Genomic DNA, 112,371 nt, shown 5'->3' on the forward strand with positions numbered 1-112,371 from the left:
GATACTTCCGGGGTGCAGGCATCAGACCTGTGCTTCCCATCTGCCGGATCAATCATGCCCGGCTTCAGGGCCGCTACGAAACCCGGTTCAGCTCAATCGGCCTTTGCGCCGGACTCAGCGTGGACATCGGTACCGACAGCCCTTGGGGCAGCGGCAGCCTTCTGCCGCCAGCGATCGAAGCTCCGTACCCCGTGGTTCTCAACCGGCTCAACCTCGGGATGACCACCTGCCGTGTGGTACTCCGTCCGAGTGGTCAGGCGCCATCTGTGGACCCTCGCTGATGGCCAGCCTTGATGATGATCTTTGGCTTCAAGTTTATGGGCAGCGCGGGTGCCCTGGTTGCAGGAGGTTTCATCATGGCTGTCGGACTTGCTGGCACGGGCTATGCCCTGGGTTCGCAGGTGGTCAACAACACCGAGTTGGCTGTCTCGCATGGCCTGGAGCCGAACTGGTTCGTCCGGCGTACCGGGACCCGGCAGCAGCGCGTGTATGCAGACGGTGAGACGTTGTTCTCGCTGGCAGCGGAGGCTGTCGGCAAGGCATGTGCGGACGCGGGTACGAGCCCGCAGGAGATCGGCAGTGAGACGATGCTGATCTTCGTCCAGTGCGGCATCCCCGGGCACCTGCTCCCCTCGCAGGCCGTTCTTCTGGCCGAACGCTGCGAGATCTCCTGCGCGAAGCTCATGAGCGTGGACGGCTCGTGCACGGAGGTCATCCCCGCTTTGGAAACGGCGGTCACGATGCTGGAGGCCGGCCGCTGCGAGCGTGCGATCGTCGTGGCCGGTCAGGATGTCGTCAACCTCACCGACCCCCAGGACCTGAGCCTGGCTGGCATCTTCGGAGCGGGAGCCGCCGCCGTCGTGCTCGCCCGCGACGCGACGTGCGGCACGCCGCTGGAGCTTCGCGGCAGCCACTGGCAGTCCCACCCCCAGGACTGGGCCATGGGAACCATGCCCGTCCACGACAGCCGCCCGTCAGAAACCGGCTTCGACGTGCGCACCGGCTTCTACACCATGGACGGCTTCGCACTGCTCCGCACCGGTCAGCACGTCATCCCCCAGGTCGTGACCACAGTCCTCGACCAGGCCGGCTGGACCGTCGACGACGTGGACGTGGTGTTCGCGCATCAGCCGAACACCCGCACGCTGCAGCTCGTCATGAAGGTCTGTGGATTCGGCATGGACATCGCCCCCAACCCGTGCGCCGACATCGGCAACCTCGGTCCGGCCAACATCCTGGCCACCTGGGCGAAGGCCCGGGAGGAGAGCACGCTGCCGCCATCGACCCGCGCCCTCCTGCTGTCCTATGGCATCGGCTTCTCCTGCGGGGCGATGGCAGTAACCCTCTGACCAGATGCAGTCGCGCAGCTCCTGCTGAGGTGCCACCAAGGTGGCCGTGGTGGCACCTACTGTGCTTCGGCTCAACCGCCCAACTAGTCCAACTTCGATGGCAAACGATCCAACTCCGGTGGCACAGGACAGCCTGCTTCTCCCAGGCCGCGCGCCAGAGCGTCAGTTCGTCCTCGGCGTACCGGACGGTCTGCCCGTCCAGCTCGCCCTCGGGCACCGGGATGCCGCGCTCCGGGGCGTGCGGGGCGTGGGCGAAGAACCGAATCCCCGCCCGGGAGGTCTTCGCGTACATCGGGTGCCAGCACTCGGCGCAGGTGATCGGCGCGGGCGGCTTCACCTTCCACACCGCCTCCCACGATCACGGCTCTCCTTCGGTCGAGCACAGGCCACAGCCACACACTGCGTAATTCTCACGAATGACCATCTGTGCGAGTTCCGAGAACGGCCCCCGGGTGATCAGGTTTCCGCAGGTCGCCGTTCGCAAAAGTCCTCTCGAAACTGGCGTGTTGTGCGAGGCATTTCTGAGAGACTGCCTCCATGGATTTGACGCCCGATCAGGCAGCACTTGCGGTAGAACGTCACGACTGCCCGAACTGTGACGCGCCCGCCGGCAGCGCCTGCCGCACCCGGGGCGGAAAGACCGCCGCGAAGTACCACACCCCGCGCTTCGTCCTCGTTCCTGCCCTCCGCGAGGAACTGGAGATCCCCGTCCCCGCCGACCGCACTCCCGGCCGCGCGTGGAAGCAGGGCCCCGCGCTCGCGATCGTGCCCGCGCCCCGCACCGAGCGGCCGGTGCGAATCGGGTACGCGAGGACGTCGACCGCCCGGCAGGAGCTCGCGAGTCAACTCGAAGCCCTTCACCGGGCCGAGTGCCACAAGGTGTTCAAGGAGCAGATCAGCACCAGGGTCAAGGTCCGGCCCGAGCTGGAGAAGGCGCTCGCGCTGGCCCGCCAGTTCAAGGAAGCCGCACCCGAGACGCCGGTCATCTTCACGGTGCACGAGCTGAAGCGTCTGGCCAGGAACGCGGCCGAGTTGATGACGCTGTCCGCCGAGCTCCAGGCCGGCGGCATCCAGCTCGAACTCCTCACCGGGCCGCTCACCGGGATTTACGACCCCAACGGCATGGGCGCGATGTTCTTCGCCGTGCTCGCCGTCGCCGGGCAGATCGAGCGCAACTACATCCGGGAGAAGACCCTGGAGGGCCAGGTCAACGCCGCATCCAAGGGCAACCACGGCGGGCGGCCGAAGGTCATCGACGACGACATGCTCACCTTCGCCGTCGCCCTGAAGGACAAGGGCGTCCCTGTCCCGGAAATCGCGAAGAAGCTCACCATCAAGGTCGGGAAGAACGCGGGCAAGTCCCCCTCGGTCGCCTCGCTGTACCGGGCGCTCGCCGAGGCCGAGGCCGCCGCGGACGATGGCCTGCCGCTGCAGCCCAAGCCCGTCCGTATCCGCCGGTCGGGGGACCCGCTCACCCCCGAAGAGATCGATCTGCGCGAACGGCTCCAGGCCCAGCCCCACCCGAACGCCGCAGGCACCCGACGTGGATGACCTCGCCACCGTTCGCGCGCAGGAATACGCGAAGGTGTACGACGAACTCCTCGCCGCCGCCACCCGGCTCGACATGCTGCGGCGCCTGGAAGGCGGGAGCATCGACGCTCACGCGACCGCCGCCATGCACGGGCTCCGGTTCGCCGCCACCATCATTTGGCCGGCCGTCCCGAACACCCCGCCGCCCGGCTACCGCCACGACAGCGAACGGCTGCTCCAGCTCGCCGCGAACTGGCGCGAGGCAGCACTAGAACTCGGCGAGTTCGCCCCGCCGCGCCCCGCCCTCCGGCTCGTCAGCGAGACGACAGCGGGGGATGAGGACTGAGAGCGGTGACGCGCGAGCGACGGCCCAGGGACCAAGATCACCGGCTTAGCGCTAATGGCTGTTCCAATGGTCCCCAAGGCCGGCAAAGGTCACTGCTTCGGTCGGTGGCGTGTTGTGCTGCCCAAGCTTTGAGCCGGACAGCGGCACCCGTCCACCCCGGATCAGCTGGCTCTCCTCGATCGGGTGGTCTTCTCCCGAAAAGGCGGTTTGGTAAAAATCTGGCCTGCCAAGATCGCCCGTATGACTATCCGTCGCTGGGCCGCTGCCGCGGCCGCCATTTTTTCCGTCGCAGCCCTGACAGGGTCCGCCCAAGCTGCACCCACCGCCGCCCCTGTCCCCTCCGGGCCTGTTGTCATCACCAACGACGCCCACACCAACTATCTGGTCCCTGACGACACGGTCGGCAACGCTGGCACCTTCCTTCAGGTCTACTACCGGCAAGACCATCCCTTCCCGCGGACATTCCAGTTCGAGCAGGTGAACGGTCGTTCCGGAATCTTCCACTGGAAGAGCGCCCGTACCGGGAACTGCGCCGACGCCAGGGCCGGCGAGTCAGGGGGCTCGGTGTACCTGGCTGCGTGCACGACGAACAAGTCCCAATGGTGGATCCTCAGGTCCACCGACGAAAGCCCCGCACGGTGGGTTCTGTCGCCCTTCCTGAACGAGGACGTTGCTGTCACCGGCCTGTACGGGGACGACAACTATGCACCGCTGCGCGAGCTCCCCCACCCCAACTCAGCGACCACGTCTCAAATGTGGCACTTCACCGAGCAATAACCACACCGTCCTCCAAGAGAGAAACGCTCTCTGTACGCCGGCCGGGTGTCCGCCGCACCCGGCCGGTCACTTCACGGTGCGAGGCCGGTTCTGTACGCAGTCGCAAGAAGCAGACTGCGGCAGATCTCCGCCCGCCAGTGCACCACGGGTACGTCCGAAGTCGGATGGGTCAGCAAGGCTCGCGACCGGCCGCGCGACGGTGTGGTGTCCGTCGGCGCCGGTGCGGGACTGGGGCATTCCCCCGCGCCTATTTCGTAGGCATCTTCGGATTCTGCGCGCCTTGTGCCGATGAGACGACGACGATGAGACAGCAAGCGTCGCCCGGTCGACAGCGACCGTCAGCAAGCGCGAGCAACCACACGCGGAGGAGTGCCGATGAGTCAGAAAAAGGGCGGAAAGACGGACCCGGCTGCGCATAAGGAGCAGCCTGAGGCAATCCTTTCTGAACAGCTGTTCGTCGCTCACACGAAGAAGCAGCTCCATCCCAAGGCGTCCCGGGCGGTGGCTGCGGGGCTCATCTGCGTTATGGGGGAGATCTTGGATGGCGCCTACCTCCTTCGGTTGAACGCGGACGCCGACGAGGCGGGTGGTAAGGAGATCCAGCCTCGCCAGGTGGATGACGTGATCCGATCGGACAACGACTTGCGCCGCTTGTTGGCCGCTTGGCTGCTCGAGAGGGCACCAGCTACCCGGACCGAGCCGCAGCCTGTGCAGCAGCCCGTGGCAAGCACTCCGGACGGTGCCCTTGAGGGCGCCATCGACCGAATCATGAGCGCACTCAGCCCGGACGAATCCGTAACTCTCAGCGCGTCGGCCAGGAGTGTCCTCGCCGGCCTGCTCGCCCTTCTCATCGAACAACTGATGGACGCCGCCGATGTGCTCTCCACAAGGATTAGCAGCAACGTCATCCACGCGGAAGATGTCCGTGCGGCTGTCCAGGTGATGCTGACGGGCGAACTGCGTCAGCTCGCCGACCGGGAGATCAGCAGGGCGACCGCTTGACCGCGTCCGGGCCCACGCACGTGCCCAGCCCCGACCCCGGGTCGGCCTGAGCGTTTCTACCCTGCAGAGCGAATGTGGCCGACCGCGCTTCGCCCGTCGGCGTGGCCGGTGTTGATGGCGCAGGCGAGGCAAGCCCAGCTTTCCATTGCGTCAGCGTTTCTGGGGGCGCGGCTCTCCAAACGGTAGGCACAACTCCCGAAGCGGGCATTCCTCGATCAGCGTCTCGACCGCCGCGCCCCCCGCGCCGCGTGCTTGTACCGCCCGCCCTGGAGCGAACGTCATGGGCGGCTTCGTCTATTTCTTCACGGCCGCCACGGCGAGCACGGCCCGGTAGTCCCGTGAGTGGCCGACCGGGTTCACGCTGTGTGGCAGCTCGGAGCGCTCACCGGCCGTATTGAGCGTCGAAGGCGCGATCTCTGACGCAAAGCTGATTAATGATCTACTTCTCGTGACGGGGTGGAAGGGGGCCCTCGCTGAGTGCCCCCAGTAGGGGATGTGGTGGTGTCGGTGGGGCGGGGCGGGCGAGTCGCGGTGCTGGGTGGTGGTGTGGCTGGGCTGACGGCGGCGATGGAGCTGGCGGAGCGCGGCTTCGAGGTGACGGTGGTGGAGCCCGCCGGCTGGGGTGGCAAGGCCCGCAGTGCGTGGGTGGCGGGGACCGGCCGAGGCGGGCGGTTGGACCTGCCCAGTGAGCACGGGTTCCGGTTCTTCCCCGGCTTCTACCGAAGTCTGCCGGACACTCTGCGCCGTATCCCTGTCGACGGCAGCACGGAAGGCGTGGCGGGGAATCTGCGGGAGGCGACCCAGATGCTCTCCGCGCGCTCGGGCCGGGTGGGTGAGCGGGTCACGGACGTGTCCGCGGCTGCGAGTACTCGCACTCCGATGGAGTTCCTGCGTTCTGTCGGGTTGGAGACGGGTGGCAGGGGGCTGACGAGCGAGGAGCTGCTGTACTTCGCGAACCGGATGCTCGTCTACATGACGAGCAGTGACGAGCGTCGGCTGGGCCAGTGGGAGTCGACCTCGTGGTGGGACTTCGCCGCGGCCGAGGGCGCCTCCGAGGAGTACATCAAGGCGTGTGTGGTGGGCGCGACCCGCACGGTGGTCGCGGCCCGGGCCGAGGTCTGCAGTGCGCATACGGTCGGTGGGTTCCTGGAGGCTTTCAGTTTCGGGTTCCTCGGCCGGGGCGAGGAACTGCAGCCGGCGGACCGGGTGCTCAACGGACCCACCAGCACAGCCTGGATCGACCCGTGGATCCGTCATCTGGCTTCCCTGGGGGTGCGGCTGGAACTCGGCTGGGCGGTCGAGCGGCTGGCCCTGAGCGATCGCCGTGTCACCGGGGCCCAACTGCGCGGTCCGGCCGGCCGACGGCGGGAGCTGGAAGCTGACTGGTATGTCTGCGCACTGCCGGTCCATCGCGTCGGCGCGCTGCTGGACCGCGGACTGGCGGAGGCCGATGCCGAGCTCAAGAACGTGACGGGCTTGCACACGGACTGGATGGTCGGCATGCAGTTCTACCTGACTCAGCCAGTGCCGGTCACCCACGGCCACGTCCTGTTCCTGGACTCGCCCTGGGCGCTCACCTCGATCAGCCAGGCCCAGTTCTGGGACTGCGACTTCCTGGCCACCTACGGCGACGGGACGGTGGCCGACTGCCTGTCGGTGGACATCTCCTCCTGGGACACCCCGGGCATCCTGTACGGCAGACCGGCCCGCGAGTGCAGCCGGGCGCAGATCGCAGCCGAGGTCTGGGCGCAGCTGTGCGAGGGGCTCAACGGAGCTGGTCGAACCCGCCTGCACGAGGGGTTGCTGCACTCCTGGGAGCTGGATCCGGCGGTGCGGAACCTGGACGAGCCGGGGCCGGCCGTCAACGACGAGCCACTGCTGATCAACACCACCGGTTCGTGGGAGGCGCGCCCGCAGGCGGTGACGGCCGCGGTGAATCTGTTCATGGCCGGGGACTACGTGCGCTCCCCGGTGAACCTGGCGACGATGGAAGGCGCGAACCAGGCCGCCCGCATCGCCGTGAACGCCCTGCTGGAGGCTGCCGGTGGCACCGGGGTTCCCGCGGCCGTGCACGCCCTGCACCAGCCCGGGGAACTGCGCAGGCTCAAGGAGGTGGACGCCGAGCTGTTCGAGCAGGGCCGCGCTCACATCATGGACGGGCCGCCTCCGTGGAAGGTCAGTGCACGCGTCTGACCACGACCGTGCACAGCGCTTCGAGGTCTTCGAGAGCTGAGGGTAGGGCTGTGAGGCGGTGCAGCCGGTCGCGTGCGGCCGTCGCGTGCTGGGCGGCGCGGTCGCTGGTCCAGGCCCGGCCGCCCGCCTCCTCGACCAGCCGGGCGAGGTGAGCCGTATCGCCCCCGGGCTGCGAGTAGAGGCGGACGAGTTCGTCGCCGGCCGGGGTCGCGGACGTCAGCGCGGCAACCACGGGCACCGACATCTTGCGGTTCTTCAAATCGTTGAAGACGGGCTTTCCGGTCACCGCCGGGTCGCCCCAGATACCGAGCAGGTCGTCCACGAGCTGGAAGGCCATACCGAGATCGTGTCCGGCCTGCGCCCACTGGGCGGAGGCGGCCGGGTCGGCGCCTCCGTAGAGGGCACCCAGCCGGCAAGCGCAGGCGAACAGCGAGGCGGTCTTGCCCGAGACCATCTCCAGACACTCCGCCAAGCTCACCTGCGTCCGGTCTTCGAAGACCAGGTCCAGGGCCTCGCCGACCGCCAGTTGGATCAGCACGTCCACCAGGGCGGCCGACGCCTCACGAGCCACCGGCCCGTCCAGCCCGTCGTCGGTCTCCGACAGGACGTCGAACGCGGTCAGCATCATCGCGTCCGCAGACCGGGCGGCGGACGACTGGCCGAACACCTGCCACGCGGCCGCACGGTGGCGCCGCACCGTGTCACCGTCCAGAACATCGTCGTAGAGAAGCGACAGATTGTGCACCATCTCCACCGCCGCTGCCGCCGGCACCGCCCGCCCCTCCACACCTCCAACCGCACGCGCACACGCCAGAGTCAGAGCAGCACGCACATACTTACCGCCCTGACGTACGCCCTCTCCCGACCAGCCGAACTGATAGGCAGCCACCTCAGCAGCGGGCCCCTGCAGCGATCCCACCCACCGCCGCAACTGCCCCTCGCAAGCATCGCCCGCGCTCCGCAGCACCTCATCAACCATGCCCACAGTCAAGCCCCCCCATCGTCAGCTCCACACGAAACCATCCTGCCCCGGCGGCCGGCGGGCAGGACTCCTCCAAGGCTCCATGATGGTGGGCCCGGCCGGTACATAACCTCGCCGCTGACAATCTGCCGTCGCCCGACAGTTCAGGTGGTGACGGGTCACTGCTCGTTCCCGAGCGCATCGTCCTGGAGGAGCTGCCGGGCGAGAACCGCGTACCTCACGGCGGTCGTCTCGGAGATGTCGAAGATCGCGGCCAGATGCAGAGGGTCAGCTCCGGTGGCCAGCGCTTCGCCCAGGACGCGGTCGGCGCGGACGCGGTCCAGGCTGACACCGTGCTTCGTGAGCTGGTGTCTGAGGAAGTGCGCGCTGACCGGGCCGGTGCCGAGTGCGGTCTGCCGGGATACCAGAACATGACGGTTGAGGGTCCGGGGCCAGCGGGTGTGCCGTTCGTCGAGCCAGGCCCGGAGGGCCGCGCGGGTGAGGGAAGCCATCGGCTGCACGTTTCCGTCAAGGGTGACGCGGTTCTCCTGGAAGTCCAGGTCGTCCATCTGCAAGGTCCGAATCGCTTCGCCCCGGACGGCGTGTACGGCGGCCAGGGCGACGGCGAGCCGGGCGGCCGGCGTCTGGGCGGTGGCCTGGACGTGGGCGATCTCGTCCTCGGTCATCGGCATGACGGGGCCCGGTGGGCGGCGGCCGACGCGGATGCCTCGCATGGGATTGGTGAAGACGCGCTTGTACTTCTTGCCGTAGAGGAAAAGGGACCGCAGGGCCGTGAGGACGGACGTGTACTGGCTGCCACGGAGGCCCGCGATCACATTGGTGACGTCCTCGCGCGTGATCTCCCGCAGCTGCGACCGGTGCTCAGCCCATCGCTCCACGATCGGTCGAACGTTGCCGAAGTAGGAGTGCAAGGTGCCCGGGGACCGGGGGCGGCTGCGGGCGTCGCCGTCAAGCAGCCACAAGAGCCAGCCGCGAACATCCGAGGCGGACCCGTCGGGGAGCTCGGCGGTGCGCCGCTCAATCCAGTTTCTGGCGGCCGGTGCCCGGTCGTCGTGCAGAAGGTCCAGGGCTGCGAGGACCTCGGCGGTGTGGCGCATCGGCAATCCGGTCCCGGACAGCCGTCGACGCAACTCGACGTGGCTGACGCGATCGCCATCCGACCGCCCGGTCAGCAGCCGGCCAAGGGCTTGGTGGACATCGCGATGCACGTAGACGCTCCAGCCGCGTTCCTGGCCCAGTCCGACGGCGTACTTCCGGGCCACGCCCAACGCGCCCTCCCCCGTCGGCTCGGGCCGCTTCAGCACAGCCGGGGCTCGGCCTGCGTGGCCTCGCCGATAGGCCCGACTTTTGCACGCGTTCGAGCAGTAGACGCGCCGACGCCCCAGCCCGGTGCGGACCGGCAACGGCGTCGAGCAGATCGGACAGGTCATCGCGGCGGCAGCGATCGGCCGCCACGCGAACGCGGCACTACCGCCGCTGGAGGCCCGGCCTGCCCGACCGCCTTGGTCGCGGGTGAACGTTCGCTCGTGGTGCGGGTGACATTCTCCGGCTCGGGCGTCATGATCTCGGCGATCTCGCAGCCCAGAGCCACACAGATCACTTCGAGGTCGGAGAGCTTGATGCTGGCTGGGGTGCTCGACCACAGACCGGACATCTTCCCGGCGCTGATCACAAGCCCGTGCTCCGCGAGGAGCCGCTGCAACTCGCTCGCCTTCCAGATTTCCCGGTGGGCCGCGGCCAGCCTCAGGTTCCACTTCATCGGGTCAGTCCCTTCCACCGGTTCTCGGCACGCTCGTGGGCGGCCGTCCAGGCGTCTTCGATGTGCGTGCGGTGCAGATGGATGTAGCGCATCGTCGTGGCGATCCAGCTATGGCCCAACAGCTCTTGGACGGCGACCAAATCCATCCCGGTCAGGTAGAGCTGGGAGGCACAGAAGTGCCTCAGAACATGCGGAGTAAGCTTCCCGGCCCAGGCCGGAAGGTGGCGGGCGGTGGCTTGGGCCAGCGAGGTGCGGAATACCTCGGTACCGGCCCGGCCGGAGACCGCCGTGCGCCGTTCGGAGGGGAACAGCGCCGCTCCGGGAAGGGTGTGGTCTGCGCCGAAGTGGCCCCACACGTCTTCGACGTACCAGTGCAGGCTGCGGTCCGCGCCGTTGATCAGCGGCACCATCCGCTGGCGGGGACCGGAGCGCCGCGAGCCCTTGCCGAAGCGCACGTTCAGCTTTCCGAACCTGCCCAGGTCCCAGCGGACGTCGTCAAGATCGAGCATCCGAGCCTCGTTGATCCGAAGACCGACGTCGGCAGACAGGCGTGCGACGGCGTAGTTCCGCGCGGCCGGAGCGAACTTGCGGCAGCTCGCCAGGTCTTCACGCCACCCTGCAAAGAGCTGCTCGATCTCGTCACCGTTCGGTGGGATCCGCAGCTGCGGCGCAACTGTCGCGCGCGGGCGATTCATCTCGTCAAGCGGGCATTCCACCAATCGACCGGTCAGCTGATGAAGCTCGGCCCGGTACCGCAGGTCCAGAAAGTCGAAGAACACGCTCACGGCTCCTGCTCGGCCAGCCCGGAGAGAGGGAGTCGCGTCACGAATCACCTTGCCGAAGTACGCGTCGGCGTCCGGCGGCTCCATCTCCCACAGCGGCCGGCCAAACCAGTCCCGCACCCTTTCCAGGTGACCGACGTCGCCCCGGATCGACCCGTCGGTCAGCCCCGCCGACGCACGAGCCAGAACGAATCCGGCCAAGACATCAGTCTCGAAATCCTCGAGCTCCTCCGGACCCGGCACACCCCGGGCTTGCCGCAAATCCTGCACAACGGCCAGGGTCAACCTGCACCTTCCCAACTTCAATGCAGCCGAACAACTGCGCTTGAAGATGAAACAGGTTCAGGAATCCCGAAGAGACCTCATCCGGGCCACAGTCACACGATCGAGTGAGAAAAGCCCTGGCCAGCAACCGGAACAGCACACAGAGGACGGACACCTCCTGGACGAACATCAGGGTTGTTGCACAGGTGGCCGACCAGGAGGCGGACGGCGTCCGAGCGGGGAACTTCTCTCTCAGCGCCGACTGTGCTTCCCTGATCCGCCCTCGTTCTGCGGTCTTCAGTACTGGCGGGCTGTGCTCGACGGTGGTCACGCCTTGGGCCTTCCGAACAGGACGTCCATCGAAGCGGGGTCGTAGCCGGGGGCGGGCAGCGGTGGTCGCGGCTGCTCGGTGGCTTTCCTCTCCTGACGGGCGTGGTGGGCCAGCATGTGCCCGACGATCTCGTCGGAGTCGGGGGTGAGGTAGATCTGAAGGGTGGTCAGCTGCTTGTGGGCGAGGACCCACTGCACGTCGGTGAGGCGGACAAGGGGATCGCTGGTCATGCGGTAGGTCGCCGTGTGGCGGAGGTCGTGCAGGGACCAGTTCGACCCGAGGAGCTCCTGGACACGGATGAACATCGCCCTGGCTGCCGGGTACTCCAGCGGTCTCCAGGGGCGCCGGAGCGTCCACCAGAGCGGGGCGTTGCGTCCCTGGGGCACCCCTACGCGCCAGGCTTCCTCCTGGGCGAGCCTCAGCCAGACGAACGCGTCCGGCGAGGCCGGCACCCGCTGGTAGTCGCGAGTTCCCTTGCGGATCACGCCGATGACCTGCTCGCCGGGCAGGGCGTCGCGGTTCGTGCTGGTCAGTAGCTCTTCCGCGCGTACGCCCGTGGAGACCCAGAAGGCGAGCCTCGCGCGGTCCCGGTTGTACTTCAGCGCGGCGAAGATCGCGTTGAACAGTTCGTCCGGGACCCGTCGCGGGATCCGCTTCGGGACCTTGGGCCGGTAGCGGCCGGTCCGCTCGTGCTTGAACTGCTCCATCGGATTGTGGTGGGCGTTCGCCCGGACGGCTTGGCGGGAGCGGTCCGGCGGGAACGGGTTGATGATCGGTCCGGTGCCGTCGCGGAGGTGGAAGTCGTAGAAGGTCCGTATGACCGTTTCGCAGTGAGCCCTCGTCGTCGCCGCGTACTTGACGCCCGGCGACGACTTGCCCGTCACAGGATTCGGTGTGCCCGGTGACGGCCTCCTCACCACGGCGCCAGGCCCCTTCGGTGTTGTCGTCTGCGGTCGGAGCTGGAGGCGCCAGTGCACGCGTACGGGCTTGTCGGCCAGCAGCATCCAGCGCATGAAGTCCCTCGCCTCGACGCTGGTCGCCCGATCCCAGCTGATGTCGAGTACCCAGAGGAATCGCAGCCAGCGCAGCAGGTCCAGCGCGTAGGAGCGCAGGGTCGTGTTTTCGCGGCCCGCGGCCTGGAGGTCCTTGAAGAACGCCTGGGCCTCCGCGCAGACCCGCCCGTCCTTGCCGATCAGCTGGTACGGATCCCAGGGATCATCGGTCTCTCGTAAGCGGCCCCACTGCGGCAGCTCCAGAGCAGACAGATCACGCTCGGCCCCCTCGTTCTCAGGCATGCCCGGAAGCTAGCAGCAGCATCCTCCATACCGGCCCTGAACTGGGAAAACTCCGAAGTTAGTTCAGTCAACAGGAAGCCCACGTCAACTGGTCACTCGTCACCCGCCCCCACGGCCAGGCGACTCACCCGCAAGGGCCCCCGCCCCGACAACTGGGCAAGGAAGCGAGACATGGTCTCCGTCGGAACCGGAGCTCAGTCGGTGGCCGGGACGGGCGCCAGCTGACGTTCGGCTTCCTCGAGCCACGTCAGATACCAGCGCGCGAAGGTCATCGGCGCACCCTTGTCATCGAGCAGCTGCGCCAAGTCCTCGTCATCCACCCGGTTGTCGGACCAGATTCGCCCCCGTTCCGGCCCGCTGACGATCAACCACTCGCGGGCCGCGCAACCCAGTGTCGAGATGACGATCGCGCCGACAGTGCGGTCCGAGGACCACATCAGCTTTTCCCAGCGCTCGTCCCATGCCTCGATAGCGTCATCGAACTCTTCGATCTCCTCGAAGCTGTCCTCTTCGGGGCGCTCAGCCAGAAGCGTCTGGACAGCTTCGGGGTCGGCACCCTCACGCGGAAATGGTTCCGCCAGTCGGGAGAGGTCGGCGAGCTCGGCCCCGTCGCCCTCCCACCTCCAGCGCCCCTCAAGCAGGCGTGCCGGATACACACCGTGAGACGGCCCGGCGCCTCCGGCGCCGACCTGGAGGAGGAAGTCGCGATACTTCTCGGGCAGCGACACACCCAGCTGGCATTCAAGATCAGCCAGTTCCACCGGGGTCAGAGAGTCCTCGAGGAAGAACTTGTGCCCCACCGCGCCGAAAACGCGGTCACTGCCCGGAGCCGCCACGAGTGAGTGCACTCGCTGCCGCACCCCCGCCCATATCGAATCGTTCATGGACCGAGCCTACGGGCTGGCCGATCACCGACCGGTGTCGTCCTGATCTTGTGATCGGGCTCGTTGCCGTGGGCGACAACTCTGGCCTGAAGCGGCGCGCGTTCGGTGGGTGGGGTGGGAGGGATACGCTCTGGCCTTCGAGCAGTCGTCTTCATCTTCAGCAGGTACGGTGCACCCACATGACGGTGCGACTGCTGTCGCGGCGCGCCACAAGGGCTCCGCGGCTGAAGTGGGTCCGCACTCGTACACGGCGTCGCCGCAGACGGAGCAGCGGTGACTGAAAGCTACGTCCGACGGAGCGCCTGAACGCCAACGCCCTCTATTTCTGAGCCGCAGCCCGGGCACTGTGCCGGGTACCTGACGGACGCGATCAGCACGACTTCGCCCTTCCACTGCCACGACCTTGACGACCCAGGCTCCCGGCCCCTGAGGCCGCAGGGCAAGTCGGGCGAGGCATGCCCGACAGAACGGGTGCTTATGAGGACGGCTGCTGTTGCCTGACACATACTCAGAAGCCCGGTGCGCAGAACCGATGAGGTCCTTCCGCCGCAATCGGGGGGCCTGTGAATCCTCGCCCATCCGCCGCACCTCCCAGTCCTTGCGGACCAGCAAGGTCACCGACTGCGGCCATCTGTCTGGCCGGACTTCACGTCGCTGGCATCTTTTTTTGGTCCGCAAGCTGAAGGCGACCCCTACGACAAGGGCGTCTGTTCCAGACATGACCGCAGCTGGTCCTTCAGGGACAGGGCGGATGCGGCGTCGCACGACATGACCACCACGAGCCTGCCCAGTTCGATGCCCTCAGGCTTCTGCGTGCAGGACCATCGCTGTCCGGCCCGCAGCAGGGCCCTGAAGAGCAGCCTCTGTCCGGAGGCATCGCCTGGCAGTGCCTCGTCCGCAGCCGCGATGATCAGTACATGGTGGTCCGCAGACAGCCACTTCAGATCGCCCAGACAGTCGGATAGGGCGTTCCAGTTCCAGCCGAAGTAGTCGGGCAGCCGCAGTCCATCGTAGAACTGCTGGAAGACGGCGTCCGTGTCACGCATCTCCCGGCCGTCGAGGCGCGCTACGTACGTCCTGCCGGTCACGGGAAGTAGTAGATCGACAGGCAGGGCGCGTTGCGCCGGAACTACGTGCAACCAGGGCAAGGGGCGCACCGCCGGCCTCCCTCCCGTGATCCAGGCCGTCGACCGCCGTCGGCAGCAGCACTGCAAAGTCTGGATCGAAACGAAAAGCCCTGGTGTCATCCAGCAGTTGCCCTTTTTCGCGACACGGACAACTGACTGTGTCCCGTTCCGACGCCGTCGGTATGGCGTTGATCACTCTTGAACCGCTTCGAGTCGCGCATGCGCAACCATGTTGGAGATGGACACTCGTTTCCTTGGCATCGCCGAGTTGGCCCAAGTCCCGTCCGTGGCGGTCGTCGTCGACGTCATGCGTGCCTTCACCGTCGCTGCCTGGGCCCTTTCCCGGGGGGCGGAGATGATCGTTCTTGCTGAGTCGCTGAACGAGGCTCTGGCGCTCAAGGCTCGTCATCCGGATTGGGTGACACTCAAAGACGGTCCGCCCGCGCCTGAGTTCGACCTGGTCAACTCACCCGGCCTGCTGCGGTCTGTCGACCTTCACGGACGCACCGTTGTGCAGAAGACCACGGCTGGCACGGTCGGTGCCCTCGCAGTCAAGGAAGCACCGCTGGTGCTGTGTGCCAGCTTCGTGGTGGCGGAGGCAACGGCCCGGCTCCTGCGGTCGCGCAAGAGTGACAGTGTCACCTTCGTGGTCACTGGCGAGGACGGGCAAGCAGATGAAGACCTGGCGTGTGCTCAGTACATCGCGCTGCGAGCCACCAAGCCTGCAACGGACGCTGCTGAGTTCCTCCGCCGCGCGGCGGAGTCACGCGCTGCCGCCGATTTGGCGGGGGGAGTGCGTCAAGGAGCCCATTCCGATGACGTCGCCCTCTGTCTTGAGCTCGACCGGTTCCCCTTCGCCATGGTGGCGACCCTGGAGGGTTCGCTCATGGTTCTTCGTCCGTGCACCGTGCCTTCGCCGACCGACGATGCCCTGACCTGACCGCCCGTGGGGTCGCCATCGCCCCGCGCGTGTGCCGGTGTCCCGTCGGGCATTCGGCATCATCCGCGCGCCCGCTGACGGTGGTTCGGTGGCGGTGCTTCGGTGGCGGTGAGTGGCTGACCTGGGATGTGCCGGCGCAAGATCGTGTGAACGATCAGCTGCGGGAGGAGAACGGCATGGCGTCGGCCCACTCCCAGAACGCGCCTGCCTCAGCAGCCTCGCGTTCCATGACCTTGAAAAGTTCAGTGGGTGCGGCGCGAGGCGGAACATCCACGGCGACGTGCCGGTCGCCGCTCCACTCGCTCAGCAGGCCGGCTGCGTCTATCTCGCGCCTGATCCGGGCCGATGCCTCGACCAGTCGTGTCGGCTCCGGGCCGGGCATGAGAAGCATCCGCAGAACTCGGTGGCGCGAGGTCTCGACCACCTCGCTGATCTCGTCATCGACAGAGAGCAGTACGCGGTCGCCGAGAGCCAGACCGTAGGTGCGGAACGGGATGCAGGATATGGAGAATGTGCCGTCGCCGAGCGGCCTGAGCCACAACTGCTCCACCTCTCCGTCCAGCCCGAACGGGGCCAGGTCGGCGTGAGCGATGTGGTTGCTGGCTGCGCGGCCGACGGGATCGTCGTGCACGATGAACTTCGTCATGTCTCCCCTTGCCCGGTATCGCTTTGCTGTCATGATGCCGTGGCGGCTCGACGAAGACCTCATCGGTCGGAGAGAGGCACGGTCCAGGATCGTCCTTCCTCTGGGCCTGGCGAACCGTGCCGAGAGACGGGAACGGGCCACCTGGGCGGAACCGGTCCATGCCCGCGACGTGCCGCACCCTGGCCGGCCGGGCAAGCACCGTGAGGTGCGACAGAAGCCCCGTGGCTTGCTCGTACCGGCCCCGCTCAGCCGGCGCCCCCCTCTGCGTGCTCCATCCGGACCGGACTTCGCCATCGGAGGAACACCTATGGTGTGGTGTGGCCCTCCCCCGGCTGTTCCGTGTCCTCGAGTCTGGCGGCGCCGTCCTCCCAGCGTCGGCGCCTCTCTGCGACGGACTGCTCCCACCAAGGGGTGCCCCGCTCGCCGAGCGCCACCTTTGCCGTGTGCACCCTGCGCCGCGCCCGTCCCTCGGCTGCCGTGTCCTCGTTCCTCCGCGAGGCCGCTACGGCGCGCCGGGCTGCCATGAGGTGACGGCGCAGGTCGGCGGCGACGTCCTCGGGAATCTTCGGGTCGGTCGCCCGCCATCGCCGCCCTTTGACCACGATGTATCGGCCATCCGGCGTCCGCTCTGGCTGCGCAGGAGAATTCACCCGGCTCATGCTGCCCTGCACGGGCTCGGATGCCCCCGGCAACACGGGACCCCTCACCATCAGGCACGGACACTCCCGACAGGGGCCGGTGCCTGACCGCGTCCGCGGCAGGAGGCCCTGCTGTTGCCGGGCGAGGTCCGCTGCCCGGATGAGCAGGCAGATCAGATGTCGCTGTCGATCCCGGTGACGGCAGGCGTTCCCAGGAGCGCGTCCTTCTCCGCGAAACCAGTCTCCTGCAGGGCGGTGGACACGAATCCCAAGGCGTCCAGTTCTGCCTCGTACCGGTCTGCGGCATCCACTTCGAGTCGTACCGAGAATGTGCCGTTGTTGTTGAGGGTGAGGAGGTCGAGGCCTTCGCTCTCGCTCAAGCCCGTGCGCTGCGCACCCAGCTTGTGCTTCAGGGATGCGCAGGAGTTCTCCGTGACGTCGACGACGAAAGTACCGGGGACGGTGATGACGAACGTGGTCATGACGGCTCCTCATGTCTGATGCGTGAGCGCTACGTGCTGTTCCGACTGCCCTCATTTCCGGAAGTCACCGGCGAGGACTTCCGGCCGGCCCCCGGGGCCCGCACCGCGTCACGTCCGTACCCCGGCTGTCCCCCTCCCCCCATGCGACGGCTACTCGATGTCTCGTACATGGAGCGTTGGGATCAGAGGTGAGGCAGGTACGTGGCTAGCGGCCCAGGACTGAGCCCCGCAACCGGTGCGTTGAAGGCTGCGGGAGGGGGAATGCACCGCGCATGACGTCCGGCCGCACGGTGGAGCGGAAGGTGGGGCCGGGCCCCAGCGAAACCGGGCACGCACTGAGCTGCACCAAGTCCGTACGGAGGGCTCGCCCCGCTCCCGCCGGGCTCGCCCCGCGGGACGGCCCTGCGGGCGGAAACCGCGAGTCGGTCGAACACGGTCTCCGAAGAGCCGCCGCCCCTCGCGGCTGCGGGCCCGGACGGCAGCAGCGCTTCGGCTGCTCCGCGGGCCCGCAACGTGCGGCTTTCCCCCGAGGTCGGGGGAAAGCCGTCAGCCCCAGACGGGAGCCGAGAAGACGCTGGCCGAGTTGTATCCCGAGTGCGGGAGGGCGGGCCAGCCCACGGGCTCGGGCTGGGTGCGGTGGAAGTCCGCGGCCACGAGCGTCGCCAGGTTGAAGTACGCCGCGCGGGTCTTTGTTCTCATCTTGGCCAGGTCGACCTCCGCTCCCGCGGAGAGGTGCTCGTCGAAGGGGATCACCACCACACCCCGGCAACGTGCACGGAAGTGGGCGACCACGTCGTTCAGCTTGATGATCTTGCTGGTCTTGCGTGCTTCGGACACCACGGTGATGCTCCGCTGGACCAGGTCCGAGTACCCGTGTGCGTTGAGCCAGTCCAGAGTGGTGCTCGCGCTGGCCGCGCCGTCCACGCTGGAGGTGGCGACGACGATCAGCTGGTCGGCGAGGTCCAGGACGCCCCCCATGGCGCTGTGCAGCAGACCGGTGCCGGAGTCCGTGAGGATGATCGGATAGTGCTGTCCGAGACAGCCGACGACCTGGCGGTAGTCCTCGTCGTTGAACGCTGTGGACAGAGCGGGGTCCACGTCGTTGGCGAGCACCTCCAAGCCGCTCGGGGACTGGGAGGTGTAGCGGCGTACCGCCATGTAGTTGGGCAGGTTCGGGATGTCTGCCACCAGGTCGCGGATGGTCGCGTTGGTCTCCCGGCGCACCCGGCGGCTGAGCGTGCCGGCGTCCGGGTTGGCGTCGATGGCCACGACACGGTCCTGGCGTTCGGTCGCGAGCATCGCGCCGAGGGCCGTGGTGGTCGTGGTCTTGCCGACACCACCCTTCAGGCTGATGACTGCGATCTTGTAGCAGTCCATCACCGGGGTGCGCAGCACGGCCAGCTTCTGCTGCCGTACGCGTTCGGCGCTCCTTCCGCCGATGCGCAGTTTCCTGAGCCCTCCTCGAACGCCCGCCCTGTTACGCAGGAGGCGGTCGGAGGAGAGCTCGACCGATGAGCTGTGTCCCAACGCGGCTCCATGCCCGGATCGGTCAAGCGCCGGAGGCATGTAGGCGCCTACGGGCCGGTGGTTGACCGGTGGGCCATCGGCGAACCTCGCCGGCTGCGCCGGTCCGGCGTACGGGCGTGACAGAGGTGCCCCGCCGGGGTGGTGGGCTGCGGGGGCGCCGCCGGAAGCCCGGGGTCCGAATTCACCGGGCAGGACTTCTTCCGCTGGCCGCACCGACGGCATGGATTCCCTCGGGGCGGACATCTGGGGCTCGGTCGGGGCATACCGATCCGGCCTGTGGCCTCCGAAGACATCCGGCCTGTCGTCCCCTCCGTCAGACGCAGGCATGCCGACGCTGATGTCACGGTCGTTAGTCATACTGTTCAGTCCTTTCGATGACCTTGAAGAGCTCTTGGGGACGGCTTCGGCGCGTCGGCGGCTGGATGCTTCCGCCATCGACCTACCGTGTTCATCGGGTCGGTGACGTGCATCTTCGCGGGGGCCGTCCTCGACTTCGGACTCGGAAAGTTGCGACAAGCCGGCAGGAGGGTAGTTCTGGACCTCAGGAACAGAAGTCGTGTGCCTGTCGGTCGCTGGCGCGAGCCGATCAGGGGGTCGGCCCCCGATCCTGTTGAGGCGCCCGGGCGGCCCGTGCCCGGACGGGAGCAGCTCCGGGGCGTCGGCACCTTTCGGCCCGCGTTCCTTCGCGCTGCGGATATGAGACGGCCTGGCGACCGGGCGAAGGCCTCTTCTGACGAGCATGCCGTTGCTGTCCACGAACAGTTCGTGCTCCATGAACTGTTCTACGGTCAGCACCTGCTTTTCCCCGATCGGAGGACGCGGCGGCTGCCTCCAGGCCGTTCCCTGCCCGTGGCCTCCCCACTCACGTGCTGTCAGTGCGCGGCGTTCGGCGGTCTCCATGGCCTGCTTCACGTCCGGTGGGATTTCGATCCGGCTTCTCACCCGGTACCGTCCGGTCTCCAGGTCGTCCGCACACTGCAACTGGACCTTTACGGGACCCACAAAGGAATAGAGCTGCGATTCCGCGTACTCGCGTACCTTCTCGACCAGCTCCTCACCGAGCATCACCAGGCACGTACTGTGTAGCGCGTGGTCATCGGTATTGAGTTCGACGACGAAACTGTTGGGTACGACGGTGCGGTCGTGGCTCCAGATTCTGGAATTGACGTCACACTCGCGCCGGAGCGCGCCGACGAACTCCAGGGGCTGGACCGCAGACTTGAAGGCTTTGGCGAAGGCGCCGTTCACCCAGGCCTCGAAGCGCCGCTCCAGCTTGTTCAGCGTTCCCACTGTCAGCCTTCCAGTACGGGTCGCCCGCCATTTGAGCGAATGTGCGTTCACTGACTGGATCCTTTTAGCCAGATTTCGCCAGCCACTGCGGTGTGTCTCATCGATTCACTCGATCGTCTCCGCAGTAGCCCGCTTCGGCCCATGCCGGCCGGGGAGGGGGCCGGTGCGAAGGCAGGATCCGGCCGAAGTCGCGCGTCGGGCGGGCATGCGGAAGCGGCCGTCTCCTGCCAAGTTGCATGGCAACCAGCTTTGGGGCCGCCAGCGGCGCAGCGTTCGGGACCCGAGGAGCGGCAGGTCACGGCTGGTCCCCCGGCACCGGACCGGGCCGGGAGCCCGGGGCTCCGTGCTCGCCGGGCCCTCGTCACTCAAGCCACCAGGTGGAGTGCCGGCGAGTGGGAGTCACGAGCAGGCTGCAGCCCCAGGGCGAGTTCCGTATCCGGTGGCATGAGCGGAAACGGCCGACAGTTGCCGGACGTGGTCGAGTGCGGGCTGCTTCTACGCAGCCCCGGTAGATCTGCCCTGGACGTGGGGCCGTCGCCCAGGCGCTCGAGTGCCGTTGGCAGGCCGATGTGCGGGGAGGGCGGGCCGTGCGACCATCGTGGTCAGCGGCCGGGGAACCGCCGGAGTTCCGAGAACGGAGCCAGATGAAGGACGACGAGATCCGTTCGCGTTTCGACGGCCGTGGCAGTGTCGTGCTGTTGCCCGGCCACGCATCAGCGCCGAGGCAACGCCAGATCGAGGAGATCGCCCGCGCCCTCGGCTATCGGCTTCTCACCACCGAGAGTCTGGGTCCCGCCGGCGTCCGGCTCGTCTACGAGCGTGACGACGGCCCGCTCGCGCGACGCCGGACCGAACTGACCATTGCCCGACTGCGCGCGGGAGGACCACTGCTGCCGGCGGTGGAGCCGCCTCCGCCCCCACCGCCGGGCCCGCCGCCGATGGCCCGCCGCCGATGGCCCCGGCACAGGGCCGGGCCCGCCGGCCCGTACGGCCTCCGTCAGGGCCCCCACCGACCCCCTCGGCAGCGCCGGCCGGACCACGCATTCCTCCCCCGCCGCCGTATCCGCCGCTCCCACCCTCCGCCACCCCCGGCGCCCTTCGGCGTCGTTCCCTGCCAGGAGATGCCGCGTCGTAACCGGGCTGGCGGGCGTGGGCGCTCAAAGCCTCGGCCGCTACGGCATGGGCACACGTTCCGCCTGTGCCTGGTGGTGAGTCCGCAGTTCCCGGACAGTTCGGACGGGACGAGGGATCGTCGCGGGGTCACCGACGACGCGCGTCCAGGCCGCGGGCACGCCGGCTCGGCGCGGGAACCATACGTACGAGGCCGCGCACCACGGTGTCGATCAGGTCGTCGGACGGTGCGTCGGTTCCGTGCGTCAGCAGACGGGCGAGGGTGTGCACCAGAGCGGGCGAGGCCATGACGCGGCGGTTGAGGAGCGGTCGGTAACCGTAGCGGGCGAACACCAGGTCGGCGACGGTGTTGCCGAGCCGGTAGTAGCGCCCCCAGCGGCGGTTCACCTCGCTCACGTACTGATGCAGCGCCTGCTCACGCCCAAGGCCGGCGGGGCGGTGCAGCGCGAGAGCCACGGTCTCGGCGGCGACCTCGCCCGCTTCCATGGCCTGGACGATGCCCTCGCCGCTCCATGGGCTGACCATGCCGCCGCTGTCACCGACCAGGAGCAGCCCTCGGCGGTACTGCGGCCGACGGTTGAAACCCATGGGAAGCGCGGCGCTGCGCAGCGGTGAGTCGGCGTTCTCCTCCCGCAGTTCCCAGTCCGCCGGCATCCGGGCCAGCCACTGCTCCATGGTGGCCCTCAGGTCGACCGCCCCGTGACCGCGGTGCGGCAGAGCACCCAGGCCCACATTCACTCGGCCGTCACCGAGCGGGAAGATCCATCCGTACCCCGGCAGGTCACGTCCGGTCCGAGAACAGAGGAGATCGGCCCAGAGTTCGAGGTAGGGGTCGTTGGTGCGGGCCTCGCTGCGGTAGTAGCGGCGAGCGGCGGTGGCCATCGGCTTGCCCGGGTCCCGCTCCAGGCCCATGGCCAGGGCGGTTCGTGCGGAGGCACCGTCGGCGGCGATCACCACGGGGGCGCGGAAGTTCACCGGCCGCCTGTCGGCTCCCGACAGGGCGCTCACGCCGACGATGCGTCCGGCCCGGTCGGTCAGAGGCCCTGTCGCCTTGGTCTCCAGGCACAGCCGCGCCCCGGCGGCCACGGCCTGACGGGCCAGGATGTCGTCGAAGTCGTGCCGCGAGCGGGTAAGACCGAAATCCGGGTGGTTGCCCGAGCGGGGCCAGTCGATGTGTGCCTGCCGCCCTCCGCACACCCACCGCATCCCCTTGGTGCGGGTCCAGCCGGGAGCATCGATGTCGACACCCATGCGTACGAGTTGCTGGACGCCTCGCGGGGTCAGGCCGTCCCCGCACACCTTGTCCCGGGGGAAGGTGCCCTTCTCGAGCAGCAGTACGTCCACACCGGCCCTCGCAAGGTACAGCGCCGCGGCCGACCCTGCGGGCCCCGCGCCCACCACGATCACCTGCGCCCGATGGTCGCCGGTACCCGCCTCTTCGTCTGACTCCACTTGCTGACTCCTCGATGAGAGGGGCTGATCAGGGAATCCGACGTGTCGCCGGCCCTGCGGATCGTCCCGCAGACCTGTCTGCCGGCCTGCTCATCGAACACCTACCCGGCTCGGGCCAGGAGCACCCCCGGGGCAAGGGTGGCGAAAACGTACTCGGGGTAACCGACCGCAGCTCAGCGCGGCTTCCGCAGGCCGGGCGGTGCCCATCAGGATGAAGCCGCGGCCACCGGGTGCCCTTCGGCGGAGCGGTGTTCGCGCGGCGGGGTGCCGGTGGCCGCGTCGGCGGAATGTCGCCTCGCGCCTTCGCATCGGGCCGTGACGCTCACGATGAGGGCGCGGAGTGTGCGCGCGGCAGACCGCTCGGGTGTCCCGTGACCGTGCCCGGCACGGGTTGTCCGAACCTCGCATGTGGTTGCAGCGGCTGATTGCCGGTGACCAGGCCCTCGGATCGTGCTTCCCGGGGGCCTGGGCGACCTCGGCTGCGGGATCAGGCGGTGGTGATGTTCTCCGCCTGCGGGCCCTTCTGCCCCTGGGTCACGTCGAAGGTGACGGCCTGGCCTTCCTGGAGCTCACGGAAGCCAGTGGCGTTGATGGCGGAGTAATGTGCGAAGACGTCCGGCCCGCCGCCGTCCTGCTGGATGAAGCCGAAACCCTTTTCCGCATTGAACCACTTGACGGTTCCGCTGGCCATGCTCGTGCCTTCCCGTTGAGATCCGGACCCGCACCTCGCGGCCCCGGAGACGCCATGGCCCGTACCGACACAGCAGAATGCCCGCACCGAAGCGCGGGCTGGTACGGCGAACCACGACATCTGGCAGTGACGCTACATGGCGAAACCGCCCCCCACCAGAGAGCAACGACGGTATGTGTGCGTCCGATGGACTCGGCTCACTCCGACGGCACGGTTTGTGGGCGTACCACGGACGACGGGCTTCGGATGCTCGCGGCGGAAACGCCGAGGCGTGGCGCGCAGGCCGGAGCGCCGAGTCACCCCTTCGCAGGGAGCGGCGCATCCGGGTGAACTCATCCGCGGTGGGTGTCCGCAGCGCGGTTCGGAGGTCACCCAGACCGTGCCACCGAGCAGCGAGAACTCACCCGGAGGGGACGTCGGCCCGGTCAGCGGACCGCACCGGGGCCGGCAGGCCCGGTGTGCCACGTCCATCGGTACCGCACGCCCGGTCCGCCCGTCGGCTGCCCCGTGCGGTGTGAGGCGAAGTCGACGGCCCCGTACAAGGGTTCCTGCCCCGCCGACAGAGATGTACGAACGGTGAAGCCGTGGGCGGAACGGGCACGCACCACTTCCGACGGGCTCCGTGCACCGGCGAGGAGCCCTCCGCAACACGTACCGGGCCGCCCGCTCTTGTATGCACACTTTCGCGCCAACTTCCCCGACAAGCTGTGGCGTTGCACCCGGCGCTCCCGAAGTGACAGGCGCAGTCACCTTGCGATCGCGTTCCGAACGCATGCCCGCGTGTGGGGTGAATCGGTGTCCACTGGGCGCTACTTTCGTTGATGTCGGTAGCATCATCCGCCATACGCATTCAAGACACGACGAAAGACGAGGACTGCATGTCCGAAAACACTCCTACATCCGGCATCAGCGCAGACTACGCACAACGGATCACGGATGATCTCGCGGCGAACCGAAGTGAGCAGGACCGGGCGCGCACCGAGCTGACCCGCCTGCAGGACGAACTCATCCAGCTGGAGGAGGGTGAGCAGATCCTGGTCAAGATGCAAGAGGTAGTGGGACGTACCGGAAAGCCGGCTGCGGGCAAGGGTAAGGGCAAGGGCCGCAAGGCGGCGGTGTCCGTGCCCGCCGCGCGTAGCGCCAAGGGCAGGACGGCCTCCCGGAAGGGAGTGGACGGGGCGAAGCCCCGGACCCGCGCCGGCCAGAAGGCTCAGAATTCGGCTGACGGGACCGCAGCACCGAAGGGCGCCGGCGAGCCGACCTGGCGCACGCTGGTCACCGGATTCCTCGCGGACCAGAGGGAGCCCAAGTCCGCCGCCGAGGTGACCGCAGCCCTGACCGAAGCTCACCCGCAGCGCGCGACGCAGGTGGCCGTGGTGCGCAACACCCTGGAGCAAGGGGTCGCGCACGGGCTGCTGGAGCGCTCCAAGCAGGGGCGCTCCGTCTACTACAGCCCCGTCTCGGCCGCTGTCGCAGCCGGGACACCCGCCGAGTAACTGCAGCGCAGGACCAGCGGAGCCCTCCGGACAGCCCGGCTCGCTCGCGGTCATGGGAAAGTGGCCGGACCGGCAGGACTGCGTTTCCGGCGGCCGAGCGGGCGGTCACCGCAAGCTCCGTCGGTCGCATAGTCATCGCGGGCTCGGAACGCGTCCCGGTTCGTCGGCCGCACCACAGGGCCGCCGTCGACGCGGGTGTCTTGCCTACGACCGGGCAGAGGTCACCGCGCGCGGTGAGGTGGGTCTTCGGGAACGGGTGCCTCCTGGACAGTTGCACAGCGGGTTGTCCGGGCCGTCGGTCAACACCCTTCGCGCACGATGCACAGACCTGTCAGCTCTCCGCAACCGGGCGTCACGGCAGGACGGAGTCACGACGCCTCAGGGGTCAGCCGGCGATCGTGCGGGTGTGGACGGCGTCAGCGAGTGCGTGGCCGATGGCCTTGGACCCGCCCGCGTTGGGATGCAGCGGGGTCGCGACGTGGGTGGGGACGAGGCCCTCGGTGTGCCGGTCGGCGGGAGCCGCACACGAGTCATGACCTACACCGAGCGAGTAGGTGTCCACGAAGGTCGCGTCGTGTTGCCGGGCCGTCGTCCTCAGTGCGGCGCTGAGGTGGTCGACCGCGCCCTGGACGTAGTCGGCGTCGACGTCCCAGATGGGCTGGGCGGGGAAGCATCCGCCCGGGCGAATGTAGTTCCCGTAGCCGACGACGAACACTTCGGCGTACGGTGCCCGCTGCCGGATCCGGTTGAGGACGACGGCGAACTCAGGCACCCACGCGTCGATGCCGGCCTTGACGACGTCGACGCCGCCTTTCGTGTTCCTGGCCGCGCAACTGATCCCGACGGGCTTGGGCAACAGGTTGACGCATCCCAGTGCGGCGGCGACAAGTCCTGTGTCGTTGCCGCCGATCGTGATACTGACGACATCGGTATCCCCCGTCACGGCATCGAACTGGGGTTTGGTGCCCGGGTGCTGGGAGGTGCTGAGGTGGTCGACCGTCGCAGCAGAGCAGCTGACGTCGGTGAGCCTGGCACCCATCGCCTCGGCCGCCATGTGCGGGTAGTCCGCCAGGGACCGCAGACACAACGGGTTCGAGGGGTCTGCAGGCAGCACGAGCGGGGCGGCGGCGAACGAGTCCCCCAGAGCCACGTAGTCGAGGGGCTCGGTGGTCACGGCGGAAGCTGGTGCTGTGACGGCCGTCGCCAGGGCTGTCGCAGCCACTGCGGACGTAAGCGCGTGGTGCAGGCCGAGGTTCATGTGCGGCTCCTTGGACGTGCGTACGGGGGCGTTGCGGACGCACCGATGGCGATCGGCTCAGGGCCGGTGGCGCAATGCGGCTGGGAGGCACGTGTGGACGGGCCTGTCTGCCGGTCGGTGAGTCTGTGGTGCGGTACATCATGTCGTTCACCGGCGACCTGCTCCCGGTCCGGAGAACGTTCCGAACAGGTGGTCAAGGGTCCGGGTACGAGGCCGGCGGGATCTCCGTCGACGGAGCAGCCCGCATCAGCCCCCGCGCCGAGATCAGTCCACCGACCGCGGAGAGCGAGCCACCGGAACGGCTCACTGCCCACTCCCCGTCCGACGGATGCGGGCAGTCGATGCGGCACGCATGATCCATGGCGGTCGCCTCCGCGCAGGGCCGGCGAGGGCTCGATCCGACGATCCGGACAGTGTCCCGGTGCGGGGTCTCGTACCGGCGGCGGACCTCGGCGGCGATCGGGTGAATCCCGCCCCGCGGGGAATAGCGGGCACGCATCGCTGTTGACGTCACCATGGCTTCTGAGACGCATGGGACTTTCGGACGGATCGGCATCTGGAGCGGCGCCCTGCACGGGTCGCGAACGGATGACGCGGGCAGACACGCGATCGCGGAAGCGGTCGCCGAGCTCGAGGAGCTGAAGTACGGCACGCTCTGGATCGGCGGCAGCCCCTCGGCCGCGGATGCCGCAGCCCTCGTGGCCGCCACCCGCACGATCACGGTGGCCACGGGAATCCTGAGCATCTGGGACCATCCGGCCGAGGAGGTGGCGGCGGGGATCGCCGCGATCGACGCGAGCGCACGCGAGCGGTTCGTGCTCGGCCTGGGCGTCAGCCACGGCCCGATGGTGCCGCAGTACACGAAGCCGTACAGCGCCATGGTGGCCTATCTCGACGCACTCGACGCCGCGGCACCGCCGGTGGGGCCCGGACACCGGGTCCTCGCCGCGCTCGGGCCGAAGATGCTGCGACTCGCCACCGACCGCACGCTGGGTGCGCACCCCTATCTCGTCACCGCCGAACACACCGCGGAGGCACGTACGGCACTCGGTCCCGACGCGCTCCTCGCCCCTGAGCTGTCGGTCGTCCTCGACACCGACGCCGACCGGGCCCGCACCACCGCACGGGCCATGCTGGCCCTGTACCTGCAACTGCCGAACTACACGGCGAACTTGTTGCGTCCCGGATTCACCGAGGACGACTTCGCCGGCGGTGGCAGTATCCGTCTCCTGGACGCCCTCTTCGCCCTGGGCGACGCCGAACGCGTTAGGGCCCGGACCCGGGAGTTCTTCGACGCCGGCGCCGACCACGTGGCGCTGCAGGTCCTCACCGCCGACGAGGGTGGCAGCGGCCTGCCGCTGGCCGAATGGCGTGAGCTGGCCGGGGCGTTCGCCGACGAACTGTAGCGGGCGGTCCACGGCGGGGGGACCGCGGTGCACCGCCGGGACGGTGCACCGCGCCGGCCTCTCGGCTTCGGGGGCGCAGGGGGCAGACGGTGTGGATCTCCTCCGGTCGCTGAGTGACGTCGCCCGCCGCCCGTTCGGCACGGGGCCCGCGCGGGAGCAGCCCCGCCGGTCGCGCGGAGGCCGGCTCGGCGCTATCCCAGTTCGATGGTGGTCGCGGCGAAGAGGCCGGCCATGTCGACGTCTGGTGCGTCCCTGGTGTACATCCGGGCGCACTCGAAGGTCGGTTCGAGTCCCAGCCGCTCCATCAGCCTGACCGCCGGTACGTTCACGTCGGGTACGTACATGGCCACCGGCGCCCCCTGCTCGGCTGCCGACAGGCTGTTCAGCAGGGCGAGGGCGATGTCGTCCGTATCCGCGTACAGCGGACCCACACGAGCACCGGACTGGGCCGGGCGCACCACCCCGAAGCCCTTCAGCTCACCGTCCTGGAGTGCGACAAGGGCCGTGTGACCGGGCGTGCCCACCCAGAGGGAGAGGAAGGCATCGCGCCTGGCGGGAAAGAAGCGCCGGTCGTAGGAGGCGAGCGTGCCGAAGGGAACGGATCCGGCGTCGGCCACTGTGACGTCTCCGGAGGGCGCCTCGCCGGCCGGTACTCCCGCGTACCGCACGTGGGTCCAGGCTGTGCGGAAACCGGACTTGCGGTAGTTGTCCTGCTGATCCACCACACCGTCGAGGCCCACGTTCCTGCCGTTCAGGTGCTGCATGGCCGCCCGCCACGCCTGGATCCCGTAGCCCTGGCCACGGAACGCGGGCCGTGCGATGTAGAACCCGATGAATCCGAAATCTGCCCCGTAACGCACGGCGGAGACGGAGGTGACGGGGTCTTCGTCCAGTTTCCCCAGAAGGAAGCCGCGCGGGTCGGCCGCGTGGAAGGGGAGATGGTCCATCTTTCCCGGGTTCCACTGTTCTTCGGCCGCCCACTCCAGGAATCGAGCCACTTCACGGATGCCGGCGGTCGTAATCTCGTACTCTGCCATGTCCCTATTTCATTCGTTTCGGTGAATCAGCGATGGGGTCCGGCCGCCGTCCAGGCTGCGCGGCCCGGTCCTGCCGCCCGTCGGCGTGCAGGGACATCAGGCTGTTCCAGGGCCCCCGCACCGCGGGCGCGTGGACCACGGCAGGACGGACCCCGGCACGGTGGAGCACGCAGTATTCCCCCTGCTTGTGGCTGAGCACTCCTCGCGGATTCTCACGAAGGCAGACGTCCGTGCTGCTGTCGACGTGCGCTACGTCGAACTCGCGCCCGGCTGTCGGAGCCGGGTTCGTCGAGACCGGGTGCCTGTTCGGTGGGCCACGCGTGGTCGGACGTCTTCGACGAGGTCATCTGCTCGTGTCGCCCGGTGGCTGACGCAGTGGGCCACGGCTGAACACGTCAGTCCTTTCCCGTTCCGCAACGCCGGCGGAGAACCTCGACTCCGTCACCTTCGAGATCGTCCAGGTACGACGTGCGACCGGTCATCGCCATCACGAGCGCCAGGGTGGTGCCGGACACAAGCGGGCCGGCACCGGCCGTGAAGGGGCCGTCGCACGCCACAAGTCGTAGGCCCCGGATGCGTCCCCTGGCGAGAACCACCATGTCCGAACTGCGGTAGTGGTCGGCGACCTGTGTGACCGTGGCCATCGGGTAGTCCCGGTGGATGCCCAGCGGGCGCCGGATGTCCTCGCCGTGCACGATCGTCTCCCCGAGCATGGCGACGACAGGCAGCGGCGGCTTCGTCGTGCTCAGGACGACGTGCCGGAATCGCCCGAGCGTCTCACCCGGGGAGGCGCCCAACTGCTCGGCCAGGCGCATGGCTACCTGTTTGTCGAAGTCGAACCGGCAGCGGAGCACACCTGCCAGCCATCGCACGGAGTCGAGACTTGCTCCGGCGGTGAGATGGGCCAACACCTCACGCACCGTCAGTTCAGCGCACAGCGAGGGCGCAGACCACTGATCCTCGGACAGGGATGCGAGGTCGCCCGCCAGGGCCGCCCGTTCGGAGTGGATCAGCGGCCAGATCGCTCGACCGCGTCCACGGCTTGGGGCCGTTCTCGAATCAGTCATCCGGGAATGTCTCCTGTCTCGAACCTGCCCTGCATCGGGCCCGGAGCGGGTGGCATCCGGTCGGACGCTGAAGGAGAGACTTTCGCCGCGGTGCGGAATCATCGGCGTCGGTGGATTTCCCGCGGAGACACCGAGCCCGGGATCGTGCGTGGCCGTTCTCCGCCACGACCATTCCGCGTCCGCACTCCGGTTTGGGGGAGCAGGGCTCGCCGCCCGCGGAGTCGACACGGTGACGCCTGTCCCGGGCGCGAGCAAGTCTCTGCGTGCGCCGTGCGGATCCTGGGCACAGGGCCGCACGGCGCACGCAGCTGGATTCGCTCCCATCGGTCGGCCCGGCGCCGGCCCGCAGAGGCGTGGCGAGGGCATGTGGCGGACCGGCGGTCCGGTCGCGGGCGACCGGGCGGATCGGGACGGTCAGCGTCGGCCGACTCGCCGCCCGTTACCGATGCCCGCTACGTGCAGGGCGAGCAGGATCAGGCCGATCAGCATGACGTTCGTCGACGCGAAGATGTCGTTCGTCGCAATATCAGCGGCGTTGATCAGGAAAGCGATGAAGAAAAGTACTGCCGCGGCTATCCCCAGCATGACGTAGCTCCTTTTGTAGTTGGACCACGTGTGCCCCCGCCTGTACGGATCAGACCTGAGCGCCGGAATCCGAATCGCCGCCCAGTGGGCCGGTGGCAGGGAAGCCGGCGGCAGCAGTTCCCGGCGCGAACTCAGGTCGGGCAAGCGCGCTTCGGCGGAAGGCCTGGGTGGGCCGCCATCCGGGCGATCACATAGGGGTCCGCTTCCATCGTGCCGGGGACGTCAGTGGCGGGCTGCACGCGATGGCACACCTGGGCCCGGGCGCTCATCGCGACGGGATCGGAGAAGGCGCGCACACAAGACAGAGGCCCCCGAGCCGAAGCTGACGCGCTCTCGGCCGGGCGCCGACCGACAGCGTGGTCGGGCACATCAACGGCCCCGCACACCTCCGAGGACGTTACTCGGCGAGCTCAGCTCCGCCCGCCCGCGGTCAACGGCTCTCGCGCTGCAGCTTGCGGCGCTCACCACGCTTGGGATGACGCATCGTCACACCGCCCATCCCGCAGTCGCCGGTCAAGCGGATCAGGGGCGAGCCCGGCAGCCTCTCGGCGGTCGTCCTGTTCCTCAGACCGGCCAGGCCGGGATCCACCTGCCCCGCTTCCACCACCCAACCGTCGGGGACGACGATCTCGACACCCCCGGCCCCGCCGCTCACCTCGATCTCCACCATTCGCAGTCGGCACTCGGCCCGCGTGAAGTCGATCTTGACGCCGCCGAGCCCGCCGACCGCTCTGATCTGGGCCGGCACGCGCCAGACACCGTCCCGTACCGCTCCGGCCATGCCTCCTTTGACCAACAGCGGCGGGGCCGGGGGCAGCACCGGCACCAGATCGGCGGTGAGAGGCGCCAGTTCGGCGTGCGTCCTGGCGGCCAGGGCCACTTCGAGCCGCGTGCCCAGTTCGTCGAGGTCGATGCGGCCGTCGGCCGCCGCCTCCTGCAGCTCGGTCACCACTGCTTCGCGGTCCGCGTCGGAAGCACGCAGCGGGACGGGTTGCGAGGGCTCAACGGTCATGACCCCGATGATAACGAGGGCGACGACCGAGATGGGCCCTGATGTCGACTCCGCGAAGGTGCCCGGGTCCGCAGGGCCACGGTGGAACTGCCTGCGCTCCACGAACACATTTCCGCATCTGCGCTTGAGGCAGACGCACCCTCCGCACCGACGGACTTGCACCGACCTCGCGGATGCCGAGCGGCTGAACCTCGCGCTCCCCGGCACCGGGGCTTCCGGACGGGTGAGGGCGCGCGCAGCTCACGGGCTGTCCGCCTCCCAGGCCCAGAGCTTGGGGTCGGTCGCCACGGGCCCGTACACGGTGTGTCCGCCCGCACCGAATCTACCGAGCTCCGTGCCGAGCGCGGCCCCTACGGCAAGGCGCTCCTCGGACCAGCCGGTCACATCCAGGAGCAGCCCGTCCAGCGGGCCTCCCACCAGTTCGACGTAGACGTGACCGGGCCGGGGGCCCGGATCGGGATCGTCGTGGTCGGCGCCGTAGACGCGGCGTCTCATCAGTTCGTCCATGTCCCCAGCATCACAGCCACCACCGACAATCCCTCCAGCGAGCCGGCGCGTCACAACCGCGGACGCGCGGCGCCGGGGCGGTCCCGGACGCCGCACCCCTTGTGTGGCAGCGTGGAGGGGCGCCCTCCGATCCATCCGGTGTGGTTCACCGCCACGGGGAGGGCGCAGCTCGAGACAGAGGAGAGAACATGTCGAAGCCGCCGCTTCCCGACGCCGCGGTCGCTATGCTGCGCAAGCCCAACCCGGCGGTGATCGCCACACTTCGCTCGGACGGGCAGCCGGTGTCCACGGCCACCTGGTACCTCTGGGACGACGGCCGGGTGCTGGTCAACATGGACGAGGGCCGCAAGCGCCTCGACCACGTCCGCAGGGACCCACGCGTCACACTGACCGTGCTCGACGACTCCGACTGGTACACCCATGTCACCCTGATCGGGCACGTCGTCGAGATGAGCGACGACGAGGGCCTGGCCGGCATCGACCGGCTGTCCCAGCAGTACCTCGGCCAGCCGTACGCGGACCGCGAGCGCGGCCGGGTCAACGCCTGGATCGAGATCGACCGTTGGCACGGTTGGGGCGGCTTCCGGGACAGCACCCAGGCAGCGACCTAGACCGCGCGACCGCATCACCCCCAATAACATCGAAGCGTCCTGGTGACGGACGCGCGGACGGAGCCCGGCGAGGGTGCTGACGGCGCGACGTCTGCTTCTCGGGGCCTGGTCACAGGCCGAACAGCAGGACAGTTGATCGAAGTGCGGGTATTGCTGGCGTTGCGGAGTACGCCGTGGGCCCGTCATACGCAACGGTTGGACCCTCATCGGCGAAGCCTCGGCGCCCCTGCCGTCGCTGCTTCGCCGATGACGATCCGACCGGCCAGCGCACTGGCTCTGCTGAGGAGGTCCCATGAACTGGGCACTTGAGGTCGTCCCGGTCCCCGTCACCGACATGGACCGTGCAAAAGCGTTCTATACCGAGAAGGTGAACTTCAAGCTGGACCTGGACGACGAGGTCGCACCCGGTATGCGCATCATCCAGATGACTCCTCCGGGCTCACGGTGTTCCATCGCCATGCTCCAGGGGATGCCTCCCTTTCCCGGGGAGAAGGTGATGGCGCCCGGCACACTGCACGGGCTGCACATCTGTGTGACGGACATCGAGACGGCACGCGAGGAACTGGTGAGCCGGGGCGTGGAGGTCTCTCCGGTTCGCCATGTGGGCGCGACGGGCTGGGAGGAGGGCAAGGGCGACACCTGGAACTCGTTCATGTCCTTCAGCGATCCGGACGGCAACGGATGGGTCGTCCAGGAGGCACCTTCTGAGCTGTCGGCCCGCTGACATATCGCCGGAGCGGGCGGTCGACGCGCGTCGCTCCACGTACGGGGGCGGGTCGGCGGCGCCGCCCGCCCCCGAACTCAGGCGTGGGGGTCGAACGGGACCCCGGCAGGCAGGGCCTTCTCCAGGTGGCTCGCGAAGTTGCCGTCCTTGAGGCCGAATACCGCGCTGCCGAAGTCCGCCTGCACCAGCTTGTCCCGCAGCCCGGCCGGATAGCCGTTCCAGCCGACGAGAGCGGGGAACCGCCACTGGCTGTAGTGGTTCTCCGGCGGCTCGTCGCCGGAATTGGCGGGGCGGAAGCAGTGCGTGCCCGGCCCGTCCTTGTGATAGACGATCTTCGGATGCGATCCGTCCCACCGGATCTGCTCGCTGGAGTAGACGTCGAAGTCACCGTGGGCCGAGGTCGACACGAAGCGGGCTTGGTTGTTCTGGACCCACACCACTACGTGCTCCCAGTCGTGCCGGTGCCCACCGAGCCCGCTGCCGGCCACCGCCTGGTCCTTCTCGAAGTAGAGCCCGTACATGACCGCGCACCAGCCGTTGTTGCATGTGGAACGGGAATAGCCGTTGGTGTTGTCCAGATCGACGGCGTCACGGCAGCTGCCGTTGACGGCCCCGGTGGTATTGAGGCCGGCGGCAATGGTTCCGTCGGGGCCGATCGCGGGTGTGGGGTAACAACCGTCCGTGTCGTAGTCGAACGCCGGCTGGTATGTCTGCTCCATCGCGTCCGCGTTCGCGGGAAGCGCGGCCGGTGGGGCGGCGAGCGCGCTGCTCGCGGTAGCGATGACCAGCGCGATGGCACTGGTCACGACAAGCGCCGCCTTGCGGATCGGTGCACTGCTTTTCACTGCGTCCTCCAGGTGGGCGCGTGGCTGTGTGGGGGTGAAGGCACGCGCGACTACGCCTGGCATGCCCACAGCAATGGCCTTGAACCCTACGGACGCACCCCGTTCGGCACCGTGGCGGCACACAGGGGAGGCGGGACGTCCTCCGGCAGGGAACGCATCCGCGTCCCGGACCGGCGGACGTGACGTCAGGTGCCGGGCATGCAGGGCATCACGCACACCCGCCTACTGGGCGGGCCGTCCGGCTGCGGGGGCGGTCGTACCGGTCCTGACAGCCTTGCCCGGGCGCAGGGTCCACGGCACGGGACCGGTGTTCATCAGCCACCCGCCGGCGATCAGGCGGCGGATCACGAGGATCCGCAGTTCCCGCGACATCTTTCCCCAGCCCATCCCCTTGCAGAGCTGCTTCACGGACGGGCCGTGGCCGTGCGCCGCGCGGAATGCGGCGGCGAACTCCGCGGCAGCGGGCCCTTGGCCCGGGCACCTGGCCTCCCAGGCGCCGTACGCCGCGAGCACCTTCTCGTCGAACTGCGCGGGGACCGCCGTACGCATGAAGGCCTCCGACACCCTGGCCGTGGAAAAGGCACACTCGGGGCACCCCTCAACTGCTTCGACGTGCCGCCGCAGGGCCACACTCGCCCGGTCCTTCCACTCGCCCCAGGTCGGATGTTCCTCATCCGGCTCGTCGCTCGCGCCGGGCGCGGCGTCGGGCAGTGGACGCATTCCCGCCAGGTGCCGCACGGCTTCGGCCAGCAGATACCGGTCGCCGTCCAACTCCCGCAGGAATCCCTTGGCGAGCAGTTCGGGCAGGGCGGCCCGGCAGTCCTCGGGAAGGCCGGCGGGCAGCGTACCGTGCTCGTCGGCCGGCCCATGCGCCGCCAGAAAGAGTGCGGACAGCCGCGCTGAGGCCGATGCCTTCTTCACCGGCTTCGCGGCCAGAGTCCGGGTCGTCCAGCCCGACACCTTGGACCGCATCACCTTGCCGAAGGGGAGCCGGGAGTCGGCCTGAGCGCCGAGGTCCGGCACGGTGACGCCCACCGGGGTGACGAGGTCCTCCCCGAGCAGGGCGTCCTGGCCCTGCCAGCCCAGAGCGGCGAAGGCCGTGACTGCCCCCTCGGCGTCTGCCAGGCGGAGGGAACGCACGTCCTGGCCGGTGAGGTTACCGATCCCGCTCCGGGCCGCCCTGATCGAGACGACGACAGCGAGGAGCCGCGCGTCGGCACCATCCAGCGGCAGTGAGCCGACGTAGGCCAGGAGGGCACGAGCAGCCTCTCCCTGACAGGGCGTCAGCAGAAAGGGCTTCGGCTGCACTGTCGTCGCGGTGGTGGCGGAGGGCGAGTTGGGAGAGGAAGAAGGCACGACCTGCACAACGCGGAAAAGGAGCCGAAGTTACTGTTCAGGCCGGACAAGACAGCCCGTAACCGCTCCGGGCGCCCCGGCCACCCCCGCGAACCGCCGGACAGGGCGTCTCTCGGCCCGCTGCAAGAGGGACGGGTGAACCTCGTCGGCGTCGCCGGACGGCTCGGCGGAGCTCGGTCACCGGATCGCCGGGGGTGCGGCCGGGCGAGGACCGGTGACGTCGGGGCTCCGCGAAGTGTGCACACCGGCCTTCGCGGAGTACGGGCCGACCGCTCTTCGGGCCGGGACCACCCATGGCGACACGGGCTTCGGCCCGTACGGGTTTCGTGGCGCGGGCAGCATCACAGCGGCGGGAAGACCAGGGCCGCGTCTCCTCCGTGGCGCGGCGGATACAGGCCGCTGAGCCGTGCCGCCACCGGACCCGTGCACCCCTGGAACGCACATCGGTGACGCACCGCGATGCGGTACGCCACCGATGGGTCCGTTCGATACCTTCGTCAGTTGTCGTCGACCTGCTCGTCCGTGATCGTGCCCTTGGCCGCGTCCACGTCGAAGGTCGTCTTGTTCCAGTCCTTGGAGACCACGTCGACCTGCCAGACGAGAACCTGGCTGTCGTTCTCATCGAGGGCGATCGAGGTGACCCAGCCGTCCTGCTTGTCCGTGGCGACCTTGGCGGCCTGCTCGGGGGTCTGCGTCGCCTGGGAGATCCGGTCCGCCCATTGCTGCTTGTCCGCGGCGCTCTGGTCGGCGACCGGAGCGGAATCGATTACTTCGCCGGACACGGCGTCGATGGTCACGTCGTGTGCGGTGCCGTCCTCCTCGACGACCTCCGCCATCCACTTCGGGCTGCCGCCGCTGCCGCTCGGGCTCGGACTCCCGCTCGCCTCGGAACTCGGGCTGGAGCTGCCGGTCGGGCTGGAGCTGCCGCTCGGGCTGGGGCTGCCGCTCGTGTCGTCGAGGCCCTCGAGGTCCAGGTCGGTCAGCTTGCCACCGGACACCTCGCCTACGGCCGTCGTGGCTGCCTTGTCGAAAGTGACCTTGACGGTCGACAGCAGTTCCTTGCGCTCGGCCTGGGCCTTGGTCAGCTGCGCGGAGGGGCTGCCCGAAACACTCTCGGAGGGGCTGGACGTCTGGTTCGGAAGGACCTTCGCAGCCTCAGAGGTCTCTGCGGCTGTGTCGTCACCGCTGCCCTGACCGCAGCCGGTCACGAGTGTGGCGGCAAGTGCGGCGGCACACAGTGCGCCGCCGGTGACACGGAGCCTGCGGGCACGCGGGGAAGCGGTCTTGTTTCGACGGGGCTCAAATCTCATACCTGCATGCCTAGCCGCGTCCGCGATCAGTCATGTTGTCCGACCGGCGGGTGTCACCCGTTCGATGGCGGCGTCCGCCCATTCGGCGTGTCGCGCAGCCCGCCCGCGGCGGCCGCCCACACGGGTGAAGGGGCGCCGGTCCCGCGGAACCGGCGCCCCTTCACTGGAGAGTGCTGCGTCAGGCGGTCAGCTGCACCTCGGCCGGACCCGGCGCGGCGCCTAGCGATCCCGCCGACGGGACGCTGCGCAACTGCGCCGCTGCGGCGGCCAGGGCGTCGGGCACGGTCCTGGTTCCGGTCGTGACGCAGAGGGTGTAGGAGATGTCCTCGAGTTGACGGCTGCTCTCGCACGTGCGCAGCCGTGCATGGGTGCTCCGCAGATTCTCGTAGCGCTTGACGAGATTCCGCAGCGTTGCGGGATTGGCCATCAGCACGGCAGTTCCTCTCCACGGGGCGGCCGGGAGCCCGTGGGCCCCGCGCCGACGAAGTCCGATCGCGCCGGCGCTGGCGCCCGGCATCACGGGCGGCCGTGCGAAGCCGACAGCACGCGTCCGATCCCTTGCAGATGATGGTCGCCCCGCCCCACCCATTCCGCATCCGCAATCACTGACGGTCATCCGGCTCCGCCCACGAAGCGCCGGGGGGTCCGGTGGGAAACAATGGACGTGACGGGCGAGCGGCTCCTGCCGCCCGGTCGGGAGGTCGATGATGGATTACCCGGAAGCGTACGAACTCATATTCCAGGCCGGCGGCGCCGAGGACGACGTGGTCGTCGTACACCTCACAGCACGCTCCGGCGCCGGTGGTTATCCGGTCTACGAGGACGAGACCGGCATCGTGCGGGCCGAGATCAGCGAGCGGGGTGAAGTCCGGATGCAGGCGAGCGGTGGTCATCAGGTCCTGGGGGCACCGCTTCTCGTGCGGCCGCTCGCGCCGGGGAAGCCGTCCAGCGGCACCGGCTGAGGCCTTCCGGCGCGCAACGCGCCTGCACCGAAGTCCGTTCATGCCCATCGCACGCCCGAATGTGTTTACTTTCCGGACGCGCAACCGTAGTCTGCCGGTGAATCAACAGACTCGGGCACGAAACGGATACGTAACCACATGTACGCACCGGAGCGGCAGCAGGAAATCCTGCGCATCGCCGGCGAGAGCGGGCGCGTCGACGTACTGTCCCTGGCCGAGCATTTCCAGGTGACCGCCGAGACGGTACGTCGCGACCTCAAGACCCTTGACCGCGCGGGGCTCCTCCGCAGGGTGCACGGCGGGGCGATTCCTGCCGGGCCGCTCGGTTTCGAGCCGGATCTCGCCGAGCGCGACACCGTGGCGGCCGACGAGAAGGAGCGCATCGCCGCCGCCGCCCTGAGTGAACTCCCGGCGGAGGGCAACGTCATCATCGACGCGGGGACGACGACCGTCAGGCTGTCGGCAGCCGTTCCCATCGACTCGAACCTCACCGTGGTCACCCACGCCCTGCCGGTGGCCGCACGCCTCTGCGATCATCCGGCGATCGCGCTGCATCTGGTCGGCGGCAGGGTGCGCCACCGTACCCGCGCAGCGGTCGACGCGTGGGCTCTGAGCGCCTACGCGGAGATCAACGCCGATGTCGTCTTCCTCGCCACGAACGGTTTCTCTCCCACGGGCGGCCTGACCACCCCTGATCTGGCCGAGGCAGCGGTGAAACGGGCGGTGATCGCGGCCGCCCGCAGGGTGGTGCTCCTCGCCGACTCGGGCAAGTTCGGCCAGGAGCACTTCGCGCGCTTCGGCGATCTCTCCCACGTCGACCTGCTGATCACCGATACGGGGCTGAGCCCCGAGGACGCCCGGGCCATCGAGGGCCTGGGCACGGAAGTGGTACGCGCATGATCCTGACCGTCACTCCCAATCCGAGCCTGGACCGCACGTACGAACTGCCGGGACTCAGCCGGGGCGCCGTTCTGCGGGCCGCTGCCGACCGCGTCGATCCCGGCGGCAAGGGAGTCAACGTCTCCCGCGCGGTCGCCGCGGCCGGGCACCGCACCGTGGCCGTCGCGCCTCTGGGCGGCCCGGAGGGCGCGTTGCTTGCGCAGTTGCTCGGAGAACACGGCATCGAGGCCGCCGGGGTACCCATCGCCGGCAGCACCCGTGTCAACGTCACCCTCGTCGAACCCGACGGCACACTCACCAAGGTCAATGCCGCCGGGCCCGAGATCACCGCTGCCGAGGCCGAGCGTCTGCTGGACACCGTCCGGGCACGGTCGGCGGGAGCGGACTGGATCGCCTGCTGCGGAAGCCTGCCGCGTGGGCTGCCGCCGCAGTGGTACGCCGAACTCGTCGCCGGCAGCCACCGAGCGGGCGTACGGATCGCTCTCGACACCTCCGGCGCCGCGCTCGTCGCCGCGTTGCGCGAGCGGCCCGACGTGATCAAGCCGAACACGCAGGAGCTCGCCGAGGCCGTGGGCCGTCCGCTCGCGACGGTCGGTGACGCGCTCAAGGCCGCACAGGAGCTGTGCGGGCTCGGGGCACGCTCGGTGCTCGCCAGCCTGGGTGCCGTCGGACAACTGCTGGTGGAGGAGTCCGGAGCCTGTTTCGCAGGTGCGCGCGTCGACGCCGTCCGCAGCGATGTCGGCGCGGGCGACGCCTCGCTCGCGGGGTTTCTCTCCGCAGGAGGCACGGGCCGGGCGGCGTTGTCCGCCGCCGTGGCTCACGGCGCCGCCGCCGTGCAGCTGCCGGGAAGCGCCATGCCGACGCCCGCCGACCTCGATCCGGCATCAGTGATCACCACCGGCACCATCCCCGTGGACCTGCCCCTCACGGAGCAGGCCCCATGACCGTCGTAACCCTGTTCAGCCGTACGACGCCCCCGTCCCCCGCGCCGTCCCCAGGGCGGTCCACGAGCAAGGAGCACCGCGATGAGTGAGCTGATCACCGCGGAACTGGTCGATCTCGACCTGTCCGCCGAGACGAAGAGCGCGGCCGCCCGTTCACTGGCCGGACTGATGGTCGAGGCCGGCCGCGTCACCGACCTCGACGGCTTTCTCGCCGATGTGGCGGCCCGTGAGGCGCAGATGCCGACCGGGCTGGACGGCGGCATCGGTATTCCGCACTGCCGGAGCGAGCATGTCGCCGCGCCGACGCTGGCCTTCGGCCGCAGCGCGAGGGGCATCGACTTCGGCGCTGCCGACGGCCCCGCGGACCTCGTCTTCCTGATAGCCGCGCCCGCGGGCGCGGACGACGACCACCTGACCATTCTCTCGAGCCTGGCGCGGCGGCTCATGGAGCCCGGTTTCACCGGTGCGCTGCGGGCCGAGGGCGATCCCGCGGTCGCCGCGGCGCTGATCCGCGGGGAGGAGGCTCCCGAATCGGTTCCGGAGCCGGAGGAGCGCACCGCGGAGGTGGGGGCGGCAGAGCCGTTCCGTGTCGTCGCCGTCACCTCCTGTCCGACCGGCATCGCGCACACCTACATGGCCGCGGAGTCGCTGGAGGCTGCGGCACGCGCGCAGGGTGTCGAGCTGCACGTCGAGACGCAGGGCTCGGCCGGCTTCGAACGGCTGGATCCGGCGGTGATCGCGGCGGCGGACGCGGTCATCTGGGCGCACGACGTCGACGTACGCGAGAAGGCACGGTTCGGCGGCAAGCCGGTGGTCGACACCGGTGTGAAGGCCGGCATCAACCGGCCGGCCGAGCTCATCGCCGAGGCCCGGCGCAAGGCCGAGCGGGGAGAGACCAGCAGCTTCTCCGACGAGCGCGACGGACCGGGTGCCGGCGCGGGCGGTTCAGCGGTGGCGTCCGGACACTTCGGTGTCCGGCTGCGGACGTATCTGATGTCCGGCGTCAGCTACATGGTGCCGTTCGTCGCGGCCGGAGGCCTGCTCATCGCCCTCTCGTTCGCCATCGGGGGCTACGAGATCGCGAGCGCGAAGTCGGTGGCCGACCACTTCGTCTGGGGGGAGGCGGCCAGTTGGGCCGCTCTGCTCAACCAGATCGGGACCGCCGCCTTCGGCTTCCTGGTCCCGGTGCTGGCGGGGTACATCGCCTACGGGATGGCGGACCGTCCGGCGCTCGTCCCCGGTTTCGTCGGCGGCGCCATAGCGCTCACCGTCGACGCGGGCTTCCTCGGTGGCCTGGTCGCGGGTCTGCTCGCCGGCGCGGCGGTGATGGCGATCCAGCGGGTGAAGGTGCATCCCACACTGCGCGGCATCATGCCGGTGCTGGTGATCCCCCTGCTCGCGTCGATCGCGGTGGGCTTCCTGATGTTCATCGTGGTCGGCAAGCCGATCGCGTCCCTCCAGAACGCCCTCACCGACTGGCTGAACGGGCTCTCGGGCTCCAACGCGGTCATCCTCGGCATCGTCCTCGGGCTGATGATGTGCTTCGACATGGGCGGCCCGCTGAACAAGGTGGCGTACGCCTTCGCCGTCGGCGGTCTGGCCGATCCGACGCCCGGCAGCCTCAAGGTCATGGCCGCCGTGATGGCTGCCGGTATGGTCCCGCCGCTGGCGATGGCCCTCGCCACGACTCTGCGCCGCAGCCTGTTCACCCGGACCGAGCGGGAGAACGGACGGGCGGCGTGGGTCCTGGGCGCCTCGTTCATCACCGAGGGCGCGATTCCCTTCGCGGCGGCGGATCCCCTTCGGGTGATCCCCTCCGTGATGGCCGGAGGGGCGGTCACCGGCGCGCTGTCCATGGCGTTCGGCTGTACGCTCCGCGCCCCGCACGGCGGCGTGTTCGTCGTCCCGCTCATCGGTGAGCCGTTCCTCTACCTGCTCGCGATCGCCGTCGGCACCGCGGTGTCCACCGCCCTGGTCGTCGCGCTCAAGGGCATGCGACGCACCCCGGACTCCGATGCCCCCGCCGACGACGGGTCCCGCGTCGCCGTGGCCGCCTGAGCCCGGTCCCTCCCCGAACCGCAGATCCCCCAATGACCCAGGAGTGACCCGTGTACCAGCGCACCGTTTCCGTCGGCTCCCGCAGCGGGCTGCACGCCCGTCCCGCCTCGCTCTTCGTCCAGGCCGCCATGCGTCAGCCGGTCACCGTCACTGTCGGACGTGAGGGCAGCGCCCCGGTCGACGCGCGGAGCATGCTGTCGGTACTCGCCCTGGCGGCTCAGCACGGCGACCTGCTGGTGCTGTCGGCCGTGGGCGAAGGCGCGCCGGTTGCGGTCGAGGAGCTGGCCGGCCTCCTGTCCCAGGACCTCGACGGGAAGGAATGAGGTGACGGAGACCTGGAAGCCGGCGGCTGAGGGCGTACTGCGACTGCCGTCGGGGCGACTGATCCGTGGCCGCGGTCTGCGGCGCCCGCTCCCCGCGGGGCCCGAGCCCACCTTCACGCTCCACCTTCTGGGCAGCCCGCCACCGCCGGTGGCCTGGGAGTCGCGGTGGCTGCGCTGGCCCGACTTCCGTCTGCCCACCGACAGGGATGCGGCGCGTTCCGCGCTGAAGCAGGCGTGGAGCCTGGCACCGGACGGGCGGGTCGAGGTGGCGTGCGGAGGCGGCCGGGGCCGGACCGGTACGGCACTGGCCTGCCTGGCCGTGCTGGACGGCGTTCCGGCGGAGCAAGCGGTCTCCTACGTCCGCCGGAACTATCACCCCAAGGCCGTGGAGACACCTTGGCAGCGGCGGTATGTCAAACGCTTCGCGGCAGACTGAACGACTGCCGCACCGCCCGGGCGGTCACGCCATGGTGTGCGGAGCCGGAACCGTGGCTCCGCCGCCGGCGCGTACCGCCTCGACGACGCTCTGATGCAGGGATCTGCTTTCTTCCTCCGAGGGGCACGGCACCGGACTGCCGGCCAATGTGAACCAGTCCGAGGCACCGCTGTACTGAACGGCGACCTCGGCCTGCTTCTCGGTCCAAGTCGTGTGCACGGTCAGATCACCGCTCACGACACCTACTTCTTCGGTGCGCACTCCGCCGGTTCCCGCGAAGACACCGAGGGTGGTCCACGATGCCCAGTTCATGACGCGTCGCCTTTCGGGACGGTGACAAGCCTGTCAAGCGGTCTTGTTCCTGAGTATGGCACCGAGAACCATCACCCGCACGGGTGTGCCCGTGAGTATCTGTGCGATGACGCCGGGAAGCGGGTCAGGGGTGCATCGCCGCACCCTTGAGGATCTTGTCCACCGCGTTCCGCGGCCCGTACACCGCCAGGCCCACCAGGTCCATCCCATCCCCGCGCGCCGCCCGGACCGCTGCCCGGTTGGCCTTGTCATGTCCGGTCGCGAAGAGGTCGGAGGTGAAGACTGCCAGGGTCGCGCCCCTGCCGACCGCCCTGCCGTGCGCGGTCGTCAGAAGCTCCTTGGAGCCGTTGAACACGAGGACCGGCTGCCGGAACATGGGCAGGTACGGGGTGTCGTCGGCGTCGGCGTACGGCTCGCCGATCACCTCGGGCACCCGCGTTCCCAGACCGCTCACGAGGAAGGCGGTGACGTTGAGGCGCTGCCAGGTCTCGAGGTCGTCACGGAGCAGCACGGCGATCTTGGTGTCGAAGCGTACGGGTGCGTTGTCGTCGGTCATGTCCAGGAGTCTGCCGAGCCCGCCCGCCTGCGGTCTTGTACGAAGTTTGCACGCCCCCGGGGGCCGGTGACGCTCTTGTACGCTTCGTCCATGGGTGCACGTCCGGACATCACCGCGTGGCGTCCGCGCGTCGAGGGGATCGACGAGGTCTTCCACGCGCGCTTCGCCGACCACGCGTACCCCATGCACACGCATGACGCCTGGACGCTGCTCATCGTCGACGAGGGAATGGTCCGCTACGACCTGGACCGCCACGAGCACGGCGCGCCCAGCTCTGTGGTGACGCTGCTGCCTCCGCACATCCCGCACAACGGTGACGCGGCGACTCCGGGAGGTTTCCGCAAGCGTGTCCTCTATCTGAACACCGCACAGATCGACGCGGATCTCGTCGGGCGCGCGGTCGACCGGCCCGTTCTGCGGGATCCCCGGCTGCGCCACCGTGTCGACCAACTCCACCGGACGCTCGAGCTGCCCGGGGACGAGCTGGAGGCGCAGAGCCGTCTCGCTCTCGTCTCCGAGCGTCTCGCCGGGCATCTGAGCGGCGAGCCCGTCGCCCCGCAGGTGCCCGACCGCAGGGTGGCGTACGCCCTCCGGGATCTGCTCGACGAGCGCTTCGTGGAAGGGCTGCCGCTCCGCGATGCGGCGGAGCGGCTGCACACCCATCACACCCACCTGGTACGGGCCTTCAGCCGGGAGTTCGGCATGGCCCCGCACCAGTACCTGACAGCGCGACGCGTCGATCTGGCCCGGCGCCTGCTGCTCGGCGGGATGCGCTCGCCGGAGGTCGCCGCCTCGGTCGGGTTCTACGACCAGTCCCACTTCTCCCGGCATTTCAAGCGGGTGGTCGGCACGAGTCCGGGCCACTACGCGCGTACCGGAGTCGCGTCCCGGACCCTCTAGCGGCGCTCCAGCGCGCCGCGGACGAACGCCGCCTGCCCGGCGTGCTGCAGGTCGTCGGCGATGACGCTGACCAGCCGCACACCGAGGGTCACCGGCGGCGACCAGGCGTCGTCCACGACGCGGTCGAGGGCCGGGCCTTCGAGCCCCCGGACGAAGGCGAGGGTGTGCTCGTGCACGGCGTCGAAGTAGCCCAGGAGCAGGTCGGCCGACGCCACCTGCACGGACCCCACCTGCGCGCTGCTGTGGCCGTAGCCTGTCGAGCCCTTCTCGAGGGGGAGCTCGAAGCGGGATGCCCAGTCCTCGGCGAACCAGAGCTGCTCCGTCCCCGCCGCGTCGGCGATGTGGTCGTCCTGGACACGCGTGAGGTGCCACACGAGCCAGGCGACGGAATTCGCGTCGTCGTCCAGCCTGGCGTTGAGGTCCTCGGACGGAAGCCCGTCGACTGCGGCGTGCACCGCTTCGTGGATGCGTTCGAACGCATCGGCGAGAATGCCTGCGCTGTTCATACGACCACCATCGCGGGTCCGTGGACGGGGCTCCGACTGCGACACGCGGCCGTCACGGGTGCACGGTGTGCAGCCATTTCGTCAGCAGTTCGTTGACCTCCTCCGGGCGTTCCTGCTGGATCCAGTGCCCGCAGCCGTCCAGGATGTGCGAGGAGACGAGGCCCGGAAGCGTGGTGGGATAGTCGGCGATGGCGTCGGCCATCCAGACCGTGGAGGAGTCGAGGGCACCGCCGATGAACAGGGCGGGGCAGGTGAGGCGGGCGCCGTCCCAGACGGACAGGTCCTCCCAGTCGCGGTCGACGTTCCTGTAGCGGTTGAGCGGGCCGGTCGCACCGGTCCTCTCGAGCTCGGCGCTGTGGACGTCCAGCTCCGTCTCCGTGAGCCACGACGGCAGGGCACCGCCGGTGAAGCGGTCCCGCATCGCTGCCCCGGCGGGGACGAAGAAGGGGCTGGCCGCGCCCGGCGGCGGCATCGTGTCGCCGGACAGTGAGGTGTAGAAGCCGGCCAGCCACCCGCGTACGTCGGGTTCGATCTCCGCCTCGGCGCGGCCGGGCTGCTGGAAGTAGCTGACGTAGAACTCTTCGCTCCCGCCGATGGCGGCGAACCCTTCCGTGGGACGGATCGCGTTCCACGGGGCGTAGGGAACGCTGAGCATGGCCACGGACGTGAACACGTCGGGCCGCATCAGCACGCTGTTGGCTGCGATGGGCGAGCCCCAGTCGTGGCCGATGACGGTGGCGGTCTCCTCCCCCAGGGCGTGCACGACTCCGACGTTGTCCGAAACCAGGGCAGTCATCCGGTAGGCGTCCACGGGGCCGGGTGCGAACGAGCGCCCGTAGCCGCGCACATCGACGGCGACTGCACGGAAACCCGCCGCGGCGAGGGCGGAGAGCTGGTGCCGCCAGGAGTACGAGGTCTCGGGGAAGCCGTGGATCATGAGGACGAGAGGACCGGTCCCCTGTTCCAGAAGGTGGATCCGGCCGCCGGGGACGTCCACCAGCCGGTGGACCGCCCCGGGAACGGTTACGGAAGGGGTTGCTGAGGGCGCGGGGGCGGGCTGCGGCATGTGTCTCCTCGGGCTCTTGTGACCGGTCCGGGTGACCATCATTCGGCGCCGCGGTCACACCGGCCAAGAGAAATTGCCGTTTCGGCAAAGACGCAAGCCGTCCGGGTCGGGCCGGCTGTCGCAGGGGTACGCGCACGCCGCGTCCGGGTGCCGGGCCGTCTGCCGTTGAGCCGCTGCCCGGCGCCCCGGGGGCGGGGAAGAACGCGTCGAACTCGCCCCGCCGGGCTGCTCGGACCCGCCCCGTGCCGTCCGGTGCCCGGCCGGGAGAACCCTGGCCGGGCACCGTCGCCTCAGTGAGCCGAGCCGTCCGGCACGAGGCCGTCGGCGGCCAGCCCCTGCAGGACGGCCTCTCCCAGGGCCTGGACGGCGGACATCGGGCGCACCATCACGGTGAACTCCTTGATCCGGCCGTCCGGACCGAACTGGAGCAGGTCGATCCCGTGGATGTCCTTGCCGTTGACCTTGGCCCTGAACAGCAAAATTTCCGAAAGTTCCTGGGCGTCCTCCGCGCTGGTGGACGCCTCACCCTCGAAGTGTCCGACGTAGCGGAAGTCCTCGAACGTGCGCATGAGCACCCCGAAGAGAGCGAGCACCGCCGTCCTGCCCTCGAAGGGCGTGAACTTCACCGGGCTGAAGAGCCGGACGTCCTCGGTGAACAGTTCCTCCAGCGCCGCCGGGTCCCCCTTTTCGACGGCGGACCTGAAGCGCTCGGTGGTTGCGGTGGTCATGGTCATCACTCCCGGGTTCCTGACGGTCGTTGGGTGACCGTTCGCTCCGGTGAGTGTGGCTCAGGGGCCGCCGGGCCGGTGAAGGCGGGTCAGCCGGGCTGGTCGGCGTAGCGGACGGTGACCTTCTCGAATCCGAGTGAGCCGAGCAGGCCCTGGAGCATGGAGGCGGTGTTCTTCTCCGCCCGCTTCGTGAGGCCGCTCTCCTTCGCGGCGTCCCCGATGTGCTTCGCGGCCACCTTGTTGACCGCCTGTTCGCTGCCGGGGTTGTCGGAGAAGAAGTCACCGAGCCGGTCGAGGATCCCCCGCTGCTTGGAGACGGCGTAGGAGCGGTCCGGGTCCAAAGCGGGCTTGCCCAGCACCGCGTGGGGCAGCACGAGTTCGGCCGTGGTGCGTTCGTCGTTGACGGTCACTCCCCCGGCGCCGACCTTGCCGAGGTCGACGGAGGCGCCGACGGTACCGGCACCGACGTACAGGGTCCGGGTTCCCCGGATGGCGTCGGGCAGGTACTTGGCGTCCTTCTCCAGGTCGACGACCACCTGGAAGTTCCCGGCGGCGGCCTCGTACGCGCTCATGTCCTGGATGGACTTGAGCACCGCGGGGCCCGAGCGGTCCGTGGTCTTCTCACCGAAGAGGTCGCCGAAACCCGGCAGCAGGCTGAGCTTGCTGCCCAGGAGCAGCAGCACCAGCGCCGCGGCGCACACCCCGGCGAAGGGCAGGCACCCTCGCGTGCGGGAGCGGCGGGGCTGCGTGCTGCCGCGGCCGGGATCCCCGGCGCTGTCTGTCCTTACGTCAGTGGACGTCATACCTTCCATGTGACCCGGCCCGCGGCTTTCAGTCCGTCCAGGGCCCGGTTGCGTCAAATCCGTTACCGAAGAGGCCCTTTGGAGCGGTCAGGCGCCGGTGGTGCCGTCCAGCCGCTCCCTCAGCAGGTCGGCGTGACCGACGTGCCGGGCGTACTCGGCGATCATGTGTACGTGCACCGTGCGCAGCGAGTAGAGCGAGCCGCGGTGGGTGAAGGTGTCGTCGAGCGAGGCGCCCGCGACCGCCTCGTCGGCAAGGCGTATCTCCTCGATGAGACGGGCGTAGTCGTCGGACGCGCGGTCGGGTGAGTAGTCCTCGAAGTCCGCGTCCTTGCCCTTCTCCGGGTTGTACATCGGGGGCATGGACAGGCCTTGGAGCCCCTCTCGGAACCAGATGCGTTCCACTTTGGCCATGTGCCGTACGAGGCCCAGCAGAGAGAGGTTGGACGGGGCGACGGTCTGCTCGGCCAACTGCCGGCCTGTCAGACCCACGCACTTCCGCAGAAGCGTGCTGCGGTAGAACGCCAGGAAACCGGTGAGCGTCTCGCGCTCGTCCCCGGTGAGCGATCCGGTGGGGCGGGTGACTTCAGGAGCTGTCCATGTCATCGCATGATCATGCCTCCGTTCGGCCGGTGCGCGCGAGGCCCTGGCGGGTAGACGGCTCCCGGCCGCCGGCTGAGGGCCGGCGGCCGGGTCTCCGGGTGCTGCGGTCACTCACTCCAGCAGATCGGCATACGCCCCCAGAGCCAGTGCGACATCGGTCTGCGCCCAGAACCGGTGGTAGGTGAAGACCGGGGCGGCGCCGCCGTCCAGATACGCCTGCACCTTGGGCCAGTTCGGGTCGTCCTTGTAGAACGAGCGGATGGAGAGGAACGTCGAGTCGTTGTCGACCGTGTCACCGTTGGGCATCGCGCCCGTCCAGCCGTTCGGGACGTACACCGGGTCGTCGAACCTGTTGTAGTCGGCGCGGGTTTCGGGAACCGCGACCCCCGCGTCGTCCTGGTAGTGGCTCCACATGCCGTCGAGCAGTCCCTCGGCCGTGTCCTTCGCCTCGGCGTCACCGGACTTGGCGGCGTAGTAGGTCAGCGTCCTGGCATAGGCACCGGCCACACCGACGTCGTTGGTGTAGTCGGCGACCGTGACGTGGAGTCCGGAGTTCGCCCCGGGGTTCGACTCGTTCCAGGTGTCGGGCGCCCCCGACCACTTGAGGGTGGACGGCATGAGATAGGTGCCGTCCGGGTTGATGGTCGTCTCGGACAGGGCCCAGTCGACCCACTTGTCGAGTACGGCCTTGGCCTGGGCGTCGCCCGACTCGTGGTAGTACTCGGCGACCCGTTCCATGGACCATGCCTGGAAGCCGAACCACTGGTTGGAGGGCGGGTCGTGGTAGACGGGCTTCTCGTCGTAGTACATGCCGTGGAACGTCGGCGTTCCGGCCGGAGGCTGGGCGTAGCTGCCCTTCCAACTGTTGGTCGCACCGCCCGCGATGGCGCCCTCGTCGGACTGGAGCCACTGGTAGAACTCCATCTGCCGGTCCAGGCTCTTGGCCCAGTCCTGCTGACCCGTCGCCGACTTGGGCTTCAGGTCGGCGACGGAGCTCAGCGCGTAGGCCGCCATCGGGTTCTGGTAGCCGCCGTGTGCGTGACTCGATCCGATGCGCCAGGACCAGCCGGCCGAGGTGTCGGTGGCACCGCCCCAGGCGTAGTACCAGGACATCAGGTAGTGCGCACTGTCCTTGCCGCTGCCGGCCGGGCAGGTGGTCGGCCCCACGCAGTTGCCGACCTTCTTGAAGTACTTGTCGAACATGGAGTAGCGGAGATAGTCGCCCATCTTCGCGGCCTTGCCGACGGTCGCCGAGACCTCGCCCGCCTTGCCCTGTTCCTTGGCCCACGCATCGGCCCAGTAGGCGGCCTGTACGGCACGGGCGTCGGCGTCAGGAGCGTTGGTGAACTTCCACTGTTTGGCGTAGGAGGCGTCCCCGGTGAACAGGTCCAGGTAGCCGTTCTTCCCACCGTAGGTGAAGTTGTCGCAGGTCGGGTGGGTGACGGTCTCCCAGACCGACTCCTGTGAACCGCGCTGGAAGGTGTTGATGTAGGAGGGCCCGGTCTCCGTGGGACCGGCGGCGCACTTCCCTGGCGTGTTGCCGTATCCGTAGACGTTGTCGACGTCCTGGATCCAGTGCATCCCGTAGATGTCGTCCGTGCCGTACGCACTCTTCAGCTCGGAGGCGATCGGGTCCGAGCCGGAGGACGCGGATCCGTCGAGGACGGCCGGGTACTCGTTCGGCGTGTCGTGCTCGGGCGCGTAGGTGGCCGGCTTCGACGCGTTGTAGAAGGAGTTCGTGGGCTGGTCGGCGTGCGTGGGGATCATGTACTTCTCCATGGTGTCCCACGCGCCGTTGAACTTCGTCCAGTCCCCCGTGATCTTCCCGTACATCGCCTGCAGCCAGATCAGGTAGCTGTATGCCTCCGACGTCGTCTCGTGCCCCTGGTCGGGAGCTTCGACGATCAGGGTCTCGACGGAGTGGTAGGGGATGCCCTCCGAGGAGAAGTAGCCGTTCGCGGGGTCGGTGATCTTCCCGTAGAGGTCGAGGAAGCGGGCGTCGTAGTCCTTCGCCCCGGCGAGCTGGGTGACGGTGACCTCGGACTTGCTGTGGCCGGGGGCGGTGACGGTGAAGGTGGCGGCTCCCGTCCCGGTTGCGTCGGCCGAGACGGTGACCTTCTGGGGCGTGGACCAGTTCGCCGGGGTGAAGGTGAGGCTCACACCACCCGTGACACTCAGACCGGAGTTACCCGCGCTGCGCGCGACCTTGGCGGTGACCGAAGACGCCGGTGCGGTGGACAGCGAGACGTCGAATGTCCCCGACTTTCCCTGCTGAACGCCCAGTTGGGCCGGAGCGGCGACGACGGCCGGTCCGGCCGCGACAGTGATGCCCGCAGGTGGTGACTCGGCGGAGGCGCCGAGACTGTCGTATGCCCTGGCGTACACCGAGTGGGCGCCGGCGGACAGCCCTGTGGCGTTGTAGGCGTACGGGGAGGTCGTGTCCGTGCCGAGCAGCTTCGTGTCGTCGTAGAACTCGACCTTGCTGATCCCCGCCCCGTCCGCGGCGGCCGCGGTGGCGGCCAGGGACACAGGGTCTCCCGCGGAGAAGACGGCACCCGCCGCCGGACTGGTGAGGACGACGATGGGGGGCTGATGGGCGCCCACGCATGCCGTGCCGTTGACCGCGAAGGTGGTCGGCGCGGTGTTGGTGCCGCTGTAGGCGAACTGCGCACCCGTCGTGACGGCCGCACCGGCGGCGATGGAGCCGTTCCAGGCTGCGTTCTTGACGGTGACGTTCCTGCCCGACTGGGACCAGGTCCCGTTCCAGCCGTTGGTGAGCTGCTGGCTGCCGGTGTAGGCGTAGGTCAGGGTCCAGCCGTCGATCGCGGCGGAGCTCCTGTTGGTGACGGTGAGTTCGGTACTGAAGCCCGAGCCCCAGTCGTTGGCCCTGTAGTCGACGCTGCATTGGACGGCGGCGGCCTGGGCCGGCGTGCCGCCTGCGGCTGTCATTCCCAGGGGGAGGGCCAGTGCGGCCACGAGGGCGGTCCACAGGCGCCGTCTTCCGGCTCCGGTCCTACCGGGTCTCCCCGGTAACCATGCTCTTCGTGCGCGTCCTGATGGCATGCGCAGTACCTCCTCGCGGCTCGGCGACATGAGGGTGTGCGGGGTTGAGCACAAGCCTTGAACCAGTGGGAGCGCTCCCAGCATGAGGATGAGGAAAAAAGGAGTCAAGAGACTTGAAGAGTCGAATTATTTCGATGACAAGAGATGCCAACTGGCATGTTGACCGACACCAGTTGACGCTCTACCGTCAAGCCACACCAGTGGGAGCGGTTCCACCAGTCGACGTGCCGTAGGGGGCACGCCCGATCTGCTAGGAGTCGCTCATGTGTCAGATCCCGCACTTGTCACACGTGTTCACGCTGCTCCCCGGAGCAGTCCCGGCATGGCTCACAGCACGGCCGCCGCCATGGTCACGGTCTCCGGATCCGCCCTCGGGGCACGGTGGAGAACAGCACCGCGCCTGAGAGGCACGGCGACTCCCGAAGGGCGGGCAGCGCGGCCGGCGAGGGCCCGAACGGGACACGTTCGAACGGTGCGGGCCCCGCGGAGCGCTTCCTGGCCTCCGGGGCCGAACGGGACCCGCGCCAGAGGTCTCCAGGCTCGACAGCACACTCCGCACCACGGATCCGACCGGCTCCACCGGTCCGGCGGATCGTCCTGCGCCCCCGAACGAGGAGTAATCGCCTGGCCCGAACAGCATGAATCCGCGATCCGCGGACAAGACGGACCACCATCATCCGGAGCAGGTGCCCGGCCGGCGAGACCCAACAGCCGGGCGAGGGACCTGGGGTCAGCCCGCCGGTGATCTCGCCGACCGCTCCGATGCGCACGCCGACGGCATCGGCCACCGGGACGGCGGGGCCCCTGAACCGCCCACCGGCGTACGGCAGCTCCACGACCGCACCACCCGTGCCGACGAGGTCCGCGAGAGCATCCCGCTCGCACCGGTCGCGCCGACGTCCCCCTCGCCGCAGGCGAGATCGGCTGGACACCTGTCCCACCGGCCTCGCCGGCCGGGTCTCGCAGGGGTTCGACGACCAGGAACGCCTCGCTCGGACGCACCTCGAGCACCGGGGACCACTCAAGGGCCCCGTCCTTGATCAGCGACTACGAACGGTATCCCCACCCCGTACGGAATCGGGCTGCGCGATCGTCTGCGCGCCCTCGACAGCTGAGGAAACGGAATTCGCATGAGCCGCACGAGCCGCACCACCCTTCACCGATCCCGAATGGCGCTCATAGCCGCGGGCGTACTTGTCGCCGCAGCCGCGGGCTCCGCCGCCGCGGCGGCGCCCTTCGGAGCCTCCGCCGCAGCGGCGGCCGGCTGCACCGTCGACTACAAGATCCAGAATCAGTGGAACGGCGGGCTCACCGCCGCGGTGAGCGTCACGAACACGGGTGCCGCCGTGTCCGCCTGGCAGCTGGAGTGGTCGTTCGCCGGCAGCGAGAAGATCAGCCAGGGCTGGAACGCCGCGGTCTCCCAGAGCGGTGCCGCCGTCACCGCGAAGAACCTCTCCTACAACGGAGCTCTCGCCACGGGCGCTTCGGCGTCCTTCGGCTTCAACGCGTCGGGCAACGGCAACAGCGCCGTACCCGCGACCTTCAAGCTGAACGGCGTCACCTGCAACGGTGACACGACGGGCCCGACCGACCCGCCGGACCCGACCGACCCGCCCACCGACCCGCCCGCCGGCGCCAAGGCCGACAACCCGTACCAGGGCGCCAAGGTGTACGTGAACCCGGAGTGGTCGGCCAACGCCGCCGCCGAGGCGGGCGGCAGCCGGATCGCCGGCCAGCCGACGGGTGTGTGGCTCGACCGCATCGCCGCCATCGAGGGTGCCAACGGCGGGATGGGCCTGCGCGACCACCTGGACGAGGCGCTGACCCAGAAGGGCTCCGGCGAACTCGTCGTCCAGCTCGTCATCTACAACCTGCCCGGACGTGACTGTGCGGCCCTCGCCTCCAACGGCGAGCTCGGCCCGACCGAGATCGGCCGGTACAAGAGCGAGTACATCGACCCGATCGCGGCCATTCTGGCGGATTCGAAGTACGCGGGTCTGCGCATCGTCACCACCGTCGAGATCGACTCCCTGCCGAACCTGGTGACCAACGCGGGCGGCCGCCCCACCGCCACACCCGCCTGTGACGTGATGAAGGCCAACGGCAACTACGTCAAGGGCGTCGGCTACGCGCTCAACAAGCTCGGCGACGCGCCGAACGTCTACAACTACATCGACGCCGGCCACCACGGCTGGATCGGCTGGGACGACAACTTCGGCGCCTCCGCCGACATCTTCCACCAGGCCGCGACCGCCGAGGGTGCGACCGTCAACGACGTGCAGGGCTTCATCACCAACACGGCCAACTACAGCGCCCTGAAGGAGGAGAACTTCGACATCGACGACGCTGTGAACGGCACCTCGGTGAGGCAGTCCAAGTGGGTCGACTGGAACCGCTACACGGACGAGCTGTCCTTCGCCCAGGCTTTCCGCAACGAACTGGTCTCGGTCGGCTTCAACTCCGGCATCGGGATGCTCATCGACACCTCGCGCAACGGCTGGGGCGGTGCGAACAGGCCGAGCGGCCCGGGCGCCTCCACGAGCGTGGACACGTACGTCGACGGCGGGCGTTACGACCGGCGCATTCACCTGGGCAACTGGTGCAACCAGTCCGGAGCCGGCCTCGGCGAGCGGCCGAAGGCGGCCCCGGAAGCCGGCATCGACGCCTACGTCTGGATGAAGCCCCCGGGGGAGTCGGACGGTTCCAGCAAGGAGATCCCCAACAACGAGGGCAAGGGGTTCGACCGGATGTGCGACCCCACGTACACCGGTAACGCACGCAACAACAACAACATGTCCGGGGCGCTGGGCGACGCCCCGGTCTCCGGGAAGTGGTTCTCCGCCCAGTTCCAGGAGCTCATGAAGAACGCCTACCCGGCGCTCTAGGCTCCGCCTCGGCGGGCTCCGGGCGCTCCGTCGCCCGGGCCCTCCCGACGACTGCGCAGCTTGTCGAACAGGGCGCGTCCGCGAGTCACCGGCGCGGACGCGCTCCGGCGCGCGGGATCAGACTTGGACCCGCTGCCGGGATTCGGCTTGACGGCGGTCTTCGACGTGGCGGAGGGCTTCGCCCTGGCGCCGGCCTTCGTCGTGGCCGCGGGCTTCGTCCTGGTACCGGCCTTCGCCGTCGTGGAAGGTTTCGTCGTGGCCGCACGCTTCGTCGTCGCCGCGGGCTTCGCCTTGGCAGCAGACCTGACCTTGCTCCCGGTCTTCGTCTCCGCGCCCGGCTTCGCCGTGTCCGCCGGCGGCGGACCGTCCGCGAGGGTGTGATAGCGGTGGCTGATCCGTCGTCCCACCAGCGCGTATCCCAGCAGCGCGCCGGACGTGTTGAGAATGACGTCGTCGATGTCGAAGGCCCGCCCCGCAACGAGCGCGCCCTGGGTCAGCTCGACGACCGCCATGACCAGCACGGTCAGCAAGGTCATCCGGAGCATGCGGAGCCGACGTGGGACCAGAATGGGCAGCAGTACACCGAAGGGTGTACCGAGCAGGATGTTGCCGCCCGCCTGCTTGCAGGCGGCGAGGAACGTGTAGTCCTCGGCGTACTGTCGCAGAGACCGCCCCGGCTTCAGATTGGACGTGACCAGGTCCTCCGACGCAGGCGACGGGGTGAGCGTCACCTTCGCCAGGACCACGGAAAACGCAACGAGCGCAAGGAAAGCCGCGACCAACACGGCTGCGCGCAACAGCAGCCGTCCCATGCTCTTACGCCTTACTCCGGCATTCGCCTCTGCTGTCATGGCGGAACTGATGCCCCCAACCTTCGCGGCCACACCCCCCTGCCGGGTGCGACCATGTGGTCATGAGCGCACAGAAGAAGGACGAACTACTGGCGGAGGCCGTCCGGCTGCGGGAACAGGGCCATCCCGAACAGGCCAGAGAACGCCTTCTCTCCCTCACCGCGGCGTTTCCGGGGGCGGTCGACGTCGCCTACCAGACCGCTTGGGTCCACGACGTGCTCGGCCTGGAGGCAGAAGCGGTGCCTTACTACGAACGGTCCCTGCAGGCCGACGGCCTCACGGATGAGGACCGCCGAGGAGCTCTCCTGGGACTCGGCAGCACCTACCGTGTCCTGGGCCGGTTCGGACAGTCGGTCGAGACGCTCCGGCGAGGCGTGTCGGAGTTCCCGGACGACGGAGCGCTGCGCACCTTCCTGTCCATGGCGCTGTTCAACACGGGTGAGCACCACGAGGCCATGCAGCTTCTGCTGCGCCTGGTGGCAACGACGAGCGACAGTCCCGGCGTACAGCGGTACCGTCCCTCCATCGAGCACTACGCGGCGGATCTCACCCGGACCATGTGAGCACGGGTTGTCCTGGCACAGGCCGCGCGGCTTTCCGGCATGTGACGCCCCCGGAAAAAAGGGGGAGCCCCGGCCGGATCGGGGGAATCCAGCCGGGGCGGCTCAGGTGCGGGGAGCGGACCACGGCCGACGGGCTCAGGCCGCTCACTCCCACGTATAGGTGAACGATAAACCACCCGCGACCATTCCCGTCAACTCACCCCACCCTGTGATCCACACCATCACCGCGCAGGCCGGGCCGCTGCCTCCGGGGCCGGGCGCGCGACACCGACGATGGTCAGCGGGCCTCGCGGAACATGACGTGCCGCCGTGCCGCCGGGTCGAACTTCCGCAGTTCCAGCCGGTCGGGATGGCTGCGCCGGTTCTTGCGCGTCACGTAGGTGTGGCCGGTTCCGGCCGTGGACCGGAGCAGGACGACGGGCCTGGTCTCACTGCGCGACATGGGGCCTCCAGACGGGATTGCGACCTCGCCACCGTCATGGCAACGAGTGTCGTTTTCATCTCTGGTCCTACCAACACGCGCGGGACCGTCACCATTCCCACCCCCTGGACACCGGGCCGCTGGTCAACGCACCGACGGCTGGAGAGGTGAGACCGGGCCATGGCAGGCGCCGAACGCACGATCGCAATGCCGAACACCTCATCGACCCGCGCTTCGATCGGAGCTGCGGACCGACTACGCATACGCCTCCTACTCCTGGCGGAAGCGAGCCGTGACGAGCCACGCGCGCGGGCGTAGGACCGCGCGGTGCACGCCGGATGACTTGCGTCAACTCCCCCGCAAGCGCAAGGGTGTTCGGGTGCCTCGGCAGTTTACCCAGCCGACGGCATATGCCGGAAGCAAGAACGCGTCGAGTGTGGCCAAAGCCCTTACGGGGTCTTCCGGCCTGTGCGACAGTCGTATTCGGTCCACCCCCACGAACCGGCCGTACCGCCTGTATCGGAGTGCCAGATGCCGTCCCATCTGTTTGCGGACCGCCCCGCCCCTCAGCCGCCCGAGCGGGATGCCGTCGACGCCCTGATCAACCGGACCCGGCTGCTCCGCGGCGACGTGGACGCCGTGCGGCGCGACACCTCCGTGATCGACGACGACGATCCCCAGCTGCGCTGGCAGCGGGCGCTCTGTGAACTCGCCGTCCATCAGCTGGACGACCTCGGCGAGCATCTGGGGCAGCTACGGGACGGCATCCCGCACGCCACGACCGAGGAGCCGACGGGAGAGGCCACCTCGGCGGATCCTGCAGAGCCGCCCACGGGCTCGCTCCTGAGCAGAGTGGGCAGCGCGGAGTGGAACCTGCTGACCGACGAGGTCAGCTGGTCCGACGAGCTGTACAGGATCTTCGGCCGTCCCCCGGGGGCGGGAGCACTGTCACTGGACGAACTGCCCTCCGTGCTCCTGGCGGAGGACCAGCCCCTACTGACCTCGATGGTGACCGACTGCCTGGTGGACGGCAGGCCGATAGACGGCGAATTCCGGATCCTGCTGCCCGACGGCGGTATGCGCACCCTGCACATGATGGGCGAACCCGTGCTCGACGGGGACGGCTGCACGGCCTCCATGTGGGCGGTTCTGCGGGATGTCAGCAGGCTTCGGCGCAGCCAGCACATCATGGGCAGAACACGGGACACGTTGCGGCGCCAGGAGGAAACGGCCCGGACCGAACACCGGATGGCGGCCGAACTACGGGAGGCAGTCCTTCCCCCGTGGCGCGACTCGCCGCCGAATCGGGGCGGTGGCACGAGCGGCCTGGACGTCGCCACCCACTGTCTGCCTTCGGGGTCGAGTGACCTGATCGGCGGTGACTGGTACGACGCACTGCCGCTCCCGGACGGGAAGACACTGCTCACGGTCGGCGACCTCACGGGCCATGGGATTCCCGCCACTTCGGCCATGGCGATGCTGCTCGGCGCGCTGCGCGGCATGGCCGTGGCAGGCGTGGGCCCAGGGGCGGCGATGGGCCACCTGAACCAGCTGATCGAGTCCTCGGCCCAGCCCACCCTGGGCAGCGCCGTGTGCTGCCGCTTCGATCCGCAGACAGGCACGCTCGTCTGGGCGCAGGCGGGGCACCCAGCGCCGCTGCTGTTCCGCAACGGAGTGGGGCACCCCCTGCCCGCACCCGACGGGGTGCTGCTGGGGGCGGCCTCCGGAGTCGCTTACGAGCAGGACCAAGTGGCCCTGCTGCCGGGCGACGTGCTCGTACTGCACACTGACGGACTCACGCGGCGGAGCCGCCAGGGCGCCGGCCCGGACATGCTGCTGGGACTGGCGCCTCGGTTCGCGCGGGCCCGCACGGCAAAGGACTGCGTGCGCACCGTGCTCGAGGAGTTCGGAGCCGATCGACAAGGCGCAGACTCCTGCTTGTTGGTGGCCCGCGTGGAGGAGTGAGGGGCGTCCCGGTCACGTCGTGGCGAGCCCTGGTTGCAACAGGGGGCCGGCTGCGTGGTCACATGAGGATACGTGGCCTCTGACGCCGCAGACCCCGGCGTCGGCCCTGACCGATGTCGTCAAGGGTTCGTCGGTGACGCTCCCGGTTCAGATCCGGGAGCCGTTGGCCTTCCTGCTCGACGCGCGTGGAGGCAGAGCGCTTTCGATCTCCTGGCGCAGGTCCTCGATCGTGGCGTAGCCCGCGAACTGTCCGGTGAGCCGGTACATCTCGCGCAGCCGGTCCCAGGTCCGATGGGAGGATGTCTCCCCCATCGACACCAGGGCGAGCCGTGCGTAGCGGTCCGCCTGCTCCGGGTCGTCGGCGATGAAGCACGCCGAGGCGAGTGAGATGTAGTCGAAGATCTTGGACCGCTGGCGGCCGTTCACACGCAGATCGAGTGCCCGCTTGGCGTGGCGCTGAGCGGTGGAGGCCGCACCCGGGTCGTGTTCGGCCAGCGTACGGAAAGCCAGGGCCTGCATACCGTGCATGTCCGCTTCGTCGAACATCTGCATCCAACTGGGCGGCGGAATATCTCCTTTGTCCGAGACGAAGAGGTCCTCGGCCTCGCCGAGGGTGCGACGCATGGCCTGACCTCGCCCCATCGACGCCTGCGCCCAGGCCTCGATGGTGTGCAGCATCGCCCGGGTGCGCGGCAGGGTCTCCTCCCCGGAACCGGACTTGGCGAGCTTCATCAGGTCCAGGGCCTCGTCCGGCCGGCCCAGGTGGACCATCTGGCGGGCCGCGCGCGAGAGCGCCTCCCCCGCACGTGGACGGTCACCGCCCTCACGCGCCGCATGGGCGGCGATCACGAAGTACTTCTGGGCGGTGGGCTCGAGGCCGACATCGTGGGACATCCAGCCGGCGAGCACCGCGAGGTTGGCGGCCACGCCCCAGAGACGGCGCTGCAGGTGCTCGGGGTGGTGGTAGGCGAGCATGCCGCCCACTTCGTTGAGCTGGCCCACGACGGCCTTGCGCTGGAGTCCGCCGCCTCTGGAGGCGTCCCAGGCCCGGAACACCTCTACCGAGCGCTCGAGGGCCTCGATCTCCTCGGATCCGACGGGGGCGGCCTCGTAGAGGTCGAAGCCGGCGTTGTCGGCGTACAGAGGGTCGTTGAGGCGGGATCCCCGGGCCGGAGCGGGCTCGGAGTGCAGCCAGTCGTGCATGGCGCCGGTGAGAGCTGAGCCGGCGGCGAGCGCGGTGCCCGCGCCCACCAAGCCGCGTCGGTTGAGCATGAGGTCCATTCCCGTGAATTCGGTGAGGACCGCTGCCGTCCGTTCGGGCGCCCACGGCAAACCGTCGGGATTGTCTTCCGTCCCGGCTTTTCGCCGCTTCCCCACACGCCCGCGTCGGCCGAACCCGAGGTCCTCGATGGTCACGACACGGCCGAGCCGCTCGGTGAACAGTGCTGCCAGCACCTCGGGCACCGGGTCGCGGGGGGACTCCCCCATGTCGATCCAGCGCCGGACCCGCGAGGTGTCGGTGGCCAGTTGGAGGTGGCCCATGGCCGCCGCCTGCCTGTTCACCATTCTCGCGAGTTCGCCCTTGGACCAGCCGGCCAGGCCGAACAGGTCCGATAGACGGGTGTTGGGTTCTCCGGTCACTTCAAGCCCCCAGGTTCTCGGCTGACTTGACCCTAGCCCCCGGGCGGATGCCGGGCGAATATTCGCCAGGGTTCGCCAGGGGGCGCCAGATGTTGTGCCACCCGCGCGCCGGTGTCAGGTAGGAAAGCGCCACCCCGCCCGGCAGCCCTAGGTACTCCCCAGGGTGCCGAACGGCCGCCGGCCGGGGCGGCGCACGCAACTTGTCGGCGCACGAAGGGATCTGTCTCGCTCATGTACACAGCATCGTCCTCCGTGTCCGCCCCGCCCCGGCCGCTCCGCCCCGTGGGGGCCGGCGGCGGGCCGTATCTCGCCCCCCGCGCAGCGTCACCGGCGTCCGCCACGGGTCGGACCCGGCGGGCTGCGGGGCCGGGCACCCAACCCCTCAGTGGAAGACTCGACCTGTCCGGCGCACAGGGCGCGCAGCTGCGGATGGCCATTGCCTCGGTGCACCGCATCTGTCCGGAGTTCAACCCGGTCCAGGTGCTACGCCGCAGCGGACGCTCCGTGCTCATCGTGGGCACCACGGGCCGCGCGACCGCGGTGGCCAAGTGTTTACTCGATCACTCCCCCGCGTGGACGGAGCGGTTCAGGCACGAAATAGCGGCATACCGGGCCTTCGTCAGGCACCGCCCACCTGTCCGGGTCCCGCGTCTCATCGCCGCGGACCCGGAGAACTGCACCCTGGTGATCGAGCGGATGCCCGGCCGCGTCGCGGCACTGACGAGGCACCCGGCGGAGGCACCGCCCCGCGCGGACCTGAGGGCCGTTCTCGGAGCGGTCAGCGGGGTCAACGCGTGGCGGCCACCGGCCGGTCTGTTCGACGCGCCGCTGGACTACGCCTCACGCATCGCCCGCTACCACGAGTTGGGCCTGTTCACCGATCGTGATCTGGGGGACCTCCAGAAACTCCTGCACGGTCTGTCCCATGCGGGCGGCCGCCAGGGCATGGGGCAGTTCTGTCATGGCGACGCTCTGCTCTCGAACATCCTGCTGCCGCCCACCGGCCCGGTGCTGGTCGACTGGGAGCACGCGGGCTGGTATCTGCCGGGATACGACCTGGCGACGCTCTGGGCCGTGCTCGGTGACGCACCCGTCGCGCGGCGCCAGATCAGCCAGCTGGCGCAGGCGGCGGGCGCCGCTGCCCGCGACGCCTTCCTGGTCAACCTCATGATCGTGCTGACCCGGGAGATCCGTACGTACGAGACGGCTGTCCAGCGTGCCATGCGCGAGGGCGCGCCCGCCGGGGGTGGCCAGGCCCGGCAGGGGGTGCTGTCGTCCGGCGAGGAGCAGCGACTGCTGCTGCGCCGTCTGCACGACGACTGCGCGATGGCCCGGCGGGCCGTGCGCGCGGCGGTGGGCACACGCTGAACCAGCCGGAGCTGACTGCCCGGCGGACGGGGTGGGTGCGCTGCGGGACCGGTGCCGACACATGGGTCCCGCAGTGCACTCTCCGCGATGTCAGCTCGTCATGAGCGGGCACGCACGATGTCGACGTCGGAAGCCTTCACGAAGCCGATCCGGTGGCCGATCTGGACGGTCACGTACTTCTGGGTTCCACGGAAATACGTGTGGTCGTACGGTTTCGAGGCGTCGATCGTCGGTGCGTAGTAGTAGCCCGTGGGTGCCTCGCCGCCACCGGGGAACGCCTGCCCCGCCTTGATGGTGTAGACGAGTGGACTGCCCACGGTCGGTTTGACGAAGTCCGTGGGGTACTCGGCCTTCTCCGGGTAGGCGACGCCGTAGACCGGCACGTCCGTCCTGCCTGCTTTCGGCCGCACGACATGACCGGATGTGGGGCTGATGACCCGGGTCCCGGCCGGGGTGCGGAACCACGCCTTCTCGCCGTACCACCAGATCGCCGTCCAGCCGGGCGCCCTGTCCGCCACGACGGCCTGCTGGGTGGCACTGATCTTGCTGCCCCAGTCAGCGGCGCAGTTCGATCCCGGCGTACCGTCCGGGTGCAGCCCCGGGTCGGAGAAGAGCGGCGAGTCCGCTGACGGGCCTGTGTGCAGGGGGACCGCGCTGCTGCCCTGCCGGGGCAGGTCGACGTTCTTCTCGCAGTCGCGGAACTCCTGCTTGTTCTTGGTGAAGACCGCGCTGACGGTGACCAGTTCGCTGTTCCGGGGTGCGCTCGGCACCGTGGGCCTGCCGAGGAGCGCCATGAAGCGGTTCCAGTCCCAGTAGGGGCCCGGGTCCCAGTGCATGTTCTTGGTGCCGGCCGCGCTGGTCGGCGGGACGCCGTCATGACCGATGATGTGCTGCCGGTCGAGGGGGATGTCGTACTTCGCTGCCAGGTGCCGCACCAGCCGTGCGGTCGAGCGGTACATCTCGGGGGTGTACCACTTGGCGCCCTCGGCCGCGACGCCCTCCTGCTCGATCCCGATGGAGTGGGTGTTGAGGTACCAGTTGCCCGCCTGCCAGGCGACGTCCTTGTTCTTCACCATCTGCGTGACGTGGCCGTCGGACGAACGCACCACGTAGTGGGCGGAGCTCTGGTTGGCCGGGTTCTGGAAGATCTTCAGGGTGGTCTCGTAGTCGACCTCGGTGTCGTGCAGGACGATGAACTTGACGGCGTTGCTGTCGGGCCGGTTCGCCGTGTCGTAGTTCCCGTAGGTCTCTTTGTCCGCCGGATCGCCGGTCTGCTGGTAGGCCGCGGGGATCCAGTCGCAGGCAAGACCACGCGGGCATTCCGGTCGTACGGTGTCCGCGCCGGCCGCTGCCGGGGAGAGGAGCGCCACGCTCAGCGCCCCCGCCGTGGTGAGTGCGAGCGCGAGTCTGATCCTCTGCTTCGGCGTCATGACAACCCTTCTGGGGCCGGGCGGTGGCGGAGCGGGCCCCACAGGTGCCCGCGTTCGTTTGTCGGCGCACACTCTGAGGCGCAAGGTGTTGATGAGTCAAGAGTGCAGTGTGCAAGCAGACCTGAGCTTGTACGACTATTTCGGGCTGTGCGTGCCCCGGATGGCCGAGGGGTAGTGCTGGCGCCGACAGGACCGTCCGCGTGTACCGCGCGGAGCTCTTCGAAAGGCCGGACGCACCCATGGCACAGCCCTTCACCTTGCCGGACTTCTACGTTCCGTACCCGGCGCGGCTCAACGCGCACCTGGAGGCGGCCCGGAGCCACACCCGGGAGTGGGCACGCGGAATGGGAATGCTGGAGGGTTCGGGGGTCTGGGAGGAGAAGGACCTCGAGGCCCACGACTACGCACTGCTCTGTGCGTACACCCATCCCGACTGCTCGGCCGAGGCGCTGTCCCTCGTCACCGACTGGTACGTGTGGGTCTTCTTCTTCGACGACCACTTCCTGGAGCTCTTCAAGCGCACACGGGACCGTGAGGGCGGCAAGCGGTATCTGGACCGGCTGCCCGCCTTCATGCCGATGGAGCGCGGCGCGGCCACGCCCGAACCCGTCAATCCTGTGGAGGCGGGGCTCGCCGACCTCTGGGCCCGGACCGTACCGAGCATGTCGGACGCCTGGCGGGCCAGGTTCGCGGAAGCGACGGAGAACCTCCTCAACGAATCCCTGTGGGAACTGGCGAACATCGACGAGGGTCGCATCGCGAACCCCGTCGAGTACATCGAGATGCGGCGCAAGGTGGGCGGAGCTCCCTGGTCGGCGGGGCTCGTGGAGTACGCGGCCGGCGCGGAGGTGCCCGCCTCGGTTGCCGGCGCGCGCGCGTTGCGGGTGCTGAGCGACGCGTTCTCCGACGGTGTGCATCTGCGCAACGACCTGTTCTCCTACCAGCGTGAGGTGGAGGAGGAGGGCGAGAACAGCAACGGTGTGCTGGTTCTGGAAAGGTTCCTGGGCTGCTCGACCCAGGAGGCGGCCGAGACGGTCAACGATCTGCTGACCTCGCGCCTGCAGCAGTTCGAGAACACCGCCCTCACCGAACTCGGGCCGCTGTGCGCGGAGAAGGGGCTGAGTGCGGACGAGACGGTGGCCGTCCTCGCGTACGTGAAGGGACTCCAGGACTGGCAGTCCGGCGGCCATGAGTGGCACATGCGCTCCAGCCGTTACATGAACGGCGGCGGTGCGGTAAAGAGCGCGCCCGGTTTCGGTATGGCCGCGGCCTCGCTCCGCCTCACCCCGCGGTCCGAGTCCCTGCGGCTGCGCAGCCACACCCACGTTCCCTACCGGCATGTCGGTCCATCCCTTCTGCCGGACTTCGACATGCCGTTCAGCACGACGCTGAGTCCGCACCTGGACGGCGCACGCGTGCGGATCGTGGAATGGTCGTACCGGATGGGTCTGCTCGAGGCACAGCCGGGCGTGCCTGGTTCGCACATCTGGGACGAGGATCGGCTCGTCGCCACCGATCTGCCTCTGTGCGCGGCCGGGTTGCACCCCGATGCGACTCCGGACGAGCTCGATCTGTCCTCGGGCTGGCTGACCTGGGGGACCTACGGTGACGACTGGTTCCCGGTGGTGCACGGCCGGTCCCGTGATCTGGCCGGGGCCCGGCTGGCCAACGAGCGGCTGTCGCTGTTCATGCCGCTCGACGGATCATCCGTGCCCGAGCCGGTCAACGCCCTGGAACGCGGGCTGTCCGACCTCTGGCAGCGTACGGCCGGCCCGATGGACGAGAGCGCGCGCCGTACGTTCCGGGAAGCGGTGGAGTCGATGACCGCGAGCTGGCTGTGGGAGCTGGCGAACCAGGCACAGAACCGGATTCCCGATCCGGTGGACTACGTGGAGATGCGCCGGGCCACGTTCGGTTCGGACCTGACGATGAGCCTGTGCCGGCTCGGTCATGGCAGGAAGGTACCGGACGCGGTCTACCGCAGCGGCCCGATGCGTTCCCTGGAGAACGCGGCCGCCGACTACGCGTGCCTGCTGAACGACGTGTTCTCGTACCAGAAGGAGATCGAGTACGAGGGTGAGGTGCACAACGGCGTCCTGGTCGTGCAGAACTTCTTCGGGGTCGACTATCCGACGGGGGTCGCGATCGTGGGCGATCTCATGAAGTCGCGGATGCGCCAGTTCCAGCACGTCGCCGAGCGGGAGCTCCCGGTGCTGTACGACGACTTCGACCTGGACGCCGAGGCCAGGGAGATCCTGGCGGGTTACGTCGTGGAGCTCCAGCACTGGATGGCGGGCATCCTGATCTGGCACCGGGACTGCCGGCGCTACCGGGAGGAGGATCTGCGGCGGGGCAGCGGCACCCCGTGGCACATCAGCGGTCCGACGGGGTTCGGGACGTCGGCGGCGCGGGTGCCCCGGCCGCTGACGGCGCAGGTACGTTTCAGCCCTGCTGGAACAGCTCCGCGGGAAGGGGCTTCAGCAGGGCGTACAGGTCGTCCGTGATGGGCCTGTCCCAGCTGGCGATGGTGACGAGCACTCCGTCGCTCCGGTCGAACTGGACGCAGGAGATCCGGCTCTCGGAGAGCTTGATCCGGCGCACGATCAGCAGGCTGTCGCCCTGCATGACGGGCACGTCCTCGGTGCCGGTGACCTCGATCGGCTCGTCGTTCTCGAGCGCGAGCAGGAGTTGCGCGACCTCGAAGGGGACCTGGCCCTCCTCGGTGTCGCGGGCGGGTGATCCCTCCGGCAGATTGCCGATGATCATCGCCGGGCCGCGGCCGCCGAACAGGTCGTAGCGCAGGAACACGCCCTGGCAGCTCCCGTCGGGGGCGGGCAGCAGACCTGCGCCGAGGTTGCCGGGCCAGTCCCCCGGGTCCATGGCCAGGACGTCGAAGTCCGGGCCCGCGGGTGTGGCGGCGCTACGGCGGCGGAGGAAGGACATGGGGGCAATGGTACGTGGCCCGGCTCACGTCGCGGAGCCGGGCACTGCTACCCCGACTCCGCGGCCAGCGCTCCGAGCACCCGGACCGCCTCGGCCGCGCGGTCGTACGGCACGAACAGGTGATCGTGGTGGAACCCGGCGACCACGTTGCAGCTGATCCCCGCGTCGGTGAGTGCCAGGGCGACCGCCGCGGTCAGTCCGACGGCGTCCAGCGCCGAATGCACACGGAGCGTGATCCAGCCGGCTACGAAGTGGTACTCCAGCCCCGACGCCACGGCGTGCGTCTCGGGGACGACGAGGGTCAGCCCTTCCTGCTCGGAGACGGTGACCACCGGGGTGACACCGCTGGGGACCTCGTCGCCGGGCAGGGTGGTGTAGACATAGCGGCCGGGCTTGAGCTCCGGCCGCATGCCGTGCAGCAGTGTTCGAAGATCGCGCTCACCCGTCATGCGGCCACGCTACGGCTACGCGGACGCAGCCGCACGGAGGGCGGATGCGACGGGGTGCGGGTGCGAGTGGGCCATTCGGGCACGCCATGTATCCATACGCTCACCATGCGTGGCACAGGCGGTTGATCGCCCATAGCTTCGGCTCATGAGAAGAAGACACATGAAATGCCTGGCGGGCATCACTCTCGCCACGGCCACCACCCTGGGCCTCGCGGCCGTTCCCTCCGTCGCGTCCGGTCACAGTGATCTTGTGGTGCATCCGGGCGAGTCGATCCAGAGCGCGGTCGACGCGGCGCGGCCCGGCGACACCGTCCGCGTCCTGGCCGGCACGTACCGCGAGAGCGTCCTGATCACCAAGCCCGGCCTGACCCTGCGCGGGTCGGGCGGGCGGACGGTGATCGCGCCGGCGGCCGCGAAGGGCGCCAAGGCCGCCAACGCCTGTGCCACGGGCGGGAACGGCCTCTGCGTCATCGGGAAGAAGGGCCACACGGTCGACGATGTCCGCATCCGCTCACTGACCGTCTCCGGCTTCGGCAAGAGCGGCATCTGGGCATCCTGGACCGACGGTCTCTCCGTCCGCGGGGTGTCCGCCCTCAAGAACGGCACCTGGGGTATCGCGCAGGAGCGGTCCACCCGCGGCGACTTCCGGCACAACACCGCTACCGGCAACGGTGACGCGGGCATCTTCGTCGCCAACTCGGTCAGCGAGGAGGGCGGGGCGACCGACACGGGCGGGACCCTGATCGTGGACAACTCCGTACGCGGGAACCGTATCGGAGTCACCGCCCGCCGGGTCAGGAACCTCGTGATCGACGGCAACACCCTCACCGGCAACTGCAGCGGCGTGTTCGTCGTGGGTGACGAGTCCAAGCCGGCGGCCGGGGCGATGACGATCAGCGGTAACCGGATCGTCAGGAACAACAAGTTCTGTCCGGCGACCCCGCGCCTGTCCGCGATCCAGGGATCCGGCATCGTCCTCACCGGCAGCGAGGCCACGAACGTGCATTCCAACATCATCCGGGGCAACGTGGGCTCCACGCCGCTCTCCGGCGGAATCCTGCTGTTCAAGAGCTTCGTGGGTGCGCTGAACACCGACAACACCATCAGCGACAACCTCGTGCGCGGCAACAAGCCGGCCGACCTCGCCAACCGCGACACCTCGGGCACCGGCAACACCTTCGTCAGCAACACCTGCGGGACGTCCGTCCCGGCCGGGATGTGTGCCGGATGACGGCTCACCGCCGCGCAAGTCGCACGAGGAGAATCGAGACGGTATGACGACCGTGAGCCCCACCCCCGACACCACCCCCGCCACACCCCCCTTCACCACACCTCAGGTTTCCGCCGGCCAGAACCCGGCTCCGTCGATGCGGCTCCGGGAGCTCGCGTTCGGGGCGGCCTGCGCCGCGGCCGTACGCGCGGCGGCCAGGCTGGGAGTCGCCGACGCGCTGGGCGACACACCGGCATCGGCCGCGGAGCTCGCGCTGGTCGTGGACGCCGAACCCGCGCCTCTGCGACGGCTGCTGCGCGCACTGTGCTGCTACGGGATCTTCAGCGAGGCGGCCGACGGGAAGTTCGTGCACACGGACATGTCCCGGCTGCTGCGTGAGGACGACCCGAACAGCCTGAAGTACATCTCCCTGTGGTGCACGGAGCCCTGGACCTGGGAGGTCTGGCCGCATCTCGACGACGCGGTGCGCTCCGGCTCGAGCGTCTTCCCGGGGACGTTCGGCAAGGGCTTCTTCGAGTATCTCCACCAGGACGCGGGCGAGTCCGCGCAGGTGTTCAACCGGGCCATGACCACGTCCAGCGTGCAGTCCGCGCAGGACGTGGCCGACCTCCTGGACCTCACCGGGGTGTCCTCGGTCGCCGACATCGGCGGCGGTCAGGGACACGTTCTGGCGAGTCTGCTGGAGAAGCACCCCTCGGTGCACGGAACCCTCCTGGACCTGCCGGGCGTCGTGGCCCGCGCGGACGCCCGGCTGCGGGAAGGCGGCCGGCTCGCCGACCGGGTCCGGATCGTGCCCGGGGACTGCCGTGAGGACATCCCGTTCGAGGTGGATCTGTACATCATCAAGAACATCCTCGAATGGGACGACGAGAGCACCCGCCGGACCCTCGCCAACGTCGTCGCCGCGGCCCGGCCCGGAGCCCGAGTGGTGATCATCGAGAACCTCGTGGACGACACCCCGTCGATGAGGTTCACCACCGCCATGGACCTGCTGCTCCTCCTCAACGTCGGGGGTGCCAAGCACACCCGGGAGAGCCTGGTCGGGCGGATGTCCGACGCGGGTCTGCGAGTGGGCGAGATCCACCCCGTCAACGCGTACCTGCACGCCTTCGAGTGTCTCGTGCCGTAGCGCGGCCCCGGCGGACAGAGATCGCCCCGGGTCCGGCACTCAGGTGCCGGACCCGGGGCGATCGTCCGTGTGTCAGGCGGCGCCGTCGCTCTGCCAACGGTAGAACTGCTGCGCCATCGCGTCCTTGGGGCCGCGCCAGGTCTGCGGGTCGTACGGGCTCACGAACGCGGAAAGCCGGTCGCTGACGGCCTTGAACTCCGGGTGCTCCGTCACCTTGGCGATCTCCGGGCCCGGAGGGCGGTCGGACTCGATCAGGTGGAGGTACACGTCGCCGAACTGGAACAGGGTGCGCCTGTTCACTCCGACGAGGTGCGGCAGGTCGGTGTCGTCGGAGGCCGCGAACAGCTTCGCGATGTCCGGCGCGGATTCGGGCGCCATCCGGGCGACGATCAGTGCGTGGTGCATCTGGCTGCCTTTCGGGGCATCAGTTGGCGGGGACCGAGGCGGAGCGGCGTTCCCGGTCGCGCTGCTCGATCTTGTCGCGGATGAGCTCCAGCTGGACGCGTGAGTTGCGGTTGATGTTGTCGGTCATCCACGCGTCGTCGACCGGTGCGTCGGGGCGCATCGCGAAGTCCTGGCGCCAGTGCATCCGCGTGCCGCCCGGGACCTCCGAGTACTCCCACCGGATGTCCATGTGCTGGAACGGGCCGGGCTCGACGCGCCTGGCGCGCACGTTGCGGCCCTTGCGGTCCGTGGTGCGTTCCGAGACCCAGCTCCAGACCTTGCCGTTGTCGTCGGGGTGCATGGTGAGGCGGAAGGTCGTCTTCTGGCCCTCCCGCTTCATCACCTCGACGGCCGCGTACTCGCTGAACAGCTGCGGCCAGTTCTCGAGGTCGTTCGTCATGTCCCAGACGAGGTCCAGGGGTGCGGCGATGGTGATCTCGTTCTCGGTGTGTCCGGACACGTCAGGCTCCTGTCACGAGGGTGTTGTTCACGAGGTCGAGGAACTCGCCGGGCGTCTTGCACCGGTCGGCGTCGACGGGCAGCGGGTGACCGTACCGGTTCTCGAGCGCGGCCACGATGCCGAGCAGGCCGAGCGAGTCCAGGCCGTACTCGTCGAAGGCCGAGCCGGGACGGCTCGACATCTCCGACGGGTCGACCGTGAGGCCGGCACCGTTCTTCATCAGCGTGGCCAGTTCTTCGTACGTCAGCTGAGCGGTCATGAGGGACTACTCCTTCTCACAGCGAGGTGTCGGTGGGCTGCCGCAGCACCAGGGCCGAGTTCGAGCCCATCAGCCCGCGGCTCAGCACGAGCGCAGTGCGCAGTTCTGCGGGACGCGCGCGTCCGGTGACCACGTCGAGGTCGTGGCACACGTCGAAGACGTTGGGCGTCGGGGGGATCAGACCGTGTTCCATGGCGAGTACGGCGGCGGACGTGTCCAGCACGGGCGCTCCGCAGTAGGCGCGGCCGATGCCGGTCTTGGGTGCCGTGACGGGTACGCGCCGACCGTGTGCGCCGAGGGCGTCGGCGATCGCCAGGGCCTCGGCACGGTCCGCCGTGGGCACACCGAGGGCGTCCGCGAAGACCACGTCGATCTCCTCGGGTGCGCAGCGGGCTTCGCGCAGCGCGCCTTCGATCGCCCTGGCCAGACCCGCACGGGATTCCTCCCACCGTGCGGCGCCGGTGAAGGTGGCGGCGTGCCCGGCCAGTTCGGCCCGGATCCTGGCGCCTCGGTCGCGGGCCGCCGTGTCCTCCTCCACCACCAGCATGGCGCCGCCCTCGGCCGGCACGAATCCACAGGCGTCGGCGGTGAACGGCCGGTAGGCGCGGGTGGGTTCGTCGCTCAGGCTGAGGTCGTCGTAGCCGAGCTGGCAGACGACGGAGTACGGCGCGAGCGGCGCTTCGGCCGCGCCGACGACGACGGCGTCGGTGCCTCCGCGGATGGAACGCGCGGCGTGCATGAGCGCGTCCAGACCGCCGGCCTCGTCGCTGGCGACGACGGCGCACGGCCCCTTGAAGCCACCCCGGATCGAGATCTGGCCGGTGCTGGCCGCGTAGAACCAGGCGATGGACTGGTAGGGGCCGACGAAGCGGGAGCCCTGCCCCCAGAGCCGCTGCAGCTCGCGCTGGCCGAACTCACCGCCGCCGGAGCCGGCCGCGGTGACCACGCCCACCTTGAACGGCGCGTCCTCGTAGTCGGCTCGCCCGAGCCGGGCGTCGTCGAGGGCGAGGTCGGCCGCCGCCATCGCGTAGTGCGTGAAACGGTCGGTCTGGACGAGGTAGCGCTCCTCGATGAACGCCACCGGGTCGAAGTCCCTGACCTCGCCCGCGACCTTCAGCGGGAGGTTCTCGCAGCCCTCGCGGGACACCAGGTCGAGGACGCTGACGCCTTCCTGGGTCTGCTTCCAGAAAGCACCGGCGCCGGTCCCGTTGGGGGCTACGACGCCGATCCCCGTGATGACGGAACTGCGGCGTGCCGGGGTTGCCGGGGTTTTCATGGGGTCCTCCCGCCTGATCGGGTCATGGCGACGGCGGACTGGAATCCGCCGAAGCCGCTGCCGACCGAGAGCACGCTGCGCAGCTTGAGGGACCGCGCGGTGCGGGGTACGTAGTCGAGGTCGCACTCGGGGTCGGCGGTCTCGTAGTTGGCCGTGGGCGGCACTGTCTGGTGCTTGAGGGCCAGGACGCACGCGGCGATCTCGATCGCTCCGATGGCACCGAGGGAGTGGCCGACCATCGACTTGATCGAGCTCATGGGCACCTTGTAGGCGTGCGCGCCCAGGGCCCGCTTCACGGCCGCCGTCTCGTGCCGGTCGTTCTGCTTGGTGCCGGAACCGTGCGCGTTGACGTAGTCGACCTGCGATCCGTCGAGCCGGGCGTGCGCGAGGGCGGTGTTGATGGCCTCGGCCATCTCCAGTCCCTCGGTGGTCAGCCCGGTCATGTGATAGGCGTTGCCGAAGGTGGCGTAGCCCGATATCTCGCAGTAGACGGTCGCGCCGCGGGCGCGGGCGTGCTCCAGGTCCTCGAGGATGAGGACGGCGCCGCCCTCGCCCATGACGAAACCGTCCCTGTGGGCGTCGAACGGCCTGGAGGCGTGTTCCGGGTCGTCGTTGTTCGCCGAGGTCGCCTTGATCGCGTCGAAGCAGGCCACCGTGATGGGGGTGATCGGCGTGTCGGACGCTCCGGCGACGCAGATGTCGACCCGGCCCTCCTCCACGGAGTGGAAGGCGTACCCGATCGCGTCGAGGCCGGAGGTGCAGCCCGTCGAGACCGTCTGTACGGGTCCGTGGGCGCCGACCTCCTCCGCGACCGCGGAGGCGAGGGTGCTGGGAGCGAATGCCCGCTCGAGGTGGGCTCCCGCCGGCCGGGGGTCGACGTCCCAGCGCGCGCCGCTGCCGCTTACCGCGACGTAGTCGTGCTCCAGGCGGGTGGTACCGCCGACCGCGGTTCCGAGGGACACCCCGATGCGCCAGGGGTCCTCCTTCTCCAGGTCGAGTCCGGCGTCGCCCAGTGCCTCCCTGGCCGCCACGAGGGCGAACTGGATGTACCGGTCCGAGCGGGCTATCTGCTCGGCGTCCAGGCCGTGGGCGACGGGGTCGAAGTCGCACTCGGCGGCGATGCGCGAGCGGAACTCCGCCGGGTCGAACAGCGTGATGCCGCGCGTCGCCGTACGGCCGTTGGCGAGCAGGTCCCAGAACGCGGGGGCTCCGATGCCACCGGGTGCGACGACGCCCACCCCGGTGACGGCCACGCGCCGCCGGGTCATGAGGCCGCCCCCGTTCGTTCTGGCGGGGCGTAGCCGTCACTGGGGTCCGCGGTCTCCGTGACCTCGGTGTCCACGTGGCCCAGTTCCGGACGCGGGGCGAGCGGGCCGAGGTGGAAGACCATGCGCGCCTCCACGTCTCCGACGTTGCGGAAGCGGTGGCGGACGTGCGGCGGGATCAGCAGGCCCTGGTCGGGCCGCATGGCGTGCGTCTCGCCGTCCAGGTCCACTTCGAGGAGCCCGTCCACGACGTACACGAACTCTTCGGAGTACGGGTGGTAGTGCTCGCCGATTCGGTCACCGGGGTCGACGATGGCCAGCCCCATGAAGCCGCTGGTGGCACCCACCGCCGTGGGTGTGAGCAGGGCGCGCAGGTCACCTCCGCGCCTGCGGTTGGGCTGAGTCTCGCTGAGGTCCACGATGCGAGGCCGGTGGGTGGTCATGGCTGGTCTCCTCCAGGCACTTTGTGCGGTGTGTCGGCAGTGCGGGTGGGCCCGGTTGCCGGTGGCGCGTCAGGACTGGGTGGCCCGACGGTCGGTGATCAGGTTCATCTCGGCCTGCGCGAGGAAGCGCGCGGCCTCCTGGTCGGTCGTCGGCATGCCGTTCGCGCCGCCGTCCAGCAGCCGGCCGAGCATGGCCGCCTTGCGGTGGCCGCCGATGCCGAGTGCCTGTGTGGGGTGTGCGCCGAGCGGGCCGTTGACCTCGAGGAGCCGCACCACGATGTCGTCGCGCTGGAAGATCGTGCTGCTCTCGATGGGGCTCGACGCGTCGTTCGCCGCTTCCTCGTCCTGGCCAGCGAGCAGCCGGGCCAGTGCCATGCCGCAGCCTTCCTTGGCCTGGTAGAACAGCGAGTGCCGCCGGACGTCCTCGGGGGCGTGGCGTCCTGCCTTCACGTGGTGGACGGTCGGGAGGGCGGCCCGGGTGAAGAACATCCGGGCGGAGTCGGGATCGTTGAGGTCGCGGTCCTGCTCCAGGTAGGGGTTGATGGCCTCCTCGACGGCCCTGACCTCGGGCTGGCGGGAGACGTGGCGCAGTGCCGCCATGAGGTCGCCCTCGACCTCGACCGCTCGCACGACACGGTTTCCGTGCATGAAGAGCGAGGTGCGCCGCAGCCTGGTGTTCTCGTCGACACGGGCCTGCGGTGAGTCGTAGTCGGCGAGGATCTTCGCGACCCTCTCCTCCGTCCCGGGCTTCACCGTGAAGGTGAGTGCGTGACGCACGACGCCGTCGCCGAGGCGCGGACCGGCCTGGAGACCGCCCTTGGCCTTCTCCGAGGTGCCCTCGAAGGCGACGCCGGTCTCCCGCAGGACGCTGAAGCGCAGGGAGCGGGTGTCGCGTACGCAGCTGTGCAGCGGCTGTACCGTCGCCACGTGCTCCTCGCTGTTCACCCAGGCGAGGAACGGCGGCGCGCTCTCCCACTCGCTGGTGATGAGCCACTGCGAGGGGTTCTCGATGGACTGGCACAGTTGGTCACTGATGTGTCCGGGGATCGAGGCCACCTGGTTGCGCATGTGCTCGTACGCCTCGAGGAACTCGTTCTGGGCGCCGTCGTACAGGTCCATCATCAATATGACCCGGAGCCTCGAACCGTCGAAGGCGGACTGAGATATCCGTTCCGAGACGTTTGCCATCTTGCGCTCTCCTTCGAGACTGTGCGGCGGCCACATCCTGTGACCCCTCGTCATCCATCGGTTTCGGTGGAAGCGGCGCAGGCCCTGCCCGCCGGCACGTGACGTCCGCCCCCTCGTCGCGGGCATCGCTCCCGCGACTGATCGTGGAACGCCGGTACGGGCGGCGCGAGATTTATGAACCGTTCAGGTGAGGCGTCGGCTCCAGCCCGGCCGAAGCCCTCCCGCGAGGGCATGGACACTGCATCCGTCACGCGTCCGAGCTGGAGCAACTGATGAACGAGAACGTCGACCTCCGCGTACCGGTCCTCATCGTGGGTGGCTCCCTGGTGGGCCTGTCCGCCTCCCTCTTCCTGAGCCGGCTCGGGGTCCGTCACCTGCTCGTGGAGAAGCACGGCAGCACCTCGACCCACCCGCGGGGGCGCGGGAACAACGTCCGCACGATGGAGGTGTTCCGGACCGCGGGCGCGGAGCAGCTGATCCGGGACGCCGCATCGGTGCTGGCGGACAATCACGGCATCCTCCAGGCCGGGTCGCTCACCGGCGACGACCAGGAGTGGCTGTTCAAGGAGATCGACCCGGGCGGCGGGCTCGCCAGGTTCAGCCCCAGCGGCTGGTGCCTGTGCAGCCAGAACGACCTGGAACCGGTGCTTGTCTCCCATGCGCGGGCGCAGGGCAGCGAGCTGCGGTTCTCCACCGAGCTGCTCACGTTCGAGCAGGACGCGGACGGGGTCACCGCCGTGGTGAAGGACCGGGAGACCGGGGAGCACACCACGGTGCGCGCCGACTACCTCATCGCGGCCGACGGGCCCCGCAGTCCGGTCCGGGAGCAGTTGGGCATCGGCCAGACCGGTCCGGGCGACCTGTTCCACAACGTGAGCATCACGTTCCGCTCACGGCGGCTCGCCTCCGTGGTGGGTGACCGGCGCTTCATCGTCTGCTACCTGACGAACCCGGAGGCGGACGGGGCCCTGCTGCCCGTGGACAACGAGGAGCAGTGGGTGTTCCACGCGCCGTGGCAGCCCGACCGGGGCGAGACCCTGGAGGACTTCACGGACGAGCGGTGCGCGGAGCACATCCGCAGGGCGGTCGGGGCGCCGGACCTGGACGTCGAGATCACGGGCAAGGCACCGTGGCACGCCGCCGAGCGGGTCGCCGAACGGTACGGTCGCGGACGGGTCTTCCTCGCCGGTGACTCGGCGCACGAGATGTCCCCCACCGGGGCCTTCGGCTCCAACACCGGCATCCAGGACGCGCACAACCTGGCGTGGAAGCTGGCCGCCGTGCTCGACGAGGCGGCGGGGCCGGGGCTTCTCGGGACGTACGAGGCGGAGCGGCTACCGGTGGCCAGGGCCACGAGTGCGCGTGCGTCGGCCCGTTCCGGAGAGCACAGTCATCCGGGTTACGCCGGCTCGCCCGGGCCCGGCGGCGGCCGCAAGGGCGGCATGCTCACGGTGGCACTCGGTTACCGCTACGCACGGGGTGCCGTCCTGGGCGTCGATCCGGCCCTCCCGGTGGTGCCCGAGGGCATGGGTCTCACGGGCGAACCCGGCACGCGGGCACCGCACATGTGGCTCGGCCGGGACGGCGGTCGCGTGTCGACCCTGGACCTCTACGAGAAGTCGTTCGTTCTGCTGTGCGATGCCCGTTGTCCGGACTGGCGGACGGCGGCTCAGCAGGTGGCGAAGCGCCTGTCGGTCCCCCTGGAGGCTTTCGGTGTCGGCTCCCTCCCGGACGCGGACCTGGAAACCGAGGACGGGGCCGACTGGGCGGCCTCCCACGGGACGTCCGCCGAGGGCGCCGTTCTGGTACGTCCCGACGGATTCGTGGCCTGGCGCTCCGAGACCGCCGCGGCGGACCCGGAGGCGACGTTGTACGAGGTCATGATGACTCTGCTCCACCGCGGCTGAGACGGCGCGGCCGACGGGCCCCAGCGGCCCGTCAGCCGACGCCGAACGCCCTGAGGGCGGCGAGGAACGCCCGCGGGTTGTCGGCGTGCACGAGGTGGCCGGCGTCGACGGAGACGAACTGCCCTCCGGCTATCTGCCGTGCCGTCCACGCCAGTTGCTCCTGGTCGACGTGGCTTCGTGACCCTCCCACGACGAGTGTCGGAGCGGTGATCTCGCCCAGGTTCTCCCGCCCGGCGGGGTCCGGGGCGTTCAGCTGGGCGTCGGTGGACGGGACCACCTGCCAGTCGTGGTCGCACTCTCCCGGCGGCCGCTCGGCCGGCGGGCGGGGCGGGTCGAGCGGGAGCAGGGCCGGGGCGTCCTCGACGACCAGTGTCCCGATCAGTGCCGGGTGTCCGGCGGCGAGCAGCAGTGCCGCGACTCCGCCCATGGAGTGCCCGATCACGGTCGCCCCGGGCAGGTTGCGGGCCTCCAGGAAAGCGTGCAGGTCGTCGCGGAAGAGTTCGAAGGAGTAGCGGCCCGGCCAGTCGCTGAGGCCGTGACCGCGGAAGTCGACGGCGTACACCCGGTGGCGGACCGCGAGTTCCTCGGCGATGCCCGTCCAGTCCAGGCTGCTCCCTCCCCGCCCGTGTGCGAGGACGACCGGTGGTGCCGAGGGCTCGCCCCAGGTGCGGTACGCGAGGCGGATCCCGCCCGCCTGGACGCTGCTGACGTCGGGGTCGAGGAAGGCGGTGACGGTGCGGACGAAGGAACCGGGGTCGTCCATCCACGGAAAGTGGGCGGCGCCCCGCTGGACGACGAACTCCGCGTGCGGGAAGACCGCGGCCAGCCCGGCCGCGCGGTCGGGGCTGGGGCCGCCGTCGTACTCCCCCGCGAGGACGAGCACGGGCACCGGCAGCTCCCGCAGCGCGGCGACGGTGGCCTCGGTGTCGAGGCCGTCCTCGGGGTAGTAGAACGACCCGGCCGAAGCGTTGCGCTGCGCGGGGGACTCCGCGGCATGCGCCTGGGCCGCCGCGTCCCAGCGCCCGTAGGTGAACGGCCGGACGCCCGCCCACGCCCCGGGTGTGGCTCGCCCGGCCCGGATCTCGTCCAGGGCGGCCCGCGCCTCGGCGTACCAGGGTTCATGGGCGCGCAGCTCGGCGGCTTCGCACCGGTCCTGGTCGGTGGCTGGCATGCCCAGGGTGCCCGTGCCGGGCGTGACGAGGGTGAGGGAACGCAGTCGCCCAGGATATTTCGCCGCGTACAGCGCCGCGAGCTCCCCGGCTGCGGAGTGACCCAGCAGGTCGGCGCGTTCGAGGCCGAGGTGCGCGCGGAGTGCCTCGACGTCCTCGACGAGCCGGTCGATCCGGTAGGTCGACGGGTCGTGCGGGACGGCGGAGTCACCGGTGCCCCGGAGATCGAGCAGAACCAGCTGCCGCACCCTGGACAGACCGCCGAGGTCGCCGAAGTAGCGGGCGGCCCGCATGGGGCCACCGGGCAGGCAGATCAGCGGTTCACCCTCGCCGACCAGATGGTAGGCGAGTTCGGTTCCGTCGTACGTGCTGAAGATCGGCATGGTTGCCATGTAAACAGGGACGGCGGCGCGCTGCGATCGCGTACGCCCTCAGCGGATCAGGTGACGGGTGTGCCGGTCAGGAGCCGGCCTGCCGCTCGCCGGGCCTTACGTGCGACGGCTGGAACAGCCGGGACCCGGAGAAGGTCGCGCTCGCCCGCACACCGGACTCGAGCCGGCGAGTTGTCCACAGGGGAGCCTCCGCCCCTTGCCAGAACCCCCTGCCTCCTGAATTACTGCTCCCAGGAGGCGACCGAATGGTCGGTCGCCCGTCGGCGAGGGGTGATCCGTATGACCGAGCTGCTTGACACCGGCGAGCGGCTCGGCCGCGGTGAGCTCGAGGCCCTGCAGCTGGAGCGGCTCCGGACGACGCTGCGGCACGCGTACGAGAACGTCGGCTTCTACCGTGCGGCCTTCGACAGGGCAGGGCTGCGCCCGGAGGACTGCCGCACGCTCGCCGATCTCTCCCGGTTCCCGTTCACCGTCAAGGCCGATTTGCGAGACAACTACCCCTTCGGGATGTTCGCGGTCCCCGAGGACCAGGTGCGCAGGATCCACGCCTCCAGCGGCACGACAGGCCGGCCCACGGTCGTCGGGTACACCGAGCGCGACCTGGACACCTGGGCGGACGTGGTAGCCCGGTCCATCCGGGCGGCCGGCGGGCGCCCGGGCCACAAGGCACATGTGGCCTACGGCTACGGGCTGTTCACCGGAGGGCTGGGAGCCCATTACGGGGCGGAGCGCCTCGGCTGCACCGTCATTCCCGCGTCCGGGGGCATGACGGCGCGCCAGGTGCAGCTGATCCAGGACTTCAGGCCCGAGATCATCATGATCACGCCCTCGTACATGCTGACCCTCCTGGACGAATTCGAACGTCAGGGCGTCGACCCCCGCACCACATCGCTGAAGGTCGGCATCTTCGGTGCCGAGCCGTGGACCGAGCAGATGCGCGAGGAGATCGAGGAGCGGTTCGCCATCGACGCGGTCGACATATACGGACTGTCGGAGGTCATGGGCCCAGGTGTCGCCCAGGAATGCGTGGAGACCAAGGACGGGCTGCACATCTGGGAGGACCACTTCTACCCGGAGGTCGTCGACCCGTTCACCGGCGAGGTTCTCCCGGACGGGGAGGAGGGCGAGCTGGTCTTCACCTCGCTCACCAAGGAGGCCATGCCGGTGATCCGCTACCGGACCCGCGATCTGACGCGGCTGCTGCCGGGCACGGCCCGGGTGTTCCGGCGGATGGAGAAGGTCACCGGGCGCAGTGACGACATGGTGATCCTGCGCGGGGTGAACCTCTTCCCCACCCAGATCGAGGAGATCGTGCTGCGGACCCCGGGAGTGGCCCCGCACTTCCAGCTTCGGCTGAGCCGCGAGGGGCGGATGGACGCGCTGACCGTGCGGGCGGAGGCACGGGCCGGTGCGACGACGGCCGAGCGCGAGGCGGCCGCCCGGTCCATCGCGCAGGCAGTCAAGGACGGGGTCGGCGTGAGCGTCGGGGTGGAGATCGTCGATCCGGAGACGCTGGAGCGGTCGGTAGGAAAGATCAGGCGGATCGTGGACCTGAGGGAGGCCGGCTGAGGCAGGCCGGCTGAGCTTCCGTCAGGGGCACGGTGCCGGCCGGTGTGGTCAGCGTGAGGCGGTCATGGCGGCGTAGACCACGACGTTGTCGGGGTAGCCCGACTTCTTGTCGTAGTCGCCCCCGCAGGTGATGAGCCGCAGTTCGGGCCGGTCGGAAGGGCCGTAGACCTTCCGGTCCGGGAAGTCCTTCTTGGCGTGGACCTCGACGGCGTAGACCTCGAAGACGGCGGTGCGCCGGTCGGCGCGGACGATCTCGACCGTGGCGCCCTTGCGCACGGACCCCAGCCTGTAGAAGGCACCGGGTCCGAGACTGGTGTCCACGTGCCCGGCCGTGACAGCGGTACCCACGGCACCTGGCACTGTTCCGCCGGCGTACCAGCCGGTGAGTACGGGGTTGTTGTCGGGAGGAGGCTCGAGCGCCCCGGCCGCGTTCAGGCCGAGCTTCATCATGGGCGCGTCCACCTTGAGGGCAGGGATTCTCAGCCGGAGCGGAGTCGAGGGCGGGAGCGGCCGCACGGCGGGGTGTCGCACGGCGGCGCTGCCGCCGGGTGCCGGGCTCGAGGGGGCAGGGCCGGCCTGGGCACGGCCCGACGGGCTTGCGGTCGCGGGACCGGACGGCTGCGGTGCCAGGGGGGCCGGCCGGGCGGGCGGACGGGGCGGAGGCGTCTGGGCATCGAACGGACGGCGCAGATAGGAGGGTGCCTCCGGCAGGAGGCCGGCTTGGGCCAGGTGAGCGAGAGCCGGTGCCGCTCCGGTGGGGCGGGCGGTGGCCCGCGCCGGAGCCGGAGCGCCCGGCGGCGCGGGGGCGGGAGCGGCGGTTTCGGCGGCCGGCGGCTGTGGCGGCCCGCCGTCACGCGTTCCGCTGATCACCAGCGCCGTACCCGCCACCAGGGCCCAGACGAGGTGCTTGACCGCCGGGAACTGCTGGGATGACGTGCTGGTCGTGGGCCCGGTCTCCATCGCAATGCGCCTCTGTCTCGCAGCAGGTAGGGGTGGGCGTCCGCGGGGCCGGGCCGGTGGTGCGCCGCCCGGTCCCGCGGACGTGAAAGCACGGTCAGGAGCGGGCCGCGGCCGGACGGCGGCGCAGCCGCACCACTCCCCCGGCGGCCGCTGCCGCGAGCAGAACACTGCCCGCGGCGAGTTGGGTGCCCTGGCCGTCCGACGACCCGAAACCGGCGTCGACCCCGCCGGAGGGGGCGCGGTCGACGATCCGGTACGTGTCCGTGATCTTGATACGTGGCGGGCACTTCACGGTGACCGTGTCGGTGCCCGGGCGGGTCCCCGCCGGGATGTCGAACACGCCGACGAGCACCCCCTTCCGGTCCCCCTCGAACAGGTGGAAGGCCCCTCCTGCCTCCGACGTGCCCTTGCCGTAGGTCTCCTTGCCGCAGGCTCTGGTGCTGACGGTGACCTGCGAGCCCGGCGAGGCCTTCGCCGGACTGATGCGAATGGTCTGGTCACCGGAGGGCTCGGCCGCCGCTTCCGCGGCGGGGGCCGCGAGGGCGAGAGAACATACGGCCAGACAGATACCCGCACCGATGCGTGTGTTGCGCATGTGGATCCTCCAACGGGAGCAGGGTCCGGCCGGACTGCGCGGCACCTCTGCTGTGCTCCGTCTCCGAGGCAACCGACAGTCCGTCACCCGCGCAACACGAGGCGCCGCCCGGCAACGTCACCCGCCCAGGCGCGCGTACACACCGACGGGCTTCCGTTTACGCAGGTCACCCGATTCAGGGGGAGAACTGAGGAGAAATCACACCCACGAGTGCGAACGGGCGAAGCCGACTTCGACACACCGTGCGGCGGCCGGAGGCCGCGCGACCCATGTCCGTGACGCAGGTTCACGGCAATCGGCGGACTCGGGCCGGCGCGACTCCGGACACTCTCCGCCGATCGCCTGACATCTGGTCATGACCGGGAGTGCGAGCGGTGCGGGAGCAGTGCTGAGCCGGTGCCCGCGACGGGACGGGAGGGAGCTCAGGGCTCCGTGCGTGACGCGGGCGCCGCCGACGGCCGGGAAGTGGTGGTACCGGGTTCGGAGAAGCGGTCCCGCAGCTCCCTCTTGAGGATCTTGCCGCTGGCGTTGCGTGGGAGTTCCGTGACGAACAGGACCCGCTTCGGGGACTTGAAGTGGGCGAGTTCCGCACGGGCGTGTTCGATGAGTTCGGATTCCGAGGCCTCCCCGCGGAGCACCACGACGGCGGTGACGGCCTCGATCCAGCGGTCGTCGGGCAGCCCCACCACCGCTGCCTCCGCCACCGCGGGGTGGGTGTACAGAGCATCCTCCACCTGCCGGGAAGCGACGAGCACGCCTCCCGAGTTGATGACGTCCTTCACACGGTCGACGACCGTGAAGTAGCCCTCGGGGTCGCGTACGGCGAGGTCGCCGGAGTGGAACCAGCCGTCACGGAAGGCGTCCGCGGTCTCCTCCGGTTTGTCCCAGTAGCCCTGGCACAGCTGAGGGGAGCGGTACACCACTTCACCCGCCGTGCCGTCGGGCACCTCCTCGCCGTTCTCGTCGACGACCGCCGCCTCCACGAAGAGCACGGGGCGCCCGCAGGAGTCCATCCGTCCTTCGTGCTCGTCGGGGCCGAGGACGGTGGCGAGGGGACCGATCTCGCTCTGGCCGAAGCAGTTGTAGAACGCCAGCTCCGGCAGCCGCTCACGCAACCGTTCCAGAACGGGCACGGGCATGATCGACGCGCCGTAGTACGCCTTGCGCAGGGCCCCCAGCTCACGGGTGGCGAACTCCGGATGGTTGGCGAGCCCGATCCAGACGGTGGGTGGAGCGAAGAGGCTGTCAGCCCGGCCCGCCTCGACCAGATCGAAGATCTGGCCGGCGTCAGGAGCGTCGAGGATCGTGTTCTCCGCGCCCACGGCGAGGTACGGAAGCAGGAACACGTGCATCTGCGCGGAGTGATAGAGGGGCAGCGAGTGCACCGGCCGGTCCGTGGCCCGCAGGTCGAGAGCGGTGACGGCACTGACGTACTCGTGGACCAGGGCCCCGTGCGTCATCATCGCGCCCTTGGGCCGGGCCGTCGTACCGGAGGTGTAGAGCAGTTGGACGAGGTCGTCGGCGCCCGGTCCGCGTTCGGGGGTGAAGGGCCGTGGCGTGCCCAGTTCACCGAGGAGGGAGTCCGGCGCGTCACGCAGCGGCCGTACGTCGGGCCCGGCCGGGATGCGTGGGGCGAGGCCGGGGTCGGTGAGGACGAGTGCGCTGCCTGACTGGCGAAGAATGTACGACAGGTCCTCGCCGGTGAGGTTCTGATTGACCGGCACGTGGATCAGTCCTGCCCGCGCGCAGGCGAGATAGGCGATCAGATACGCGTCGGAGTTGTGCGCGTAGGAGGCCACCCTGTCACCCGGACGCAGTCCGTGCGCGGTGGTCAGCACAGCGGCCGCTGTACCGACCGCCTCGTCCAGGGCGGCGTAGGTCCAGGACCGCTCCGCGTACCGCACGGCGGTGCGCCCGGGGGTGCGCCGTGCGCTGCGCGTCACGACGCCGTCCACTGTGCTGCTGCGTACACCTGTCATGGCGTGATCCTGGGGGGCCGCTCGCCGGGGGTCAAGGGTCCGGGGCCCTGTGTCGGGCCGGCCCGCACCCGTGGCGTGCGGAGGGACGTGTGGTGACGGACGCGCGCGGGTGGCAGGTGCGGAGACCTCTGTGTGCGGCCGCGGTGACCTGACGGTGTCTCATTTTCTTTGTTCCGCAGGAGGACTCCATGAGCGGCGCCGGGGAAAGTAGTGTCTGCTTCGGCAGGAAGTTTCAAGGCCGTACGGAATTTCGAAAGTTACTTTCGCGCGGATGCGCTCGACGTGAGGGGAAGGGTTCCGGATGACCGGAGACGTGTCGGGACAGGGAATGAGCCGTCGGAGGCTGGGCGGCGGGATACTGGCGCTGGGCGGAGCTCTCACGCTCGCTCCGATCCCCTTCGCGGGGGCCGCGGGCGCGGCGGCGGGCGCCGAGCGGACCACGGGGCCGCTGGGCGGCGCAGCTCCGGGTACGGCATCGGGAACCGGGACAGGCATGGGATCAGGGCGGCGGGGACCGACGCTGCGTCGCGGGTCGGCCGCGCGTGCCGGGCTGCTGCCGGACCAGCTCGACCTGCTCGTCACCGACGCCGAGAAGTTCCTCGACGACTCCCCCGCGCACCCCTGGTACGCGGGCGCGGTCCTCCTCGCCGGCCGGGGCGGCACCGTGGCTCTGCACCGGCCGATCGGCCGGGCGGTTCGCTACGCGGCGTACGACGAGACGACCGACACCGGAGTGGAGTTCCCACCGGACCAGCAGATCGCGATGGCCGAGGACACGGTCTTCGACCTGGCTTCGGTGTCCAAGCTCTTCACCTCGATCCTCGCCGTGCAGCAGATCGAGCGGGGAACGCTGGAGCTGGAGGCGACGGCCGCCTCCTACCTCCCCGACTTCGCAGGCGGCGGCAAACAGGACATCACGGTCCGTCAGCTGCTGACGCACACCTCTGGCTTCCGGGCATGGATCCCGCTCTACAAGGAACCCACCCGCGAGGGGAAGCTACGCCTGATCTGGGACGAGGTTCCCGCCTCGGCTCCCGGCACGAAGTATCTCTACTCCGACCTCAATCTGATCTCGCTGCAGCTGATCCTGGAGAAGATCACCGGCCGCGCCCAGGACGCCCTGCTCCGTGACGAGATCACCGCTCCGCTCGGGATGCACCGCACCCGGTACAACCCGCCGGCGTCCTGGAAGCCCAAGATCGCGGCCACCGAGGACGCCCGGCTGCCCTGGTCGGGGCTGGAGCGCGGGCTGGTCTGGGGTGAGGTCCACGACGAGAACGCGTACAGCCTGGGCGGGGTCGCGGGCCACGCCGGCGTCTTCTCGTGCGCCTGGGACCTGGCCGTGCTGGCCCGCACCCTGCTCAACGGCGGAGCCTACGGCGCCTCGCGGATCCTGTCCGAGAAGTCCGTCGAGCTGCTGTTCACCGACTTCAACACCGCTTTCCCCGGCGACGAGCACGGCCTGGGATTCGAGTTGTACCAGCACTGGTACATGGGGGCGATGGCCACCCCGCGCACGGCGGGACACACCGGTTTCACGGGTACGAGCCTGGTTCTCGACCCGACGACGGACTCCTTCCTGATCATCCTGGGCAACTCCGTCCACCCGGTCCGCTCGTGGCGTTCGGGCAGCGCCCCACGGGTCGCGGCGGCCAACCGGATGGCCCGCGCGGTACCCGTTCGCCCGGCACGGGGACGTACCGCCTGGTTCTCCGGCATGGCGAGTGCCTCCACCTCGACACTCGCGCTGCCTGCCCTGCGACTGTCCTCCTCGCACCCTTCGCTGAGCTGCGCACTCTGGTGGGACACCGAGCCCGCTTCTGACACCCTTCGCCTGGAGGCCTCGACGGACTCCGGTGCGACCTGGCAGCCCGTCCCCTTCACCTCCGTACCGGCGCAGGCGGACCGGCCCGGGGAGCCCGGCCCTCATCCCGACGGCTCGGTCTCCGGCTGGTCGGGGCGCGTGTGGCACCGGCTGGAGGCCGACCTGCGCGCGTGGCGGGGCAAGGAGGTGCGGATCCGCTGGCGATACGTCACCGACCAGCTGTACGTCGGCCGTGGAGCCTATGTGGACGATGTCCGGGTGAAGGACGCGGGACGCACCCTTTTCGACGGCAACAGGCCTGGCGACGCCGGCCGCGTCGAGGCGACGGGCTGGACCGTTTCCTCCGACTGAGCGGGTCCTGCTGGTTGGATGACCGGCATGAACGGAACCCAGTCCATCAGCAGCCCGTGGGGCGTGTCGGTGTTCGGAGCGGCGGGCGTGGACGCCGCTCCGGACCTCGCGCGCCTCCGCGTCGCGATATCGCAGACCAGGAACCGGCCGGGAGAGGCGTTCGACGCCGCCCGGAGCGGTGTCAACCGGATCCGGGAGGTGCTGCGCGGGCACGGGATACCCGAGTCCGCGGTGTCCACTTCGAGGCTGAACCTGTCATCGCAGTGGACCTACGGCGACGAGCGCACATTTCTGGGCTACGAGTGCACGGCCTCCTTCGTGATCGAGGTGCGGGAGCTGGACGGTCTGGAGGCGGTGCTCGTCGACGTCGTGGACGCCGGGGCCAACGAGGTGACGGGGGTCGAGTTCGACGTGCGCGCGAAGAGCGACATGCGAGCCCGTGCTCGCACGGCGGCCGTGGCCGCCGCGCGGGAGAAGGCGACCCTGTACGCGGAGGCGGCCGGGGTACAGCTCGGTCCCGTCATCCACATCGAGGACGTCGACGCCGAACAGTTGCAGAACTACCGCGGTCACAGCGGTCAGTCCGGCGGCGGGGAAGGTGATCTGACCCCTGGCAGGGTGACCGTCTCCGCGGGGGTCGTCCTCGGCTTCTCGCTCGTCGGCGGTTGAGGGCGCGCACCACGTCGTGATCACGGACGCGGGCCTCCCCGAGGGCGGCCCGCGCGTTCCCCTCCAGGCGTCCACCAGCGGCCTCTACGACCTCGAAGCCGCTCCGAAACTTTCGCGAGTGAGCGTGAAAGACCTTCGGTAAGATCGAGCTCGGAATGCGGCTATCGATCCCACAGGGCTCACAAGCTACCCCTCTACCAAGCCCTGACTGCCACCACTACGCTCAACACCGCTCAGATGAGCGTGGTTTCGCTCGGTAATATTTCGGAAACAGTGCGTTGACGCACCATCCCGCCGAGCGCATACTCTCCCTCGCTCCCCTTGTTCCACAGCTCGTCTTCCCGTCGGCGGAAGCGCCTCCCCGGTTCGCCGACGGCTGCTGCACAGCACCGCGAACGGTCCGAACCTCCTGTCCGGGCGTCCAATCTGACGCTGTGGCAGGACCACGGGACATCTCCCGCCGGTGCCGGCTACTTCTGGCTCCAGGCCCCGACTGCCTCCGCGGCGCGGACACGGCAGTGGTCGGCTGCGCCTCCGGTGCGGCTGGTCTCCCGGTCGACGGCGGTGCACGCGGTACGCCGCACCGCGAACGGGCTGCTCGCCGCGAACTTCTGGGCCGTGGGCACGGCACAGGAGCTAACCTCCGACGGTCCTGCCTCGGTGCTGCTGCGTCAGGACGGCAGGACTCTCACGGTGGCCCTGTCCGACCCGACACAGCTGCGGTCCTCCGTGGTGCTCGATCTCGCCCGGCCCCGCCTCGCGGTCGCCGCCGCGGATCCAGGTATCCGCACCACCGCCACCGGCCGGGGCCTGCGGATCACCGCGGACACGGCCGGTCTGCACGGCGCGACTCTCACCCTCACCCTGAAGAGGAGCTGGACCCTTGCTGTTCGACATGCCCCTGGAGCGGCTTCGCGAGTACCGGCCGGAGCCGGAGGAGCCCGCCGACTTCGACGCGTTCTGGGACAAGACTCTCGGCGAGGCGGCCCGTCACGGCCTGGACGCCGAGTTCGTCCCGTACGAGGCCGGTTTCACGACCGTGGACGTGTACGACGTCACGTTCAACGGCTGGGGCGGGCAGCCGGTCAAGGCCTGGCTGGTGCTCCCCCGCGTCCGCTCGGGTCCGCTGCCGGCCGTGGTGCAGTACATCGGGTACAACGGCGGCCGCGGCATCCCGTACTCCTGGCTGACCTGGAGTGCGCTCGGCTACGTCCATCTGGTGATGCTCGGACACGGCGGACCTCGGCCCGGACGCCATGGCTCCTCCTCGCCCGGCTTCCTCACCCGCGGCATCGAGGACCCGTACCGGCACTACTACCGCCGTCTCATCACCGACGCCGTGCGTGCGGTCGACGCGGTGAAGGCCCACGGGGCCGTGGACTCCTCACGGGTCGCGGTGCTGGGCGGCAGCCAGGGAGGCGGCCTCGCGCTCGCCGTCGCCGGGCTGCGCGACGACGTCGCGGCGGCCGTCGCCGATGTCCCGTTCCTCTGTCACTTCCGGCGCGCCTCGCAGATCACGGACTCGGGTCCCTACGCGGAGATCGCCCGCTGGCTGTCCGGTCACCGTTTCCGGACCGAGGAGGCGATGGAGACCCTGTCCTACTTCGACGGGGTCAACTTCGCGGCGCGGGCGACCGCCCCGGCGTGGCTGTCGGTGGGGCTGATGGACCGGATCTGCCCGTCGTCGACGGTCTTCGCGGCATACCACGCGTACGCGGGGCCCGCCGAACTGGAGGTGTTCACGTACAACGGTCACGAGGGCGGCGCGGAGTACGACCTGCCGCGCAAGCTCGGGGCGCTGCGCGGGGTGTTCGGGCAGTAGGGCGGGCGGTCACGGGCTGGCGGTCACCGGCCCAGCGCCGCCATGGCGGCGTTGTGGCCGGGCACCCCGCTGACCCCGCCGCCGCGCACCGCCCCCGCCCCGCACAGCAGGACGTTGGCGTGGGCGGTCTCCACACCCCAGCGGCCCGTCTCCCCTGTCGCGTACGGGAAGGAGAGGTCCCGGTGGAAGATGTGGCCGCCGGGCAGCCTCAGGTCGCGCTCGAGGTCCAGCGGGGTCTTCGCCTCGATGCAGGGCGTGCCGTCGGCGTCGAGGGCGAGGCACTCGGCGATCGGCTCCTCGAGATGGGCGTCGAGTTCGGCCAGGGTCGCGTCGAGCAGTGCGGTGCGCGTCGCCTCGTTGTCCGCCGTGAAGAGCCGGGCGGGGGTGTGCAGGCCGAACAGGGTCAGGGTCTGGTAGCCGCGTGCCGCGAGGTCGGGACCGAGGATCGAGGGGTCGGTCAGGGAGTGGCAGTAGATCTCCGAGGGCGGGGCACCGGGCAGGCGGCCCGCTGCCGCCTCGCGGTAGGCGGCCGCCAGTTGTCCGTAGCCTTCGGCGATGTGGAAGGTCCCGGCGAACGCCCGGCGCGGGTCGACGGAGTGGTCACGCAGCTTCGGAAGCCGGGTGATCAGCATGTTCACCTTCAGCTGGGCGCCCTCGGCGGGGGCGGGCGGGGCCTCGCCGAGGAGTTCGGCCAGCGCCTGCGGCGACGCGTTGACCAGGACATCGCGCGCACCGACGACGTGTTCCCCGTCGGGCGAGCGGACCGTCACCTCCGCGCGGGTGCCGTCGGTCTCGATGCGGGTCGCCTCGTGCAGCACGCGGATCTCGGCCCCCGCCGCGCGGGCCGCGCCGGCCAGGGCGTCGGTGAGCGCGCCCATGCCGCCGACCGGGACGTCCCAGTCGCCGGTGGAATTGCCGATCACGTGGTAGAGGAAGCAGCGGTTCTGCAACAGGGACGGGTCGTGGGCGTCGGCGAAGGTACCGATCAGCCCGTCGGTGAGCACGACGCCGCGCACGAGGTCGTCGGTGAAGTTCTCCTCGACGGCGACGCCGATGGGCTCCTCGAACAGCATGCGCCAGGCGTCCGTGTCGTCGACGCGCGCCCGCAGGTCGTCGCGGGCCGGCAGGGGCTCGGTGAGAGTCGGGAACACGCGCTCGGCGACCCGCCCCGTCATCGCGTAGAAGCGCTGCCAGGCCTCGTACTCACGGTTGTCGCCGGTGAGTGCGGCGAAGGACTCCCGTGTGCCGTCACCGCCGACGAGCAGCCCGCCCGGCCGGCCGCCGCGCGTCATCGGGGTGTACGAGGAGACCGTGCGCTTGCGGACGGCGAAGTCGAGGCCGAGCTCGCGGACGATCTTCTGTGGGAGGAGCGAGACGAGGTACGAGTAGCGGGAGAGCCGGGCGTCCACGCCTGCGAAGGGCCGGGTCGACACGGCTGCTCCCCCGGTGCTGCCGAGGCGTTCCAGGACGAGCACGGACCGGCCCGCGCGGGCCAGGTAGGCGGCGGCGACCAGGCCGTTGTGGCCGCCGCCGACGATCACCGTGTCGTATGCGGCGTGCGCGGGCGTGCCGGGTGGGGCCGTCTCGTCTGCGGGCATGCCCCCTTCCTAACACGGACGATCCTCCCTGGACAGGGGTGGCGGCTCGCGGCGGACAGGCGTGGGCACCGGAGCGGGTGCGCCGCCGTCAGCCGCTGCGACAGGGGGCCGCTGCGGAGCCCGTCCGGGCGCGCCGTTCCCGCGGGATCGCAGGGCCGCTCCGGCCCGCCTGCACGACGGGACGGAGATCGCACCGCCGCGTGACCTCTGCCGCGTACGGAGCGGCCCGGCCCGAAGGTCAGTGCGGCGTCGTCCCCCGGTCCCGGCGCAGGTCGTCCGTCCGCCGGTGGAGGTCGGCCGCCTCGGTGCCTCGGCCGAGCTGTTCCAGGCAGTGGGCCTCGTCCTCGCGGCTCGCCAGGGTGTCGGGGTGTCCGGGGCCCAGGACCCGTTCGCGGATCCCGGCGACCGCGCTGTAGTCGGTGAGTGCGTCGGCCCAGCGTCCGAGCCAGCCCAGCCCGACGGCCACCTCCCGGCGGCTGACGAGGGTGTCGGGGTGGTCGGGCCCCAGGGTGCGCTCCCGGATCGCGCGTACCTCGCGTGCCTCGGCGAGCGCCTCCTCCCAGCGCGCTGTCCGTCCCAGGTTGACCCCGAGGCCGTGCCTGGCGCGCAGCGTCTCGGGGTCGGCGGGGCCTCCGGCCCGGGTGCGGTCCTCGACGAGAGCCCGGTAGAGCTCGACGGCCTCGGCACTGCGGTCCAGGCGCCCGAGGCTGATACCCGCCTCGTAGCGCGCGGACAGCGTGTCGGGGTGGTCGGGACCGAGCGCGGTGGCGCGGGCCCGTGCCACGTCGCGGTAGGTCTGCAGGGCTTCGTCCCAGCGGTCCAGCCGGCCGAGCGTGTACGCCACTTCGTACAGCGTGACCAGGGTGTCCGGGTGGTTCGCGCCGAGCAGCCGGCCACGGGCTTCCACCACCTCGCGGGCCATGCGGTACGAGTCCTCCAGGCGGCCCAGCCTGCTCAGGCTGAAAGCGAGGTTGTGGCGGCAGCGCAGGGTTTCGGGGTGGTCAGGGCCCATCGTGCGCTCCCGTGAGGCGAGCACCGCGGCGTAGACCTGGTGCGCCTCGAAGTGCCGGCCGAGCCCGCCCAGGACGTACGCCGTCTCCTGCCGGGCGGCGAGTGTCTCCGGGTGGTCGGGGCCGAGGGTGCGTTCGCGGCCCTCGGCGACCCTGCCGAGGACACGCAGTGCGTCCGCGGGACGTCCGGTACGGCAGAGGACGAATCCGACCTCGTACCTGCTGGCGAGGGTGTCGGGGTGGTCGGGGCCGAGCACGTGTTCGCGTTCGTCCGCGACCGCGCGGTGTACGTCGCCCGCTTCCTCCCAGTGGCCCCGGCGTCCCAGGTCGAGTCCGGCGCTGTGCCGGCCGGCCAGGGTGGCGAGCAGCTCGGGCGACGGGGTGGGGCGGACGGGCCCCGCGGGCGGGAAGGCGGTGGAGGGAGCGTGACCGGTCCCGGTGGTCCATGGTCCGGTCAGAGCCGACGCGTGGTCGACGGCGGCCTCACCGGAGCCGATGACACCGGTCGCCCTGTGACCGGCGGTCATGCCGCGCGTCCAGGAGGGCAGTCGGGGCACGGCGCCCGCCGGGTGCCGGACCGGGACGGGCGGGGCGGGGCGGATCCGGCCGGCCACCGGCTGCTCGCCGGTGCGCCCGAGCACGATGCGCTGCCTCAGGTCACCGGCGTCGGCGGGCCGCGCGCCGGGCGTCTTGGCCAGCAGGTCCAGGACGACCTCGTCGAAGAAGCCCGGGAGTTCGGCGCGGTGGGAGCGCAGTGGTTCGGGAACGGTGTCGCGGTGTCCGACGAGCACGGCCCAGGTGTCGTCCATGTCGAACGGGGGCACGCCGGTGGCGATCTCGTACAGGACGCAGCCCAGCGAGTAGAGGTCGCTGCGGTGGTCGACCTCCGCGCCGCTGATCTGCTCGGGCGACATGTAGTGCGGGGTGCCCATGGCGATGCCGGTGCCGGTGAGGCGGGACGTGAAGCCGATGTCGTGGCCGAGCCTGGCGATGCCGAAGTCGCAGATCTTCACCGCGCCGTCGTCGAGCCGCATGATGTTCGCCGGCTTGAGGTCCCGGTGCACGATGCCCTGCCGATGGGTGTAGCCGAGGGCGTCGGCGACCTGTTCGGCGATGTCGACGACGTCGGCCACCGGCAGCGGGTGCTGTTCGTTGTCCTCGAGGAGCTGGCTGAGGTTGCGTCCCTCCAGCAGCTCCATGACGAGGTAGAGGACACCGTCCGACTCCCCGAAGTCGTGGACGACGGTGACTCCGCGGTGCTGGAGCGCCGCCGCCACCCGGGCCTCGCGGCGGAAGCGCTCGCGCAGGATGCGGGTGAATGCCTCGTCGTGCTGCGGCCCGACCGGCTTCAGGCACTTGACGGCCACCTGCCGGCCCAGCGATTCGTCGCGCGCACGCCACACCTCGCCCATGCCTCCGCACCCGATCAGATCGAGCAGCCGGTAGCGGCTCTGGATCAGTCCGGTGTTCGCCATAGCCTGTTGCCGCCCCCGTCTGCTCCGCTGCTCGCTACTGCTGCTGCGCCCTCCCCGGCCCGTCCAGTATGGCTGTCTGTCTGCGGAGTTTGTACGGGGCGGGTCGGCTGCCGGGGCCGAGCCGTGCCATCGCCTTCGCGATGTGTCCGGGCGGCAGGCACCGACGGAGGCGGCCGGGAATGACGCGCAGCGCGGTTCCCGTGATGCGCAGACGACGGTCGACATCCGTCCGGGGCGGTGCGGCCCTGCCGTACAGCTCGTGGGCGTACGCGGGCAGGGAGTCGTAGGCGAGAGCGGCCACGCGCCGCCAGAGCAGAGCGCGCGCCGGGGTCAGCAGGGCGGGGACCGGCGGGCGGCGCAGGAAGTCGTCGACCTCCGACGCCTCGGGGCCGGCGGCGAGCAGGGGCCGCACCTCCTCGAAGTAGACGGCGAGTGCCGCGGTCGAGGCGGGTACGTCCGACGGGTCGAGGCCGACGAGGCGGGCGCTCTCCCGCTGCTCGTCGACGTACCGGTCGGCCTGTCGGTCGCTGAGCGGGAAGCCGGAGCGGCGCTCGACCTGGAGGTAGGAGTCGATCTCGGCGCAGTGCACCCAGAGCAGCAGCTCCGGCTCGTCGATCCCGTACACCTCGCCGGTCGCCGGGTCGGTGGCCTCGAGGAGCCGGTGGATCGTGCGGACGCGCGCCCCGTACTTCTCGGCGGCCCGCGTGGTGCCGTAGGAGAGCGTTCCGACGAAGTCGGCGGTACGCATCAGCCGCCCCCAGGCGTCCTTGCGGAAGTCGCTGTTCTGCATGACGCCGCGGACGGCGCGGGGGTGGAGCGTCTGGAGGTAGAGGGCGCGGATGCCGGCCACCCACATCATGGGGTCCGCGTGCATCTGCCAGGTGACGGAGGCGGGGCCGAACAGCCCCGGGTCCGGATCGTTCATCGGCTCGTGCCTTCCGTTCGGCGGAGGGGCGGAGCCCCGTGGCCGTGTCCTCGTGCCGGGCGCGGTCGTGCCGGGAAGATCGCGACTCGTAGGATGACGTCCCGGCGCAGTTTCATGCATACCGCAACGCGCGCGATCCGGGGAGGTGCGGGCTGTGCCCAGGTGGGGACTGGTCGTTGAACAGAATCTCGGTTACGGCCGGCACGGTCGGGTCTGGTCGGTCGACGTGATGGACCACGTGGAAGGAACACGTGAGGAGGCGCTCGAGGCACTTCGGATCCGGGCCGAGCGGTTCGACCCGACCCATCCGGCCAACCCGGAACGCCGCGCGCTGTACCGGCAGACGGACGGTTTCCTGCTGGTCGTCGAAGGGTTCTGGCGGCCCTGGCACTGCCGGTTCACCGTGGCCGAGCAGGTCTACGACAGCGACGCTCCCGAGCCCGTGGCGGAACAGCCGCCGGCTCCGGAGCCGGGCCCGGCGCCGGAGCCGGACCGGCCGCCGGAGCCCTCTCCCCGCACACCCGAACCCGGCCCCCCGCCCGCCTGGGACGCACACGTGCCCGAGGTGCCGTCCTGGCTGGGCCGGAACGACCTCACCTGACGCGGGTCAGCGCTTCACGGCCCGCAGGACCACGAACTTCGGGTCTCCGGCGACGGTGACGCAGTTGCCGAAGATCCGGCGCAGCTGGGTGTGGTAACCGAGGTGCCGGTTGCCGACGACCCACAGCTCCCCGCCCTGGCGCAGCGCGGCACGGGCTCCGTGGAACATGCTCCGGGCGGTGGCGTCGGTGACCGCCTGATGCGAGTGGAACGGCGGGTTGCTGAGGACGAGGTCGACACTCTCCCGGGGAACGTCGGCCATGCTGTCGCCGACCAGGAAATCAGCCTCGGCCCCGGGGCCGGTGTTGTCGTGGAAGGTCGTCTCGGCAGAGGCGACGGCCCGGTAGGACTCGTCGATGAAGGTGACGGCAGCGCCCGGATTGGCGAGCGCTGCGGCCGTACCCACGACGCCGTTTCCGCAGCCGAGGTCGACCACCCGGTCGGGCCCCGTCCGCTCCGGGAGGTGCTTCAGGAAGAAACGGGTGCCGATGTCCAGGCGTTCGGCACAGAAGATCCCGGCGTGATTGGTGACGGTACGGCCGGAGACCGCGCCGACGTCGTCGGGCAGGGCGTAGCGGTACGGCCAGGGGCTGGAAGTCCTGGGCAGGGACGGATCCGGGGTGCAGAAGATGAGCCGCGCCTTCTTCACCGCGAGGGACGTGCGGGTGGGTCCGATGATCCGCTCGAACAGCTTGAGGGTGGAGGTGTGGATCTCCTTCACCATGCCGGTGCCGATGACGACGGTCCCCGCGTGCACGGCGGGGGCGAGCCTGTGCAGCTCGTCCTCCAGGAGCGCGAGGCTCTTGGGTACGCGTACGAGCAGCAGGTCCACGCGCTCGGGCGGGGCGTCGCGCACCGACAGCACGCGCACCGAGTCGGGGGCGGCGCCGTTGCGTTCGAGGTTCGCCCGGGTGGCCTGGCGGGCGAGATACGAATCGGTGATCACGACGGGGCTGTGTGCGGCGAGCACGGTGGCGAGTGCGCCCCAGCGGTCGCCGACCACGGCCACCGTGCCGTCCGGACGGACCGGCTCACTCCCATCCGCTCCCTCCAGCCGCCGCAGCAGGTATTCGTCGGCGGCGTCCCACGCACGGAGCGGGTCGCGCGGGTTCTCGGGAAAGCGGGCGAGATCGAATGCGCCCTGCGACGTCGTCAAACGGTTCATATGGCGTTCAGGCTAGCCGAGTGGCGGGGAGCGACGTGCACGCTCCCCGCCACAGGGACGCCGCCCCGGGTCCTACGGGAGCCGCTTGTCCATGGCCGACCTGCCCTCCTCGGACAGCCTGCGCTGCGCCCACGCCAGGGCCTCGGGGGTCAGATCCCGCCCGGAGGCGAGCACCAGGTCCTCCGCGGTGGGCTGGTCGTCGCCGCCGGTGTGCAGCAGACGGTCGGGGGTGACCCCCCGTACCTCCGGCACGGATACGGATAGGGATTCGGACTCTTCGCTCATACCGCCTCCTCGTCCTTGCGGTAATTCTCGCGCCGGGCCGCCGTCCGCGCATCCGATGCCTGGAGGCCCCGGACCAGCCGTCATTTGACCTGCACATGATGAATACGCCACGTTCACACGACCGGCACCGTGCGTGTGGAAGGCTCCCGACCGAGCAGACAAAGTCCGGCCATCAGGACACCGTTCAGCCGACCCGGAGAGGGCACCCCACATGTCCAGTCGTCGCCGTTTCTACGCGCGTCCACTATTCGCCGCAGCCGCCTCGGTCGTCGTTCTCACCGGCGTCGCGTCAGCCGCGCCCGCCGCCACTCCACCGGCCGGCGGCGCCGCCTCCCCTGCCGCCGCCCTCGACGACACCTACTACCAGGACGCCCTGGGTAAGTCGGGGACCGCCCTCAAGAGCTCGCTCCACACGATCATCAGCGACCAGACCAAGCTCTCCTACAGCCAGGTCTGGGACGCCCTCAAGGCGACCGACGAGGACCCGGCCAACTCCTCCAACGTGATCCTCCTCTACACCGGCCGTTCCCAGTCCAAGAGCGGGAACGGGGGTGACGTCGGCGACTGGAACCGGGAGCACGTCTGGGCCAAGTCCCACGGCGACTTCGGTACCGCGACCGGCCCCGGTACCGACATCCACCACCTGCGTCCCGAGGACGTGCAGGTGAACTCCCTCCGCGGCAACAAGGACTTCGACAACGGGGGCAGCGCCGTCTCGGGGGCGCCCGGCAACTACACCGACGGCGACTCGTTCGAACCGCGCGACGCGGTGAAGGGCGATGTCGCCCGGATGATCCTCTACATGGCGGTGCGGTACGAGGGCGACGACGCCTTCGCCGATCTGGAGCCCAACGACAGCGTGAGCAACGGGTCGGCCCCGAACATCGGACGCCTCTCCGTACTGAAGCAGTGGAGCCAGGAGGACCCGCCGGACAGCTTCGAGCAGAACCGCAACGAGGTCATATTCGACCAGTTCCAGCACAACCGGAACCCGTTCATCGACCACCCCGAGTGGGTCGAGTCCATCTGGTAGGGACTCACCCCGGCCCGGCCACGGCCTGCGCGCAGCGCTCGGCGGCCTCCTCGCGGGAGCCGAAGCGTGGCAGGTCCTGGCCGGTCCGCTCGCGGACCAGGTCCGGCGGCCCCAGCCGGTCACCCGGGTCGACGACTGCCGCACGCCGCCCTTCCCGGGCGAGCCGGGACAGGCCGGCGTGCAGCAGTGCGAGGGCGTCGGAGTCGGCGCCGGTCACCTCACGCAGATCGAGCACCACCGGCCCGGCCCGCTCCCCGCCCGACTCGTCCAGCGCGTACAGCACACGCTCGGCGGCGGTGAAGTCGAGGGCACCCTGGGCGGCGACGACACCCACACGTTCGTGCAGAGCGCGCTCCCGCCGGCCGGACGGCGCCGTGGGAAGCACGTCGGCGGTGGTGACCAGCGTGACGGTGGAGCCGGGCAGCGCGGGGTTCTTCATGAGGTGCAGACCGAGGCGCTCCGAGAGCGCGCCGAGCGCGGCGTGGCCACGCACCGAGGTGCCCGACGCGTCCAGGAGCGGACTGTAGGCGGCGAGGCCGAAGCGGGCCGGACCCGCGGCGATCAGACCGCCCGAGACACCGCTCTTGGCGGGCAGCCCGACCCTCAGCAGCCAGTCGCCGGACGAGTCGTACATCCCGCAGGTCGCCATGACGGCCAGGACCTGGGCCGCGACCTCCGGGGAGACGACCTTCTCCCCGGTGACCGGATTGACGCCGCCGTACGCCAGGGTCGCGGCCATTACCGCGAGATCCACAGCGGTGGCCCGCACCGCGCACTGCCGGAAGTAGGTGTCCACGGCGGCCACCGGGTCGACGGGCAGTGTCCCCGCGCTGCGGATCAGATAGGCGAGCGCCCGGTTGCGGTCCCCGGTCGCGGCCTCGGAACGGTGGACGTCCTCGTCGACGTCGAGCTTCCGCCCGGCGAACCGGCTCAGACACGTCAGGATGCGCCGGAACGCGGGAGCCTCACGGCTGTCGGGGACCAGGGCGGTCGTGACGATGGCACCGGCGTTGACCATCGCGTTGGCCGGCCGCCCGGTGCCGCGTTCCAGGCTGATGGCGTTGAACGCCTCACCGCTCGGTTCGGCGCCCACCCAGCGGCTCACCTCGTCGAGGCCGAGCGAGGCCAGCGCGAGGGCGTAGACGAAGGGCTTGGACACGGACTGCAGGGTGAACGGCGTGTTCGCCGCGCCCGCACTGTAGACGTGTCCGTCCATGCTGACGAGGGCGAGCCCGAAGTCGTCGGGATCGGACCTGGTCAACTCCGGGATGTAGTCGGCGCGCCGGCCCTCACGCACGCCGGCGAAGCGTGCGTGCAGATCACGCAGCGCGTCGGTGACGGCCTCGGCGGCGCTCACCGGATACCGGACGGGTACCGCTCGGGGCCACCCGCGGGACCCGTCGAGGGCGGCCGCTCCGTGGACATGGCGTGCACCTCCGACCAAAACCAAGGGAATAACTCGCCCATATTAGGATCAAAAGGTATGAATTGACTCGTTGGGCGACCCGCCTCGCACGAGGGGGCGGCTCCAGCACCGCGGACCCCGAACCCCCGGGAGGGAACGATGGATACGGACGCCCTGACGCCCGGCCTGCTGCAGGACCTTCGCGCGACCAGGCCCTATCCGGCTCTGTCCCTGACGATGCCGACCCACCGGCGGGCACCGGACAACGCCCAGGACGCCGTACGGCTGCGGAATCTCGTGACGGAGGCCGGCAACCGTCTGGACGCCGACCCCCGGGTGACCCACGAGGCCCGGACGGCGGTGAAGGCACAGCTCGACCGCGCGGTGGCCGAGGTGGACCAGCGCCGCGCCCTGGAGTCCCTCGTCATCTTCGCGGACGCCGACGAGTACCAGATCTGGCAACTCCCGCGCACCGCACCCGAACGAGTGGTCCTGAGCGACAGCTACCTCACCCGCAACCTGGTCGCGGCGAAGGCCGGGGCCCAGCCGTTCTGGGTCCTCAGCCTGTCCGCGGAGCACGCCTCCCTGTTCTCCGGTACGAGCGACGGACTGCGCCCCGAGCCGAGGAACGGCTTCCCGCTCACGGCCCCCCACGAAGAGCCCAACCCGCAACGCGAGGAGCGGATCGGCGACACCCCGAGCGCCTACAGCAGCGAGGACACGCGTAACTTCCTGCGCACGGTCGACGAGGGGCTGCGCGCGGTCCTGGCCGCGGACCCGCGCCCGTTGTTCCTGGTCGGCCTCGCACCGGCGCTCTCCCTGCTCGACGAGGTCGGCGAGAGCGCGAAGCCCGCCGTCGGCAGGGCCACGAAGGGAACGACGGCGAACACCTCCGCCCCCGAGCTGATCAAGGAACTCGGTCCGGCCCTGACGTACTGGCGCAAGCAGGCCGCCGCCCACATCCAGGGCAGGCTCGACAACGCCCACAGCAGCCGCTCCTTCGCCGGCGGACTCGACGAGGTGTGGCTGGCCGTACGGGAGGGCCGGGCGGGACTGATCGCGGTCGAGGAGCACTTCGACCAGATGGTCAGGGTCACCGACGGCCACCTGGAGCCGGTGGATCCGGACGTCACACCGTCCACGGACGGGCAGGTCCGCGAGGACATCGTCGACGAGCTCGTCGAAGCGGCGCTGGACAAGGGCTGCGAGGTCGCCTTCGTGGCCGACGACTCCCTCGCGGACCACGGCCGGCTCGCAGCGGTCCTGCGTTTCTGACCGCGTGTCCCTACGTGAGGATTATGTGAATATTGTCTAGATTTGGCGCTCCGAAGTCGATCTCACGACGCGATCTCACCGATCGCGTCGGGTACGAAGGAGAGCCAGTCATGGACCGATTCAGGCGCGCGTCGGCGGCAGCCCTGCTCACAGCGGTGGCGCTGACCGGAGCGGTGGGCGGGGCCGCAGCGTCGTCCGGTGTCCCCGCACCGCCGTCCGGGGAGCGCGCGCAGGATCTGGCCACGCGGCCGGCCCTCTCCGCCTTCTCGACCGCGCGCAGTGTGGCGGCCTGGGAGGAGTTCCGCATCCACGGCGCAGCCCGGAACATCGGTGCCGGCACCCCCGTCACCCTGCAGCAGAAGCAGGGCGAGCGCTGGGTGACCCTGCCCGCCACGGTCAAGACCCCACGCAGCGGCGAGTACAGCCTGCGCGTGAAGCTGGGCATCACGGGTGAGAACGCCCTCCGGATCGTCGGAGGCGGGGCCGTGTCGCCCGTCGTCCGCACCACCGTGTCCCCCACCGTGCCCGCCACCGTGTCCCCCACCGCGCCCGCCACCGTGAACTGAACTCCGTCCGACGCGCTCCGGCCGGCCTGCGAGAAGCGGGCCGGCCGGAGCGCGCCGCGTCGCGGTCAGCCCTCCCAGGTCCAGTCGGTCACCTCGGGCAGGTCCGTGCCGTGTTCCCGGATCCAGTCGTGGTGGCGCGTACGGGCGTCCGCCATCGACTGCCGGACCGCGACCGCGCGGGCGCCGAGGCCGGGCACCCGGTCGATCACGTCCATGACGAGCCGGTAGCGGTCGAGGTCGTTGCGGACCACCATGTCGAACGGTGTGGTGGTGGTCCCCTCCTCCTTGTAGCCCCGGACGTGCAGATGGGCGTGCCCCGTGCGCCGGTAGGCGAGACGGTGCACCAGCCAGGGGTAGCCGTGGTAGGCGAAGATCACCGGCTTGTCCCGGGTGAAGACGGCGTCGTACTCCGCGTCGGGCATCCCGTGCGGGTGCTCGGCGTGCGGCAGCAGGCGGGTCATGTCGACCACGTTGACCACGCGGACGGAAAGGTCCGGGAGGTGACGTCGCAGGAGCCCGGCCGCGGCCATCGTCTCCAGGGTGGGTACGTCTCCCGCGCAGGCCAGCACGACGTCGGGCTCGCGGCTGCCGTCCTCCGTGCCTGCCCACTCCCACACCCCGGCTCCCCTGGCGCAGTGCGCACGGGCCTCGTCGAGGGTGAGCCAGTCGAATCCGGGCTGCTTGCCGGCGACGATCACGTTGACGTAGTCGCGGCTGCGCAGCACGTGGTCGGCGGTGGACAGGAGTGTGTTCGCGTCCGGCGGCAGGTAGACGCGGACGACCTCCGGGCTCTTGTTCAGGATGTGGTCGACGAAGCCGGGGTCCTGGTGCGAGAAGCCGTTGTGGTCCTGGCGCCAGACATGTGAGGTGAGCAGGTAGTTCAGCGAGGCGACCGGGGCGCGCCAGTGGAGCCGGCGCGAGGTGCGCAGCCACTTGATGTGCTGGTTGACCATCGAGTCGACGATGTGGGCGAAGGCCTCGTAGGAGGAGAACAGCCCGTGCCGCCCGGTGAGGAGATAGCCCTCCAGCCAGCCCTGGCACAGGTGTTCCGACAGGACTTCCATCACCCGGCCGTCGCGGGCCAGGTGCTCGTCGACCGGAAGGACCTCGGCCTGCCAGGCCTTTCCGGTGGCCCCGTAGAGAGCGCCCAGGCGGTTGGACTCCGTCTCGTCGGGGCCCACCACGCGGAAGTTCCTGCGACCGGCGGTGGCCGCCATGACGTCCTCGAGCAGTCCGCCCAGGATCCGGGTGGGCTCGTGCAGGACGGTCCCCGGCCTGTCGACCCGCACCGCGTGGTTCTCGAGGGGCGGGAGGGGAAGATCCCGCAGGAGCAGCCCGCCGTTGGCGTACGGCGTCGAGCCGAGCCGTGCGGTTCCCTCGGGGACGTACCGCAGGACCTGGTCGGTGGGCCGGCCCTCGGAGTCGAACAGTTCGCCGGGCCGGTAGGAGCGCATCCACTCCTCGAGTTGGCGCAGGTGGTCGGGGTTCTCCCGGACGCCCGGCAGCGGGACCTGGTGGGCGCGCCAGGTGTTCTCGACGGGGAGCCCGTCCACGTCCGCGGGCCCGGTCCAGCCCTTGGGGGTGCGCAGTACGATCACGGGCCAGCGGGGGCGCACGGACACGCCGCCGGCTCGGGCCTCGCGCTGGTACTCCGCGATGCGGTCCACGGCGAAATCCATTGCGGAGGCCAGTGCGCGGTGGACCACGGCCGGCTCGTGCCCTTCGACGTACACGGGGTCGTGGCCGTATCCGCGCAGCAGTGCGTCGAGTTCGTCCTCGGGCAGCCGGGCGAGCACCGTCGGATTCGCGATCTTGTATCCGTTGAGATGGAGGATCGGCAGGACCGCTCCGTCGTGCACGGGGTCGAGGAACTTGTTGGAGTGCCAGGACGCGGCGAGCGGACCCGTCTCGGCCTCTCCGTCCCCGATCACGCAGGCGACCAGGAGCCCGGGGTGGTCGAAGGCCGCGCCGTAGGCGTGGGTGAGCGCGTATCCCAGTTCACCGCCCTCGTGGATGGAGCCCGGGGTCTCGGGGGCGACGTGACTGGGTACGCCGCCGGGGAAGGAGAACTGCTTGAACAGGGCTCCCATCCCTGCGCGGTCGCGGCTGACGTCCGGATACGTCTCCGAGTAGCTGCCCTCCAGCCACGAGTTGGCGAGGACGGCGGGGCCGCCGTGGCCCGGCCCCCAGACGCACAGCGCCCGCCGGTCACGTTCCCTGATGATCCGGTTGAGATGGGTGTGGACCAGATTCAGCCCGGGTGAGGTACCCCAGTGGCCGAGCAGCCGCGGTTTGATGTGCTCGGGGGCCAGCGGTTCCTCCAGGAGGGGGTTGGCCATCAGATAGATCTGGCCGACCGCCAGGTAGTTGGCGGCACGCCAGTGCGCGTCGAGTGCCGCGACCTCGGTGTCGGACAGGGCGGATGCACCGGAGGGGTTTCGGGCGTAGGTCATGAGGCGTCTCCCTGGGCATGGCGAGGGGCGTCCGGACTAGCGGGCGTCCGGGCCGGGCCCGTACCAGACGGTGGTGGCGTTGCAGAACTCGCGGATGCCGTGTCCTTCGAGTTCGCGCCCGTAGCCGGAGCGCTTCACCCCGCCGAACGGCAGCGCGGGATGGGAGGCCGTCATGCCGTTGAAGAAGACCCCGCCGGCGTCCAGGTCGCGTACGCAGCGGTCCATCTCTCCCTCGTCACGCGTCCAGACGTTGGAACTGAGCCCGAACGGGGTGTCGTTGGCGAGGTCCAGGGCCTCGTCCAGGTCCGCGACCCGGTAGAGCGTCGCCACCGGGCCGAAGGTCTCCTCGCGGTGGATGCGCATGGCCGGGGTGATCCCGGTGAGCACCGTGGGCTCGTAGAACCAGCCGCGGTCCAGGCCGGCCGGGCGCCCGCCCCCGCACAGCGCGGTCGCCCCCTTGCCGAGGGCGTCGTCGACGAGCTCCTCCAGGTCGGTGCGGCCCTGTTCGCTGGAGAGCGGCCCCACGTCGGTGGATTCCTCCAGCGGGTCCCCGACGGTCAGTGCGCGCATCCCCGCGGTGAACCGCTCGGCGAAGGCGTCGTAGACGTCGGCGTGGACGATGAATCGCTTGGCTGCGATGCAGGACTGCCCGTTGTTCTGGACGCGGGCGGTCACCGCCGTGTCGGCGGCCTTCTCGACGTCCGCCGACGGCAGGACGACGAAGGGGTCGCTGCCGCCCAGTTCGAGCACGGTCTTCTTCACCTCGTCGCCCGCGACGGAGGCGACGGCGCGGCCGGCCGGTTCGCTGCCGGTGAGCGTCGCCGCGGCGACCCGCGGGTCGCGCAGGACCGCCTCTACGGCGCCGGAGCCGATGAGGAGGGTCTGGAAGCAGCCGGCGGGAAATCCTGCCCTGGTGAAGAGGTCCTCGAGGTACAGGGCTGTCTGCGGCACGTTCGAGGCGTGCTTGAGCAGGCCCGTGTTGCCCGCCATGAGCGCGGGTGCGGCGAAGCGCATGACCTGCCACAGCGGGAAGTTCCACGGCATCACGGCGAGCACGACGCCCAGCGGGCGGTAGTGCACCCGGGCACGGGAGGCACCGGAGTCCTTGACGTCGGTGTCGTCGGGGTGCTCGTCCGCGAGCAGGCGTGCGGCGTTGGCCGCGTACCAGCGCATCGCCTTGGCGCACTTGGCGGCTTCGGCTCGGGCGGCCTTGACCGGTTTGCCCATCTCGGTGGTCATGGTGCGGGCGATCTCCTGCTGGTCCGCGTCGAGGAGATCGGCGGCCCGGTTCAGCAGGCGGGCCCGCTCGGCGAAGTCCGTGGTGCGGTAGCCGCGGAACGCCCGGTGTGCGGCGGCGAGCCTGCGCTCGGTCTCCTGCCCGTCCAGTGCGTCGAATGTCCTGAGCGTCTCGCCGTTCGCGGGATTGACCGTCGCGATGGGCATGGCTGTGCCTCCTTGCGTTGTTCTTCGACCGTGCCGCGCCGAGGCGCGTGATGCGACCCCTCACGACGCGTACCCGGCCGGCGCGGATCATGCGTGCCGCAGGCACACCGTCCGCGCCGGCCGGGCACCGGGCTGTGCTTCACACGAGTTCGGCGACCGGGCTGTTCTCTGCCACGTGGCCGTTTTCGGTGACCGGACCGTCCTCGGTGACCGGACCGCCGAGGAACGTCCGGCCGCCGGGAAGGGGCGTGCGCGGAAGCAGGCCGGTGGTGACCGGGGTCTGCGCATAGCGTGTGAACCACACGACCTTGCCGTCGGTGGTCCGGCAGGTGCCCCAGCTGTCGCTGAGGGCCATGACGCGGCTGAGGCCGCCGCCACCGCCGTCCAGCAGCCGGGGCATCCGGGAATCGTGGTCGGACACGGACACCGTCAGGTGGCGTCCGGTCCAGCGGAGCTCGAGGACGCACGCGTTGCCGTCGCCGACGTGTCGCTGGACGTTCGTCAGGAGCTCCTCAGCCGCCCGGCACACCGGCCGGACGTGCAGTTCCAGGCTCCAGTGACGAAGGTGTGCGGCGACTATGCGCCGCAGCTGGGAAATACGCTCTGCCGACACCTGCAGTTCGACCAGACAGTGCCGGTCGAGTGGAACGGTCATCGTCGAGGCTCCTCACCGCGAGGCTCACGTGCTTCACCCCGTTCGAACCAACGACCCCCGAACACGAAGCGTGAGCTGTGATCACTTCTGGGTCACTCATCAGGGTGGCCCCAGTGGGCCGGTCGCGCAACCGAGAGGTCCGGCGGTCGGGGTCACGGCAGGTAGGGCAGGAGTTTGTCCGGGGTGAGGGGGAGCTCGCGCAGCCGGGCGCCGGTGGCGTGCCGCACGGCGTTCCCGATCGCGGCCGCGGTCCCGACGATGCCGAGCTCGCCGATGCCCTTGCTGCCCATGGGGTTGAGGTGCGGGTCGTCCTCCTCGAGCCAGTGCGCCCGGATGTCCGGGACGTCCGCGCAGGACGGCACGTGGTAGGAGGCCAGGTCGCTTTCGGTGAAGTCGCCGAAGGCCGGGTCCATGGTGCTGCCCTCGGTGAGGGCCATGCCGAGGCCCATGACCATGCCGCCGATGAACTGGGAGCGTGCCGTACGGGAGTTGAGGATGCGTCCGGCCGCGTACACGCCGAGCAGCCTGCGCACCCGCACCTCGCCGGTGAGGGAGTCGACCGCCACCTCGGCGAAGTGCGCGCCGAAGGCGTGTCGTGCGTACGGGGACTCCTGTGCCGTCTCCTCGCCGGTGTCGGCGGTGACGCCGATGCCCTCCGGCGGGAGCGGCCCGCTGTGCTCGGTGAGCCGGCGCACCAGTGCGGTGGCCGCCTTGTGCACCGCCGATCCCCAGGAGGCCGTGCCCGAGGATCCGCCCGCGACGGACGCGGTGGGCAGATCGCTGCTGCCGATGTCGATCGTCACGTTGTCCGTGGGCGTGTCCAGGACCGATGCGGCGATCTGTGCCAGGACGGTACGGGCGCCGGTACCGATGTCGGTGGCGTTGACCGCGATGCGGTAGGAGCCGTCGGGGGCGGCCTGCGCGGACGCCGCCGCCTTCGAGACGAGCACGGGGTACGTCGCCGAGGCGACCCCTGTGCCGAGCAGCCAGGGCCCCTCCTGGCGGGTGGCGGGCCGGGGGTCCCTGTCGGACCAGCCGAAACGTCTGGCGCCCTCGTTCAGACAGGCTGTGAGGTTGCGGCTGCTGAACGGACGGCCGCTGTCGGGTTCTGTCCGTGGTTCGTTGCGCAGCCGCAGATCGACCGGATCGATACCGAGGGCGCAGGCCAGCTCGTCCATGGCCGACTCCAGGGCGTACATGCCCGAGGCCTCGCCCGGTGCGCGCATCCAGGAGGGGCTGGGCACGTCGAGTGCCGCCACCCGGTGCTCCGTGCGGCTGTGGGCCGAGGCGTACATGACGCGGGCCGGCACGGCGGCCTGCTCGACGAACTCCTTGACCCGTGAGGTGTGTGTGACGATCTCGTGGGAGACGCTGGACAGGACGCCGTCCCGGTCGGCGCCCAGCCGGACCCGCTGCAGAGTGGGTGCGCGGTGCCCGACAATCGCCGCCATGTACCGCCGGGGCAGTGCGAGCTGGACCGGCAGCCCGGTGAGTCGGGCGGCCATGGCGGCGAGGACCGCCTGCGGGCGCGGAGTGCCCTTGGAACCGAAGCCGCCGCCGACGTGTTCGGAGATGACGGTGACGCGGTCCCGGTCGAGCCCGAGGGCTGTGGCGAGGCTGTTGCGCACGGCGGTCGACCCCTGGCTGGAGTCGTGGACGGTCAGGTGACCGTCGGCCCACCGGGCGGTGGAGGCGTGCGGTTCCATGGGGTGGTTGTGCAGTCCCCGCAGCGTGTAGGTGGCGTCGATCCGCACGGGCGCCGCGTCGAACGCGCTCATCGCGTCGCCGCGTTCACGCAGACCGGGATGGCCGCCGTTCGCCTCCTCGGGGGTGTAGAGGCCGGGGTGGTCCCCTGTGAGGACGACATCGTGCCCGGTGGTGACGTATTCGACGTGTACGGCCTCCGCACCCGCACGGGCGGATTCCAGGCTTTCGGCCAGTACGAGGGCGACGGGCCAGCCCCGGTGCGGCACCCGGGCGTTCTGGAGCACGGCGAGGATCGGGTCGTCGGGCTCCTTCAGCCGCGGCGCGTTGTCGTGCGTCAGGACGGTGTGCACCCCGGGCACGGCGAGGGCGTCGGCTGTGCGGATCGCGGTGACGCGCCCGGTGGGGACGGTGGCGGGCACGATCCAGCCGTACAGACAGCCCGGTCCGGTGTGCTCCGCCGCGTAGCGGGCGGTGCCGGTGACCTTGTCCCGGCCCTCGCGGCGGACTACGGGCGCGCCCAGCGCCTGGGGGGAGTCGCTCATGACGGAAGTCCTCGGTTCGTCGGGGTGTGCGGGCCGGCGGATCAGGCAGGTGCGGCCTGGGCGGTGAGTTCGACGAGGGCGCCGACGGCCAGCCGGCGGGCCAGGTCCACCTTGAAACCGTTGTCGCGCAGGGGCCTGGCCCCTGCGAGCTCGGCGTCCACCGCACGTGCGAAGGCGTCCCCGGTCGCGGGAGCCCCGCGCAGCAGGTCCTCGGCCACCCGGGCACGCCACGGCCGGTGTGCGAGCCCGCCGAAGGCGAGCGAGGCACGGTCGACGTGGCCGTCCCGCACGCGCAGGACGGCTGCGACGGAGGCCAGCGCGAAGGCGTACGAGGCGCGGTCCCGGGCCTTGCGGTACAGGGAGACGGCACCGGCGAGGGGCGGTGGCAGCACCACTTCCGTGATCAGCTCACCCGGGCGGATCACGGTGTCCTGGTCGGGGTTGTCGCCGGGCAGGCGATGGAAGTCGGTCGCGGGCACGGTCCGCTGCCCCTCCGGTCCGTGCAGCTGGACGGTGGCGTCGAGGGCCGCGAGGGCGACCGCCATGTCGGAGGGGTTGGTGGCGACGCAGTCCTGCGAGTGCCCCAGTACGGCGAGATCGCGGTGAGCTCCTTCCCTGGCGGGACAGCCCGAGCCGGGGATGCGCTTGTTGCAGGGCTTGGAGACGTCCTGGAAGTACGGGCACCGGGTGCGCTGGAGAAGGTTGCCGCCGGTGGTGGCGGTGTTGCGGAGCTGCCCGGACGCACCGGCCAGCAGGGCCTGCGACAGGGCGGGCCAGTGGCTCCGCACATCGGGGTGGGCGGCGAGATCGCTGTTGCGCACGGTCGCTCCGATCCGGAGACCGCCGTCGTCCGTCCGCGTCACCAGGTCGAGCGGCAGTCGGCTGACGTCGATGAGCAGACCGGGCGACTCCACCCCGAGTTTCATGAGGTCGACGAGGTTGGTACCACCACCGAGGAATCGCGCACCGGGGTGGCCGGCGCCCGCACGGACGGCTTCGGCCACGGAGGCGGGACGCAGATAGGCGAAGGGCTTCACGGGGCCACGTCCTCGATGGCGTCGACGATGTGCGGATAGGCACCGCACCGGCAGAGGTTGCCGCTCATCCGCTCGCGGATCTCGTCCGCGCCGAGCGGAGCCGGCCCCTCGCCGGCGAGCGCCGTGCGCGGGGTCGCGTGGGAGGGGAAGCCGTCCTCGGCCTCACCGAGCATGCCGACGGCGGAGCAGATCTGCCCGGGGGTGCAGTAGCCGCACTGGAGCGCGTCCCTCTCCAGGAAGGCCGTCTGCAGCGGATGCAGCCGGTCGCCCTCGGCCAGCCCTTCGACCGTGGTGATGTGGGCGTCCTCGTGGGAGACGGCCAGCAGGAGGCAGCTGTTGGCGCGCCGGCCGTCGACGAGCACGGTGCAGGCTCCGCACTGACCGTGGTCGCAGCCCTTCTTGGCACCGGTGAGCCCGAGATGTTCCCTGAGCGCGTCCAGCACGGTGGTGCGGTGATCGAGCGTCAGGGTCCTGGCCGTGCCGTTGACGTACAGGGTGAGGGTGGACCGGTCGGCGGGATTCGGCACGTGTGCTTCCTCCGCGTCGGCGGTCCCCGGGGTCGCGTCCATGTATGTGTACCTTCCGGGTTCGGTCGTGCGGTGGTCACGCGGGGCGGTGGCTCTCCAGCCGAAGGCGGATCTCCTGCTCCTGGTCGCCCGCCGCCGTCCCGACGAGCCGGACGGTGAATGACTCCGTCAGGTGCTTCCGCAGGCGGTCGACCGCCCAGTAGCCGCCCTGTGCCTCGACCGTCACCGGCGTGGAGAGCTGCGCGGGCTCCGAGCCCCCCTTGGTCTCCGAGACGTCGACGGTCGCCGTCCACACGGTGGGGCGCGTGTCGGACGCCTCCTCGGGGGCGTCGCCGGCCGGACGGTCGGAGTTGAACGAGCGGCGCAGTACGTCGAACACGGTGCGAGCGTCCTCCTTGGGGCAGCCGGTCACCGCCACCACGACATCGCCGCTCTCCTGGTGTTCCTGTGGATGTTCCGGCGTGCTGTTCACCCTGGATTCCTTTCACTGGGAGCACTGCGGGCCCCGCCCGGCTGCCTCACGCCGTGCGGCGCCGACCGCGCGGGGGGCACCTCCGCTCGGCCGGCGAGTCCGGGTCGCCCTCGATCCGACGGCACGTGTCGTCTCCAGCGGTCCGGGGACTGACTCAAGACTCACCCCGCGGCTCCGTGTCGGCGACACGAGCGACGCCCCGGTGCGGCAGTCCCACGACGGATCTCCTGCCCGGTGGGAGGCGGGGCACCGCCTCCCTGCCCTGCCGTCGCCTACAGTTCCCGCAGCGCCGGCAGGAGGGTGCTCTGCGCCCACTCGATGAAGGGCCGCTGCTGCGCCCCGCCGATCTGGACCAGGGCGACCTCGGTGAAACCCGCTTCGCTGTAGGGGCGGACGGCCTCGACGAACGCCTCGACGTCCGAGCCGCACGGGATCGATTGTGCGATGTCGTCCCTGCGGACGAACTGGGTCGCCTGGTCGAACGCCGGGGGATTCGGCAGCTCCGAGTTGACCTTCCAGCCTCCGAGCGACCACCGGAACTGGTCGTGGGCGCGGGCGATCGCGGCGCCCCTGTCGGTGTCGTAGCAGACGGGGACCTGTCCGACGCGGGGCTTCCCGGTCCCGCCGTGCCGGTCGAACGCGCCGATCAGCTCACTCCGGGGTTCGGTCGCGATGACCAGGTCGGCCAGCCTGCCCGCGAGCGCGCAGGAGCGCTCCCCCGAGACCGCGATACCGATGGGGACCCGCTGTTCGGGCAGGTCCCACAGCTTGGCGTCCTCCACGTCGAAGTGGGTGCCGTGGTGGTTGACGTGGTCCCCGTCGAGGAGCGCGCGGATGATGTGCACGGCCTCCTCGAGCATCTCCAGGCGCACATGGGCCGCGGGCCACCCCGCGCCTACGACGTGTTCGTTGAGGCTCTCGCCGGATCCGAGGCCGAGGCGGAAACGCCCCTCGGCGAGCAGTTGGAGCGTCGCCGCCTTCTGCGCGACCACAGCGGGGTGGTAGCGGGTCGTCGGACATGTCACGTACGTCATCAGCGGGATCCTGGAGGTGGCCTGTGCGGCGGCTCCGAGGACCGACCAGGCGTAGGGCGCGTGTCCCTGGGAAGCCAACCAGGGGAAGTAGTGGTCGGAGGTGACGGAGAAGTCGAAGCCGGCCTCCTCCGCGGCGGCCACATCACCGACCAGTGCGCGGGGGCCGGCTTGCTCGGTCATCATCGTGTAGCCGATTTGAACCATATGAAACACATTTACCGTGACATCGCCATAAAACATGAATTCATGTCAATGGCTGTCTGTGATCGAATCCCTGGGGTATGCGCCATGCATGGACGTAACGAACGGAGCATGGGAATCGCTCGCCAGCACCGGCGGAGCTGACGGACCGGGCGCGGTAGGCGTGATCATCGGCATCGTCGGCCTGTTCGTGGTGCTTCTGCTGATCGGGGGCTTCTGGTTCGGGATGAGGCGTCGCGACAAGGAATCACGGCCGCCGCGCCCCGACGAGCAGCCGCTCCGTCCGGAGCACCGGACGGAGATCCAGGAGAGCGGCCGGCACAGTTCGGACCGCTTCCCCGAGAGCGGCCGCGCCCTCTCACCGTACGAGCTCAGCGACCGCGGTAACGAGGTGATCCCGCCGGAGGACGAGCCCCGGCGCGACTGACACCCCGCTCCCCGACCGGTCGACGACGGAGCGCACACGTCCGGGCCCGCTGTGGCGGGCCCGGACGTGTGCGACGGTGCGGGCCGCGGTCGCTCCCGCCGCGTTTGCGGGAGTCGCTCAGGCGCATGAGGCTGGTCCTGGCCGCGCGGCACCGAAGAAGTCATGCCGCAGAACCGATGGGCAGTGGACCATGACTCCTGGCGATCCGCGGACCGCGCCGGAACCGGCGGTTCTCAGCGGTGCGAGCGCTCCGTGCTGGGTTCACCTGGTGACCCGCGACCTGGACGACGCGCAGCGCTTCTACGGCGCCGTTCTCGGCTGGACCTTCCGACGCGGGCCGCTGGGCAGGGACTACCTGATGGCGCGCTCCGGGGGTGTGCCGGTGGCGGGCATCGGCGCGGTCGCGTCCGCGTACCAGGTGGCCGTGGCCTGGATGCCGTACTTCTCGGTCCGGGACGCCGATGTGGTCGCCGCCCGTATCCGCGAACGCAGCGGCACCGTGGCGGTGGGCCCGCTGACGGTCGGGCAGGGCCGCGCCGTCCTTGCCGCCGACCGGGACGGCGCGTCCTTCGGCGTCTGGGAGTGGACGGGGCGCGCGGCCACACTCGCACCGTCCGGCACCCGGGCACACGCCTGGCTGCGGCTGCGCACCAGGGACGCCTTCGACGCCGCCATCTTCTACGGGGAGATCCTCGGCTGGGAGAGCGGGGAGTCCGGCGGCTGCGAGGTGGCGTACGTGAAGGAGGAGGTCCTCGTACGCTGCAACGAGCGCCCGCTGGCCCGGATCAGCTCCGGTGCGGTGGAGGCCGCTCCCGACCCGCAGGTGCGCCCGCACTGGCAGGTGCAGTTCCCGGTCGCCGATGTCGGAGCAACGGTCCTCGCCGCTCAGCGGAACGGCGGGACGCTCATGGAACGGCGCGACGTGCAGTACGGCAGCGAGGCGACGCTGCGGGACCCCGACGGCGGGCTCTTCACCGTGACGGACGTACGCAGCCCGGCGGGCCTGGACGAGATCTGACGGCGTCAGTGGCGCGGGTCGGTGTCCTCGGCGTCACGACGGCCGGCCGTCCGTCGGCCGCCGTCCCGGGCGATGGCCCACAGCGGAAACACGAACCAGCAGACCAGGAACCACAGAGCCATCCCGCCCACCAGCCACAGTGCCGCCACGTTGTGCAGTGCCACCCGCAGGATGAGCAGCAGCGTGCTGCACATCGTGCAGAAGAGCAGGCCGAGGCCCAGTTTCGTCAGGCGTGAGGCCCAGGTGACCGTCTGCGGCTTCATCCGGCGGCCGGTGAGCAGCCGGTGGTAGGACACGGGCCCTATCAGCGCGGCGGCCGTCGCCGACCCGAGCATGACGGTCACGACGTAGATGTTCCGGTCAATCGTGGAGAGTTCGGCGAAGCGGGGCTGGAAGACCACCGCGAGCAGGAAGCCGAAGAGGATCTGTACGCCGGTCTGCGCGACCCGGAGTTCCTGGAGCAGGTCGCTCCACTGCCGGTCCGCCCGCTCCTCCTCGGTCTCCCGGCGCCCGCTGCGCGGGTTCGTCTCCGGCTCGTCCTCACCCATCCCGCCACGGCCCGCCGGTATCTGTCCCATCGATGCCTCCCCACCTCTCAGAGGTGGTGCTGGTTCCCCGCGAAGCCGTCGTGAATCCTGGAACATCTGTGTCGGGACGGCCGCGGGACGGCACGGATGCCGACGTTCTCCATGGTGGCAGCCGACGGAAGAAACACCACACCGGTCCTACGGACGGGACGGTCCGGGAAGCGGTACCGGCCGAAGGCCGAACCTCGACGCAGCGTGACAACTCGCCTAGGATCGTCGTAGGGCATCGCGCGTCGGTCACCGGCCGGGTGAGGCGTGGAGGTAGCCCGTGAGATGCCCGCTGGAGGCATTCCACTGTGTCAGTCGAGTTGAACCACACCATCGTTCACAGCCGGGACAACCGCGAATCCGCCGATTTCCTGGCTCGCATCCTGGGTCTCACCGTCGGAACCGAATGGGGTCCCTTCATCCCGCTCGTTCTCGCGAACGGGGTCACCCTGGACTTCGCGACCGTTCCCGTCGAATCGATCACCGTGCAGCACTACGCGTTCCTCATCTCGGAGGCGGAGTTCGACACGGCCTTCGGGCACATCGAGGAGCAGGGGATCGCGTACTACGCCGATCCGCACCGGAAGCACCCCGGCGAGATCAACCACAACGACGGTGGACGCGGGGTGTACTTCCCCGATCCCAGCGGCCACGGGATGGAACTCATCACCCGTCCCTACGGCGGCTGGTCGTAATACCGGAATCCGGGAGGCCCGGCCGCGATCAGCGATCCGGCCGGGCCGTCCGGCTCAGCGGCCGTCATCGGTCTTGAGCACCAGCTCGGGCCGGTCCCACAACACCGCGGGCGGACTGGCCGCGACGGTGCCGGTGCGCTCGGCTCCCACACCGTGGTAGAAACCCTCGGCCGGCGGGTGCGCGACCACGCGTACGGCGGTCAGGCCGGCCCGGCGCGCCTCCTCGCGCAGGTGGCCGACGAGGAGCCGCCCGATCCCCCGCCCCTGGGCATCGTCGGCAACGAACATCAGGTCGAGTTCGGGCGGGGACAGGACCAGCGCGTAGAACCCCAGCACCCGGTCCTCGGCGTCCACAGCGACATGGACGGCGTGGGCCTCGATGTAGTCCGGGCCGACCCTGTACCCCTCGACCATGTGCGCGTACGGGCCCTCGTACGCGCGGGAGGCCGTGACCAGGCGGGTGAGCCGTCTGGCGTCGCGCGCGACGGCTCGCCTGATCCGGACCCCCGCGCGACGGTCCTTGATGCGCGATCCCATACGGCGAGTATCACGCACCGCGGGCCCGGTACTCGCACGGTGCTCAGTGCACGGGCCGCTCGGCCCGCCATTCCTCCACGGTGGCTTCGACGTCGAACGGCGTGAGGTTCAGCGGCGGCCCCTGGGGCGGCCTGACCAGTGCCTCGCGGATCCTCACGTTGATCTCGGCCAGAATCCGCCGGACCTCCGCTTCCGACCGTGCACGCGACACCTCCTGCCGGGCGTCCTCGGCCGCCTTCCGCAAGGTCAGTGAGGGAGGGAGCGCCGACAGTCCTTCCCTCTCCATCTTGGCCTTGACCCACCACATCGCGTCGTAGGGGCGGTCAAGACCGGGAATCGGCTTGCCGGCGCCCGGCAGGTCGGCGAAGGCACCCCGCTCCTCGGCCTCGCGAATCTGCCGGTCCACCCATGTCTCGAAGCTGACCCCTGCGGGTTTGCGCTCGGTCACCGCGTGCCCCTCTCGCGACTCGCGCGGACGGCTCCGTGTCGGTCCGGGGGCGTCCGGTTCGGTGTCTTCCACGATACCGGGACGGTTCCCTGCATGAACGGCGCCCAGGGGGTAACACGGCTGGTGCACGCAGCCCGGCCTGTACACCGAACCGGGCTCGAATCGGAAGGGGTTGACGAGAGTGGAACAGCAGGACGCACCGACCGCGAGCCGACGGGAGCGTCGGCCATGACGACTGTGCTGATCATCGTCGCCGTCGTCCTGGTGGCAGCGCTCGCCTTCGGTCTCCTCCGGCTCCAGGGCCGCAGGCCGGGCGGGCGTGGACTGCAGCGCCGCTTCGGACCCGAGTACGACCGGACGGTCGCCCGTCACGACGGCGACACCAAGGCGGCCGAGCACGAACTGGCCGAGCGTGTGAAGCTGCACGGCTCCCTCTCCGAGAGGCCCCTGCGGCCGGAGGCGCGCGAGGCGTACACCCGCCGCTGGGCCGAGGTGCAGGAGCGGTTCCTCGACTCCCCCAGGGACGCGGTCGTCGAGGCCGACGCGCTTCTGGCGCAGCTGGCCCGCGACCGGGGCTTCCCCGACGGCGACAACTTCCAGGAGCAGACGGACGCGCTCTCCGTCCACCACGCCGCACAGGTCGACGGCTACCGCAGGGTCCACACGGCCGTGCGCGGCCAGGGCGGCACGGAGGAGATGCGGAAGGCCCTGATCGAGTCCCGCGCGCTCTTCGACGTACTTCTCGCAGACGCACCGGACAAGCCGGCCCGCACGGACCGGCACGAGGCGAAAGGCAGTGCAGCAGCATGAACGACCGCACCGAGCGCACCACAGAGCCCGTCTTCACCACGGAGCCCCGGACCACCGGCACCCCCGTGTCCGTGCCTGAGAGGGCGCCCCGGAACGCGCCGGACAGGCCTCTTGACACGGCGGCCATGAAAACGCACGCGGACAGCAAGGGCCTCGAACCGAAGCTCACCGGCCGTGACGATCTCGGCGTTCCACCCGCACCGGGCGAAGCCCCC

105 protein-coding genes and 1 pseudogene (1 of these 106 only partly in view) are annotated in these 112,371 nt (G+C 70.0%); 40 read left to right on the forward strand and 66 right to left on the reverse strand.

Annotated elements, in window-relative coordinates; all coding sequences use genetic code 11:
* Positions 1–356 precede the first annotated feature (356 nt).
* The 6 genes from ABZ441_RS03175 (at position 357) to ABZ441_RS03200 (ending at position 7,197) form a co-directional block, all read left to right on the forward strand.
* Complete coding sequence (locus ABZ441_RS03175) at positions 357–1,349, forward strand: 3-oxoacyl-[acyl-carrier-protein] synthase III C-terminal domain-containing protein (RefSeq protein WP_358967567.1); 993 nt, start codon at positions 357–359, stop codon at positions 1,347–1,349.
* 537 nt (positions 1,350–1,886) lie between these two features.
* Positions 1,887–2,900: a recombinase family protein gene (locus tag ABZ441_RS03180; RefSeq protein ID WP_358967570.1), complete on the forward strand. Its 1,014-nt coding sequence runs from the start codon at positions 1,887–1,889 to the stop codon at positions 2,898–2,900.
* Positions 2,893–3,225 (forward strand): hypothetical protein, encoded by a 333-nt coding sequence (locus tag ABZ441_RS03185; RefSeq protein WP_358967573.1) that lies wholly within the window; start codon positions 2,893–2,895, stop codon positions 3,223–3,225. The genes ABZ441_RS03180 and ABZ441_RS03185 overlap by 8 nt, the downstream gene beginning before the upstream one ends.
* 240 nt (positions 3,226–3,465) lie before the next feature.
* A complete protein-coding gene (locus ABZ441_RS03190; protein WP_358967575.1) occupies positions 3,466–4,002 on the forward strand; it encodes a hypothetical protein in 537 nt (178 codons plus the stop codon).
* Positions 4,003–4,377: 375 nt separating this feature from the next.
* The gene (locus tag ABZ441_RS03195) at positions 4,378–5,004 is read left to right on the forward strand and encodes a hypothetical protein (RefSeq protein ID WP_358967578.1); all 627 of its coding nucleotides are present in this window, start codon (positions 4,378–4,380) and stop codon (positions 5,002–5,004) included.
* Between the two features lie 477 nt (positions 5,005–5,481).
* Positions 5,482–7,197 (forward strand): FAD-dependent oxidoreductase, encoded by a 1,716-nt coding sequence (locus ABZ441_RS03200; RefSeq protein WP_358967581.1) that lies wholly within the window; start codon positions 5,482–5,484, stop codon positions 7,195–7,197.
* Here the strand turns inward: ABZ441_RS03200 and ABZ441_RS03205 are convergent.
* The 7 genes from ABZ441_RS03205 to ABZ441_RS03235 all read right to left on the reverse strand — a co-directional run bounded on the left by ABZ441_RS03205 (position 7,181) and on the right by ABZ441_RS03235 (position 14,582).
* A complete protein-coding gene (locus tag ABZ441_RS03205) occupies positions 7,181–8,176 on the reverse strand; it encodes a polyprenyl synthetase family protein (protein WP_358967584.1) in 996 nt (331 codons plus the stop codon). The two genes, ABZ441_RS03200 and ABZ441_RS03205, sit on opposite strands and share 17 nt — an antisense overlap.
* Before the next feature lie 161 nt (positions 8,177–8,337).
* Positions 8,338–9,441, reverse strand: a complete 1,104-nt coding sequence (locus tag ABZ441_RS03210) for a hypothetical protein (RefSeq protein WP_358967587.1) — start codon at positions 9,439–9,441, stop codon at positions 8,338–8,340.
* A 164-nt stretch (positions 9,442–9,605) separates the two neighbouring features.
* Positions 9,606–9,938 (reverse strand): helix-turn-helix transcriptional regulator, encoded by a 333-nt coding sequence (locus ABZ441_RS03215; RefSeq protein ID WP_358967590.1) that lies wholly within the window; start codon positions 9,936–9,938, stop codon positions 9,606–9,608.
* The gene (locus tag ABZ441_RS03220; RefSeq protein ID WP_358967593.1) at positions 9,935–11,005 is read right to left on the reverse strand and encodes a site-specific integrase; all 1,071 of its coding nucleotides are present in this window, start codon (positions 11,003–11,005) and stop codon (positions 9,935–9,937) included. The genes ABZ441_RS03215 and ABZ441_RS03220 overlap by 4 nt, the downstream gene beginning before the upstream one ends.
* Positions 11,006–11,311: 306 nt before the next feature.
* On the reverse strand, positions 11,312–12,610 hold the full coding sequence (locus ABZ441_RS03225) for a site-specific integrase (RefSeq protein WP_358967598.1): 1,299 nt from the start codon (positions 12,608–12,610) through the stop codon (positions 11,312–11,314).
* Between the two features lie 194 nt (positions 12,611–12,804).
* Complete coding sequence (locus tag ABZ441_RS03230) at positions 12,805–13,494, reverse strand: SMI1/KNR4 family protein (RefSeq protein ID WP_358967601.1); 690 nt, start codon at positions 13,492–13,494, stop codon at positions 12,805–12,807.
* Between the two features lie 692 nt (positions 13,495–14,186).
* Positions 14,187–14,582 carry a barstar family protein gene (locus ABZ441_RS03235; protein WP_358967604.1) on the reverse strand — a complete coding sequence of 132 codons (396 nt, stop codon included), beginning with the start codon at positions 14,580–14,582 and terminating at the stop codon, positions 14,187–14,189.
* 277 nt (positions 14,583–14,859) lie between these two features.
* Between ABZ441_RS03235 and ABZ441_RS03240 the strand changes: the two genes are divergently transcribed.
* Entirely contained in the window at positions 14,860–15,561 is a 702-nt protein-coding gene (locus ABZ441_RS03240) for a 2-phosphosulfolactate phosphatase (RefSeq protein WP_358967607.1), read from the forward strand.
* A gap of 154 nt (positions 15,562–15,715) precedes the next feature.
* Here ABZ441_RS03240 and ABZ441_RS03245 read toward each other — a convergent pair whose 3' ends face one another.
* From ABZ441_RS03245 to ABZ441_RS03270, 6 genes are all read right to left on the reverse strand, one after another.
* Positions 15,716–16,207, reverse strand: a complete 492-nt coding sequence (locus ABZ441_RS03245; RefSeq protein ID WP_358967610.1) for a DUF4265 domain-containing protein — start codon at positions 16,205–16,207, stop codon at positions 15,716–15,718.
* A gap of 305 nt (positions 16,208–16,512) precedes the next feature.
* Entirely contained in the window at positions 16,513–16,866 is a 354-nt protein-coding gene (locus tag ABZ441_RS03250) for a hypothetical protein (RefSeq protein ID WP_358967613.1), read from the reverse strand.
* A 152-nt stretch (positions 16,867–17,018) separates the two neighbouring features.
* Positions 17,019–17,327 (reverse strand): hypothetical protein, encoded by a 309-nt coding sequence (locus ABZ441_RS03255; RefSeq protein ID WP_358967616.1) that lies wholly within the window; start codon positions 17,325–17,327, stop codon positions 17,019–17,021.
* Positions 17,328–17,873: 546 nt separating this feature from the next.
* Entirely contained in the window at positions 17,874–20,144 is a 2,271-nt protein-coding gene (locus ABZ441_RS03260) for an FhaA domain-containing protein (RefSeq protein WP_358968191.1), read from the reverse strand.
* Positions 20,145–21,404: 1,260 nt separating this feature from the next.
* Complete coding sequence (locus ABZ441_RS03265; RefSeq protein WP_358967619.1) at positions 21,405–22,727, reverse strand: geranylgeranyl reductase family protein; 1,323 nt, start codon at positions 22,725–22,727, stop codon at positions 21,405–21,407.
* A gap of 487 nt (positions 22,728–23,214) precedes the next feature.
* On the reverse strand, positions 23,215–23,418 hold the full coding sequence (locus ABZ441_RS03270) for a cold-shock protein (protein WP_014158060.1): 204 nt from the start codon (positions 23,416–23,418) through the stop codon (positions 23,215–23,217).
* 878 nt (positions 23,419–24,296) lie between these two features.
* Here ABZ441_RS03270 and ABZ441_RS03275 point away from each other — a divergent pair.
* Positions 24,297–24,914, forward strand: a complete 618-nt coding sequence (locus ABZ441_RS03275; RefSeq protein WP_358967625.1) for a hypothetical protein — start codon at positions 24,297–24,299, stop codon at positions 24,912–24,914.
* Between the two features lie 385 nt (positions 24,915–25,299).
* On the opposite strand, the gene ABZ441_RS03280 is transcribed toward ABZ441_RS03275, so the two are convergent.
* Positions 25,300–26,172: an SGNH/GDSL hydrolase family protein gene (locus ABZ441_RS03280; protein ID WP_358967628.1), complete on the reverse strand. Its 873-nt coding sequence runs from the start codon at positions 26,170–26,172 to the stop codon at positions 25,300–25,302.
* A 515-nt stretch (positions 26,173–26,687) separates the two neighbouring features.
* On the opposite strand from ABZ441_RS03280, the gene ABZ441_RS03285 reads away from it, so the two are divergent.
* Positions 26,688–27,578 carry a TIGR03620 family F420-dependent LLM class oxidoreductase gene (locus ABZ441_RS03285; RefSeq protein ID WP_358967630.1) on the forward strand — a complete coding sequence of 297 codons (891 nt, stop codon included), beginning with the start codon at positions 26,688–26,690 and terminating at the stop codon, positions 27,576–27,578.
* Between the two features lie 191 nt (positions 27,579–27,769).
* Here the strand turns inward: ABZ441_RS03285 and ABZ441_RS03290 are convergent, their stop codons facing one another.
* The 5 genes from ABZ441_RS03290 to ABZ441_RS03310 form a co-directional block, all read right to left on the reverse strand.
* A complete protein-coding gene (locus ABZ441_RS03290; protein WP_358967632.1) occupies positions 27,770–28,615 on the reverse strand; it encodes a GNAT family N-acetyltransferase in 846 nt (281 codons plus the stop codon).
* 395 nt (positions 28,616–29,010) lie between these two features.
* Positions 29,011–29,682, reverse strand: a complete 672-nt coding sequence (locus tag ABZ441_RS03295; RefSeq protein WP_358967635.1) for a maleylpyruvate isomerase family mycothiol-dependent enzyme — start codon at positions 29,680–29,682, stop codon at positions 29,011–29,013.
* Between the two features lie 414 nt (positions 29,683–30,096).
* Positions 30,097–30,267 carry a hypothetical protein gene (locus tag ABZ441_RS03300; RefSeq protein ID WP_167359515.1) on the reverse strand — a complete coding sequence of 57 codons (171 nt, stop codon included), beginning with the start codon at positions 30,265–30,267 and terminating at the stop codon, positions 30,097–30,099.
* A gap of 430 nt (positions 30,268–30,697) precedes the next feature.
* Positions 30,698–31,279 (reverse strand): DUF1707 domain-containing protein, encoded by a 582-nt coding sequence (locus ABZ441_RS03305; RefSeq protein WP_358967643.1) that lies wholly within the window; start codon positions 31,277–31,279, stop codon positions 30,698–30,700.
* A 240-nt stretch (positions 31,280–31,519) separates the two neighbouring features.
* On the reverse strand, positions 31,520–31,786 hold the full coding sequence (locus ABZ441_RS03310; protein ID WP_358967646.1) for a hypothetical protein: 267 nt from the start codon (positions 31,784–31,786) through the stop codon (positions 31,520–31,522).
* A gap of 188 nt (positions 31,787–31,974) precedes the next feature.
* Between ABZ441_RS03310 and ABZ441_RS03315 the strand changes: the two genes are divergently transcribed.
* Complete coding sequence (locus ABZ441_RS03315) at positions 31,975–32,397, forward strand: PPOX class F420-dependent oxidoreductase (RefSeq protein WP_358967649.1); 423 nt, start codon at positions 31,975–31,977, stop codon at positions 32,395–32,397.
* Positions 32,398–32,689: 292 nt separating this feature from the next.
* Positions 32,690–33,121, forward strand: a complete 432-nt coding sequence (locus ABZ441_RS03320; protein WP_358967652.1) for a VOC family protein — start codon at positions 32,690–32,692, stop codon at positions 33,119–33,121.
* A gap of 77 nt (positions 33,122–33,198) precedes the next feature.
* Here ABZ441_RS03320 and ABZ441_RS03325 read toward each other — a convergent pair whose 3' ends face one another.
* From ABZ441_RS03325 to ABZ441_RS03340, 4 genes are all read right to left on the reverse strand, one after another.
* On the reverse strand, positions 33,199–33,966 hold the full coding sequence (locus tag ABZ441_RS03325) for an NPP1 family protein (RefSeq protein WP_358967654.1): 768 nt from the start codon (positions 33,964–33,966) through the stop codon (positions 33,199–33,201).
* A gap of 222 nt (positions 33,967–34,188) precedes the next feature.
* A complete protein-coding gene (locus ABZ441_RS03330) occupies positions 34,189–35,322 on the reverse strand; it encodes a hypothetical protein (RefSeq protein ID WP_358967657.1) in 1,134 nt (377 codons plus the stop codon).
* A 497-nt stretch (positions 35,323–35,819) separates the two neighbouring features.
* Positions 35,820–36,632: a PepSY domain-containing protein gene (locus tag ABZ441_RS03335; protein WP_358967660.1), complete on the reverse strand. Its 813-nt coding sequence runs from the start codon at positions 36,630–36,632 to the stop codon at positions 35,820–35,822.
* Positions 36,633–36,810: 178 nt separating this feature from the next.
* Complete coding sequence (locus ABZ441_RS03340; protein ID WP_358967663.1) at positions 36,811–37,065, reverse strand: DUF5133 domain-containing protein; 255 nt, start codon at positions 37,063–37,065, stop codon at positions 36,811–36,813.
* A 274-nt stretch (positions 37,066–37,339) separates the two neighbouring features.
* Here ABZ441_RS03340 and ABZ441_RS03345 point away from each other — a divergent pair, with 274 nt between their 5' ends.
* From ABZ441_RS03345 to ABZ441_RS03370, 6 genes are all read left to right on the forward strand, one after another.
* Positions 37,340–37,594 carry a DUF6296 family protein gene (locus tag ABZ441_RS03345; RefSeq protein ID WP_358967666.1) on the forward strand — a complete coding sequence of 85 codons (255 nt, stop codon included), beginning with the start codon at positions 37,340–37,342 and terminating at the stop codon, positions 37,592–37,594.
* Positions 37,595–37,732: 138 nt separating this feature from the next.
* Entirely contained in the window at positions 37,733–38,494 is a 762-nt protein-coding gene (locus ABZ441_RS03350) for a DeoR/GlpR family DNA-binding transcription regulator (RefSeq protein ID WP_358967669.1), read from the forward strand.
* A complete protein-coding gene (gene pfkB / locus ABZ441_RS03355; protein WP_358967672.1) occupies positions 38,491–39,438 on the forward strand; it encodes a 1-phosphofructokinase in 948 nt (315 codons plus the stop codon). The genes ABZ441_RS03350 and pfkB overlap by 4 nt, the downstream gene beginning before the upstream one ends.
* 81 nt (positions 39,439–39,519) lie before the next feature.
* Positions 39,520–41,496 carry a fructose-specific PTS transporter subunit EIIC gene (locus ABZ441_RS03360; protein ID WP_358967675.1) on the forward strand — a complete coding sequence of 659 codons (1,977 nt, stop codon included), beginning with the start codon at positions 39,520–39,522 and terminating at the stop codon, positions 41,494–41,496.
* Positions 41,497–41,546: 50 nt separating this feature from the next.
* Entirely contained in the window at positions 41,547–41,819 is a 273-nt protein-coding gene (locus ABZ441_RS03365) for an HPr family phosphocarrier protein (RefSeq protein ID WP_358967677.1), read from the forward strand.
* A gap of 1 nt (position 41,820) precedes the next feature.
* The gene (locus ABZ441_RS03370; RefSeq protein WP_358967680.1) at positions 41,821–42,255 is read left to right on the forward strand and encodes a protein-tyrosine phosphatase family protein; all 435 of its coding nucleotides are present in this window, start codon (positions 41,821–41,823) and stop codon (positions 42,253–42,255) included.
* A 24-nt stretch (positions 42,256–42,279) separates the two neighbouring features.
* On the opposite strand, the gene ABZ441_RS03375 is transcribed toward ABZ441_RS03370, so the two are convergent.
* Positions 42,280–42,567: a hypothetical protein gene (locus ABZ441_RS03375; RefSeq protein WP_358967683.1), complete on the reverse strand. Its 288-nt coding sequence runs from the start codon at positions 42,565–42,567 to the stop codon at positions 42,280–42,282.
* 124 nt (positions 42,568–42,691) lie between these two features.
* On the reverse strand, positions 42,692–43,123 hold the full coding sequence (locus tag ABZ441_RS03380; protein WP_358967685.1) for a DUF2000 domain-containing protein: 432 nt from the start codon (positions 43,121–43,123) through the stop codon (positions 42,692–42,694).
* 90 nt (positions 43,124–43,213) lie between these two features.
* Here ABZ441_RS03380 and ABZ441_RS03385 point away from each other — a divergent pair, with 90 nt between their 5' ends.
* Positions 43,214–44,023, forward strand: a complete 810-nt coding sequence (locus tag ABZ441_RS03385; protein ID WP_358967687.1) for an AraC family transcriptional regulator — start codon at positions 43,214–43,216, stop codon at positions 44,021–44,023.
* On the opposite strand, the gene ABZ441_RS03390 is transcribed toward ABZ441_RS03385, so the two are convergent.
* The 6 genes from ABZ441_RS03390 to ABZ441_RS03415 form a co-directional block, all read right to left on the reverse strand.
* A complete protein-coding gene (locus ABZ441_RS03390) occupies positions 44,020–44,529 on the reverse strand; it encodes a DUF664 domain-containing protein (protein WP_358967690.1) in 510 nt (169 codons plus the stop codon). The two genes, ABZ441_RS03385 and ABZ441_RS03390, sit on opposite strands and share 4 nt — an antisense overlap.
* A gap of 52 nt (positions 44,530–44,581) precedes the next feature.
* Positions 44,582–45,595 carry an alpha/beta hydrolase gene (locus ABZ441_RS03395; protein ID WP_358967692.1) on the reverse strand — a complete coding sequence of 338 codons (1,014 nt, stop codon included), beginning with the start codon at positions 45,593–45,595 and terminating at the stop codon, positions 44,582–44,584.
* Between the two features lie 290 nt (positions 45,596–45,885).
* Positions 45,886–46,323, reverse strand: coding sequence for a nuclear transport factor 2 family protein (locus ABZ441_RS03400; RefSeq protein WP_358967696.1), 438 nt, complete (start codon positions 46,321–46,323; stop codon positions 45,886–45,888).
* An 89-nt stretch (positions 46,324–46,412) separates the two neighbouring features.
* On the reverse strand, positions 46,413–47,126 hold the full coding sequence (locus ABZ441_RS03405) for a DUF4230 domain-containing protein (protein WP_358967699.1): 714 nt from the start codon (positions 47,124–47,126) through the stop codon (positions 46,413–46,415).
* Positions 47,127–47,213: 87 nt separating this feature from the next.
* A complete protein-coding gene (locus tag ABZ441_RS03410; protein WP_358967702.1) occupies positions 47,214–47,729 on the reverse strand; it encodes a DinB family protein in 516 nt (171 codons plus the stop codon).
* 108 nt (positions 47,730–47,837) lie between these two features.
* Entirely contained in the window at positions 47,838–50,675 is a 2,838-nt protein-coding gene (locus tag ABZ441_RS03415) for a glycoside hydrolase family 48 protein (RefSeq protein WP_358968193.1), read from the reverse strand.
* Between the two features lie 1,244 nt (positions 50,676–51,919).
* Between ABZ441_RS03415 and ABZ441_RS03420 the strand changes: the two genes are divergently transcribed.
* Positions 51,920–53,674, forward strand: coding sequence for a glycoside hydrolase family 6 protein (locus ABZ441_RS03420; RefSeq protein WP_358967705.1), 1,755 nt, complete (start codon positions 51,920–51,922; stop codon positions 53,672–53,674).
* Here the strand turns inward: ABZ441_RS03420 and ABZ441_RS03425 are convergent.
* A complete protein-coding gene (locus ABZ441_RS03425) occupies positions 53,671–54,525 on the reverse strand; it encodes a VanZ family protein (protein WP_358967708.1) in 855 nt (284 codons plus the stop codon). The genes ABZ441_RS03420 and ABZ441_RS03425 overlap by 4 nt on opposite strands.
* A gap of 62 nt (positions 54,526–54,587) precedes the next feature.
* Between ABZ441_RS03425 and ABZ441_RS03430 the strand changes: the two genes are divergently transcribed.
* Positions 54,588–55,088, forward strand: coding sequence for a tetratricopeptide repeat protein (locus ABZ441_RS03430; protein WP_358967711.1), 501 nt, complete (start codon positions 54,588–54,590; stop codon positions 55,086–55,088).
* Positions 55,089–55,365: 277 nt separating this feature from the next.
* Here the strand turns inward: ABZ441_RS03430 and rpmG are convergent, their stop codons facing one another.
* A complete protein-coding gene (gene rpmG / locus ABZ441_RS03435) occupies positions 55,366–55,530 on the reverse strand; it encodes a 50S ribosomal protein L33 (protein ID WP_358967714.1) in 165 nt (54 codons plus the stop codon).
* A 510-nt stretch (positions 55,531–56,040) separates the two neighbouring features.
* Here rpmG and ABZ441_RS03440 point away from each other — a divergent pair.
* Entirely contained in the window at positions 56,041–57,474 is a 1,434-nt protein-coding gene (locus tag ABZ441_RS03440) for a SpoIIE family protein phosphatase (RefSeq protein ID WP_358967717.1), read from the forward strand.
* A 147-nt stretch (positions 57,475–57,621) separates the two neighbouring features.
* Here ABZ441_RS03440 and ABZ441_RS03445 read toward each other — a convergent pair whose 3' ends face one another.
* Positions 57,622–59,115, reverse strand: a complete 1,494-nt coding sequence (locus ABZ441_RS03445) for a hypothetical protein (RefSeq protein WP_358967720.1) — start codon at positions 59,113–59,115, stop codon at positions 57,622–57,624.
* A gap of 231 nt (positions 59,116–59,346) precedes the next feature.
* Between ABZ441_RS03445 and ABZ441_RS03450 the strand changes: the two genes are divergently transcribed.
* The gene (locus tag ABZ441_RS03450; RefSeq protein WP_358967723.1) at positions 59,347–60,483 is read left to right on the forward strand and encodes an aminoglycoside phosphotransferase family protein; all 1,137 of its coding nucleotides are present in this window, start codon (positions 59,347–59,349) and stop codon (positions 60,481–60,483) included.
* A 98-nt stretch (positions 60,484–60,581) separates the two neighbouring features.
* Here ABZ441_RS03450 and ABZ441_RS03455 read toward each other — a convergent pair whose 3' ends face one another.
* Positions 60,582–61,913 (reverse strand): peptidoglycan recognition family protein, encoded by a 1,332-nt coding sequence (locus ABZ441_RS03455; protein ID WP_358967725.1) that lies wholly within the window; start codon positions 61,911–61,913, stop codon positions 60,582–60,584.
* Positions 61,914–62,152: 239 nt separating this feature from the next.
* On the opposite strand from ABZ441_RS03455, the gene ABZ441_RS03460 reads away from it, so the two are divergent.
* Entirely contained in the window at positions 62,153–64,417 is a 2,265-nt protein-coding gene (locus ABZ441_RS03460) for a germacradienol/geosmin synthase (RefSeq protein WP_358967728.1), read from the forward strand.
* On the opposite strand, the gene ABZ441_RS03465 is transcribed toward ABZ441_RS03460, so the two are convergent.
* Both ABZ441_RS03465 and ABZ441_RS03470 read right to left on the reverse strand, forming a co-directional pair.
* A complete protein-coding gene (locus tag ABZ441_RS03465) occupies positions 64,356–64,856 on the reverse strand; it encodes a hypothetical protein (protein ID WP_205020596.1) in 501 nt (166 codons plus the stop codon). The two genes, ABZ441_RS03460 and ABZ441_RS03465, sit on opposite strands and share 62 nt — an antisense overlap.
* Positions 64,857–64,903: 47 nt before the next feature.
* Entirely contained in the window at positions 64,904–65,305 is a 402-nt protein-coding gene (locus ABZ441_RS03470; RefSeq protein WP_358967732.1) for an ACT domain-containing protein, read from the reverse strand.
* A gap of 145 nt (positions 65,306–65,450) precedes the next feature.
* Here ABZ441_RS03470 and ABZ441_RS03475 point away from each other — a divergent pair, with 145 nt between their 5' ends.
* Together ABZ441_RS03475 and ABZ441_RS03480 are read left to right on the forward strand one after the other, a co-directional pair.
* Positions 65,451–66,536, forward strand: coding sequence for a right-handed parallel beta-helix repeat-containing protein (locus tag ABZ441_RS03475; RefSeq protein ID WP_358967735.1), 1,086 nt, complete (start codon positions 65,451–65,453; stop codon positions 66,534–66,536).
* Between the two features lie 43 nt (positions 66,537–66,579).
* Complete coding sequence (locus ABZ441_RS03480) at positions 66,580–67,665, forward strand: methyltransferase (protein ID WP_358967737.1); 1,086 nt, start codon at positions 66,580–66,582, stop codon at positions 67,663–67,665.
* Positions 67,666–67,737: 72 nt separating this feature from the next.
* Here the strand turns inward: ABZ441_RS03480 and ABZ441_RS03485 are convergent, their stop codons facing one another.
* The 7 genes from ABZ441_RS03485 to ABZ441_RS03515 all read right to left on the reverse strand — a co-directional run bounded on the left by ABZ441_RS03485 (position 67,738) and on the right by ABZ441_RS03515 (position 73,000).
* On the reverse strand, positions 67,738–68,070 hold the full coding sequence (locus ABZ441_RS03485; protein ID WP_358967740.1) for a TcmI family type II polyketide cyclase: 333 nt from the start codon (positions 68,068–68,070) through the stop codon (positions 67,738–67,740).
* A 19-nt stretch (positions 68,071–68,089) separates the two neighbouring features.
* Entirely contained in the window at positions 68,090–68,569 is a 480-nt protein-coding gene (locus ABZ441_RS03490; protein WP_358967742.1) for an SRPBCC family protein, read from the reverse strand.
* 1 nt (position 68,570) lies between these two features.
* The gene (locus tag ABZ441_RS03495) at positions 68,571–68,828 is read right to left on the reverse strand and encodes an acyl carrier protein (protein WP_031095952.1); all 258 of its coding nucleotides are present in this window, start codon (positions 68,826–68,828) and stop codon (positions 68,571–68,573) included.
* 16 nt (positions 68,829–68,844) lie between these two features.
* A complete protein-coding gene (locus ABZ441_RS03500; RefSeq protein ID WP_358967746.1) occupies positions 68,845–70,104 on the reverse strand; it encodes a ketosynthase chain-length factor in 1,260 nt (419 codons plus the stop codon).
* Complete coding sequence (locus tag ABZ441_RS03505; protein ID WP_358967749.1) at positions 70,101–71,372, reverse strand: beta-ketoacyl-[acyl-carrier-protein] synthase family protein; 1,272 nt, start codon at positions 71,370–71,372, stop codon at positions 70,101–70,103. Before ABZ441_RS03505 ends, ABZ441_RS03500 begins: the two co-directional genes overlap by 4 nt.
* Positions 71,369–71,812 carry a cupin domain-containing protein gene (locus ABZ441_RS03510; RefSeq protein WP_358967751.1) on the reverse strand — a complete coding sequence of 148 codons (444 nt, stop codon included), beginning with the start codon at positions 71,810–71,812 and terminating at the stop codon, positions 71,369–71,371. The genes ABZ441_RS03505 and ABZ441_RS03510 overlap by 4 nt, the downstream gene beginning before the upstream one ends.
* Positions 71,813–71,881: 69 nt before the next feature.
* Positions 71,882–73,000 (reverse strand): TcmI family type II polyketide cyclase, encoded by a 1,119-nt coding sequence (locus ABZ441_RS03515; RefSeq protein WP_358967754.1) that lies wholly within the window; start codon positions 72,998–73,000, stop codon positions 71,882–71,884.
* Between the two features lie 272 nt (positions 73,001–73,272).
* Here ABZ441_RS03515 and ABZ441_RS03520 point away from each other — a divergent pair, with 272 nt between their 5' ends.
* Positions 73,273–74,907, forward strand: coding sequence for an FAD-dependent monooxygenase (locus tag ABZ441_RS03520; protein ID WP_358967756.1), 1,635 nt, complete (start codon positions 73,273–73,275; stop codon positions 74,905–74,907).
* A gap of 31 nt (positions 74,908–74,938) precedes the next feature.
* On the opposite strand, the gene ABZ441_RS03525 is transcribed toward ABZ441_RS03520, so the two are convergent.
* The gene (locus tag ABZ441_RS03525; protein ID WP_358967758.1) at positions 74,939–76,459 is read right to left on the reverse strand and encodes an alpha/beta hydrolase; all 1,521 of its coding nucleotides are present in this window, start codon (positions 76,457–76,459) and stop codon (positions 74,939–74,941) included.
* A gap of 288 nt (positions 76,460–76,747) precedes the next feature.
* On the opposite strand from ABZ441_RS03525, the gene paaK reads away from it, so the two are divergent.
* Positions 76,748–78,037 carry a phenylacetate--CoA ligase PaaK gene (gene paaK, locus ABZ441_RS03530; protein ID WP_358967761.1) on the forward strand — a complete coding sequence of 430 codons (1,290 nt, stop codon included), beginning with the start codon at positions 76,748–76,750 and terminating at the stop codon, positions 78,035–78,037.
* 48 nt (positions 78,038–78,085) lie between these two features.
* Here paaK and ABZ441_RS03535 read toward each other — a convergent pair whose 3' ends face one another.
* From ABZ441_RS03535 to ABZ441_RS03545, 3 genes are all read right to left on the reverse strand, one after another.
* Positions 78,086–78,997: a class F sortase gene (locus ABZ441_RS03535; RefSeq protein ID WP_358967764.1), complete on the reverse strand. Its 912-nt coding sequence runs from the start codon at positions 78,995–78,997 to the stop codon at positions 78,086–78,088.
* 94 nt (positions 78,998–79,091) lie between these two features.
* Positions 79,092–79,592 carry a sortase gene (locus ABZ441_RS03540; protein ID WP_358967766.1) on the reverse strand — a complete coding sequence of 167 codons (501 nt, stop codon included), beginning with the start codon at positions 79,590–79,592 and terminating at the stop codon, positions 79,092–79,094.
* 422 nt (positions 79,593–80,014) lie between these two features.
* Positions 80,015–81,571, reverse strand: a complete 1,557-nt coding sequence (locus tag ABZ441_RS03545; RefSeq protein ID WP_358967769.1) for an acyl-CoA synthetase — start codon at positions 81,569–81,571, stop codon at positions 80,015–80,017.
* A 301-nt stretch (positions 81,572–81,872) separates the two neighbouring features.
* Between ABZ441_RS03545 and ABZ441_RS03550 the strand changes: the two genes are divergently transcribed.
* On the forward strand, positions 81,873–83,747 hold the full coding sequence (locus ABZ441_RS03550) for a serine hydrolase (protein WP_358967772.1): 1,875 nt from the start codon (positions 81,873–81,875) through the stop codon (positions 83,745–83,747).
* A 27-nt stretch (positions 83,748–83,774) separates the two neighbouring features.
* A complete protein-coding gene (locus tag ABZ441_RS03555) occupies positions 83,775–84,416 on the forward strand; it encodes an SIMPL domain-containing protein (RefSeq protein WP_358967775.1) in 642 nt (213 codons plus the stop codon).
* 470 nt (positions 84,417–84,886) lie between these two features.
* Here the strand turns inward: ABZ441_RS03555 and ABZ441_RS03560 are convergent, their stop codons facing one another.
* Positions 84,887–85,042: a hypothetical protein gene (locus ABZ441_RS03560; RefSeq protein WP_358967778.1), complete on the reverse strand. Its 156-nt coding sequence runs from the start codon at positions 85,040–85,042 to the stop codon at positions 84,887–84,889.
* On the opposite strand from ABZ441_RS03560, the pseudogene ABZ441_RS03565 reads away from it, so the two are divergent.
* A pseudogene (locus tag ABZ441_RS03565) lies at positions 85,011–85,088 on the forward strand (polysaccharide lyase beta-sandwich domain-containing protein); the annotation flags it as partial. The gene ABZ441_RS03560 and the pseudogene ABZ441_RS03565 sit on opposite strands and share 32 nt — an antisense overlap.
* Positions 85,089–85,299: 211 nt before the next feature.
* Complete coding sequence (locus ABZ441_RS03570; RefSeq protein WP_358967781.1) at positions 85,300–86,238, forward strand: acetylxylan esterase; 939 nt, start codon at positions 85,300–85,302, stop codon at positions 86,236–86,238.
* Positions 86,239–86,261: 23 nt separating this feature from the next.
* On the opposite strand, the gene ABZ441_RS03575 is transcribed toward ABZ441_RS03570, so the two are convergent.
* The 3 genes from ABZ441_RS03575 to ABZ441_RS03585 all read right to left on the reverse strand — a co-directional run bounded on the left by ABZ441_RS03575 (position 86,262) and on the right by ABZ441_RS03585 (position 91,246).
* Positions 86,262–87,836, reverse strand: a complete 1,575-nt coding sequence (locus ABZ441_RS03575; protein ID WP_358967784.1) for an NAD(P)/FAD-dependent oxidoreductase — start codon at positions 87,834–87,836, stop codon at positions 86,262–86,264.
* A 238-nt stretch (positions 87,837–88,074) separates the two neighbouring features.
* Positions 88,075–90,321 carry a tetratricopeptide repeat protein gene (locus ABZ441_RS03580; protein ID WP_358967786.1) on the reverse strand — a complete coding sequence of 749 codons (2,247 nt, stop codon included), beginning with the start codon at positions 90,319–90,321 and terminating at the stop codon, positions 88,075–88,077.
* 34 nt (positions 90,322–90,355) lie between these two features.
* Positions 90,356–91,246, reverse strand: coding sequence for an oxygenase MpaB family protein (locus ABZ441_RS03585; RefSeq protein ID WP_358967789.1), 891 nt, complete (start codon positions 91,244–91,246; stop codon positions 90,356–90,358).
* A gap of 154 nt (positions 91,247–91,400) precedes the next feature.
* Between ABZ441_RS03585 and ABZ441_RS03590 the strand changes: the two genes are divergently transcribed.
* Positions 91,401–91,847 carry a hypothetical protein gene (locus ABZ441_RS03590; RefSeq protein ID WP_358967792.1) on the forward strand — a complete coding sequence of 149 codons (447 nt, stop codon included), beginning with the start codon at positions 91,401–91,403 and terminating at the stop codon, positions 91,845–91,847.
* A gap of 6 nt (positions 91,848–91,853) precedes the next feature.
* On the opposite strand, the gene ABZ441_RS03595 is transcribed toward ABZ441_RS03590, so the two are convergent.
* On the reverse strand, positions 91,854–93,011 hold the full coding sequence (locus ABZ441_RS03595; protein WP_358967794.1) for a methyltransferase: 1,158 nt from the start codon (positions 93,009–93,011) through the stop codon (positions 91,854–91,856).
* 72 nt (positions 93,012–93,083) lie between these two features.
* On the reverse strand, positions 93,084–93,296 hold the full coding sequence (locus ABZ441_RS03600) for a hypothetical protein (protein ID WP_358967797.1): 213 nt from the start codon (positions 93,294–93,296) through the stop codon (positions 93,084–93,086).
* A 211-nt stretch (positions 93,297–93,507) separates the two neighbouring features.
* Between ABZ441_RS03600 and ABZ441_RS03605 the strand changes: the two genes are divergently transcribed.
* Entirely contained in the window at positions 93,508–94,329 is an 822-nt protein-coding gene (locus ABZ441_RS03605) for an endonuclease (RefSeq protein WP_358967800.1), read from the forward strand.
* Positions 94,330–94,333: 4 nt separating this feature from the next.
* Here the strand turns inward: ABZ441_RS03605 and glsA are convergent, their stop codons facing one another.
* Positions 94,334–95,686, reverse strand: coding sequence for a glutaminase A (gene glsA / locus ABZ441_RS03610; RefSeq protein WP_358967803.1), 1,353 nt, complete (start codon positions 95,684–95,686; stop codon positions 94,334–94,336).
* Between the two features lie 207 nt (positions 95,687–95,893).
* On the opposite strand from glsA, the gene ABZ441_RS03615 reads away from it, so the two are divergent.
* The gene (locus ABZ441_RS03615; RefSeq protein WP_358967806.1) at positions 95,894–97,009 is read left to right on the forward strand and encodes a chemotaxis protein; all 1,116 of its coding nucleotides are present in this window, start codon (positions 95,894–95,896) and stop codon (positions 97,007–97,009) included.
* 110 nt (positions 97,010–97,119) lie between these two features.
* A complete protein-coding gene (locus tag ABZ441_RS03620; RefSeq protein WP_358967808.1) occupies positions 97,120–97,575 on the forward strand; it encodes a hypothetical protein in 456 nt (151 codons plus the stop codon).
* A 65-nt stretch (positions 97,576–97,640) separates the two neighbouring features.
* Here ABZ441_RS03620 and ABZ441_RS03625 read toward each other — a convergent pair whose 3' ends face one another.
* The 8 genes from ABZ441_RS03625 to ABZ441_RS03660 all read right to left on the reverse strand — a co-directional run bounded on the left by ABZ441_RS03625 (position 97,641) and on the right by ABZ441_RS03660 (position 107,649).
* Positions 97,641–100,028 carry a phosphoketolase family protein gene (locus ABZ441_RS03625; protein WP_358967811.1) on the reverse strand — a complete coding sequence of 796 codons (2,388 nt, stop codon included), beginning with the start codon at positions 100,026–100,028 and terminating at the stop codon, positions 97,641–97,643.
* 36 nt (positions 100,029–100,064) lie between these two features.
* Entirely contained in the window at positions 100,065–101,471 is a 1,407-nt protein-coding gene (locus ABZ441_RS03630; protein ID WP_358967813.1) for an NADP-dependent succinic semialdehyde dehydrogenase, read from the reverse strand.
* A 139-nt stretch (positions 101,472–101,610) separates the two neighbouring features.
* A complete protein-coding gene (locus ABZ441_RS03635; RefSeq protein ID WP_358967816.1) occupies positions 101,611–102,126 on the reverse strand; it encodes an ATP-binding protein in 516 nt (171 codons plus the stop codon).
* Between the two features lie 152 nt (positions 102,127–102,278).
* Positions 102,279–104,375, reverse strand: coding sequence for a xanthine dehydrogenase family protein molybdopterin-binding subunit (locus ABZ441_RS03640; RefSeq protein ID WP_358967819.1), 2,097 nt, complete (start codon positions 104,373–104,375; stop codon positions 102,279–102,281).
* Between the two features lie 41 nt (positions 104,376–104,416).
* Positions 104,417–105,412 carry a xanthine dehydrogenase family protein subunit M gene (locus ABZ441_RS03645; protein ID WP_358967822.1) on the reverse strand — a complete coding sequence of 332 codons (996 nt, stop codon included), beginning with the start codon at positions 105,410–105,412 and terminating at the stop codon, positions 104,417–104,419.
* The gene (locus ABZ441_RS03650; RefSeq protein WP_358967825.1) at positions 105,409–105,981 is read right to left on the reverse strand and encodes a 2Fe-2S iron-sulfur cluster-binding protein; all 573 of its coding nucleotides are present in this window, start codon (positions 105,979–105,981) and stop codon (positions 105,409–105,411) included. The genes ABZ441_RS03645 and ABZ441_RS03650 overlap by 4 nt, the downstream gene beginning before the upstream one ends.
* Positions 105,982–106,015: 34 nt before the next feature.
* A complete protein-coding gene (locus ABZ441_RS03655) occupies positions 106,016–106,411 on the reverse strand; it encodes a hypothetical protein (protein ID WP_358967828.1) in 396 nt (131 codons plus the stop codon).
* Between the two features lie 272 nt (positions 106,412–106,683).
* On the reverse strand, positions 106,684–107,649 hold the full coding sequence (locus tag ABZ441_RS03660) for an LLM class F420-dependent oxidoreductase (RefSeq protein ID WP_358967831.1): 966 nt from the start codon (positions 107,647–107,649) through the stop codon (positions 106,684–106,686).
* An 88-nt stretch (positions 107,650–107,737) separates the two neighbouring features.
* On the opposite strand from ABZ441_RS03660, the gene ABZ441_RS03665 reads away from it, so the two are divergent.
* Both ABZ441_RS03665 and ABZ441_RS03670 read left to right on the forward strand, forming a co-directional pair.
* Positions 107,738–108,073: a DUF6479 family protein gene (locus tag ABZ441_RS03665; protein ID WP_358967834.1), complete on the forward strand. Its 336-nt coding sequence runs from the start codon at positions 107,738–107,740 to the stop codon at positions 108,071–108,073.
* Between the two features lie 190 nt (positions 108,074–108,263).
* Positions 108,264–109,091: a VOC family protein gene (locus ABZ441_RS03670; protein ID WP_358967837.1), complete on the forward strand. Its 828-nt coding sequence runs from the start codon at positions 108,264–108,266 to the stop codon at positions 109,089–109,091.
* Positions 109,092–109,096: 5 nt separating this feature from the next.
* Here the strand turns inward: ABZ441_RS03670 and ABZ441_RS03675 are convergent, their stop codons facing one another.
* Positions 109,097–109,669, reverse strand: coding sequence for a DUF6328 family protein (locus tag ABZ441_RS03675; RefSeq protein ID WP_358967840.1), 573 nt, complete (start codon positions 109,667–109,669; stop codon positions 109,097–109,099).
* Positions 109,670–109,974: 305 nt separating this feature from the next.
* Between ABZ441_RS03675 and ABZ441_RS03680 the strand changes: the two genes are divergently transcribed.
* Positions 109,975–110,361: a VOC family protein gene (locus ABZ441_RS03680; RefSeq protein WP_358967842.1), complete on the forward strand. Its 387-nt coding sequence runs from the start codon at positions 109,975–109,977 to the stop codon at positions 110,359–110,361.
* A gap of 54 nt (positions 110,362–110,415) precedes the next feature.
* Here the strand turns inward: ABZ441_RS03680 and ABZ441_RS03685 are convergent, their stop codons facing one another.
* Both ABZ441_RS03685 and ABZ441_RS03690 read right to left on the reverse strand, forming a co-directional pair.
* Positions 110,416–110,898, reverse strand: a complete 483-nt coding sequence (locus ABZ441_RS03685; RefSeq protein ID WP_358967845.1) for a GNAT family N-acetyltransferase — start codon at positions 110,896–110,898, stop codon at positions 110,416–110,418.
* A gap of 43 nt (positions 110,899–110,941) precedes the next feature.
* Positions 110,942–111,346 carry a DUF1992 domain-containing protein gene (locus ABZ441_RS03690; protein ID WP_358967848.1) on the reverse strand — a complete coding sequence of 135 codons (405 nt, stop codon included), beginning with the start codon at positions 111,344–111,346 and terminating at the stop codon, positions 110,942–110,944.
* Positions 111,347–111,574: 228 nt separating this feature from the next.
* On the opposite strand from ABZ441_RS03690, the gene ABZ441_RS03695 reads away from it, so the two are divergent.
* On the forward strand, positions 111,575–112,156 hold the full coding sequence (locus ABZ441_RS03695; RefSeq protein WP_358967851.1) for a hypothetical protein: 582 nt from the start codon (positions 111,575–111,577) through the stop codon (positions 112,154–112,156).
* Between the two features lie 125 nt (positions 112,157–112,281).
* A protein-coding gene (locus ABZ441_RS03700) for a hypothetical protein (RefSeq protein WP_358967853.1) crosses the window boundary here: on the forward strand, positions 112,282–112,371 show its 5' end (the start). It continues 321 nt past the right edge of the window; only the first 90 of its 411 coding nucleotides appear in the window; its start codon is at positions 112,282–112,284; its stop codon lies off the right edge, out of view.

Origin of the sequence: Streptomyces sp. NPDC005752, from assembly GCF_040630715.1 — a bacterium.
Lineage (GTDB): Bacteria > Actinomycetota > Actinomycetes > Streptomycetales > Streptomycetaceae > Streptomyces.

What these genes read in the sequence shown, in the direction of transcription:
- ABZ441_RS03205 (WP_358967584.1), bottom strand. Translation starts at nt 8,176, where the DNA reads ATGGTTGATGAGGTGCTGCGGAGCGCGGGCGATGCTTGCGAGGGGCAG.
- ABZ441_RS03390 (WP_358967690.1), bottom strand. Translation starts at nt 44,529, where the DNA reads ATGAACAGCGCAGGCATTCTCGCCGATGCGTTCGAACGCATCCACGAA.
- ABZ441_RS03395 (WP_358967692.1), bottom strand. Translation starts at nt 45,595, where the DNA reads ATGCCGCAGCCCGCCCCCGCGCCCTCAGCAACCCCTTCCGTAACCGTT.
- ABZ441_RS03180 (WP_358967570.1), top strand. Translation starts at nt 1,887, where the DNA reads ATGGATTTGACGCCCGATCAGGCAGCACTTGCGGTAGAACGTCACGAC.
- ABZ441_RS03630 (WP_358967813.1), bottom strand. Translation starts at nt 101,471, where the DNA reads ATGCCCATCGCGACGGTCAATCCCGCGAACGGCGAGACGCTCAGGACA.
- ABZ441_RS03405 (WP_358967699.1), bottom strand. Translation starts at nt 47,126, where the DNA reads ATGACGTCCACTGACGTAAGGACAGACAGCGCCGGGGATCCCGGCCGC.
- ABZ441_RS03685 (WP_358967845.1), bottom strand. Translation starts at nt 110,898, where the DNA reads ATGGGATCGCGCATCAAGGACCGTCGCGCGGGGGTCCGGATCAGGCGA.
- ABZ441_RS03300 (WP_167359515.1), bottom strand. Translation starts at nt 30,267, where the DNA reads ATGCTGGGGATAGCCGCGGCAGTACTTTTCTTCATCGCTTTCCTGATC.
- ABZ441_RS03575 (WP_358967784.1), bottom strand. Translation starts at nt 87,836, where the DNA reads ATGCCCGCAGACGAGACGGCCCCACCCGGCACGCCCGCGCACGCCGCA.
- ABZ441_RS03290 (WP_358967632.1), bottom strand. Translation starts at nt 28,615, where the DNA reads ATGGCAGAGTACGAGATTACGACCGCCGGCATCCGTGAAGTGGCTCGA.
- ABZ441_RS03255 (WP_358967616.1), bottom strand. Translation starts at nt 17,327, where the DNA reads ATGACCACGTTCGTCATCACCGTCCCCGGTACTTTCGTCGTCGACGTC.
- ABZ441_RS03670 (WP_358967837.1), top strand. Translation starts at nt 108,264, where the DNA reads ATGACTCCTGGCGATCCGCGGACCGCGCCGGAACCGGCGGTTCTCAGC.
- ABZ441_RS03485 (WP_358967740.1), bottom strand. Translation starts at nt 68,070, where the DNA reads ATGCACCACGCACTGATCGTCGCCCGGATGGCGCCCGAATCCGCGCCG.
- ABZ441_RS03280 (WP_358967628.1), bottom strand. Translation starts at nt 26,172, where the DNA reads ATGAACCTCGGCCTGCACCACGCGCTTACGTCCGCAGTGGCTGCGACA.
- ABZ441_RS03295 (WP_358967635.1), bottom strand. Translation starts at nt 29,682, where the DNA reads ATGACTGATTCGAGAACGGCCCCAAGCCGTGGACGCGGTCGAGCGATC.
- ABZ441_RS03305 (WP_358967643.1), bottom strand. Translation starts at nt 31,279, where the DNA reads ATGACCGTTGAGCCCTCGCAACCCGTCCCGCTGCGTGCTTCCGACGCG.
- rpmG (WP_358967714.1), bottom strand. Translation starts at nt 55,530, where the DNA reads ATGTCGCGCAGTGAGACCAGGCCCGTCGTCCTGCTCCGGTCCACGGCC.
- ABZ441_RS03495 (WP_031095952.1), bottom strand. Translation starts at nt 68,828, where the DNA reads ATGACCGCTCAGCTGACGTACGAAGAACTGGCCACGCTGATGAAGAAC.
- ABZ441_RS03520 (WP_358967756.1), top strand. Translation starts at nt 73,273, where the DNA reads ATGAACGAGAACGTCGACCTCCGCGTACCGGTCCTCATCGTGGGTGGC.
- pfkB (WP_358967672.1), top strand. Translation starts at nt 38,491, where the DNA reads ATGATCCTGACCGTCACTCCCAATCCGAGCCTGGACCGCACGTACGAA.
- ABZ441_RS03615 (WP_358967806.1), top strand. Translation starts at nt 95,894, where the DNA reads ATGGATACGGACGCCCTGACGCCCGGCCTGCTGCAGGACCTTCGCGCG.
- ABZ441_RS03190 (WP_358967575.1), top strand. Translation starts at nt 3,466, where the DNA reads ATGACTATCCGTCGCTGGGCCGCTGCCGCGGCCGCCATTTTTTCCGTC.
- ABZ441_RS03600 (WP_358967797.1), bottom strand. Translation starts at nt 93,296, where the DNA reads ATGAGCGAAGAGTCCGAATCCCTATCCGTATCCGTGCCGGAGGTACGG.
- ABZ441_RS03505 (WP_358967749.1), bottom strand. Translation starts at nt 71,372, where the DNA reads ATGACCCGGCGGCGCGTGGCCGTCACCGGGGTGGGCGTCGTCGCACCC.
- ABZ441_RS03635 (WP_358967816.1), bottom strand. Translation starts at nt 102,126, where the DNA reads ATGACCGTTCCACTCGACCGGCACTGTCTGGTCGAACTGCAGGTGTCG.
- ABZ441_RS03275 (WP_358967625.1), top strand. Translation starts at nt 24,297, where the DNA reads ATGTCCGAAAACACTCCTACATCCGGCATCAGCGCAGACTACGCACAA.
- ABZ441_RS03315 (WP_358967649.1), top strand. Translation starts at nt 31,975, where the DNA reads ATGTCGAAGCCGCCGCTTCCCGACGCCGCGGTCGCTATGCTGCGCAAG.
- ABZ441_RS03225 (WP_358967598.1), bottom strand. Translation starts at nt 12,610, where the DNA reads ATGCCTGAGAACGAGGGGGCCGAGCGTGATCTGTCTGCTCTGGAGCTG.
- ABZ441_RS03320 (WP_358967652.1), top strand. Translation starts at nt 32,690, where the DNA reads ATGAACTGGGCACTTGAGGTCGTCCCGGTCCCCGTCACCGACATGGAC.
- ABZ441_RS03625 (WP_358967811.1), bottom strand. Translation starts at nt 100,028, where the DNA reads ATGACCTACGCCCGAAACCCCTCCGGTGCATCCGCCCTGTCCGACACC.
- ABZ441_RS03425 (WP_358967708.1), bottom strand. Translation starts at nt 54,525, where the DNA reads ATGACAGCAGAGGCGAATGCCGGAGTAAGGCGTAAGAGCATGGGACGG.
- ABZ441_RS03525 (WP_358967758.1), bottom strand. Translation starts at nt 76,459, where the DNA reads ATGCCGATCTTCAGCACGTACGACGGAACCGAACTCGCCTACCATCTG.
- paaK (WP_358967761.1), top strand. Translation starts at nt 76,748, where the DNA reads ATGACCGAGCTGCTTGACACCGGCGAGCGGCTCGGCCGCGGTGAGCTC.
- ABZ441_RS03455 (WP_358967725.1), bottom strand. Translation starts at nt 61,913, where the DNA reads ATGACGCCGAAGCAGAGGATCAGACTCGCGCTCGCACTCACCACGGCG.
- ABZ441_RS03335 (WP_358967660.1), bottom strand. Translation starts at nt 36,632, where the DNA reads ATGAGATTTGAGCCCCGTCGAAACAAGACCGCTTCCCCGCGTGCCCGC.
- ABZ441_RS03550 (WP_358967772.1), top strand. Translation starts at nt 81,873, where the DNA reads ATGACCGGAGACGTGTCGGGACAGGGAATGAGCCGTCGGAGGCTGGGC.
- ABZ441_RS03640 (WP_358967819.1), bottom strand. Translation starts at nt 104,375, where the DNA reads ATGAGCGACTCCCCCCAGGCGCTGGGCGCGCCCGTAGTCCGCCGCGAG.
- ABZ441_RS03460 (WP_358967728.1), top strand. Translation starts at nt 62,153, where the DNA reads ATGGCACAGCCCTTCACCTTGCCGGACTTCTACGTTCCGTACCCGGCG.
- ABZ441_RS03545 (WP_358967769.1), bottom strand. Translation starts at nt 81,571, where the DNA reads ATGACAGGTGTACGCAGCAGCACAGTGGACGGCGTCGTGACGCGCAGC.
- ABZ441_RS03480 (WP_358967737.1), top strand. Translation starts at nt 66,580, where the DNA reads ATGACGACCGTGAGCCCCACCCCCGACACCACCCCCGCCACACCCCCC.
- ABZ441_RS03540 (WP_358967766.1), bottom strand. Translation starts at nt 79,592, where the DNA reads ATGCGCAACACACGCATCGGTGCGGGTATCTGTCTGGCCGTATGTTCT.
- ABZ441_RS03555 (WP_358967775.1), top strand. Translation starts at nt 83,775, where the DNA reads ATGAACGGAACCCAGTCCATCAGCAGCCCGTGGGGCGTGTCGGTGTTC.
- ABZ441_RS03585 (WP_358967789.1), bottom strand. Translation starts at nt 91,246, where the DNA reads ATGAACGATCCGGACCCGGGGCTGTTCGGCCCCGCCTCCGTCACCTGG.
- ABZ441_RS03240 (WP_358967607.1), top strand. Translation starts at nt 14,860, where the DNA reads ATGGACACTCGTTTCCTTGGCATCGCCGAGTTGGCCCAAGTCCCGTCC.
- ABZ441_RS03660 (WP_358967831.1), bottom strand. Translation starts at nt 107,649, where the DNA reads ATGGTTCAAATCGGCTACACGATGATGACCGAGCAAGCCGGCCCCCGC.
- ABZ441_RS03440 (WP_358967717.1), top strand. Translation starts at nt 56,041, where the DNA reads ATGCCGTCCCATCTGTTTGCGGACCGCCCCGCCCCTCAGCCGCCCGAG.
- ABZ441_RS03375 (WP_358967683.1), bottom strand. Translation starts at nt 42,567, where the DNA reads ATGAACTGGGCATCGTGGACCACCCTCGGTGTCTTCGCGGGAACCGGC.
- ABZ441_RS03195 (WP_358967578.1), top strand. Translation starts at nt 4,378, where the DNA reads ATGAGTCAGAAAAAGGGCGGAAAGACGGACCCGGCTGCGCATAAGGAG.
- ABZ441_RS03175 (WP_358967567.1), top strand. Translation starts at nt 357, where the DNA reads ATGGCTGTCGGACTTGCTGGCACGGGCTATGCCCTGGGTTCGCAGGTG.
- ABZ441_RS03385 (WP_358967687.1), top strand. Translation starts at nt 43,214, where the DNA reads ATGGGTGCACGTCCGGACATCACCGCGTGGCGTCCGCGCGTCGAGGGG.
- ABZ441_RS03595 (WP_358967794.1), bottom strand. Translation starts at nt 93,011, where the DNA reads ATGAACCGTTTGACGACGTCGCAGGGCGCATTCGATCTCGCCCGCTTT.
- ABZ441_RS03350 (WP_358967669.1), top strand. Translation starts at nt 37,733, where the DNA reads ATGTACGCACCGGAGCGGCAGCAGGAAATCCTGCGCATCGCCGGCGAG.
- ABZ441_RS03250 (WP_358967613.1), bottom strand. Translation starts at nt 16,866, where the DNA reads ATGAGCCGGGTGAATTCTCCTGCGCAGCCAGAGCGGACGCCGGATGGC.
- ABZ441_RS03245 (WP_358967610.1), bottom strand. Translation starts at nt 16,207, where the DNA reads ATGACGAAGTTCATCGTGCACGACGATCCCGTCGGCCGCGCAGCCAGC.
- ABZ441_RS03360 (WP_358967675.1), top strand. Translation starts at nt 39,520, where the DNA reads ATGAGTGAGCTGATCACCGCGGAACTGGTCGATCTCGACCTGTCCGCC.
- ABZ441_RS03450 (WP_358967723.1), top strand. Translation starts at nt 59,347, where the DNA reads ATGTACACAGCATCGTCCTCCGTGTCCGCCCCGCCCCGGCCGCTCCGC.
- ABZ441_RS03215 (WP_358967590.1), bottom strand. Translation starts at nt 9,938, where the DNA reads ATGAAGTGGAACCTGAGGCTGGCCGCGGCCCACCGGGAAATCTGGAAG.
- ABZ441_RS03430 (WP_358967711.1), top strand. Translation starts at nt 54,588, where the DNA reads ATGAGCGCACAGAAGAAGGACGAACTACTGGCGGAGGCCGTCCGGCTG.
- ABZ441_RS03465 (WP_205020596.1), bottom strand. Translation starts at nt 64,856, where the DNA reads ATGTCCTTCCTCCGCCGCCGTAGCGCCGCCACACCCGCGGGCCCGGAC.
- ABZ441_RS03665 (WP_358967834.1), top strand. Translation starts at nt 107,738, where the DNA reads ATGGACGTAACGAACGGAGCATGGGAATCGCTCGCCAGCACCGGCGGA.
- ABZ441_RS03285 (WP_358967630.1), top strand. Translation starts at nt 26,688, where the DNA reads ATGGCTTCTGAGACGCATGGGACTTTCGGACGGATCGGCATCTGGAGC.
- ABZ441_RS03415 (WP_358968193.1), bottom strand. Translation starts at nt 50,675, where the DNA reads ATGACAGCCGCAGGCGGCACGCCGGCCCAGGCCGCCGCCGTCCAATGC.
- ABZ441_RS03470 (WP_358967732.1), bottom strand. Translation starts at nt 65,305, where the DNA reads ATGACGGGTGAGCGCGATCTTCGAACACTGCTGCACGGCATGCGGCCG.
- ABZ441_RS03270 (WP_014158060.1), bottom strand. Translation starts at nt 23,418, where the DNA reads ATGGCCAGCGGAACCGTCAAGTGGTTCAATGCGGAAAAGGGTTTCGGC.
- ABZ441_RS03420 (WP_358967705.1), top strand. Translation starts at nt 51,920, where the DNA reads ATGAGCCGCACGAGCCGCACCACCCTTCACCGATCCCGAATGGCGCTC.
- ABZ441_RS03400 (WP_358967696.1), bottom strand. Translation starts at nt 46,323, where the DNA reads ATGACCACCGCAACCACCGAGCGCTTCAGGTCCGCCGTCGAAAAGGGG.
- ABZ441_RS03380 (WP_358967685.1), bottom strand. Translation starts at nt 43,123, where the DNA reads ATGACCGACGACAACGCACCCGTACGCTTCGACACCAAGATCGCCGTG.
- ABZ441_RS03410 (WP_358967702.1), bottom strand. Translation starts at nt 47,729, where the DNA reads ATGACATGGACAGCTCCTGAAGTCACCCGCCCCACCGGATCGCTCACC.
- ABZ441_RS03475 (WP_358967735.1), top strand. Translation starts at nt 65,451, where the DNA reads ATGAGAAGAAGACACATGAAATGCCTGGCGGGCATCACTCTCGCCACG.
- ABZ441_RS03650 (WP_358967825.1), bottom strand. Translation starts at nt 105,981, where the DNA reads ATGGACGCGACCCCGGGGACCGCCGACGCGGAGGAAGCACACGTGCCG.
- ABZ441_RS03510 (WP_358967751.1), bottom strand. Translation starts at nt 71,812, where the DNA reads ATGACCACCCACCGGCCTCGCATCGTGGACCTCAGCGAGACTCAGCCC.
- ABZ441_RS03500 (WP_358967746.1), bottom strand. Translation starts at nt 70,104, where the DNA reads ATGAAAACCCCGGCAACCCCGGCACGCCGCAGTTCCGTCATCACGGGG.
- ABZ441_RS03620 (WP_358967808.1), top strand. Translation starts at nt 97,120, where the DNA reads ATGGACCGATTCAGGCGCGCGTCGGCGGCAGCCCTGCTCACAGCGGTG.
- ABZ441_RS03515 (WP_358967754.1), bottom strand. Translation starts at nt 73,000, where the DNA reads ATGGCAAACGTCTCGGAACGGATATCTCAGTCCGCCTTCGACGGTTCG.
- ABZ441_RS03580 (WP_358967786.1), bottom strand. Translation starts at nt 90,321, where the DNA reads ATGGCGAACACCGGACTGATCCAGAGCCGCTACCGGCTGCTCGATCTG.
- ABZ441_RS03675 (WP_358967840.1), bottom strand. Translation starts at nt 109,669, where the DNA reads ATGGGACAGATACCGGCGGGCCGTGGCGGGATGGGTGAGGACGAGCCG.
- ABZ441_RS03695 (WP_358967851.1), top strand. Translation starts at nt 111,575, where the DNA reads ATGACGACTGTGCTGATCATCGTCGCCGTCGTCCTGGTGGCAGCGCTC.
- ABZ441_RS03310 (WP_358967646.1), bottom strand. Translation starts at nt 31,786, where the DNA reads ATGGACGAACTGATGAGACGCCGCGTCTACGGCGCCGACCACGACGAT.
- ABZ441_RS03230 (WP_358967601.1), bottom strand. Translation starts at nt 13,494, where the DNA reads ATGAACGATTCGATATGGGCGGGGGTGCGGCAGCGAGTGCACTCACTC.
- ABZ441_RS03535 (WP_358967764.1), bottom strand. Translation starts at nt 78,997, where the DNA reads ATGGAGACCGGGCCCACGACCAGCACGTCATCCCAGCAGTTCCCGGCG.
- ABZ441_RS03605 (WP_358967800.1), top strand. Translation starts at nt 93,508, where the DNA reads ATGTCCAGTCGTCGCCGTTTCTACGCGCGTCCACTATTCGCCGCAGCC.
- ABZ441_RS03345 (WP_358967666.1), top strand. Translation starts at nt 37,340, where the DNA reads ATGGATTACCCGGAAGCGTACGAACTCATATTCCAGGCCGGCGGCGCC.